General features: G+C 62.5%; 101 protein-coding genes, 1 tRNA gene and 1 pseudogene (1 of these 103 running past the window's edge). 57 read left to right on the forward strand and 46 right to left on the reverse strand.

Annotation, left to right across the window (positions count from 1 at the left end; genetic code table 11):
* Positions 1-358: 358 nt before the first annotated feature.
* Entirely contained in the window at positions 359-1558 is a 1200-nt protein-coding gene (tyrS, locus tag ACF8R4_RS06030) for a tyrosine--tRNA ligase (RefSeq protein WP_060501611.1), read from the reverse strand.
* Positions 1559-1771: 213 nt separating this feature from the next.
* Here tyrS and ACF8R4_RS06035 point away from each other — a divergent pair, with 213 nt between their 5' ends.
* Together ACF8R4_RS06035 and ACF8R4_RS06040 are read left to right on the forward strand one after the other, a co-directional pair.
* Entirely contained in the window at positions 1772-3193 is a 1422-nt protein-coding gene (locus ACF8R4_RS06035) for a peptidoglycan DD-metalloendopeptidase family protein (RefSeq protein WP_105947264.1), read from the forward strand.
* A gap of 3 nt (positions 3194-3196) precedes the next feature.
* Positions 3197-4288: an anhydro-N-acetylmuramic acid kinase gene (locus ACF8R4_RS06040; RefSeq protein WP_060501614.1), complete on the forward strand. Its 1092-nt coding sequence runs from the start codon at positions 3197-3199 to the stop codon at positions 4286-4288.
* Positions 4289-4347: 59 nt separating this feature from the next.
* On the opposite strand, the gene erpA is transcribed toward ACF8R4_RS06040, so the two are convergent.
* Positions 4348-4698, reverse strand: a complete 351-nt coding sequence (gene erpA, locus ACF8R4_RS06045) for an iron-sulfur cluster insertion protein ErpA (protein WP_060501616.1) — start codon at positions 4696-4698, stop codon at positions 4348-4350.
* 146 nt (positions 4699-4844) lie between these two features.
* Positions 4845-5879 (reverse strand): N-acetyl-gamma-glutamyl-phosphate reductase, encoded by a 1035-nt coding sequence (gene argC, locus ACF8R4_RS06050; RefSeq protein ID WP_016715798.1) that lies wholly within the window; start codon positions 5877-5879, stop codon positions 4845-4847.
* 142 nt (positions 5880-6021) lie between these two features.
* On the opposite strand from argC, the gene hemJ reads away from it, so the two are divergent.
* From hemJ to ACF8R4_RS06080, 6 genes are all read left to right on the forward strand, one after another.
* Positions 6022-6447: a protoporphyrinogen oxidase HemJ gene (hemJ, locus tag ACF8R4_RS06055; protein WP_060501620.1), complete on the forward strand. Its 426-nt coding sequence runs from the start codon at positions 6022-6024 to the stop codon at positions 6445-6447.
* 28 nt (positions 6448-6475) lie between these two features.
* A complete protein-coding gene (locus ACF8R4_RS06060; RefSeq protein WP_392491895.1) occupies positions 6476-7432 on the forward strand; it encodes an NAD(P)H-dependent flavin oxidoreductase in 957 nt (318 codons plus the stop codon).
* A 67-nt stretch (positions 7433-7499) separates the two neighbouring features.
* Positions 7500-8282 (forward strand): SDR family NAD(P)-dependent oxidoreductase, encoded by a 783-nt coding sequence (locus tag ACF8R4_RS06065; protein WP_392491897.1) that lies wholly within the window; start codon positions 7500-7502, stop codon positions 8280-8282.
* Positions 8283-8345: 63 nt separating this feature from the next.
* Positions 8346-8684, forward strand: coding sequence for a histidine triad nucleotide-binding protein (locus ACF8R4_RS06070; RefSeq protein ID WP_003255518.1), 339 nt, complete (start codon positions 8346-8348; stop codon positions 8682-8684).
* Between the two features lie 65 nt (positions 8685-8749).
* Positions 8750-9397: a 2-polyprenyl-3-methyl-6-methoxy-1,4-benzoquinone monooxygenase gene (coq7, locus tag ACF8R4_RS06075; protein WP_016484635.1), complete on the forward strand. Its 648-nt coding sequence runs from the start codon at positions 8750-8752 to the stop codon at positions 9395-9397.
* 10 nt (positions 9398-9407) lie between these two features.
* Positions 9408-10448, forward strand: coding sequence for a hypothetical protein (locus tag ACF8R4_RS06080; protein ID WP_060501624.1), 1041 nt, complete (start codon positions 9408-9410; stop codon positions 10446-10448).
* Positions 10449-10496: 48 nt separating this feature from the next.
* On the opposite strand, the gene ACF8R4_RS06085 is transcribed toward ACF8R4_RS06080, so the two are convergent.
* Positions 10497-10919: an OsmC family protein gene (locus ACF8R4_RS06085; RefSeq protein ID WP_016715792.1), complete on the reverse strand. Its 423-nt coding sequence runs from the start codon at positions 10917-10919 to the stop codon at positions 10497-10499.
* A 191-nt stretch (positions 10920-11110) separates the two neighbouring features.
* On the opposite strand from ACF8R4_RS06085, the gene crp reads away from it, so the two are divergent.
* Positions 11111-11755: a cAMP-activated global transcriptional regulator CRP gene (gene crp / locus ACF8R4_RS06090; protein ID WP_060501625.1), complete on the forward strand. Its 645-nt coding sequence runs from the start codon at positions 11111-11113 to the stop codon at positions 11753-11755.
* Here the strand turns inward: crp and ACF8R4_RS06095 are convergent.
* The 4 genes from ACF8R4_RS06095 to ACF8R4_RS06110 all read right to left on the reverse strand — a co-directional run bounded on the left by ACF8R4_RS06095 (position 11752) and on the right by ACF8R4_RS06110 (position 15044).
* Complete coding sequence (locus ACF8R4_RS06095) at positions 11752-12456, reverse strand: lipoate--protein ligase family protein (protein ID WP_060501626.1); 705 nt, start codon at positions 12454-12456, stop codon at positions 11752-11754. The genes crp and ACF8R4_RS06095 overlap by 4 nt on opposite strands.
* A gap of 105 nt (positions 12457-12561) precedes the next feature.
* A complete protein-coding gene (gene trpC / locus ACF8R4_RS06100) occupies positions 12562-13395 on the reverse strand; it encodes an indole-3-glycerol phosphate synthase TrpC (RefSeq protein ID WP_060499050.1) in 834 nt (277 codons plus the stop codon).
* Positions 13392-14441 carry an anthranilate phosphoribosyltransferase gene (gene trpD / locus ACF8R4_RS06105; RefSeq protein WP_019097608.1) on the reverse strand — a complete coding sequence of 350 codons (1050 nt, stop codon included), beginning with the start codon at positions 14439-14441 and terminating at the stop codon, positions 13392-13394. The genes trpC and trpD overlap by 4 nt, the downstream gene beginning before the upstream one ends.
* 9 nt (positions 14442-14450) lie before the next feature.
* Positions 14451-15044: an aminodeoxychorismate/anthranilate synthase component II gene (locus ACF8R4_RS06110; protein ID WP_016715787.1), complete on the reverse strand. Its 594-nt coding sequence runs from the start codon at positions 15042-15044 to the stop codon at positions 14451-14453.
* A 676-nt stretch (positions 15045-15720) separates the two neighbouring features.
* Between ACF8R4_RS06110 and ACF8R4_RS06115 the strand changes: the two are divergent.
* A pseudogene (locus ACF8R4_RS06115) lies at positions 15721-16170 on the forward strand (autotransporter domain-containing protein); the annotation flags it as partial.
* 68 nt (positions 16171-16238) lie between these two features.
* Here the strand turns inward: ACF8R4_RS06115 and trpE are convergent.
* The 9 genes from trpE to ACF8R4_RS06160 form a co-directional block, all read right to left on the reverse strand.
* A complete protein-coding gene (gene trpE / locus ACF8R4_RS06120) occupies positions 16239-17720 on the reverse strand; it encodes an anthranilate synthase component I (protein WP_060499053.1) in 1482 nt (493 codons plus the stop codon).
* A gap of 69 nt (positions 17721-17789) precedes the next feature.
* The gene (locus ACF8R4_RS06125; RefSeq protein WP_060499054.1) at positions 17790-18608 is read right to left on the reverse strand and encodes a phosphoglycolate phosphatase; all 819 of its coding nucleotides are present in this window, start codon (positions 18606-18608) and stop codon (positions 17790-17792) included.
* Positions 18605-19279 carry a ribulose-phosphate 3-epimerase gene (rpe, locus tag ACF8R4_RS06130; protein WP_016484625.1) on the reverse strand — a complete coding sequence of 225 codons (675 nt, stop codon included), beginning with the start codon at positions 19277-19279 and terminating at the stop codon, positions 18605-18607. Before rpe ends, ACF8R4_RS06125 begins: the two co-directional genes overlap by 4 nt.
* 155 nt (positions 19280-19434) lie before the next feature.
* Complete coding sequence (locus ACF8R4_RS06135) at positions 19435-20262, reverse strand: ABC transporter permease (RefSeq protein ID WP_016715782.1); 828 nt, start codon at positions 20260-20262, stop codon at positions 19435-19437.
* 11 nt (positions 20263-20273) lie between these two features.
* A complete protein-coding gene (locus tag ACF8R4_RS06140) occupies positions 20274-21521 on the reverse strand; it encodes an ABC transporter permease (protein WP_392491903.1) in 1248 nt (415 codons plus the stop codon).
* Positions 21522-21581: 60 nt separating this feature from the next.
* On the reverse strand, positions 21582-22616 hold the full coding sequence (locus ACF8R4_RS06145) for an ABC transporter substrate-binding protein (RefSeq protein WP_392491905.1): 1035 nt from the start codon (positions 22614-22616) through the stop codon (positions 21582-21584).
* 40 nt (positions 22617-22656) lie between these two features.
* Positions 22657-23781: an ABC transporter ATP-binding protein gene (locus tag ACF8R4_RS06150; protein ID WP_060499057.1), complete on the reverse strand. Its 1125-nt coding sequence runs from the start codon at positions 23779-23781 to the stop codon at positions 22657-22659.
* A 295-nt stretch (positions 23782-24076) separates the two neighbouring features.
* Positions 24077-24709 (reverse strand): response regulator transcription factor, encoded by a 633-nt coding sequence (locus tag ACF8R4_RS06155; RefSeq protein WP_173401663.1) that lies wholly within the window; start codon positions 24707-24709, stop codon positions 24077-24079.
* A gap of 7 nt (positions 24710-24716) precedes the next feature.
* Positions 24717-27104, reverse strand: a complete 2388-nt coding sequence (locus tag ACF8R4_RS06160) for a PAS domain S-box protein (RefSeq protein ID WP_060499058.1) — start codon at positions 27102-27104, stop codon at positions 24717-24719.
* A gap of 95 nt (positions 27105-27199) precedes the next feature.
* Between ACF8R4_RS06160 and ACF8R4_RS06165 the strand changes: the two genes are divergently transcribed.
* Positions 27200-28198: an alpha/beta hydrolase family protein gene (locus ACF8R4_RS06165; RefSeq protein WP_060499059.1), complete on the forward strand. Its 999-nt coding sequence runs from the start codon at positions 27200-27202 to the stop codon at positions 28196-28198.
* 36 nt (positions 28199-28234) lie between these two features.
* Here ACF8R4_RS06165 and ACF8R4_RS06170 read toward each other — a convergent pair whose 3' ends face one another.
* From ACF8R4_RS06170 to ACF8R4_RS06180, 3 genes are read right to left on the reverse strand one after another with little or no spacing between them, the layout of a single operon-like run.
* Positions 28235-29002 carry a TerB family tellurite resistance protein gene (locus ACF8R4_RS06170; RefSeq protein ID WP_104833557.1) on the reverse strand — a complete coding sequence of 256 codons (768 nt, stop codon included), beginning with the start codon at positions 29000-29002 and terminating at the stop codon, positions 28235-28237.
* A 1-nt stretch (position 29003) separates the two neighbouring features.
* On the reverse strand, positions 29004-29675 hold the full coding sequence (gene murU / locus ACF8R4_RS06175; RefSeq protein WP_392491908.1) for an N-acetylmuramate alpha-1-phosphate uridylyltransferase MurU: 672 nt from the start codon (positions 29673-29675) through the stop codon (positions 29004-29006).
* The gene (locus ACF8R4_RS06180; RefSeq protein ID WP_392491910.1) at positions 29672-30691 is read right to left on the reverse strand and encodes an aminoglycoside phosphotransferase family protein; all 1020 of its coding nucleotides are present in this window, start codon (positions 30689-30691) and stop codon (positions 29672-29674) included. Before ACF8R4_RS06180 ends, murU begins: the two co-directional genes overlap by 4 nt.
* 130 nt (positions 30692-30821) lie before the next feature.
* On the opposite strand from ACF8R4_RS06180, the gene ACF8R4_RS06185 reads away from it, so the two are divergent.
* The 11 genes from ACF8R4_RS06185 to ACF8R4_RS06235 all read left to right on the forward strand — a co-directional run bounded on the left by ACF8R4_RS06185 (position 30822) and on the right by ACF8R4_RS06235 (position 44789).
* Entirely contained in the window at positions 30822-33623 is a 2802-nt protein-coding gene (locus tag ACF8R4_RS06185; protein WP_392491912.1) for an LPS-assembly protein LptD, read from the forward strand.
* A complete protein-coding gene (surA, locus tag ACF8R4_RS06190) occupies positions 33604-34923 on the forward strand; it encodes a peptidylprolyl isomerase SurA (RefSeq protein ID WP_104833559.1) in 1320 nt (439 codons plus the stop codon). Before ACF8R4_RS06185 ends, surA begins: the two co-directional genes overlap by 20 nt.
* Complete coding sequence (gene pdxA / locus ACF8R4_RS06195) at positions 34920-35909, forward strand: 4-hydroxythreonine-4-phosphate dehydrogenase PdxA (RefSeq protein WP_104833560.1); 990 nt, start codon at positions 34920-34922, stop codon at positions 35907-35909. The genes surA and pdxA overlap by 4 nt, the downstream gene beginning before the upstream one ends.
* Entirely contained in the window at positions 35906-36706 is an 801-nt protein-coding gene (gene rsmA, locus ACF8R4_RS06200; RefSeq protein WP_028699058.1) for a 16S rRNA (adenine(1518)-N(6)/adenine(1519)-N(6))-dimethyltransferase RsmA, read from the forward strand. The genes pdxA and rsmA overlap by 4 nt, the downstream gene beginning before the upstream one ends.
* Positions 36707-36850: 144 nt before the next feature.
* Positions 36851-37231 carry a Co2+/Mg2+ efflux protein ApaG gene (gene apaG / locus ACF8R4_RS06205; RefSeq protein WP_060499066.1) on the forward strand — a complete coding sequence of 127 codons (381 nt, stop codon included), beginning with the start codon at positions 36851-36853 and terminating at the stop codon, positions 37229-37231.
* A complete protein-coding gene (locus ACF8R4_RS06210) occupies positions 37231-38097 on the forward strand; it encodes a symmetrical bis(5'-nucleosyl)-tetraphosphatase (protein ID WP_060499067.1) in 867 nt (288 codons plus the stop codon). Before apaG ends, ACF8R4_RS06210 begins: the two co-directional genes overlap by 1 nt.
* 14 nt (positions 38098-38111) lie before the next feature.
* The gene (gene glpE / locus ACF8R4_RS06215; protein WP_060499068.1) at positions 38112-38441 is read left to right on the forward strand and encodes a thiosulfate sulfurtransferase GlpE; all 330 of its coding nucleotides are present in this window, start codon (positions 38112-38114) and stop codon (positions 38439-38441) included.
* A 284-nt stretch (positions 38442-38725) separates the two neighbouring features.
* Entirely contained in the window at positions 38726-40648 is a 1923-nt protein-coding gene (locus ACF8R4_RS06220) for a PrkA family serine protein kinase (RefSeq protein WP_060499069.1), read from the forward strand.
* A 130-nt stretch (positions 40649-40778) separates the two neighbouring features.
* Positions 40779-42053, forward strand: a complete 1275-nt coding sequence (locus ACF8R4_RS06225; protein ID WP_025754030.1) for a YeaH/YhbH family protein — start codon at positions 40779-40781, stop codon at positions 42051-42053.
* Positions 42050-43618: a SpoVR family protein gene (locus ACF8R4_RS06230; protein ID WP_019097138.1), complete on the forward strand. Its 1569-nt coding sequence runs from the start codon at positions 42050-42052 to the stop codon at positions 43616-43618. Before ACF8R4_RS06225 ends, ACF8R4_RS06230 begins: the two co-directional genes overlap by 4 nt.
* Before the next feature lie 55 nt (positions 43619-43673).
* Positions 43674-44789 carry a multifunctional CCA addition/repair protein gene (locus ACF8R4_RS06235; protein WP_060499070.1) on the forward strand — a complete coding sequence of 372 codons (1116 nt, stop codon included), beginning with the start codon at positions 43674-43676 and terminating at the stop codon, positions 44787-44789.
* Between the two features lie 119 nt (positions 44790-44908).
* On the opposite strand, the gene folK is transcribed toward ACF8R4_RS06235, so the two are convergent.
* Both folK and folB read right to left on the reverse strand, forming a co-directional pair.
* Entirely contained in the window at positions 44909-45418 is a 510-nt protein-coding gene (gene folK, locus ACF8R4_RS06240) for a 2-amino-4-hydroxy-6-hydroxymethyldihydropteridine diphosphokinase (protein WP_060499071.1), read from the reverse strand.
* Positions 45409-45765, reverse strand: coding sequence for a dihydroneopterin aldolase (gene folB / locus ACF8R4_RS06245; RefSeq protein WP_016715761.1), 357 nt, complete (start codon positions 45763-45765; stop codon positions 45409-45411). The genes folK and folB overlap by 10 nt, the downstream gene beginning before the upstream one ends.
* A 74-nt stretch (positions 45766-45839) precedes the next feature.
* Between folB and plsY the strand changes: the two genes are divergently transcribed.
* Positions 45840-46409, forward strand: a complete 570-nt coding sequence (gene plsY, locus ACF8R4_RS06250) for a glycerol-3-phosphate 1-O-acyltransferase PlsY (protein WP_016715760.1) — start codon at positions 45840-45842, stop codon at positions 46407-46409.
* Between the two features lie 3 nt (positions 46410-46412).
* Here the strand turns inward: plsY and tsaD are convergent, their stop codons facing one another.
* Positions 46413-47438, reverse strand: a complete 1026-nt coding sequence (tsaD, locus tag ACF8R4_RS06255; RefSeq protein WP_016715759.1) for a tRNA (adenosine(37)-N6)-threonylcarbamoyltransferase complex transferase subunit TsaD — start codon at positions 47436-47438, stop codon at positions 46413-46415.
* A 204-nt stretch (positions 47439-47642) separates the two neighbouring features.
* Between tsaD and rpsU the strand changes: the two genes are divergently transcribed.
* The 8 genes from rpsU to ACF8R4_RS06295 all read left to right on the forward strand — a co-directional run bounded on the left by rpsU (position 47643) and on the right by ACF8R4_RS06295 (position 60936).
* The gene (rpsU, locus tag ACF8R4_RS06260) at positions 47643-47858 is read left to right on the forward strand and encodes a 30S ribosomal protein S21 (protein WP_003255575.1); all 216 of its coding nucleotides are present in this window, start codon (positions 47643-47645) and stop codon (positions 47856-47858) included.
* Between the two features lie 301 nt (positions 47859-48159).
* A complete protein-coding gene (dnaG, locus tag ACF8R4_RS06265; RefSeq protein WP_060499072.1) occupies positions 48160-50142 on the forward strand; it encodes a DNA primase in 1983 nt (660 codons plus the stop codon).
* Positions 50143-50209: 67 nt separating this feature from the next.
* On the forward strand, positions 50210-52060 hold the full coding sequence (gene rpoD / locus ACF8R4_RS06270) for an RNA polymerase sigma factor RpoD (RefSeq protein WP_060499073.1): 1851 nt from the start codon (positions 50210-50212) through the stop codon (positions 52058-52060).
* 126 nt (positions 52061-52186) lie between these two features.
* Entirely contained in the window at positions 52187-55930 is a 3744-nt protein-coding gene (locus ACF8R4_RS06275) for a bifunctional diguanylate cyclase/phosphodiesterase (RefSeq protein WP_060499074.1), read from the forward strand.
* A gap of 16 nt (positions 55931-55946) precedes the next feature.
* Positions 55947-56023, forward strand: a tRNA-Ile gene (locus ACF8R4_RS06280).
* A gap of 572 nt (positions 56024-56595) precedes the next feature.
* Positions 56596-58152 (forward strand): OmpA family protein, encoded by a 1557-nt coding sequence (locus ACF8R4_RS06285; protein WP_060499075.1) that lies wholly within the window; start codon positions 56596-56598, stop codon positions 58150-58152.
* Between the two features lie 12 nt (positions 58153-58164).
* A complete protein-coding gene (locus ACF8R4_RS06290) occupies positions 58165-60042 on the forward strand; it encodes a hypothetical protein (protein ID WP_060499076.1) in 1878 nt (625 codons plus the stop codon).
* Positions 60043-60102: 60 nt separating this feature from the next.
* Positions 60103-60936: a hypothetical protein gene (locus ACF8R4_RS06295; RefSeq protein WP_223624630.1), complete on the forward strand. Its 834-nt coding sequence runs from the start codon at positions 60103-60105 to the stop codon at positions 60934-60936.
* A gap of 72 nt (positions 60937-61008) precedes the next feature.
* Here the strand turns inward: ACF8R4_RS06295 and ACF8R4_RS06300 are convergent, their stop codons facing one another.
* Both ACF8R4_RS06300 and ACF8R4_RS06305 read right to left on the reverse strand, forming a co-directional pair.
* Positions 61009-61554 carry a DUF2442 domain-containing protein gene (locus ACF8R4_RS06300; protein ID WP_392491919.1) on the reverse strand — a complete coding sequence of 182 codons (546 nt, stop codon included), beginning with the start codon at positions 61552-61554 and terminating at the stop codon, positions 61009-61011.
* The gene (locus ACF8R4_RS06305; protein WP_082426392.1) at positions 61551-61793 is read right to left on the reverse strand and encodes a DUF4160 domain-containing protein; all 243 of its coding nucleotides are present in this window, start codon (positions 61791-61793) and stop codon (positions 61551-61553) included. Before ACF8R4_RS06305 ends, ACF8R4_RS06300 begins: the two co-directional genes overlap by 4 nt.
* Before the next feature lie 182 nt (positions 61794-61975).
* Here ACF8R4_RS06305 and ACF8R4_RS06310 point away from each other — a divergent pair, with 182 nt between their 5' ends.
* From ACF8R4_RS06310 to ACF8R4_RS06365, 12 genes are all read left to right on the forward strand, one after another.
* A complete protein-coding gene (locus ACF8R4_RS06310) occupies positions 61976-62437 on the forward strand; it encodes an Lrp/AsnC family transcriptional regulator (protein ID WP_016484597.1) in 462 nt (153 codons plus the stop codon).
* Positions 62438-62583: 146 nt separating this feature from the next.
* Entirely contained in the window at positions 62584-62946 is a 363-nt protein-coding gene (locus ACF8R4_RS06315) for a hypothetical protein (RefSeq protein ID WP_060499092.1), read from the forward strand.
* Positions 62924-63238 carry a DNA-binding transcriptional regulator gene (locus tag ACF8R4_RS06320; RefSeq protein ID WP_060499078.1) on the forward strand — a complete coding sequence of 105 codons (315 nt, stop codon included), beginning with the start codon at positions 62924-62926 and terminating at the stop codon, positions 63236-63238. The genes ACF8R4_RS06315 and ACF8R4_RS06320 overlap by 23 nt, the downstream gene beginning before the upstream one ends.
* A gap of 162 nt (positions 63239-63400) precedes the next feature.
* Entirely contained in the window at positions 63401-65083 is a 1683-nt protein-coding gene (locus ACF8R4_RS06325; protein WP_060499079.1) for an NAD(P)/FAD-dependent oxidoreductase, read from the forward strand.
* Between the two features lie 14 nt (positions 65084-65097).
* Positions 65098-65892 (forward strand): carbon-nitrogen hydrolase family protein, encoded by a 795-nt coding sequence (locus tag ACF8R4_RS06330; protein WP_060499080.1) that lies wholly within the window; start codon positions 65098-65100, stop codon positions 65890-65892.
* A gap of 82 nt (positions 65893-65974) precedes the next feature.
* A complete protein-coding gene (pqqF, locus tag ACF8R4_RS06335) occupies positions 65975-68263 on the forward strand; it encodes a pyrroloquinoline quinone biosynthesis protein PqqF (protein ID WP_104833563.1) in 2289 nt (762 codons plus the stop codon).
* A gap of 171 nt (positions 68264-68434) precedes the next feature.
* Positions 68435-68506, forward strand: a complete 72-nt coding sequence (gene pqqA, locus ACF8R4_RS06340) for a pyrroloquinoline quinone precursor peptide PqqA (RefSeq protein ID WP_003243383.1) — start codon at positions 68435-68437, stop codon at positions 68504-68506.
* Between the two features lie 79 nt (positions 68507-68585).
* A complete protein-coding gene (gene pqqB, locus ACF8R4_RS06345; protein WP_060499082.1) occupies positions 68586-69497 on the forward strand; it encodes a pyrroloquinoline quinone biosynthesis protein PqqB in 912 nt (303 codons plus the stop codon).
* Between the two features lie 9 nt (positions 69498-69506).
* A complete protein-coding gene (pqqC, locus tag ACF8R4_RS06350) occupies positions 69507-70262 on the forward strand; it encodes a pyrroloquinoline-quinone synthase PqqC (RefSeq protein WP_003255592.1) in 756 nt (251 codons plus the stop codon).
* Positions 70259-70534 carry a pyrroloquinoline quinone biosynthesis peptide chaperone PqqD gene (gene pqqD, locus ACF8R4_RS06355; protein WP_060499083.1) on the forward strand — a complete coding sequence of 92 codons (276 nt, stop codon included), beginning with the start codon at positions 70259-70261 and terminating at the stop codon, positions 70532-70534. The genes pqqC and pqqD overlap by 4 nt, the downstream gene beginning before the upstream one ends.
* Positions 70506-71666 carry a pyrroloquinoline quinone biosynthesis protein PqqE gene (gene pqqE / locus ACF8R4_RS06360; protein WP_060499084.1) on the forward strand — a complete coding sequence of 387 codons (1161 nt, stop codon included), beginning with the start codon at positions 70506-70508 and terminating at the stop codon, positions 71664-71666. The genes pqqD and pqqE overlap by 29 nt, the downstream gene beginning before the upstream one ends.
* A complete protein-coding gene (locus ACF8R4_RS06365) occupies positions 71632-73455 on the forward strand; it encodes a prolyl oligopeptidase family serine peptidase (protein ID WP_392491924.1) in 1824 nt (607 codons plus the stop codon). The genes pqqE and ACF8R4_RS06365 overlap by 35 nt, the downstream gene beginning before the upstream one ends.
* Before the next feature lie 32 nt (positions 73456-73487).
* Here ACF8R4_RS06365 and ACF8R4_RS06370 read toward each other — a convergent pair whose 3' ends face one another.
* Both ACF8R4_RS06370 and ACF8R4_RS06375 read right to left on the reverse strand, forming a co-directional pair.
* A complete protein-coding gene (locus tag ACF8R4_RS06370; protein ID WP_009681539.1) occupies positions 73488-73646 on the reverse strand; it encodes a YqaE/Pmp3 family membrane protein in 159 nt (52 codons plus the stop codon).
* Positions 73647-73798: 152 nt separating this feature from the next.
* A complete protein-coding gene (locus ACF8R4_RS06375) occupies positions 73799-75079 on the reverse strand; it encodes an aspartate aminotransferase family protein (RefSeq protein WP_104833565.1) in 1281 nt (426 codons plus the stop codon).
* A gap of 210 nt (positions 75080-75289) precedes the next feature.
* Between ACF8R4_RS06375 and ACF8R4_RS06380 the strand changes: the two genes are divergently transcribed.
* A complete protein-coding gene (locus ACF8R4_RS06380; RefSeq protein ID WP_060499087.1) occupies positions 75290-76213 on the forward strand; it encodes a LysR family transcriptional regulator in 924 nt (307 codons plus the stop codon).
* Positions 76214-76493: 280 nt separating this feature from the next.
* On the opposite strand, the gene ACF8R4_RS06385 is transcribed toward ACF8R4_RS06380, so the two are convergent.
* The 9 genes from ACF8R4_RS06385 to bioB form a co-directional block, all read right to left on the reverse strand.
* Positions 76494-78272 (reverse strand): acyl-CoA dehydrogenase C-terminal domain-containing protein, encoded by a 1779-nt coding sequence (locus ACF8R4_RS06385; protein WP_392491927.1) that lies wholly within the window; start codon positions 78270-78272, stop codon positions 76494-76496.
* A gap of 124 nt (positions 78273-78396) precedes the next feature.
* Entirely contained in the window at positions 78397-79680 is a 1284-nt protein-coding gene (locus ACF8R4_RS06390; RefSeq protein ID WP_060499089.1) for a diguanylate cyclase, read from the reverse strand.
* 157 nt (positions 79681-79837) lie between these two features.
* Positions 79838-81643 (reverse strand): phenylacyl-CoA dehydrogenase, encoded by a 1806-nt coding sequence (locus ACF8R4_RS06395; protein WP_019097157.1) that lies wholly within the window; start codon positions 81641-81643, stop codon positions 79838-79840.
* A gap of 285 nt (positions 81644-81928) precedes the next feature.
* Entirely contained in the window at positions 81929-82225 is a 297-nt protein-coding gene (locus tag ACF8R4_RS06400; RefSeq protein WP_104833567.1) for a pyrroloquinoline quinone biosynthesis protein PqqE, read from the reverse strand.
* Between the two features lie 168 nt (positions 82226-82393).
* Complete coding sequence (gene bioD, locus ACF8R4_RS06405) at positions 82394-83074, reverse strand: dethiobiotin synthase (RefSeq protein ID WP_060499094.1); 681 nt, start codon at positions 83072-83074, stop codon at positions 82394-82396.
* Positions 83075-83084: 10 nt separating this feature from the next.
* Complete coding sequence (bioC, locus tag ACF8R4_RS06410) at positions 83085-83900, reverse strand: malonyl-ACP O-methyltransferase BioC (protein ID WP_060499095.1); 816 nt, start codon at positions 83898-83900, stop codon at positions 83085-83087.
* A complete protein-coding gene (locus ACF8R4_RS06415; RefSeq protein WP_060499096.1) occupies positions 83893-84624 on the reverse strand; it encodes an alpha/beta fold hydrolase in 732 nt (243 codons plus the stop codon). Before ACF8R4_RS06415 ends, bioC begins: the two co-directional genes overlap by 8 nt.
* Entirely contained in the window at positions 84617-85789 is a 1173-nt protein-coding gene (gene bioF / locus ACF8R4_RS06420; protein ID WP_060499097.1) for an 8-amino-7-oxononanoate synthase, read from the reverse strand. Before bioF ends, ACF8R4_RS06415 begins: the two co-directional genes overlap by 8 nt.
* Position 85790: 1 nt before the next feature.
* Positions 85791-86849, reverse strand: coding sequence for a biotin synthase BioB (bioB, locus tag ACF8R4_RS06425; RefSeq protein ID WP_016714563.1), 1059 nt, complete (start codon positions 86847-86849; stop codon positions 85791-85793).
* An 89-nt stretch (positions 86850-86938) separates the two neighbouring features.
* Between bioB and ACF8R4_RS06430 the strand changes: the two genes are divergently transcribed.
* From ACF8R4_RS06430 to rarD, 4 genes are all read left to right on the forward strand, one after another.
* Positions 86939-87670 (forward strand): ComF family protein, encoded by a 732-nt coding sequence (locus tag ACF8R4_RS06430; protein WP_060499098.1) that lies wholly within the window; start codon positions 86939-86941, stop codon positions 87668-87670.
* Between the two features lie 59 nt (positions 87671-87729).
* Positions 87730-88494 carry a TOBE domain-containing protein gene (locus tag ACF8R4_RS06435; protein ID WP_060499099.1) on the forward strand — a complete coding sequence of 255 codons (765 nt, stop codon included), beginning with the start codon at positions 87730-87732 and terminating at the stop codon, positions 88492-88494.
* 162 nt (positions 88495-88656) lie between these two features.
* Positions 88657-89631, forward strand: coding sequence for a serine/threonine protein kinase (locus tag ACF8R4_RS06440; protein ID WP_060499100.1), 975 nt, complete (start codon positions 88657-88659; stop codon positions 89629-89631).
* A 64-nt stretch (positions 89632-89695) separates the two neighbouring features.
* The gene (rarD, locus tag ACF8R4_RS06445; RefSeq protein WP_060499101.1) at positions 89696-90583 is read left to right on the forward strand and encodes an EamA family transporter RarD; all 888 of its coding nucleotides are present in this window, start codon (positions 89696-89698) and stop codon (positions 90581-90583) included.
* Positions 90584-90815: 232 nt separating this feature from the next.
* Here rarD and ACF8R4_RS06450 read toward each other — a convergent pair whose 3' ends face one another.
* Positions 90816-91334, reverse strand: a complete 519-nt coding sequence (locus tag ACF8R4_RS06450) for a glycine cleavage system protein R (RefSeq protein WP_104833570.1) — start codon at positions 91332-91334, stop codon at positions 90816-90818.
* Between the two features lie 449 nt (positions 91335-91783).
* Here ACF8R4_RS06450 and ACF8R4_RS06455 point away from each other — a divergent pair, with 449 nt between their 5' ends.
* The gene (locus ACF8R4_RS06455; RefSeq protein ID WP_060499103.1) at positions 91784-93961 is read left to right on the forward strand and encodes a malate synthase G; all 2178 of its coding nucleotides are present in this window, start codon (positions 91784-91786) and stop codon (positions 93959-93961) included.
* A 34-nt stretch (positions 93962-93995) separates the two neighbouring features.
* Here ACF8R4_RS06455 and ACF8R4_RS06460 read toward each other — a convergent pair whose 3' ends face one another.
* Entirely contained in the window at positions 93996-94535 is a 540-nt protein-coding gene (locus tag ACF8R4_RS06460; protein WP_060499104.1) for a response regulator, read from the reverse strand.
* A gap of 116 nt (positions 94536-94651) precedes the next feature.
* Between ACF8R4_RS06460 and ACF8R4_RS06465 the strand changes: the two genes are divergently transcribed.
* The 8 genes from ACF8R4_RS06465 (at position 94652) to ACF8R4_RS06500 (ending at position 105927) form a co-directional block, all read left to right on the forward strand.
* Positions 94652-96589 carry a DUF294 nucleotidyltransferase-like domain-containing protein gene (locus tag ACF8R4_RS06465; RefSeq protein WP_104833572.1) on the forward strand — a complete coding sequence of 646 codons (1938 nt, stop codon included), beginning with the start codon at positions 94652-94654 and terminating at the stop codon, positions 96587-96589.
* Positions 96586-97296 carry a PolC-type DNA polymerase III gene (locus ACF8R4_RS06470; RefSeq protein WP_060499106.1) on the forward strand — a complete coding sequence of 237 codons (711 nt, stop codon included), beginning with the start codon at positions 96586-96588 and terminating at the stop codon, positions 97294-97296. Before ACF8R4_RS06465 ends, ACF8R4_RS06470 begins: the two co-directional genes overlap by 4 nt.
* 386 nt (positions 97297-97682) lie before the next feature.
* Positions 97683-98201: an RNA polymerase sigma factor gene (locus ACF8R4_RS06475; protein WP_060499107.1), complete on the forward strand. Its 519-nt coding sequence runs from the start codon at positions 97683-97685 to the stop codon at positions 98199-98201.
* On the forward strand, positions 98198-99154 hold the full coding sequence (locus ACF8R4_RS06480; protein ID WP_392491932.1) for a FecR domain-containing protein: 957 nt from the start codon (positions 98198-98200) through the stop codon (positions 99152-99154). The genes ACF8R4_RS06475 and ACF8R4_RS06480 overlap by 4 nt, the downstream gene beginning before the upstream one ends.
* Before the next feature lie 108 nt (positions 99155-99262).
* Entirely contained in the window at positions 99263-101698 is a 2436-nt protein-coding gene (locus ACF8R4_RS06485) for a TonB-dependent siderophore receptor (protein WP_392491934.1), read from the forward strand.
* 56 nt (positions 101699-101754) lie between these two features.
* Positions 101755-102867 carry a PepSY domain-containing protein gene (locus tag ACF8R4_RS06490; RefSeq protein WP_060499110.1) on the forward strand — a complete coding sequence of 371 codons (1113 nt, stop codon included), beginning with the start codon at positions 101755-101757 and terminating at the stop codon, positions 102865-102867.
* Positions 102864-103040, forward strand: coding sequence for a hypothetical protein (locus tag ACF8R4_RS06495; RefSeq protein WP_164524062.1), 177 nt, complete (start codon positions 102864-102866; stop codon positions 103038-103040). The genes ACF8R4_RS06490 and ACF8R4_RS06495 overlap by 4 nt, the downstream gene beginning before the upstream one ends.
* Before the next feature lie 73 nt (positions 103041-103113).
* A complete protein-coding gene (locus ACF8R4_RS06500; protein ID WP_392491936.1) occupies positions 103114-105927 on the forward strand; it encodes a dermonecrotic toxin domain-containing protein in 2814 nt (937 codons plus the stop codon).
* Here ACF8R4_RS06500 and ACF8R4_RS06505 read toward each other — a convergent pair.
* The 8 genes from ACF8R4_RS06505 to glnE form a co-directional block, all read right to left on the reverse strand.
* On the reverse strand, positions 105888-107330 hold the full coding sequence (locus ACF8R4_RS06505; RefSeq protein ID WP_104833576.1) for a lipopolysaccharide kinase InaA family protein: 1443 nt from the start codon (positions 107328-107330) through the stop codon (positions 105888-105890). The two genes, ACF8R4_RS06500 and ACF8R4_RS06505, sit on opposite strands and share 40 nt — an antisense overlap.
* On the reverse strand, positions 107330-108082 hold the full coding sequence (locus ACF8R4_RS06510; RefSeq protein WP_060499113.1) for a lipopolysaccharide kinase InaA family protein: 753 nt from the start codon (positions 108080-108082) through the stop codon (positions 107330-107332). The genes ACF8R4_RS06505 and ACF8R4_RS06510 overlap by 1 nt, the downstream gene beginning before the upstream one ends.
* Positions 108079-108813, reverse strand: a complete 735-nt coding sequence (locus ACF8R4_RS06515) for a lipopolysaccharide kinase InaA family protein (RefSeq protein ID WP_016714545.1) — start codon at positions 108811-108813, stop codon at positions 108079-108081. Before ACF8R4_RS06515 ends, ACF8R4_RS06510 begins: the two co-directional genes overlap by 4 nt.
* The gene (gene rfaP, locus ACF8R4_RS06520) at positions 108813-109619 is read right to left on the reverse strand and encodes a lipopolysaccharide core heptose(I) kinase RfaP (protein ID WP_104833577.1); all 807 of its coding nucleotides are present in this window, start codon (positions 109617-109619) and stop codon (positions 108813-108815) included. Before rfaP ends, ACF8R4_RS06515 begins: the two co-directional genes overlap by 1 nt.
* Positions 109616-110740 (reverse strand): glycosyltransferase family 4 protein, encoded by a 1125-nt coding sequence (locus ACF8R4_RS06525; protein WP_060499115.1) that lies wholly within the window; start codon positions 110738-110740, stop codon positions 109616-109618. Before ACF8R4_RS06525 ends, rfaP begins: the two co-directional genes overlap by 4 nt.
* Positions 110740-111798: a lipopolysaccharide heptosyltransferase I gene (gene waaC / locus ACF8R4_RS06530; protein WP_105947323.1), complete on the reverse strand. Its 1059-nt coding sequence runs from the start codon at positions 111796-111798 to the stop codon at positions 110740-110742. Before waaC ends, ACF8R4_RS06525 begins: the two co-directional genes overlap by 1 nt.
* A complete protein-coding gene (gene waaF / locus ACF8R4_RS06535) occupies positions 111799-112848 on the reverse strand; it encodes a lipopolysaccharide heptosyltransferase II (RefSeq protein WP_060499117.1) in 1050 nt (349 codons plus the stop codon).
* 202 nt (positions 112849-113050) lie between these two features.
* On the reverse strand, positions 113051-115343 hold the 3' portion of the coding sequence (gene glnE, locus ACF8R4_RS06540; protein ID WP_060499118.1) for a bifunctional [glutamate--ammonia ligase]-adenylyl-L-tyrosine phosphorylase/[glutamate--ammonia-ligase] adenylyltransferase. It continues 641 nt past the right edge of the window; 2293 of the gene's 2934 nt are visible here — the last part of the coding sequence; its start codon lies beyond the right edge, outside the window; its stop codon occupies positions 113051-113053.

Below are 115343 nucleotides of genomic sequence, written 5' to 3' on the forward strand. Positions count from 1 at the left end.
CAGAGCCTGTCAAGCGTTTATTTTGAAGTTTTTTGCGAGAAACTCGTTTAGCTTCAAACACTTGGCTCGCTGCGATCTCTCGTAGCGGGAGGCGAATCATACAGCGTTTAAAACCGCTGTCAACCACCACTTCACCGCTTGCGATCATTCGATCGTAGCTCTTTCAACTTCACCTTAACTATTTAACTCGTTGAATCTCAAGGAGTTTTTCGTTCCGATGTCGCTGGAAGTGGGGCGCATTATAAGGGGATTCGAAAGCGCGTCAACCCTTAATTTCAAGAAACTTTAATATCGCTGAAAAACAAAGCGGGGAGGCCTGTCGGCCTCCCCGCTTCTATATAGCTACACCATCAGACGATCACTCAGCCTTGAGGGTAACCCGGCCAAACGACTTCTTGCCCGCCTGGCACACGTGAGTGGCACCAAGAACAAAGATGAAGTCCTTGTCGACCACTGCACCATCAACCTTCACCGCACCACCACTCAGCAGGTCCCGCGCCTGCGCCGAGTTCTTCACCAGACCAGCCCGGTTCAGCACGGCAGCAATTGGCAAGTCTTCGGCCGCAGCCACTTCGATCTCCGGCAGATCTTCCGGCAGCTCACCTTCCTTCATGCGGTTACCCGCAGCGCGGTGAGCATTGGCCGCAGCCTCTTCACCATGGAAGCGCGCCACAATCTCTTCAGCCAGCTTGATCTTGATGTCACGCGGGTTGGCACCATTGGCAACATCGACACGGAACTGCTCGATCTCTTCCATCGAACGGAAGCTCAGCAGCTCGAAATAGCGCCACATCAAGGTATCCGGGATCGATACCAGCTTGCTGTACATCACCCCCGGCGCTTCCTGGATGCCAACATAGTTGCCCAGCGACTTGGACATCTTCTTCACACCATCGAGCCCCTCGAGCAGCGGCATGGTCACGATGTTCTGCGCTTCCTGGCCATAGGCACGCTGCAGCTCGCGCCCCATCAACAGGTTGAACTTCTGGTCGGTACCCCCCAGCTCGACGTCCGCCTTCAGCGCCACCGAGTCATAGCCTTGCACCAGCGGATAAAGGAACTCGTGAATGGCAATTGGCTGGTTGGTGGTATAGCGCTTGTCGAAGTCGTCGCGCTCCAGCATGCGCGCCACGGTGTACTGCGACGCCAGGCGAATGAAGTCGGCCGGGGTCAGCTTGTCCATCCAGGTAGAGTTGAACGCGACCTCGGTCTTGGCCGGATCGAGAATCTTGAACACCTGCTGCTTATAGGTCTCAGCATTGTCCAGAACCTGTTCACGGGTCAGCGGCGGGCGTGTGGCGCTCTTGCCGCTCGGGTCACCGATCATGCCGGTGAAGTCACCGATCAGGAAGATGACCTGGTGGCCCAGCTCCTGGAACTGGCGCAGCTTGTTGATCAACACCGTGTGACCCAGGTGCAGGTCAGGGGCGGTCGGGTCGAAGCCGGCCTTGATACGCAGAGGTTGGCCGCGCTTGAGCTTCTCCACCAGTTCCGACTCGACCAGTACTTCTTCCGCACCGCGCTTGATAAGCGCCAGCTGCTCTTCAACCGACTTCATAGACAAACCCGCAAGGCTCAGATTCAGGGGGAGCCAACCATACAAGATCGGCCGTCAATTACAAGTTTCGCAAAGGAATGTGACCCGGATACGGGGTTGCGGCGTCTACGCGCCCTTGCGTGAAAATGGATTTGGTTATATTTTATACAGTTATTTCATCTTCATCATGTCATTCATCTTTTCCATTTCACCTTTTTCAAAGTCACCTTGCCCATGACCAACGAACCGCCTAAAGCGCCCCCGCTTTATCCGAAGAGCCATCTGTTGGCCGCCAGCGGCATCGCCGCCCTGCTCAGCCTGGCTTTGCTGGTATTTCCCTCCAGCGAAGTGGAAGCCAAGAAAACCACCCTCAACCTCGAGCTGGAAAGCCCCGCCGAGCAGTTGAAAGACGAATCCCGCGCTGCGCCTCTGGTGCAGGCACAAGGTGAGCAAGGCTCGCCCTTCGCCCAGATCGAAGACGCTACCCCCGAGACCCAGAAGGCCGAACAGCAAGCCCCTGCCGCCGAGCCGGTCGCCGAAGCAGCCAAGGAACCTGGCCACCGCGAAGTCACCGTGGCCCGTGGCGACACGCTGTCCACCCTGTTTGCCAAGGTTGGCCTACCGGCCAATGCAGTGCATGACCTGCTGGCCAGCAACAAGCAGGCCAAGCAGTTCAGCCAGCTCAAGCACGGCCAGGTACTGCAGTTCGAACTCGACAAGGACGGCCAGTTGGCCAGCCTGCACAGCAAGGTCAGCAACCTCGAAACCATTCGCCTGACCAAGACCGCCAAGGGCTACACCTTCAACCGTGAAATCAGCAAGCCGGTCGTGCGTACCGCCTACGCCCATGGCGTGATCAAAAGCTCTCTGTCGGCTTCGGCCCAGCGCGCCGGCCTGTCTCACAGCATGACCATGGACATGGCCCGCGTGCTGGGTTACGACATCGACTTCGCCCAAGATATTCGCCCAGGCGATGAATTCGACGTGGTCTACGAGCAGAAGGTGATGGACGGCAAAGTCGTCGGCACCGGCAATATCCTGTCCGCCCGCTTCACCAACCGGGGCAAAACCTACACTGCCGTGCGCTACACCAACAAGCAGGGCAACACTACCTACTACACCGCCGACGGCAACAGCCTGCGCAAGGCATTCATCCGTACCCCGGTGGATTTTGCCCGCATCAGTTCGCGCTTCTCCGCCGGCCGCAAGCACCCGATCCTGAACAAGATCCGTGCCCACAAAGGCGTCGACTACGCCGCCCCACGCGGTACGCCAATCAAGGCAGCGGGTGACGGCCGCATCGAACTGGCCGGGCGCCGTGGCGGTTACGGCAACACCGTGATCATCCAGCACGGCAACCGTTACAAGACGCTGTACGGCCACATGCAGGGCTTTGCCAAAGGCATCAAGACCGGCAGCACCGTGAAACAGGGTCAGATCATTGGTTACATCGGCACCACTGGCCTGTCCACCGGCCCACACCTGCACTACGAGTTCCAGGTCAATGGCGTGCACGTCGACCCGCTGAGCCAGAAGGTACCGATGGCCGACCCGATCGCCAGGAACGAGCGCCAGCGCTTCCTGCAGCAGAGCCAGCCGCTGATCGCCCGCATGGATCAGGAAAAGGCCACCCTGCTCGCAGCGAACAAGCGCTAAGCCATGGCGCTCTACCTGGGGGTAATGTCCGGCACCAGCCTCGATGGCCTGGACCTTGCCCTGATCGAACAAGGCGAGCAGCCTGAACTGCTCGCCACGCACTACCTGCCCATGCCCGTCGACCTGCGCCAGGAACTGCTTGCGCTATGTAGCAGCGGCCCTGACGAGATCGCTCGTGCGGCTCTGGCGGAAAATCGCTGGGCCAACCTGGCAGGCGAAGGCATCCGCCAACTGCTGGCTCGCCAGGGCCTGCAGGCCGATGCCGTCCGCGCCATCGGCAGCCACGGCCAGACCATTCGCCACGAGCCTGCGCGCGGCTTTACCGTTCAGATCGGTAACCCGGCATTGCTCGCCGAGCTTACCGGCATCAGCGTGGTCGGCGACTTTCGCCGGCGCGATGTGGCGGCCGGTGGTCAAGGTGCGCCGCTGGTGCCGGCCTTCCACGAAACCCTTTTCGGCCATCTCGGCAAGCGTCTGGCAGTCTTGAACGTGGGCGGTTTCAGCAACCTCAGCCTGATCGAGCAAGACAAGCCGGTCCAAGGTTTCGACTGCGGCCCCGGTAACGTGTTGCTGGATGCCTGGATCGAGCGCAAGCACGGCCAGGCCTATGATGCCGATGGTGCCTGGGCAGCGTCTGGCGTGGTGCAGGCCGGCTTGCTCAGCGCATTGCTGGCCGACCCGTTCTTCGCCGGCAGCGGCCCGAAGAGCACGGGCCGCGAGGTATTCAACCTACCTTGGCTGGATGGCCACCTGGCTCGCCTGCCTGCCTACCGCGATGAGGATGTGCAGGCGACACTGCTTGAGCTGACCGCACGCAGCATCATCGACTCGCTGGTGAACGCCCAACAAGGCACCGAAGCACTGTTGGTATGTGGTGGCGGCGCACGCAACGGTGCGCTCATGGCCCGCCTCGGCCAGTTGCTGCCTGAAGCCCGCGTCACCAGCACTGGCGCCCACGGCGTTGACCCAGACTGGGTAGAGGCCATGGCTTTCGCCTGGCTGGCCCATTGCTGTCTGGAAGGCATCCCCGCCAACCGCCCCAGCGTCACTGCCGCCAAGGGCCTGCGCGTACTGGGCGCAATCTACCCGGCCTAACCGCTACGCCAAAAAGCAAAACGCCGCGCAATTGCGCGGCGTTTTCATATGGCCAGGCCTCAGATCGAGAACGAAGACCCGCAACCGCAAGTGGTCGCGGCATTCGGGTTCTTGATCACGAAACGCGAGCCTTCCAGGCCTTCCTGGTAGTCCACTTCAGCGCCGGCCAGGTACTGGAAGCTCATTGGGTCGACCACCAGCGACACGCCCTCACGCTCGACGACGGTGTCGTCTTCGGCCACATCCTCATCGAAAGTGAAGCCGTACTGGAAGCCCGAGCAACCGCCACCGGTCACGAACACCCGCAACTTCAGACGTTCATTGCCTTCCTCATTGACCAGGTTCTTCACTTTCTGGGCTGCCCCATGGGTGAATTCCAGACCGGTAGGGGTGAAGGTTTCGACGCTCATGTTGATTCTCCCGGCGCGGTAGCCGTCTTAAAACTCGATGACGCGCATTATCCGCTTCTCCGAGAAAATTGGTCAAGAATTGTGCGGCTTTAGTCGCGACATACAAAAAGGCCCGCACGACGCGGGCCTTTTCAAAGCAACGATGCTTACGGCAGCAGGCCAGCATGGGACAAGCCCATGCGCTCGTCCAAACCGAACAGGATGTTCAGGTTCTGCACCGCCTGGCCCGACGCGCCCTTAACCAGGTTGTCGATCACAGACAGCACCACCACCAGGTCACCACCCTGCGGGCGGTGAACGGCAATGCGGCAGACGTTGGCGCCGCGCACGCTACGGGTTTCCGGGTGGCTGCCCGCTGGCATCACGTCGACGAACGGCTCATCGGCGTAGCGCTTCTCGAACAGCGCCTGCAGGTCGACCGAAGTATCGACGACATTTGCGTACAGGGTGGCGTGGATACCACGGATCATCGGCGTCAGGTGCGGCACGAAGGTCAGACCGATGTCCTTGCCAGCGGCCAGGCGCAGGCCCTGGCTGATTTCCGGCAGGTGGCGATGCCCCTTGACCGCGTAGGCCTTCATGCTTTCGCCGGCTTCGCAGAACAGCGAACCCACTGCCGCACCACGGCCAGCGCCGCTGACACCCGACTTGCAGTCGGCGATCAGGCGCGACGGGTCGGCCAGGCCCGCTTCCAGCAGCGGCAGGAAGCCCAGCTGGGTGGCGGTCGGGTAGCAACCCGGCACTGCAATCAGGCGCGCCTGGCGGATCTTCTCGCGGTTGACTTCAGGCAGGCCGTACACCGCGTCCTTGAGCAGTTCTGGAGCACCGTGCGGCTGACCGTACCACTTGCCCCACTCGGTGGCATCCTGCAGGCGGAAGTCGGCCGACAGGTCGATCACCTTGGTGCCGGCTGCCAGCAGCTCACCGGCCAGTGCATGGGCAACACCGTGCGGGGTGGCGAAGAACACCACGTCACAGGCAGCCAGGGTCTTGCTGTCCGGCACGCTGAACGCCAGCCCGTCATAGTGGCCGCGCAGGTTCGGGTACATGTCCGCCACCGCCACGCCCGCCTCGGAGCGCGAAGTGATGACCGCCACTTCGGCCTGTGGATGCTGTGCCAGCAGACGCAACAGTTCGACGCCGGTGTAACCCGTGCCGCCGACGATACCGACCTTGATCATAACGCTTGCCCCTTATCAACGAGCCGTCTGGAAAGCGCACGATAATAGGGGCGCAAGGCGCCTGTAACAACTCTTCGGGTGACCCTTCGGGCGCTTGACCACTACTATCTGACGACCGTGAATACCTGAAGGAACTCCCTCCATGCTCTACCTATGGATCAAAGCGCTGCATATCGTCAGCGTGGTCTGCTGGTTCGCCGGCCTTTTCTACCTGCCCAGGCTGTTCGTCTACCACGCCCAAAGCCAGGACAGCATCAGCCAGGACCGCTTCGTGACCATGGAGCGCAAGCTGTACCGCGGCATCATGAACCCGGCGATGATCGCCACCTACGTGTTCGGCGCGTGGATGCTCTACCTCACCCCCGGCTGGCTGAGCCAGGGCTGGCTGCATGCCAAACTGACACTTGTCATCCTGCTGACCGGCTACCATCACGTGTGCGGGGCCCAGCGCAAACGCTTCGCCAGCGGTACCAACACCCGCAGCCACGTCTACTATCGCTGGTTCAACGAAGTGCCCGTGCTGTTCCTGCTGGGTATCGTAATTCTGGTGGTGGTCAAACCGTTCTGACATAGCCGCCCGCTCAAGGAGCCTTGCCATGTCGCTACCCGCCTCGCTCGAACAACGCCTGCGTCTACCCGTGGTCGCCGCACCGATGTTCCTGATTTCCAACCCCCAACTGGTGCTGGCCTGCTGTACCAGCGGCGTGGTGGGCAGCTTCCCGGCCCTGAACCAGCGTGACAGTGCCGGCTTCAAGGCCTGGCTGGAGGAGATCGAGGCAGGTCTTGCGCAAATGCATGCGCCCGCGCCCTACGCGGTCAATCTGATCGTGCACCCGACAAACCCGCGCCTGCAGGCTGACCTGGCGTTGTGCGTGGAACACCGCGTGCCGATCGTGATCACCAGCCTGGGCGCAGTGAAGGAAGTGGTCGATGCCGTGCACAGTTACGGTGGGCTGGTGTTCCACGATGTCACCACCCGCCGGCATGCCGAGAAGGCTGCTGAAGCAGGTGTCGACGGCCTGATTGCGGTCGCCGCTGGCGCGGGAGGCCACGCGGGGACCTGGAACCCCTTCGCCCTGGCCGCAGAGATACGCCAGTTCTTCGATAAAACCCTGCTGCTGGCCGGTTGCCTCAACCACGGCTACGAGATCCTGGCCGCGCAATTGCTGGGAGCAGACCTGGCGTACATGGGCACACGCTTCATTGCCACCACAGAAAGCCAGGCCCAGGATACCTACAAGCAGATGCTGCTCGATGCCCATGCTGCCGATATCATCCACACCCCAGCAGTGTCCGGCATCCCCGCCAGTTTCCTACGCCCGAGCCTGGAACAGGCCGGCTATGACATGAACGCCCTTAAGGGCGGCCACGAGCCCGGCAAGCTCAAGCCGATCGACGACGAAGCCAAAGCCTGGAAGACCGTATGGTCGGCAGGCCAGGGCGTTGGCGAAATACACGATCTGCCCAACGCCAGTGCATTGATCGAGCGGCTCCACAATGAGTACCGGGATGCCCTGAAGCGCTGCCAGGCCCTGCAAGCCCGCACCTTGTAGCAAAAGGCAACACCTTGCCCGGCCAAGCTGTACACTAGGCGCCCTCTTCCGCCCCCAGGAGCCTTGCATGACCCGTTACGCCATGATCACTGGTGCTTCCAGCGGCCTGGGCCTGGCCCTGGCGGAAGCCCTGGCACGGCGCGGGCGCAACCTGATCCTGGTGGCACGCCAGCGAGAAACGCTGGAACCGGTGGCCATCGAGCTGACCCAACGCTTTGGTGTCGAGGTACTGTTTCGCGCCTGCGACCTCAGCCAGCCGCTACGCCTGTCTGGCTTCGTGCTGGAGCTGGAAGAAGGCGAGCGGCGTATCGACCTGCTTGTAAACTGCGCCGGCCTGCGTACCTACGGGCCGTTCCTGGCCCATGAGTGGGCCGACGAGCAGGACCTGCTGGAGGTCAACGTACTGGCCATGAGCCGCCTGTGTCACGCCATCGGCAACCTGATGGCCGTACAGGGCGGCGGGCAGATCCTCAACGTCGCAGGCCTGGCCGGGGTCGCCCCTGGCCCATGGATGGCAGCCTATGCCGCCAGCAAGGCGTACGTACTGAGTTTTTCCCAGGCCCTGCGCGAAGAGCTCAAGCGCACCGGCATCAAGGTTTCGGTGCTATGCCCCGGCCCGGTCCGCTCCTCACGCCGGCGCATACCACGGCTCGATGGCAAACCACGCTGCCTAAGCCCCGAGGAAGTAGCGTTGTACACCGTGCGTGCGCTGGACAAGAACCGCGCACTGATCCTGCCCGGCCGGCGCAACCGCTGGCTGGCATTTGCCCCACGCCTGCTGCCACGCTGGCTGCTGCGCAAGCTGGCCGGGGCCATCCACCGTCGCTATTGCCCGGTCGGCATGAAATAGGCACTGGGCGAGCGGCACCCGGCTGAGTACACTCGGCCCGACCCTCACCATGGAGCAAGTGCTGTGGACGATCTTTTCCTCAAAATCATCAACCGGGAAATCCCGGCGGATATCATCTACGAAGACGACCAGATCCTGGCCTTCAAGGACATTGCACCCGCGGCACCGGTACATTTTCTGGTCATCCCGAAAAAGCACATCCGCACGCTCAATGACCTGACCGAAGAAGACAAGGCCCTGGCTGGCCACATCCTGTTCACCGCCCAGCGCCTGGCTGTCGAGCAGGGCTGCGAGGAAGGTTTCCGCGTGGTCATGAACTGCAACCCGAAAGGCGGCCAGACTGTCTACCACATCCATATGCATGTGCTTGGCCAGCGCCAGATGAACTGGCCACCGGGCTGATCCACGGCAAGCGACCCCGCCGCTATTGCGGTAAACTGTCGGGCACATTCTTGCGGAGGTGCCCGATGGCTACCGAACGTCACTACTCGCCGCTCGACCGCTTGTTGCTGCAGGCTGATACCGCCATGCGCACCTTGCTGCCCTTCAGCGGCCAACCCGCCCGGCCATCGCCGGCCATCGTCCAGCCAGACGTCGACCTCGACGAGCAGCAGACCCGCCACATCGCCGGGCTGATGCGCATCAACCACACCGGTGAAGTGTGCGCCCAGGCGCTGTACCAGGGCCAGGCCCTGACCGCCAAGCTGCCCGAAGTGCGCAAGGCCATGGAGCACGCCGCCGAGGAAGAAGTGGACCACCTGGCCTGGTGCGAGCAACGCATTCGCCAGCTGAACAGCCACCCGAGCGTGCTCAACCCCCTGTTCTACGGCATGTCGTTCGGCATCGGCGCGCTCGCCGGGCTGGTCAGCGACAAGGTCAGCCTAGGTTTCGTCGCCGCCACCGAGCACCAGGTGTGCAAGCACCTCGACGAGCACCTGGAGCAGATCCCTCACGAAGACGAAAAGTCCCGGGCCATTCTCGAACAGATGCGCATCGATGAGGAACAGCACGCCGAGTCCGCACTGGAAGCTGGCGGTTATCGCTTCCCTGCCCCGGTTCGCTTTGGCATGAGCCTGTTGGCCAAGGTCATGACCAAGAGCACCTACCGTATCTGAAGGCATCACCATGACGGATCGATTCGACGCCAAGGACCTGGCGCGCGCCGTGCAAGCCGGCATTCTCCAGCCGGGGCAGGAGCAGGCCCTGCTGGCTTTCCTGCGCCAGCAACCGGCCCAACGTGGCAGCTTCCAGCTGGCCCATGTCGCCTTCTACTTTGGCGCGATGCTGATCATGGCGGCCATGGGCTGGCTGCTCACCGAGGCGTGGATGCGCATCGGCGACTGGGCGCTGCTGGTCATTGCCAGCCTCTATATCCTGCTGCTTACGCTGTTCGCCGTTAACCTGCAACGGCGCGTACAGCCCATCGCGGCCGGGGTGTTGGCGGCGGTAGCCGTCAGCATCGTCCCGCTCGCGGTGTTCGCCATCGAACGCTTGGCCGGTTGGTGGCCGCTGGATGACGCACAGGTGGACTATCACCAGTACTACACCTACGTACAGGGCGGCTGGCTGGCGATGGAAGCAGCGACGGTAGTTGCCGGGCTGCTGATGCTGCGGCTGATCCCCTACCCGTTCATCGTCATGCCAATGGCCGTGGCCTTGTGGTTCATGTCCATGGATTTGAGCGAATGGTTCTTCGGCTCACCGTTCAGCTGGGAGCAACGTCGCGAGGTTTCGCTGTGGTTCGGGCTGGGTTTACTGGTGGTATTCCTGGTGATAGACGGTCGCACGCGAGAGGACTACGCCCGCTGGGGCTACCTGGCCGGGCTGGCGGCATTCTGGGGTGGGTTGACGCTGCTGGACAGCGGCAGTGAGTTGGGCAAGGCCATGTACTGCCTGATCAACATTTTGCTGATGGGGATGGCGGTGCTGTTGCGCCGGCCAGTGTTCATGGTGTTCGGGGCGCTGGGGGTGGCGGCTTACCTCGGGTATTTATCGTACGAGGTGTTTGCCGAATCGCTGCTGTTCCCGGTGGTGTTGACCCTGATCGGGTTGGGAGTTATCGGGTTGGGGCTGGTTTATCAGAAGCGGCGGGAGCGGTTGAGCCAAGTGATGCGAGGATGGTTGCCAGGGTGGGTGCAAGCTGCACTGCCGGCGCTTCGGCGCTGATATTGCCGGGGCTGCGATGGGCCGCAAAGCGGCCCCAAGATCTCAGCTTTAACCCAGCTCTACGATTTCATACCCATGGGTAATCTCAACCCCTGCACGCTCGAGCATGATCGAAGCCGAGCAGTACTTCTCCGCCGACAGCTCCACCGCCCGCTTGACCTGGGCTTCTTTCAACGCACGGCCTTTCACCACGAAATTCATGTGAATCTTGGTGAACACCTTCGGGTCTTCGCTGGCACGCTCGGCTTCCAGAAAGGCCTCGCAGCTTTCCACTGCCTGGCGCGATTTCTTCAGGATGCTCACCACGTCAAAGCTGCTGCAGCCACCCAGGCCCAACAGCAGCATTTCCATCGGGCGCACACCCAGGTTGCGGCCGCCGGCCTCGGGCGGGCCGTCCATCACGACGACATGGCCACTCCCCGATTCGCCGAGGAACATGGCCTCACCGGCCCACTGGATACGTGCCTTCATCTACCCGGACTCCTGATTTTCGGAAAAGGGTGTCAGCTTAGACCTTGTGCGCCTGTGGGAAAAGTACGAGAGGTGTCGGTTTAGTACCGAAACATCCTGTAGTGTCTGATAAGCTGGCGCCAAATGACTGGCGCTCGCCGCCAGCCAACCTCTATAAAAAGCCTATGCGTCGTATCGAACAGGATTTCGTGATGGTTGCCTCCGCCCTACCCGCCAAAATCAAGAATATCGACAAGCTGCTGGTGCACTGCCAGCGCCGCCGCTATACCGCCAAAAGCAACATCATCTGCGCCGGCGACCGGGCCGAGACACTGTCGTTCATCATCCAGGGTTCGGTGACCATCCTCATCGAAGACGACGATGGGCATGAAATGATCATTGCCTACCTCAACAATGGCGATTTCTTCGGCGAGCTGGGCCTGTTCGAACCCGTAGAAGGTGAACAGCAGCGCAGTGCCTGGGTACGGGCCAAGACCGAGTGCGAAGTGGCCGAGATCAGTTACGAGAAGTTTCGCGAACTGGCGCGCCAGGACCCGGAAATCCTCTACGCCCTCGGCAGCCAGATGGCCCAGCGCCTGCGCAACACCACGCGCAAAGTCGGCGACCTGGCCTTTTTCGACGTGACCGGGCGGGTTGCCCGCTGCCTGCTGGAGCTGTGCAAGCAGCCTGATGCCATGACCCACCCCGACGGCATGCAGATCAAGATTACCCGTCAGGAAATCGGCCGTATCGTCGGTTGCTCGCGGGAAATGGTCGGCCGCGTCCTCAAGGACCTTGAAGAGCGCAGCCTGGTGCAGGTCAAGGGCAAGACCATGGTCGTCTACGGTACCCGTTAGTCGTCGGGCAGGTCTGCCAGCACCTTGGCGTAGGCCTGTGACAGGCGCTCGAACCAGGGCGCCTCGGGTGCCACTTCATGCAAGGCGATGTGCGCGTCGGCGCGACAGCGTTGCTCCAGCTCGCAGCACTCATTGAAGCGGTTGACCGCCGCCACCATCGACTCACGTTCGTTGTCCAGCAGCAACGCACCGTGCACCAGCACCACCGGGCGTTTGCCGCCCAGCCCTTGGCGCCAGCGCTGGGCAGTGCCCACCAGCTTGCGGCCATTGAGGTTGACGTTGTAGCGGCCATCGCAGAACGCCCCGTCAATTTCCCCCACCGACGCTACCCCACCCCACTCGCGCAGCACATCGCACAGCGGCAGGCACAAACGTTCGTAGGCGTTCTCGATGCGGCCATGGTCACCTTCGCTGCGCGGGGCGACATAGACCAGTGCAACGTTCACGGTCGAATGCGACTGCGGTACCGGCTCGCCGCCCGTCTCACGCAGCAGCACCGGCCAGCCGGCAATCGCCAGCTCCGAGCAAGCGGCCTCGAAGTTGTCCAGACGGCTCATGCGCCGGGGCATGACCAGGGCATGGTCGGTGGGGCGCCAGAACAGCACGCCACTGTCGCGTTCGCCGCGGCACACGGCGGCCAGCAGTTCCTGTTCGGCGTGCAGGCCTTGTTCGACGGTCAGGGCCAGGGGGTGATCGGTCATTGATCCACCTTTGATATTGTTATTGATGGCCTCTCCGCGGCGGTCCGGCGCGAGAGACCATGACAGGCATACAAAAAAGCCGGCAAAAACGCCGGCTTCATTTATTCAGTCCAGTGGCTGAACAGTCTTCTTCACCTGCTCCGGGAAGAACAACCGCTGCAACTCCAACCCAGGCTGCTCGGCGCGCATGAACGCTTCGCCCACCAGGAACGAGTAAACCTCGTTGATCGCCATCAGCTCCACATCGGCCCGGTTGAGAATGCCACTCTCGGTAATTGCCAGGCGGTCACGCGGAATACGCGGCAGCAGGTCGAGGGTGGTTTCCAGGCTGACCTCGAAGGTATGCAGGTTGCGGTTGTTCACCCCCAACAGCGGCGTATCCAGGGTTTTCAGCGCGCGTTCCAGCTCATCACCGTCGTGCACTTCCACCAGCACGTCGAGGCCGACATCCTTGGCCGTAGCCGCCAGCTCGGCCATCTTCACGTCATCCAGTGCCGACACGATCAACAGCACACAGTCCGCACCCAAGGCGCGGGCTTCGACGATCTGGTAAGGGTCGACCATGAAGTCTTTACGGATAACCGGCAGCGATACCGCAGCGCGGGCCTGCTGCAGGTATTCATCGGCACCCTGGAAATAATCGACATCGGTCAGCACCGACAGGCAGGTAGCGCCGCCTTTCTCGTAGCTAACCGCGATTTCCGCCGGCACGAAATGCTCGCGGATCACGCCCTTGCTCGGCGAAGCCTTCTTGATTTCGGCAATCACGGCTGGCTGCTTGCGCTTGGCCTGCTCGATCAGCGCATTGGCGAAGCCACGCGGGGCATCGGTAGCTTTGGCCAGGCGTTCCAGCTCGGCAAGGCTAACGCGCGCGCTGCGCTCGGCCACTTCCTGGAACTTGCGGGCAATGATCCTTTCCAGCACCGTCGGCACACTCATGCTTCGTTCTCCACCTTGAATACTGCAGTAAAGGCACCCAGCTCCTGCAGCTTTTCCCAGGCCAGGCCGGTGTGCAGTACATCGTGGGCCAGTTCCACGCCTTGGGCCAGGGTCATCGCGTGATCGGCGGCATAGAGCGCAGCCCCCGCGTTGAGTACGATCATTTCAGCGGCCTTCTGGCCGTTTTCGGTCTTGCGCCGGCCCAGCGCATCGCGGATCAGCTCAAGCGACGCTTGCGGGTTCTCGACAGCCAGGCCATGCAGGCTCTGGCTCTTCATACCAAGGTCTTCCGGCTCGACCCAGTATTCAGTGATTTCGCCGTTCTTCAACTCGGCAACAAAAGTAGGCGCTGCCAGGCTGAACTCATCCAGGCCGTCCTTCGAATGCACCACCAGCACATGCTTGCTGCCCAGGCGTTGCAAAACCTCGGCCAACGGGCGGCACAGGGTCTGGGCGAACACGCCGACCACCTGGTGCTTCACTCCGGCCGGATTCGTAAGCGGGCCGAGCATGTTGAACAAGGTCCGCAGCCCCAGGTCGCGACGCGGGCCGGCAGCATGCTTCATGGCTGAATGATGGCTTTGCGCGAACATGAAGCCGATGCCTAAGCTGTCAATGCAGCGGGCCACCTGGGTGGGCGTCAGGTTCAGGTAGATACCGGCGGCTTCCAGCAGGTCGGCGCTACCGCTCTTGCCCGACACCGCGCGGTTACCGTGCTTGGCCACGGTGCAGCCCGCCGCCGCCAGGACGAACGACGAAGCGGTGGACACGTTGAAAATATTGGCGCCATCACCGCCGGTGCCGACAATGTCGACCACGCCATCGAGGCTTTTCAGTTCGACCTTGTCGGCCAGTTCACGCATGACCGAAACCGCACCGACAATTTCGTCGATGCTTTCGCTTTTCATGCGCATGCCCATCAGGAAGGCACCGATCTGCGCTTCAGTGCACTGGCCAGTCATGATCTGGCGCATCACATCGCGCATCTCTTCGGTAGTAAGGTCCAGCTGGCCGACGATACGGCTTAACGCGCTCTTGATATCCATGTTCGATCCTTAACGGCGGCCGCCGGTCTGCTTGAGGAAGTTGGCGAACAGCTCGTGGCCCTGTTCGGTCAGGATCGACTCGGGGTGGAACTGCACCCCTTCGATATTCAGCGTCTTGTGGCGCAGGCCCATGATTTCATCGACCGAGCCGTCTTCATGCGCAGTCCAGGCCGTGACTTCCAGGCAGTCGGGCAAGGTTTCGCGCTTGACCACCAGCGAGTGGTATCGGGTAACGGTCAGCGGGTTGTTGAGCCCGGTGAACACACCCAGGTCGCGGTGGTGCACCGGGCTGGTCTTTCCGTGCATCACCTGGCGGGCACGCACCACATCACCCCCAAAGGCCTGGCCGATGGACTGGTGGCCCAGGCATACCCCCAGGATCGGCAGCTTGCCGGCGAAATGCAGGATGGCCTCGATGGACACACCAGCCTCGCTCGGCGTGCACGGGCCTGGGGATACGACTATGCGTTCGGGATTAAGGGCTTCGATCTGGGCAATGGTCATTTCGTCGTTGCGAATGACCTTCACCTCCGCACCCAACTCGCCCAGGTACTGAACGACGTTGTAAGTGAATGAGTCGTAATTGTCGATCATCAGTAACATGGTGTTAAACCTCTTGAACGTACTGACTTCAGAATTCGAACCTTCTTGCTGTCGCAACAGGCACAGCTTCGCCACAAAGGGCAGAAAATGAAGAAGGCAAACGGAGACGGGCCGGACGGGCCGGCAAGAGATAAAGTCAGGCGCGCCAACGCCAACGGGCGTGGGCCTTGATTACGCGCATCAAGAGTTTGCTGACGATCAACACAGGATAGGTCTCGCTCATACGTCCCGGCACAGTAGCTTACCGGGGCGGCGGGCGCAATATGCCTGTAACCACGGGGAAACGAATGGACTTGGGAGGGATGCACGGCGATTTGCCAAGGTCGATCGGGCAGCCCCTCATAAAAACAAAGAAAAGGATGTTCCCTGATGCGAAAAGCCCCGTTATTTGCGCTTTACCCTCGCCTCATTGGCATTAGCCTGCAGCCAGCCATTCGCGGCACCCTCGCCCTACTCCAGCATGATCGTATTTGGCGACAGCCTCAGCGATGCCGGGCGGTTTGGCTGCGTGCGCTTCACCAACCTCGATGCCAATGGCAACTATGCGCCAGTTTCGCCGATGATCCTGAGCGGACGGTTGGGTGTGAACCCGACCGAGCTTGGCCCGCGCGCCGCCCCCTCCGCGCTACAACCTGACAGTGGGCGGCAGCTACCGCCTGAACGACGCCGAGCGGCTGGGCCACACCTGGCAGCTCACAGCAGCAACTGGCAGCTGGCCCCCTTCATCAGTGCCGACTATGCGCGCGTGAAGGTGGATGGTTACGACGAGAAGAGTGGTCGCTCGACGTCGCTGGGCTTCGATGACCAGGCGCGCACGTCACGCCGCTTGGGCCTGGGGTCGCAGGGCACTGTGCAGGTGCTGCCGAGTACCCGGCTGTTCACAGAAGTGGCGCAGGAACATGAGTTCGAAGATGACCGGCAGGATGTGACCATGCACCTCACCAGCTTACCGGCGAATGACTTCACCCTCACCGGGTATACGCCGCACAGCGACCTGACCCGGGCGAGCCTGGGGGTAAGCCATGAAGTGGTGGCAGGGGTGCATTTGCGCGGAAACTACAACTGGCGCAAGAGTGACGAGTTGACGCAGCAGGGGGTGAGCCTGGGGATCAGCATGGACTTCTGAATAGATGGGGCCGCTGCGCGGCCCTTCGCGGGCGTGCCCGCGAAGGGCTGCAAAGCAGCCCAATCGATTTATTTGGCGCTGGTCTGCTCAGCCAACGCAACTGCACGGAACATCGCGCGGCGCTTGTTGATGGTTTCTTCCCACTCCAGCGCCGGCACCGAGTCGGCAACGATGCCGCCACCGGCCTGCACATGCAGTTCGCCGTCCTTGATCACGGCAGTACGGATGGCAATCGCGGTGTCCATGTTGCCATTCCAGGCAAAGTACCCCACGGCACCACCGTAAACCCCACGCTTGACCGGCTCCAGTTCGTCGATGATCTCCATCGCACGAATCTTCGGTGCGCCCGACAAGGTGCCAGCCGGCAAAATCGCCCGCAGCGCATCCATCGCCGTCAGCCCTTCACGCAGCTGGCCGGTGACATTGGAAACAATGTGCATCACGTTGGAATAACGCTCGATCACCATCTTCTCGGTCAGCCGCACGCTTCCGGTCGAGGACACCCGGCCCACGTCGTTACGGCCCAGGTCGATCAGCATCAGGTGCTCGGCGATCTCCTTGTCGTCCGACAGCAGGTCGTCTTCCAGCGCGCGGTCGGCCTCTTCAGTCGCACCACGCGGGCGAGTACCGGCAATCGGGCGCACGGTAACCAGGTTGTCCTCGACACGCACCAGCACCTCGGGCGAACTGCCAACCACATGGAAGTCACCGAAGTTGAAGAAGTACATGTAGGGCGTCGGGTTGAAGCAGCGCAGCGCGCGGTACAAGTCGATAGGCGCAGCCTTGAAGTCGATGGACATGCGCTGCGACGGCACCACTTGCATGCAGTCACCGGCCAGGATGTATTCCTTGATACGGCCGACGGCGTTCTCGTAGTCCTCGCGCGTGTAGCTGGAGCGGAACTCCGGCTCGGCGGCCTGCGGGCCACTCAAGTCCAGGCCACGGCGCGGAGTGATCGGCTGACGCAGGGTTTCCAGCAGGCCTTGCAGCCGTGCCTGGCCCTGTTCGAAGGCGTGCGCTTCAGCCGGGTCGACCAGCACGATCGCGTGCATCTTGCCTGCCAGGTTGTCGAACACCACAACGGCATCGGACACCATCAGCAGGATATCCGGCACACCCAGCGGGTCCGGGTTGGGGCTGGCGCCCAGGCGCTTTTCCACATAACGCACGCAGTCGTAGCCGAAGTAGCCGACCAGGCCGCCGTTGAAGCGCGGCAGGCCAGGGATGTCGGCGACCTTGTAACGGTCCTTGAAGCTTTCGACAAACGCCAACGGGTCTTCGACATCGTGGCTTTCCACCTCGATGCCATCCTGCAGGATGCTGACGTGGTAGCCGTGAACGCGCATCACGGTGCGCGACGGCAGGCCAATCATCGAGTAACGGCCCCACTTCTCGCCGCCCTGAACCGATTCGAGCAGGTACGAGTTGGGTTGGTCGGCCAGTTTCAGGTAGATCGATAGCGGCGTGTCGAAGTCGGCCAGTGTTTCGCAGGCCAGGGGGATGCGGTTGTAGCCGGCAGCGGCTAGGCGCAGGAATTCTTCGCGGTTCATGAGTAGCCTCGTGGCAAGCAGCAATAAGTCAGGCAAACGGATGGGCCGGCACACGCCGGCAGGCAGAAGTCAGGCGCGCCAACGCCAACGGGCCAGGGCCTTGATGACTTTCATCCAGAATTTGCCAGTAACCGCCACGGTGGACTCTCTGTCTTGTGAGGCTTGAAGGTCCGCCAACGTTATCCCAGTGGCCGGGTCTTCGCAACCGGGCAGCAAGGCGCGCAGGTCATCGATCACAAGGCTGGGGGTTTCGTCGTGGATTGGTCGGCCATGGTTGTAGCCGTAGGTCAGCCCTACGCATTGCACGCCAGCCGCCTTGGCCGCCAGCACGTCACTGCGCGAATCACCGACGAACAACGATTGTTGCGGGGTAACGCCGGCCATCTGCATGACGAACAGCAACGCCGCCGGGTCCGGTTTTTTCTGCGGCAGGGTGTCGCCGCCGATGATCCAGCGGAAATAGCGGCCGATCTTCATCTGGTCCAACAACGGGGCGACGAAGCGCTCCGGCTTGTTGGTGATCAGCGCCATTTCCACGCCCTGCTTCTGCAGCCAGCGCAGGGTGTCTTTCACACCGGGATAAACCACGGTGAGCTCATGGCTTTCGGCATAGGCTTCCATGAACAGCGCCAGGCCCTGCTCGGCCAGCGCATCATCCACAGCGCCATGCTCAATACCGCCCGCCAGTGCTCGGCGCACCAGCACCTGAGCGCCATTGCCAACCCAATGGCGCACCGCCTCAAGGCCGGCAGGCGGGCGCCCCAGTTCGAGCAGCATGCGGTCCACGGCGGCGGCCAAGTCTGGCACGGAATCGATCAGGGTACCGTCCAGATCGAACATCACCAGCCTGGGCAGCGTCCCCGGGAACAGCTGCTCGAAGCCACTCATGGGCGGGCCTGAGCCAGCTCGGCGCGCATCTTGGCGATGACTTCCTGGTAGTCCGGGGCGTTGAAGATCGCCGAGCCGGCCACGAAGGTGTCGGCGCCAGCGGCAGCGATCTCGCGGATGTTGTTGACGTTGACACCGCCGTCGATTTCCAGGCGGATATCACGGCCACTGGCATCGATCAACGCACGCGCCTCGCGCAGCTTGTCGAGGGTGCCGGGAATGAACTTCTGCCCGCCGAAGCCTGGGTTGACGCTCATCAGCAGCACCATGTCGATCTTGTCCATCACGTACTTCAGGGCATCCAGGCTGGTGGCCGGGTTGAACACCAGGCCGGCCTTGCAGCCACCGTCCTTGATCAACTGCAGCGAGCGGTCGATGTGCTGGGTGGCTTCCGGGTGGAAGGTGATGTAGGTGGCGCCGGCCTCGATGAAGTCGCCGATGATGCGGTCGACAGGGCTGACCATCAGGTGCACGTCGATCGGCGCGGTGACGCCGTACTTGCGCAGGGCAGTGCACACCATCGGGCCGATGGTCAGGTTCGGAACGTAATGGTTGTCCATGACATCGAAGTGGACGATGTCGGCACCCGCCGCCAATACCTTGTCGACGTCCTCACCCAGGCGGGCGAAATCAGCAGAGAGAATGGAGGGGGCAATAGCGTAGGGCTGCATGGCGCACCTGTTGGCAGAATCACGGTGGCGCGCATTGTAACTCAGGCAAACGGGTAGAGGCTGATTGGTATCAATCCGTGTCGACCAGCTGTTTCAACCTGTACCGACCTCTTCGCGGGCTTGCCCGCGAAGAGGTCGGTACAGAAAACTGACAATCAGGCAGGCTGCTGGGTTCTCAGCTTCTCGCTACGCCCACGCAACCACTCCAGGGTCAGCAGCAATATCACCGAGAAGGCAATCAGCAAGGTCGCTGCCGCTGCAATGGTCGGGCTCAGGTTTTCGCGAATACCACTGAACATCTGCCGTGGCAGGGTCGCCTGCTCCGGCCCAGCCAGGAACAGGGTCACCACCACCTCGTCAAACGATGTGGCAAAGGCGAACAACGCACCAGAGATAACCCCGGGCGCAATCAGCGGCAGTGTCACGCGGCGGAAGGTCAGCAGTGGCGATGCGCCCAGACTGGCCGCCGCGCGCACCAGGTTGTAGTTGAAGCCCTGCAAGGTGGCCGACACGGTAATGATGACGAACGGTACACCAAGCACCGCATGCACCAGAATCAGCGAGGTGAAGCTGTTGCCCATCCCCAGCGGTGCAAAGAACAGGTAACTGGCTACACCGATAATCACGACCGGTACCACCATCGGCGAAATCACCAACGCCATCACCAGCGACTTGCCGGGGAAATCGCCACGGGTCAGGCCGATGGCCGCCAGGGTGCCGAACACCATGGCCAGCACCGTGGCTGCCGGGGCGACGATGATGCTGTTCTTCAGCGCACGCATCCATTCGGCCGAGCCGAAGAAGTCCTGGTACCACTGCAACGAGAAGCCCTGCAGCGGGTACACCAGGAAGCTGCCACTGTTGAACGACAGCGGCACGATCACCAATACCGGCAAGATCAGGAACAGCAGGATCAAACCGCAAAGAATGCGCAGGCTGTAGAACCAGACCCGCTCCACGGGCGACATGTATGGGCTCAGCATGACAAGGCTCCTCAGCTCAGGCGCAGGCGGCTGGCGCCGACCAGCCAGCTATAGATCAGGTACAACAGCACGGTCGCCAGCAGCAACAGCCCGCCCAGCGCGGTGGCCATGCCCCAGTTGATGCTGGTGTTGGTGTAGAAGGCAACGAAGTAGCTGACCATCTGGTCGTTCGGGCTGCCCAGCAGTGCCGGGGTGATGTAGTAGCCGATGGCCAGGATGAACACCAGCAGGCAACCCGCACCAACACCGGCGTAAGTCTGCGGGAAGTAAACCCGCCAGAAGCTCGCGAACGGATGGCAGCCCAGCGAAATTGCCGCACGCATGTAGCTGGGCGAAATGCCCTTCATCACGCTGTACAGCGGCAGGATCATGAACGGCAGCAGGATGTGCACCATCGAGATGTAAACGCCGGTACGGTTGAACACCAGTTCCAGCGGTTGATCGATGATGCCCATGGCCATCAGCGCGCTGTTGATCAGGCCGCCCGACTGCAGCAGCACGATCCACGCCGCCACCCGCACCAGGATCGAAGTCCAGAACGGCAGCAGCACCAGGATCATCAGCAGGTTGCTCTGCCGGGTCGGCAGATTGGCCAGCAAATAGGCCAGTGGGTAGGCCAGCACCAGGCAGATGGCGGTGATCACCACACCCATCCACAGGGTACGGGCAAAAATGTCCAGGTAAATGGCCTGGTCCGGGGTGGCCTTGGCCAGTTCGCCAAGGTCATCGATGCGGTGGTCGACAGAGGCCAGCAGGTAGAACGATGTCACCGAACTGGTATTGCGGCGTATCGCTTGCCAGTAGGCTGGGTCACCCCAACGCTCGTCGACGGCCTGCAGCGCGTCTTTATAAGAGGCAGGCTCAGCCTTGAAGGTCAGTGCCCGGGCGGTCTTGGTCAACAAGCTGCGGTAGCCGGCCAGCTCCATGTTCAAGCGCTTGGAAAGGTCGCCAAGGGTCTGGTTCTTGCGCGACTCGGCTAGGTCCTGGCTCAGCGCCTTGTACACGTCCTCGCCGGGCAGGCTCTTGCCATCCCACTGGCTGATGACCTCGACCGTGCGCGGCAGGCCGCCGACCACCTCCGGGTTGCCGACGCTCTTGTACAGCAGCGCTGCAATCGGCACCAGGAACACCAACAGAAGAAACAGCGCCAGCGGCGCGATCAACGCCTGCGCCTTCCAGCGGTTGACCCGCTCGGCGTGCTTTAGGCGCTGCTTGAGACTTGGACCTGCGCCTTCATTGAGGGGCACTGCAATGGCCATGGCGAACTCCGCGATACGAACTGAAAATGGGGCCGCTTTGCGGCCCCCTACACCGGACGCTTACTTCTTCGCCGCCCAGGCGTTGAAGCGTTGCTCCAGCTGCTCGCTGTTGTCAGCCCAGAAGGCCACATCGATCTGCACCTGATTGGCGATGTTCTCAGGCGTGGTCGGCATGTCCTTCTTTACCTCATCCGACAGCAGGCTCACGGCCTTGGAGTTGGCCGGGCCATAGGCGATGTTTTCGGAGTAAGTCTTCTGCTGCTCGGGCTTGACGCTGTAAGCGATGAATTTCTTCGCCTCTTCTGCGTTCTTGGCACCTTTAGGGATCGCCCAAGCGTCAAAGTCGTAGATGCCGCCGTTCCACACCACCTTGAGGTTGCTCTCTTTCTGCACAGCGGCAATACGGCCGTTGTACGCAGAACTCATGACCACGTCACCCGAAGCCAGGAACTGCGGTGGCTGTGCACCCGCTTCCCACCACTGGATGCTGGGCTTGAGCTCATCGAGCTTTTTAAAGGCGCGGTCCTGGCCTTCCTTGGTGGCCAGCACTTTGTAGACGTCCTTGGGCGCAACGCCGTCGGCCATCAGTGCGAATTCCATGGTGTACTTGGCACCTTTGCGCAGGCCGCGCTTGCCTGGGAATTTCTTGGTGTCCCAGAAATCAGCCCAGCTGGTAGGTGCGGTTTTCAGCTTGTCGGCGTTGTAGGCCATGACCGTGGACCAGACGAAGAAGCCCACGCCGCACGGCTGGATGGCACCCGGCACGTAGTCACCCTCATTGCCAAACAGGGCCGGGTCGAGCTCTTCGAACATGCCCTCATCGCAACCACGCGCCAGCTCTGGCGACTCAACCTCTACCAGGCTCCACGACACACTCTTGGTGTCGACCATCGCCTTGACCTTGGCCATTTCGCCGTTGTACTCACCGGCGACGATCTTGCCATTACCCGCCTTCTCCCATGGCTCGTAGAACGCTTTTACCTGGGCCGCCTTGTTGGCGCCCCCGAACGAGATCACGGTGAGGTCTGCGGCCATGACCTGGCCAGCGGCGAACAGCCCCAAGGCCAGGGCGGTCAGTTTCAACTGCTTGCGCATTCTTATTCTCTCCACAGTACAGGGTTGGTGAAGCAATCCATCAATGGGCTTCGGCAATCGGATCGAGCGCGCGGGCGTGCTCCACCTCCCAGCCCAGCGGTACTACATCGCCCACGGCCAACGCCGGGTCGAGCTCGGCAATGGGCTGTTTCACGAAGAAGTCGCCCTTGCCGCAAACTTCCAGGCGCACCCGCACGTGATCGCCCAGGTAAATGAATTCAGCCACCCGGCCAGAGAAGCGGTTCACGCAGCTTTCGCTGTGGCCGTTCAGACGTACGCGTTCGGGGCGGATCGACAAGGTGACCGGCTCGCCGACCTGGCCCACATTCACCGCCAGCGCCTCTACCCGCTCACCGCGCGGCAGCTGCACCTGGCAGCGCTTGCCATCACTGGCCAGCAGGGTGCCGTTGATGCGGTTGTTCTCGCCGATGAAGTTGGCGACGAAGGTGTTGCAGGGCTCTTCGTACAGCGTTCGCGGGTCGGCGATCTGCTGGATCTCGCCCTGGTGGAACACCGCCACGCGGTCGGACATGGTCAGCGCTTCGCCCTGGTCGTGGGTCACGTACACCACGGTCACGCCAAGGCGCTGGTGAATATGCTTGATCTCCATCTGCATGTGTTCACGCAGTTGCTTGTCCAGCGCCCCGAGCGGTTCGTCCATCAGCACCAGCTGCGGCTCGAACACCAGCGCACGGGCCAGGGCCACGCGCTGCTGCTGGCCGCCGGACAGCTGGCCGGGATAGCGCTTGGCGAAGGCATCGAGCTGGACCATGTTCAGCACGCGCTTGACCCGCTCGCTGATGTCGGTCTTGCTGAGGTTGCGCACGGTCAGCGGGAAGGCCAGGTTTTCGGCCACGGTCATGTGCGGGAACAGCGCGTAGTTCTGGAACACCATGCCGATGTCGCGCTTGTGCGGCGGCACGTTGTTGATCGAGCGCCCGGCCAGCTGAATTTCACCCGCGGTGGGCGTTTCGAAGCCGGCCAGCATCATCAGGCTGGTGGTCTTGCCCGAGCCGGACGGGCCGAGCAGGGTCAGGAACTCGCCCTTGCGAATCTCCAGGTTGAGGTCTTTGACGATCAGCGACTCGCCGTCGTAGCTCTTCTGCACACCACGGAAGCTGACCAGCGTTTCGCTGGTTGCAGCGTTCGACTTCGCCTCGCTCATGCCTGCACCTTCTTGTTGGATGACTGCGTAGGCAAAAGAGTAGAAGAGGCGCAAGCGCCCGAAAATCGGGGGTGCTGAGAGAATGCCATCATCCGGATGGAAGATTTGTTGTAGGGATTGCCCTACAAGGATGGCGGGATTGGAATGCCCTTGCGAACACTCCACCGAACCTGTGGGAGCGGGCACGCCCGCGAAGAGGCCGGCACAGCCATGGAGATCAGCAGGTAAGGCCCTTTCGCGGGCACGCCCGCTCCCACAGGGACGTCGACAGGTTCACCGAGAGTGCATGTCGCAATCAGACCAGCTTGTGCTCCATGGCGTACTTCACCAGCTCCGCCAACGAGTTCACTTTCAGCTTCTGCATCAGGCGCGCCTTGTGGGTGCTGATGGTCTTGCTCGACAGCGCCAGCTGCTGGGCGATGTCGTTGACGTTGGCGCCCTGGGCCAGGCGCTCGAACACCGAAAACTCGCGCTCCGACAGCAGCGTGTGCAACGGCCGCGACTCGGTCAGGCCCACTTCGAACACCATGCGGTCAGCCAGCGAAGGGTCGATGTAACGCCCGCCACCCGCCACCCGACGGATCGCGGTCAGCAACAGCGCCGGATCACTGTCCTTGGTGGCATAACCTGCCGCTCCGGCCTTCAGCGCCCGCGCCGCCATTTGTGCCTCGTCGTGCATCGACAACATCAGGATCGCGGGGGCATCGTGCAACGCACGTATCCGCGGGATCGCCTCCAGGCCATTCACACCCGGCATGGAGATATCCAGCAATACCACCTCACAGGGCGTGTGGCGCAAGGTTTCAAGCAGCTGCTCGCCGTTACCGGCCTCCCCCGCCACCTGCATGTCCTTGGCCAGGCCAATCAGCTGCTTGATACCCTCACGGACAATGGTGTGGTCTTCGGCCACCAGCACTCGAATCACGATCGCTCTCCTACTCCAACGGTATGGCCACGCTCAGGCTAGTGCCTTCGCCTGGCTCGCTGTCCAGCGCCATGCTGCCCCCCAACATCAGCACCCGCTCACGCACGCCCACCAGGCCAAACGAGGTGGGCCGGGTCTGCTCGCGGCAAAAGCCCTGGCCATCATCGCTGACCGTCATGCGCAATTGCCCCTGTGCAAGCACCAGCTCGATCTCCACGCTGTGGGCCTGGGCATGACGCATCACGTTGGTCAGTGCCTCCTGGAGGATACGGAATAACCCAATGGCCTTGGCATCGCTCAATGCTGGCAGATTATCCGGCACTTGTACCAGGCACGGGATCTGCGTGCGCGCCTCGAAACGCCGTGCCTGCCATTCGATGGCCGAAGCGATGCCGGCATCGAGGATTGGCGGGCGCAACGCCGTGGCCACGTCGCGCACCAACTGGAACAGCTGGGCGATCAGGCGTTTCATGCTAGCCAGGCGCTCGTTCAGGCCCGGGTCCAGCTCGGCAAAGGCCAGCTCGCACATCGACACTTCCAGCTTGAGCACCGTCAGCATCTGCCCCAGTTCATCATGCACTTCCCGGGCGATGCGGGCTTTCTCTTCTTCACGCACGCTTTCCAGGTGGGCCGACAGCTCGCGTAGCTGCTCCTGGGACTTGGCCAGTGCCATTTCCGCACGCTTGCCTTGGGTGATGTCCCACACCACACCGTCCCACACCACCTGGCCGTTACCCAGGCGCCGGGTACTGGCCTTGATGTCGGCCCAACGCTGTTCGCCCTGGCGGGTGAGGATACGGCCCTGCCAGGACCAGTCCTGGTCACTGGCCAGGGCCAGGTCCTGCACCCGGTGGTAATCGGCACGGTCCTCAGGGTGCACCAGGTTACGCAGCCCCATCTGCGGGTGCTGGATTTCACCAGGCGTATACCCCACCAGCGCCTCGCTGCCTTCACTGATGTAGGGAAACTCCAGATCGCCCTCGGCCGGGTCGCGCTCCAGACGAAATACCAGCCCCGGCACATTGCCAGCAATGCCCTTCAGCCGCGCCTCGCTTTCGCGCAGTGCCGCCAGGGCACGGTGGCGCTCGGTGACGTCGGCAAGGTAGACCACCAGGTATTCGGAATCACGAAAGCGCAGAAAACTCAGCGACAGCTCGACCGGCAGCAGGCTGTGGTCGGCCCGTCGGCACTGCGTCTCGAACTGGCCGATGCCCGTTGCCCCCGTACGCGCGCCTTTCCACAGTTCCAGCCAGCGGTCCATGTTAAGGCTTGGCTCGAAGTCACCCAGCGGCCGTTCCAGCAGCGCCCCCTCGGCGTAACCCAGCATGCGCTCGGCAGCGTGGTTGGCGTAGCGCACGTGGCTGTCCCAGTTGACCCACAAGATACCCACCGTGCTCTGGTCGATGGCGAACTGGCTCAATCGCAACGCCTCTTCGCGCACCTGGCGCTCCACCAGGCTTTCCCGCGTGGCCAACAGGCTGCGCTCCAGCTGGCGCTGCTGCCGGCGTTGCCACACCAACGTGGCCAGCGCGCACAACAGCAGCATGCCGAACAGCAAGGCCAGGTTCTGCCAGAAGCCAGGCGACTCGCTCAGGCGTGGGTACTTCGGCTGCAACCAGCGCTGGTGCATTTGCTCCAGCTCCTTGGCCGGCAATGCCTGCAGGCCACGCTCCAGCACGTCGGCCAGCAGTGGCCAGTCGCGTCGAGAACCAATGCGCAGTAGCTGTGGCAGGCCTATATCGCCAACCACCGCCAGCTCACTGAACTCGCTCTCACGCGACAGGCGGCTGAGTCGGGCTTCATCCAGCACGGCGAAACTGGCCTGGCCACCTACCACCAGTTGCAAGGCCTCACGCTCGTTGGGTACCCCCTGCAGGTTGAGGTTGCCGTAGTTGCCACGCAGATAATCCGCCAGCTGGCTGGGCATGCGCACCGCCACGCGCTGCTCGGCCTCGAGCTTTTCCAGCTCTACCGCCATGGCCCCGGTGCGCGGCCCCACCACCAGTTGCGGCACGCGCATGTACGGGTCGCTGAACAACCACAGGCGCAGGCTGGCTGGCGTCTGGGTAAGGCCTGGGGCAAAGTCGATTTCCCCGGCCTGCAGGGCATGTTCAAGGCTGGTCTGGTCGGTGAAGTTGCGCCAGGTAAGGTCCAGGCGCAGTGCCTGCGCCAGGCTGTTCACCAGCTCTACGTTGGCCCCATACAGTTGCTGCAGGCGCCGGTCGAACTGGGCGTAGGGCGCTTGCAGCACCAGGCCGACGCGCAGGCTGCGATGGCTGTCCAGCCACTGCTGCTGCGCAGGTTCCAGTACAACCGTGGGCTGCGCCTCGGTCCTGGCCAAGGCTATCAAGGGCAGCCACAAGCAGCCGATAACCAACAGGCGACGCACTCGCTTCATCTACACGCTCGTCTTGGCAAAGGCGGCCATGCAGCATGGCCGTCACGGGCAAATACTATTAGGCTGCCGGTATCATTCTGGCCTTGGGTTGACGCATGTCCACACTTTATCGCACGACGCTGGCAATGTGCTGCCTGGCCTCGATCCTTCCGCTCGCCGCCGTGGCCGCCGATGCAGAAAAAGCACCCGCCACAACCGATGCACCCGCTGCCGAGGCCCCGCGCCCGCCGCTGCTGGAGCGCAGCCAGGAAGATGCCCTGGCCCTGGAGCGGCTGGTACCCAGGGCCGAGCAGCAGACGTTGCAGGCGGGCGCCGACAGCTTCCTGGCCTTGTGGAAGCCGGCCAACGACAGCGACCCGCAAGGGGCGGTGATCATCGTCCCGGGGGCTGGTGAAACGGCCGACTGGCCAAATGCCGTAGGCCCCCTGCGGCAAAAATTCCCGGATGTCGGCTGGCACAGCCTGAGCCTTAGCCTGCCGGATCTTCTGGCCGACAGCCCGCAGGCACGGGTTGAAGCCAAGCCGGCTGCCGAACCCGAAAAAACCCAGGGTGAAAGTGCGCCAGCCAAGGACGTACCCGCCGACGCCAATGCCAATGTCGCCCAGGCCACTGCTGCCGATGCCGATACGGCGGAAAGCACCGACGCCGAACAGGCCAGCGAGCAGACAGACCCGGCCGACGCCGAGCGCATTTTCGCCCGACTGGACGCTGCCGTGGCGTTTGCCCAACAGCACAATGCCCGCAGCATCGTGCTGATCGGACATGGCAGCGGTGCGTACTGGGCAGCCCGCTACCTGAGCGAAAAACAGCCACCGCACGTGCAGAAACTGGTGATGGTGGCTGCGCAGACGCCAGCGAGGGTGGAACATGACCTGGAAAGCCTGGCGCCAACCTTGAAGGTGCCGACAGCCGATATCTACTACGCCACCCGCAGCCAGGACCGCAGCGCAGCCGAACAGCGGCTGCAGGCCAGCAAGCGGCAGAAGGACAGCCAATACCGGCAGTTGTCGTTGATCGCCATGCCGGGGAACAAGGCAGCCGAGCAGGAGCAGTTGTTCCGCCGGGTGCGGGGATGGATAAGTCCACAGGGTTGAGCTGAAATCGATGGGGCCGCTTTGCGGCCCCGTTTGTTACAGGCCCCGACGCTTGCGGATCATGGCATAGGCCTGGTGCAACTCACGGGTACGCTCGGTCGCTTCCCGCACCTGCGCCTCACTGGCACCCGTGCCCGCCAGCTTGTCCGGGTGGTGACGGCTGACCAGCCGACGATAGGCCTGCTTGACCTTGTCGCCTTCGGTATCCGCCTCCACCGCCAACAAGCGCAAGGCAGCCGCATAGGTCATGGGGACACCTTCCGCCCCCGTAGCCTTGCGCGGCTCGTACTCCAGCGACATGGCCTGCACCTGCCGCCGGCTCAGGCCCAGTTTCTGCCCCCAGTCCAGCAGCAGCTCACGCTCCTTGTTGCCCATCTTGCCGTCGGCCCAGACCATGCGCCAACAGGCACGCAAGGTGCCTTCCGCCGCATGTGGCTGCTGGCGAATGCGCCGCAGGTGCCTGCCAAGCCTGTCTTTGCCTGCCTTGCCACGGTTGAACGCATTGATAGCGCGTAGCCGGGCCGCTTCGGCCAGGTCCAGGCGCACCATCTCCTGACGCGCCTGCTGGATGTGCTGCTCGCCCACCCGACCATCGCACTTGGCCAGGCGCCCAAGCATCACGAACAGCAACTCGTCATCGCGCAAGGCCGGGCGCCCGCCCAGGCGCTCGCGCATGTCCTCCCAGCCATCCAGGCGCAAGCGGCGGTCAAGGGCCTGCCCAAGCAACAGGCCCAGCAAAGCGCCCGGAATGCTGGCCACGGCAAAGCCGGCGCCGGCGCCAATCAGTGTCCCTGGCCACCACATATCAGGCGCGCTCGCCAATCAGGCGCTCGGCTTCGGCCAAGCGCTCGAGCGTGCCGACATCCACCCAGTGCCCACGGTAGTGTTCGCCACTGACCTGCCCTGCCGCCATGGCCTGGCGCAACAGCGGTGCCAGCTTGAAGGCACCCGGTTGGCAGCCGTCGAACAGCGCAGGGTCCAGCACCGAAATGCCACTGAAAGTCAGCGTGCCCGGTGCCTCATCGCCATCGACGACTTGTTCGCCCAACAGGCGGAAGTCACCTCGGCCATGGTGGCCCGGGTTGTCGACCAGCACCAGGTGAGCAAGCCCTTGCAAGGGGGCTTGCAGGCGTGCGAAGTCGTAGTCGGTCCAGACATCGCCGTTCACCAGCAGGAATGGCTCATCACCCAGCAAAGGCAAGGCCTTGAAGATGCCTCCACCGGTTTCCAGCGGCTCGCCCTCGGGCGAATAGCGGATGCTCAGACCAAAGCGGCTACCGTCACCCAGGTGGTCTTCGATCTGCTGGCCGAGCCAGGCATGGTTGATCACCACCTCGTTAACGCCTGCCGCCGCCAGGGCGCGCAGGTGATACTCGATCAGCGGCTGGTCGGCCACCGGGACCAGCGGTTTTGGGGTGTGCAGGGTCAGCGGGCGCATGCGCTCGCCTTTACCCGCCGCCAGGATCATTGCCTTCATGCACGCGCTCCGGCCTGCAACTGTGCGATCAGTTCACGCAGCTCCGCCAATTCGGGCCGGCGGCTGATCACTTCTTCTATATAGGCGAAGAAACGCGGCACGTCGCCCAGGTAACGGGGTTTACCGTCACGGTGGCAGATACGGGCGAAGATACCGATCACCTTCAGGTGGCGCTGCACGCCCATCAGGTCGCTGGCACGCTGGAACGCCTCGAAGTCGGCCTGTACCGGGATACCGGCAACCTGCGCCTTCTGCCAGTAGTCACGCAGCCAACCTTCGACCCGTGGCTGAGGCCAGCTGAGGAAGGCGTCCTTGAACAGGCAGGTGATGTCGTAGGTGACCGGGCCGTACACCGCGTCCTGGAAGTCCAGCACGCCGGGGCTGGGGGTGCTTTGCATCAGGTTGCGCGGCATGTAGTCGCGGTGCACCAACACCTTGGGCTGGGCCAGGGCACTGTCGATCAGCAGTTGGCTGATACGCTGCCAGGCAGCCTTCTGGGCATCGGTGAAGGTCAGGCCCAGTTCACGGCCCACGTACCACTCCGGGAACAATTCCACTTCACGGCGCAGCAGCGCGTCGTCGTAGCTGGGCAGTGGCGCGTCCATCGGCAGGCGCTGGAAGGCCAGCAGAGCATCGATGGCATCTGCGAACAGCCCGTCGGCGTTGTCGGCATCAATGATATCAAGGTATGTCTGGTGGCCCAGATCACCCAGCAGCAGGAAGCCGCGCTCCAGGTCCTGGGCGTGGATCAGCGGCACATGCACGCCAGCGCTGGCCAGCAGATGGTCGATGGCGACGAACGGTCGGCAGTTCTCCTGCGGAGGCGGTGCGTCCATGACCACAAAGCTGTGGCCGGCGCCCTGCCAGCGGAAGTAGCGGCGGAAGCTCGCGTCGCTGCTGGCCGCAGTCAGGCTGCCGGCCGGCACTTCGCCCCAGGCGTTGTTGCGGAAAAGATCATTGAGCTGCTCATCGAGCCAGACCGTCAGTTGTTGCAAGCGTACATCGTGTTCAGGCATTACAAGGGTCTCCGACGGCCCTAGCCGTCAAGCGGGTCATGCTTTATTATCCAGCATCTTTTTCAGACCATCGAGAGGCGTGCGGCCCCACACGCGGGCAGATGGCACGCAGGAAGCCCGGACTAATAAGATGGCATTGAAATCCCCCGCGTTTCGTAGAAAGTTTCCGTTGCTGGTAACCGGCGGTCTGCTGGCCCTGCAACCTCTGGCCACGTCGTACGTGGTGGCAGCCGAACAGTTCGACTGCCAAGTGTCCGCTGCCGGTGGTTGGGACTGCAAGCCCAAGGCCCCAGTCAACAACCTGCCGCCGCGCCCGGTGCATGAGGGTGCTGCTGTCAGCACCGGCACCGAAGCCGCGAGCGAAGGCGAAACCGCGGACCGGCCAATGCTGGTCACCGAGGCCAAAGGCCGCGCCCTGAAGTCGCGCAGCGAAGACTACAGCCACCTGGACTGGGTTCCGCGTGAAAAACTCACCGCCGCGCAGCTGGCCGAAACCGGCCCGTACTGCGGGGGTGCGTACATCGAGCCAACCCGCCCGGGCATGGCCGACACCACGCCGAAGGACGAGTCGCCGACCTACATCAACGCCAAGGTGTCCAAGTACCAGCAGGAGCAGCAGATCGCTACCCTCGCCGGTGACGTGGTGATGCGCCAGGGCAGCATGCAGGCCGAAGCTGACGAGGCCAACCTCTACCAGACCGAAAACCGTGGCGAGCTCAAGGGCAACGTCAAGATCCGTGACAACGGCTCGCTGGTGGTCGGTGACGAGGCACAGATTCAGCTCGACACGGGCGAGGCCCAGGTCGATAACGCCGAATACGTGATGCACAAGTCGCACATCCGCGGCAGTGCCCTGTACGCCAAGCGTGGCGAAAACGCCATCATCCGCCTCAAGGACGGTACGTACACCACCTGCGAACCGGGCAGCAACGCCTGGCAGCTGAAGGGCAACAACATCACCCTGAACCCAGCCACCGGTTTCGGTACCGCGACCAACGTGACGCTGCGGGTTAAGGATTTCCCGGTGTTCTACACACCGTACATCTACTTCCCGATCGACGACCGTCGCCAGTCCGGTTTCCTGCCGCCATCGTTCAGCACCAGCAGCGACACCGGCTTCATGCTGGTAACGCCGTACTACTTCAACCTGGCGCCTAACTACGACGCCACGTTGTACCCGCGTTACATGGCCAAGCGCGGCCTGCTGATGGAAGGCGAGTTCCGCTACCTGACGCCTTCGAGCGAAGGCCAGTTCGGTGGCGCGTATCTGAACGACAAGAACGACGATCGCAAAGACCAGACTGACTACAAAGATCAGCGCTGGATGGTCAACTGGCAGCACAAGGGCGGGCTGGACGAGCGCCTGATGACCGAGGTGGACTACACCGACATCAGCGACCCGTTCTACTTCCAGGACCTGGAGTCCGACCAGATCGGCGTCGAAAGCCGCGACCTGCTGAACCAGCAAGGTGCGCTGACGTACCGTGGCGACAGCTATACCGCACGGTTGAATGTGCATGCCTACGAGATGGCGACCATCTCGCAGATCACGCCCTATGATCGTCTACCGCAGATCACGCTCAATGGCGTACTGCCTTACAACCCGGGCGGCATGGTCATGGGTTACGAGAGCGAGGCGGTACGCTTCGATCGCGACCTGAAAGACGACTTCGTACTGGACAAGGATGGCAACCCTGACTTCTCGGCAGGTGCAGCCGGCCGTCGTCTGGACCAGAACGTCAGCGGTATTGCCCGCGCCAACGGCAACCGCTTCAACGTCGCACCGTCGATCAGCCTGCCGATGGAAGCCAGCTATGGCTACCTGACCCCCAAGCTGAAGTACGCATACACCCACTACGACCTCGACCTGGACAGCCAGGGCAAGGCGCAGGCGATCACGCAGTCCGCCAACCCGGCGTATGGCAGCTACAATAGCTCGCTGAACCGCGACGTACCGATCTTCAGCGTGGACAGCGGCCTGTACTTCGACCGCAACACGTCGTTGTTCGGCACCAACTACAAGCAGACCCTCGAACCGCGCCTGTTCTACCTCAACGTCCCGTACAAGGACCAGAGGGACATCCCGCTGTTCGATTCGGGCGAAACCCTGTTTAGCTACGACTCGCTGTTCCGCGACAACCGCTTCAGCGGCACTGACCGTATCGGCGACGAGAACAAGCTTTCGCTGGGCGTGACAACCCGCTTTATCGAAGAAAACGGCTTCGAGCGCCAGAACTTCAGTATCGGCCAGGCCTATTACTTCAAGGACCGCAAGGTCCAGCTGCCAGGTATCGACTACCGCACCCGTACCGACTCTCAGTCCGACGTGTCGCCATACGCGCTGCTGTACAACTACTACTTCAACCGCGACTGGCGCTTCAATTCGGACTTCAACTGGGACCCGGACAGCCGCAGCACCCGCTCGGGCAGCGCGATGTTCCACTACCAGCCTGAAGACAACCCGAACAAGGTGCTCAACCTCGGTTATCGCTACCGCAACGACACCATCTCCTACGATTCCACGACTGGTACCTGGAAGGTGGGCGGTGGCGACTACGGTGTTCCTGGTAGCCCGAACTACATCAAGGACTACTACAAGATCCAGCAGCATGACTTCTCGGTCATCTGGCCGATCGTTCCGCAGTGGAACGTTATCGCTCGCTGGCAGCATGACTACAACCGCAACCGCACCCTGGAAGCCATGGGCGGTTTCGAGTACGACAACTGCTGCTGGAAGCTGCGCCTGATCAACCGTTACTGGATCGATTACGACGACTTCAGCCAAGCCCTACCGGCGAACGAAAAAGGCGACCACGGTGTCTTCCTTCAGATCGTCCTGAAAGGCCTCGGTGGCGTCGTTGGCAACAAGGTCGAATCTTTCCTCGACCAAGGCATTCAAGGTTACCGTGAACGTGAAGACCAAGCTTATTGATCGACTGCGCCCGGCGTTGCTGGGCGTTGCATTGCTGAGTGGCGCGGTGCATGCCGCGGTGCAACCTCTTGATCGCGTGGTGGCCATCGTCGACAACGACGTGGTCATGCAAAGCCAGCTGGACCAGCGCGTTCACGAGGTGCAGCAGACCATCGCCAAGCGCGGCGGCGGCGTGCCGCCAACCGGCGCCCTTGAACAGCAGGTACTGGAGCGCCTGATCGTCGAGAACCTGCAACTGCAGATCGGCGAGCGCTCCGGCATCCGCATCACCGACGAAGAACTGAACCAGGCCATCGGCACCATTGCCCAGCGCAATGGCATGTCGCTGGACCAGTTCCGTGCTGCCCTGGCCCACGACGGCCTGTCGTTCGACGACGCCCGCGAACAGGTCAAGCGCGAGATGATCATCAGCCGCGTGCGCCAGCGCCGTGTGGCCGAGCGCATCCAGGTGTCGGAGCAGGAAGTGAAGAACTTCCTCAACTCCGACATGGGCAAGATGCAGATGTCGGAAGAGTACCGCCTGGCCAACATCCTGATCCCGACCCCGGAAGCAGCCAGCTCGGATGACATCCAGAAGGCTGCGCGCCAGGTTGGCGATGTGTACCAGCAGCTCAAGCAAGGCGCGGACTTTGGCCAAATGGCTATCGCCCGTTCGGCCAGCGAAAACGCCCTGGAAGGCGGCGAGATGGGCTGGCGTAAAGCCGGCCAGCTGCCACCCGACTTCGCCAAGATGCTCAGCAGCATGCCGGTCGGCGAAATTACCCAGCCTATCCGCATCCCTAACGGCTTCATCATCCTCAAGCTCGAGGAGAAGCGCGGGGGTAGCGAGAACGTGCTGCGTGACGAAGTGCATGTACGCCACATCCTGATCAAGCCAAGCGAGATCCGCAGCGATGCGGCCACCGAGCAACTGGCCGAGCGCCTGTACGACCGCATCAAGAACGGCGAAGACTTCGGCGAACTGGCGAAGAGCTTCTCGGAAGACCCAGGCTCGGCGCTTAACGGCGGCGACCTCAACTGGGTAGACCCGAACAGCCTGGTACCGGAGTTCCGTGAACAGATGGCCAACGCCCAGCAAGGCGTGGTGACCAAACCGTTCAAGACCCAGTACGGCTGGCACGTTCTGGAAGTGCTGGGCCGCCGCGCCACCGACAGCACCGAGCAGGCTCGCGAACAGCAGGCCCTGAGCGTTCTGCGTAACCGCAAGTACGACGAAGAGCTGCAAACCTGGCTGCGCCAGATCCGCGACGAAGCCTATGTTGAAATCAAGCTGCCTGGCGCTGACCAGGCCGCCCAGTGAAGCCCCTGCGCTTCGCCGTCACTCCCGGTGAACCAGCCGGCATAGGTCCCGACCTGTGCCTGCTGCTCGCCGCAGACGCCCAGCCCCACCCCCTGATCGCCATCACCAGCCGTGACCTGCTCGCCGAGCGGGCCACGCAGCTGGGGCTGGCTGTCAGCCTGCTGCCGGTAGGCCCGAGCCAATGGCCCGACCAGCCGGCACCCGCAGGCAGCCTTTACGTCTGGGATACCCCCCTCGCTGCCCCGGTAGCGCCAGGCCAGCTCGACAAAGCCAACGCCGCGTTCGTGCTGGAGACCCTGACCCGTGCAGGCCAAGGCTGCCTGGACGGGCGCTTCGCCGGGATGATCACCGCCCCTGTGCACAAGGGTGTTATCAACGAAAGCGGTATCGCCTTCTCCGGGCATACCGAATTCCTTGCCGAACTGACCCACACCGCACAGGTGGTGATGATGCTGGCCACCCGTGGCTTGCGTGTGGCCCTGGTGACCACACACCTGCCGCTGCGTGATATTGCCGACGCCATCACTGCCGAGCGCGTAGAGCGTGTAACCCGTATCCTGCATGCCGACATGCGCGACAAATTCGGCATCGCCAACCCGCGCATTCTGGTGTGCGGCCTCAACCCGCATGCGGGCGAGGGCGGCCATCTTGGCCGCGAAGAAATCGACATCATCGAGCCGACCCTGGCCCGCCTGCGCACCGAAGGCATGGACCTGCGCGGGCCACTGCCGGCCGATACCCTGTTTACCCCCAAATATCTGGAGCACTGCGACGCGGTGCTGGCGATGTACCACGACCAGGGCCTGCCCGTACTCAAGTACAAAGGCTTCGGCGCTGCGGTCAACGTAACCTTGGGCCTGCCGATCATCCGCACGTCGGTCGACCACGGCACCGCCCTGGACCTGGCCGGCACCGGCAAGGTCGACACCGGCAGCCTGCGCGTCGCGCTGGAAACCGCCTACCAGATGGCCGAGAACCGACCATGAACGAGCAATACCAACACCGGGCGCGCAAGCGTTTCGGCCAGAACTTCCTGCACGACGCCGGCATCATCGACCGCATCCTGCGTGCCATCAACGCCAAGGCAGGCGAACACCTGCTGGAAATCGGCCCGGGCCAGGGCGCCCTGACCGAAGGCCTGCTGGGCAGCGGTGCACAGCTGGATGTGGTGGAACTGGACAAAGACCTGGTGCCGATCCTGCAGCACAAGTTCGCTGACCGCAGCAACTTCCGCCTGCACCAGGGTGACGCCCTGAAGTTCGACTTCAACCAGCTGGGCGTGCCGCCACGCAGCCTCAAGGTGGTCGGCAACCTGCCCTACAACATCTCCACCCCACTGATCTTCCACCTGCTCAGCCATGCCGGGCTGATCCGCGACATGCACTTCATGTTGCAGAAGGAAGTGGTCGAGCGCATGGCCGCCGGCCCCGGTGGTGGGGATTGGGGGCGTTTGTCGATCATGGTGCAGTACCACTGCCGGGTCGAGCACCTGTTCAACGTCGGCCCTGGCGCCTTCAACCCGCCGCCGAAAGTGGACTCGGCCATCGTGCGCCTGGTACCGCACGAAGTGCTGCCCCACCCGGCCAAAGATGCCAAGCTGCTGGAGCAGGTGGTGCGCGAGGCGTTCAACCAGCGCCGCAAGACCCTGCGCAACACCATGAAGGGCCTGCTCGACAGCGCAGCCATCGAAGCTGCCGGCGTGGACGGCAGCCTGCGCCCTGAACAGCTGGACCTGGCGGCCTTTGTGCGCCTGGCTGACCAGTTGGCTGACCAGCAAGCCTGATTTCGCCTGTACCGGCCTCTTCGCGGGCAAACCCGCGAAGAGGCCGGCATATCCAACCTAGCCCTCAAGCCCCCTCGGCGCTGGCCCTCCCCCCTCCCAATGGCCTAGACTGCATTATTGCGTCAGTTCGCCCAAGGCCCTTGCATGTCCGACCCCCGCTATCAAATCGACGTCAGCGTCGTGACCCGCTACCTGAAAGAACAATCCGACCCGGAAAACAGTCGTTTCGCGTTCGCCTACACCATCACCGTGCAGAACAACGGCTCGCTCAAGGCCAAGCTGTTGTCGCGGCACTGGCTGATCACCAACGGTGACGGCGAAGTCGAGGAAGTGCGCGGCGCCGGTGTGGTTGGTCAGCAACCCAACATCGACCCGGGCCAGAGCCACACCTACAGCAGTGGTGCGGTCATCAGCACCCGCGTGGGCACCATGCAGGGCAGCTACCAGATGTTCGCCGAAGACGGTAAGCGCTTCGACGCCGACATCGCGCCCTTCCGCCTGGCGGTGCCCGGGGCGCTGCACTGATGGCCACCTACGCCGTCGGCGATCTGCAAGGCTGCCTGCAACCTCTCAAGTGCCTGCTGGAACGCGTCAACTTCAACCCGGCCGTCGACCGCCTGTGGCTGGTCGGCGACCTGGTCAATCGCGGCCCCGAGTCGCTGGAAACCCTGCGCTTCCTGTACTCGATCCGCCAGTCGCTGGTCTGCGTGCTGGGTAACCATGACCTGCACCTGCTGGCCGCCTGGCATAACGTCGAGCGCCTGAAAAAAAGCGACACCCTGCGCGAAATCATCGAAGCGCCGGATGCCGATCAACTGTTCGACTGGCTGCGCCAGCAAAAGCTGCTGCATTACGACGAGGCACGCGGCATTGCCATGGTGCATGCCGGCATCCCGCCACAGTGGACGCTGGGCCAGGCACTTGGCCTGGCGGCTGAGGTGGAAGAAGTACTGCGCGACGATGGCCGCCTGAAGCTGTACCTCGACGGCATGTACGGCAATGAGCCGAACAAGTGGAGCAAGAACCTCACCGGCGTGGAACGTCTGCGGGTCATCACCAATTACTTCACCCGCATGCGCTTCTGCACCGCCGAGGGCAAGCTCGACCTCAAGAGCAAAGAGGGCCTGGGCACCGCGCCCAAGGGCTACAAGCCCTGGTTCGCACACAAGGACCGCCGCTCGCGGCATGTGAAGATCATCTTCGGCCACTGGGCGGCCCTCGAAGGCCGCGTAGACGCGCCAGGCGTCATCGCCCTGGACACCGGCTGCGTGTGGGGCGGCGCCATGACCCTGTACAACGTCGACAGCGGCGAATACCACCGCTGCGACTGCGCCGACGACGGCACCCTGCGCCCGCCGGCACAACCCACTACACTCAACGACCACACCTGAAGGAAGTAGTACCCATGAGCGAATTCAAGCGCATCCCTCCCGAGCAGGCACTGGCACTGCGCGCGCAAGGTGCGGTCGTCGTCGATATTCGCGACCCGCAGGCCTTTGCCGCAGGCCACATCACGGGTGCCCAGCACCTGGATAACCACTCGGTTGCCGAGTTCATCCGCAATGCCGACCTCGATGCCCCGACCCTGGTGGTCTGCTACCACGGCAACTCCAGCCAGAGCGCTGCCGCCTACCTGGTAGGCCAGGGCTTCTCCAACGTGTACAGCGTGGACGGCGGCTTCGAACTGTGGCGCGCCACCTACCCGGCCGAGACCGCCCAAGGCAGCGCCGAATAAATATTTTCATTTTTCCTGCAGCCCGCGCCCCGTGCGGGCTTGCGGCTTATCTGACGAACGGTCGTTCGTAACTTCTGCCCACCTCGCCCCTTGACCTTGCAGATAACCAACTACGCTTAAGCTCAGGCCATCCAAAAAAGGGGAGAGCCGGTACACCGGCGTGCGGGTCATCGGTAGCGTTACAGGGTGTTCTGGGGGGTATACAGCAATCGGCGAACCCGGTTGCATGCCAGCATCAGCTGACTGATCCGGCGTCGTCTCCACGTATCGAGCGAGGTGACGTCATGAGTATTTTTAGCCACTTCCAACAACGTTTCGAGTCTACGCGCCAGGAAGAACTCTCGCTGCAGGAGTACCTCGAGCTGTGCAAAGAGGATCGCAGTGCCTACGCATCGGCGGCCGAACGGCTGTTGCTGGCCATCGGTGAGCCAGAGCTGATCGACACCTCTACCAACTCCAGGCTGTCGCGCATCTTTTCCAACAAGGTAATTCGCCGCTATCCGGCCTTTGCCGACTTCCATGGCATGGAAGAGTGCATCGACCAGATCGTTTCGTACTTCCGCCACGCTGCCCAAGGCCTGGAAGAGAAGAAACAGATCCTCTATCTGCTGGGCCCGGTGGGCGGCGGCAAGTCGTCGCTGGCCGAAAAACTCAAGCAGCTGATGGAAAAGGTGCCGTTCTACGCGATCAAGGGTTCGCCGGTGTTCGAGTCACCCTTGGGTTTGTTCAATGCCACCGAAGATGGGGCCATTCTCGAGGAAGAGTTCGGCATCCCACGGCGCTACCTGAACACCATCATGTCGCCATGGGCCACCAAGCGCCTGCAGGAGTTTGGCGGCGATATCTCCAAGTTCAAGGTAGTGAAACTCTACCCGTCGATTCTCAACCAGGTCGCCATTGCCAAGACCGAGCCCGGCGACGAGAACAACCAGGACATCTCGGCCCTGGTCGGCAAGGTCGATATCCGCAAGCTTGAAGAGTACCCACAGAACGACGCCGACGCTTACAGCTACTCGGGCGCGCTGTGCCGGGCCAACCAGGGCCTGATGGAATTCGTCGAAATGTTCAAGGCGCCTATCAAGGTTCTGCACCCCTTGCTCACTGCCACACAGGAAGGCAACTACAACAGTACCGAAGGCCTTGGGGCGATTCCCTATACCGGTATCCTGCTGGCGCACTCCAACGAATCGGAGTGGCACACCTTCCGCAACAACAAGAACAACGAAGCGTTCATCGACCGGATCTACATCGTGAAGGTGCCGTACTGCCTGCGCGTCAGCGATGAGATCAAGATCTACGACAAGCTGCTGGTCAACAGCTCGCTGTCCAAGGCCCATTGCGCGCCAGACACGCTCAAGATGCTGGCTCAGTTCACGGTGCTTTCCCGCCTCAAAGAGCCGGAAAACTCCAATATCTACTCGAAGATGCGCGTTTACGACGGAGAAAACCTCAAGGATACCGATCCCAAGGCCAAGTCGATCCAGGAATACCGGGACTCCGCTGGCGTTGATGAAGGCATGAACGGCCTTTCGACCCGCTTCGCCTTCAAGATCCTGTCCAAGGTGTTCAACTTCGATCCACACGAGATTGCCGCCAACCCGGTGCACTTGCTGTACGTGCTGGAACAGCAGATAGAACAGGAACAGTTCCCGGCGGAAGTGCGCGAACGCTATCTGCGCTACCTGAAGGAATACCTGGCACCACGCTACATCGAGTTCATCGGCAAGGAAATCCAGACGGCCTACCTGGAGTCCTACAGCGAATACGGCCAGAACATCTTCGACCGCTATGTGCTGTACGCCGATTTCTGGATCCAGGACCAGGAATACCGCGACCCGGAAACCGGCGAAATCCTCAACCGCATCGCCCTCAACGAGGAGCTGGAAAAGATCGAGAAACCGGCCGGCATCAGCAACCCGAAAGACTTCCGCAACGAGATCGTCAACTTCGTACTGCGCGCACGCGCCAACAACAACGGCAAAAATCCAAGCTGGCTGAGCTATGAAAAACTGCGGGTCGTGATCGAGAAGAAAATGTTCTCCAACACCGAAGACCTGCTGCCCGTCATCAGCTTCAACGCCAAGGCCAGCAAAGAGGACCAGAAGAAACACAACGACTTCGTCACCCGGATGGTGGAGCGTGGATACACCGACAAACAGGTGCGCCTGCTGTCGGAATGGTACCTGCGGGTCAGGAAATCGCAATAAAGCGACAGGCTATACACCGCGCGCCCAAGGCTGCCATGCCGGCCTTGGGCGGCGGCAGCTGCTTTGCTGCCATGACGTGCAGCAGCTCGTAGCTTGAAGCGTGCAGCTGTTCCCAGCTACCGGAGGGACCATGAGCTACGTTATCGACCGACGCCTGAACGGCAAGAACAAGAGCACGGTCAACCGCCAGCGCTTTTTGCGGCGGTACCGCGAACACATCAAGAAGGCCGTCGAAGAGGCGGTGAGCCGCCGTTCCATCATGGACATGGAACATGGCGAGCAGATCAGCATTCCCGGTCGCGACATCGACGAACCGGTGCTGCACCATGGTCGCGGGGGCAAACAGACCATCGTGCACCCTGGCAACAAGGAATTCACTGCAGGTGAACACATCCCAAGGCCGCAAGGCGGCGGGGGTGGCGGCGGTGGCCGTGGCAAGGCCGGTAATTCCGGCGAAGGCATGGATGAATTCGTCTTCCAGATCACTCAGGAAGAGTTTCTCGAATTCATGTTCGAAGACCTCGAACTGCCCAACCTGGTCAAGCGCCACCTGACAGGCGCCGATACCTTCAAGACCGTGCGCGCCGGCATCGCCAATGAAGGTAACCCGTCGCGCATCAATATCGTGCGTACCCTGCGCTCGGCCCATGCCAGGCGCATCGCCCTGACCGGAAGCAGCCGTGCGCTGCTGCGCGAAGCACAAAAGGAACTCGCCCGCCTGCGGGTCGAAGAACCGGACAATTTCACCGATATCCAGGAAGTCGAACAGGAAATCGAACGCTTGAAGGCGCGCATCAACCGCCTGCCCTTCCTCGACACCTTCGACCTCAAGTACAACCTGCTGGTCAAGCAGCCCAACCCCAGCTCGAAGGCGGTGATGTTCTGCCTGATGGACGTGTCCGGCTCGATGACCCAGGCCACCAAGGACATCGCCAAGCGCTTCTTCATCCTGTTGTACCTGTTCCTCAAGCGTAACTACGACCGCATCGAAGTGGTGTTCATCCGCCACCACACCAGCGCCCGGGAAGTCGACGAGGAGGAGTTCTTCTACTCACGGGAAACAGGCGGCACCATCGTTTCCAGTGCACTCAAGCTGATGCAGGAGATCATGGCCGAACGCTACCCGGCCAGCGACTGGAACATCTATGCCGCGCAGGCCTCTGACGGCGATAACTGGAACGACGACTCGCCCATCTGCCGCGAGATCCTCTCCAAGCAGATCATGCCGCATGTGCAGTACTACACTTACGTCGAGATCACCCCCCGTGAGCACCAGGCGCTGTGGTATGAATACGAACGCATCGGTGAAGCCTACCCCGACACGTTCGCTCAGCAGCAGCTGGTATCGGCCGGTGACATCTACCCGGTCTTCCGTGAACTCTTCCAGCGCAGGTTAGCCACATGACCGCCAGAGCACAGAGACGCCAACCCATTTCCACCGGGTCCGAGTGGACGTTCGAGCTGATCCAGACCTACGATCGGGAAATCAGCCGCCTGGCCGAGCGTTACGCCCTGGACACCTACCCCAACCAGATCGAGGTGATCACGGCCGAGCAGATGATGGACGCCTACGCCTCGGTCGGCATGCCGCTGGGCTACCACCACTGGTCCTACGGCAAGCAGTTCCTCAGCACGGAAAAGTCGTACAGCCGAGGCCAGATGGGCCTGGCCTACGAAATCGTGATCAACTCCGACCCGTGCATCGCCTACCTGATGGAAGAAAACACCATGTGCATGCAGGCACTGGTGATCGCCCACGCCTGCTACGGCCATAACAGTTTCTTCAAGGGCAATTACCTGTTCCGCACCTGGACCGACGCCAGTTCGATCATCGACTACCTGGTGTTCGCCAAGCAGTACATCGCCCAGTGCGAAGAGCGTCATGGCATTGATGCCGTGGAAGACCTGATCGACTCCTGCCATGCCCTGATGAACTACGGTGTGGACCGCTACAAGCGGCCCTACCCTATTTCCGCCGAGGAAGAACGGCGCCGGCAACAGGAGCGAGAGGAGCACCTGCAGCGCCAGATCAATGACCTGTGGCGCACCATTCCGAAAAGCGCCGAAAAGGGTAACGACCGCGATGACGGGCGCTTCCCCGCCGAACCTCAGGAAAACATCCTGTATTTCATCGAGAAAAACGCCCCGCTGCTGGAGCCCTGGCAACGTGAAGTGGTGCGCATCGTGCGCAAGATTGCCCAGTACTTCTACCCGCAGCGCCAGACCCAGGTGATGAACGAAGGCTGGGCGACGTTCTGGCACTACACCCTGATGAACGACCTGTACGACGAGGGGTTGATTACCGAAGGCTTCATGATGGAGTTCTTGCAGTCGCACACCAGCGTGGTGTTTCAGCCCGGCTTCGACAGCCCGTACTACAGCGGCATCAACCCGTATGCACTGGGCTTTGCTATGTACACCGACATCCGCCGCATGTGCGAAAACCCGACCGAGGAGGATCGCCGCTGGTTCCCCGACATTGCCGGCAGCGACTGGCTTTCTACCATCAAGTTCGCCATGAGCAGTTTCAAGGACGAAAGCTTCATCCTGCAGTATCTGTCGCCTAAAGTGATGCGCGACCTCAAGCTGTTCAGCATCCTCGATGACGACCAGCGCGACGACCTGCTGGTGCCCGCCATTCACGACGAAGCGGGGTACCGGGTGATTCGTGAGCAGTTGGCAGCGCAGTACAACCTGGGCAACCGCGAACCGAACGTGCAGATCTGGAGCGTCGACCGCCGTGGCGACCGCTCGCTGACCCTGCGCCACCAGCAGCACAACCGCAAACCGCTGGGCGACTCGACCGATGAAGTGCTCAAGCACCTGCACCGCCTGTGGGGCTTCGATATCCACCTGGAAACCGTGCAAGGTGAGCAGGTGATGAAGACCCATCACATGCCGCCGCGTGGCGAGCACGGCGAAAGCGCGGACTACGGCCGCATGGACCTGGCAGTCATCCACCACCTCTAGTGCAACGCCATAACGGCCGACAGGGTATTCTGTCGGCAGTTATGGAGAGCTGCACATGCACATCTACAAAGTCGGCGGCGCCGTGCGCGACCGCCTGCTCGGCCGCCCGGTCAGCGATATCGACTGGCTGGTGGTGGGCGCCACCGTCGAAGAAATGCTCGCCAACGGCTATCGGCCGGTCGGCGCTGATTTCCCGGTGTTCCTGCACCCGAAAACCGGCGAGGAATACGCACTGGCGCGCACCGAGCGCAAGAGCGGGCGCGGCTATGGTGGTTTCACCTTTCACGCCAGCCCTGACGTGACCCTGGAAGAAGACCTGATCCGCCGCGACCTCACCATCAATGCAATGGCCGAGGATGAGGCGGGCACGGTGTACGACCCCTACCATGGCAAGGCCGATCTCGATCAGCGCCTGTTACGCCACGTTTCCCCGGCATTCGCAGAAGATCCTTTACGCGTGCTGCGCGTTGCGCGGTTTGCTGCCCGCTATGCACCACTGGGTTTCCGGGTTGCCGAAGAGACTCTGGAGCTGATGCGCCAGATCAGTGCTTCGGGGGAGCTGCAAGCACTGACAGCCGAGCGTAGCTGGAAGGAAATCGAGCGGGCATTGATGGAAGCGCAGCCGCAGGTGTTCTTCCAGGTGCTGCGTGCTTGCGATGCACTGCAAGCGCTGCTGCCTGAGCTTGCAGACAACTCACGGGCATTGGCAGCCCTGGAGCAAGCGGCGGTGCACGAGCAGCCCTTGCACGTACGCTGGGCGTGCCTGCTGAGCGGCTTGGCACCGGCCTCGATCAAAGCCGTCAACCAGCGCCTCAAGGCGCCTCGGGAATGCCAGGAGCTGGCGCTGCTGACAGGGGAATGTCTGACGCAGGGCAATCAGGCGCTGGCGTTACCTGCGGCGGTACTGCTGGAGCTGTTGCAGAAGTTCGACGTATATCGGCGGCCGCAGCGGTTCGAGGATTTTATTGCGGCGTGCGAGATGGTGGCGCTGGGTGATGGCAAGGAGGGTTATCCACAGGCAGCGTATCTGCGTGGCGCAGCGGCGGCGGTACGGGCGGTGGATGTGAAGCCCCTGGTGCAGGCCGGGCTGACGGGCCAGGCACTGGGCGAAGCACTCAAGGCTGAGCGATTGAAGGCGATTGAAGCCTACATCGGTGTTGCAGAAGGGTGATTTTTTGGCTGTCTGTACTGGCCCTTTCGGGCTAAAGCCGCTCCTACAGGGACCGCGTTTGCTCGGCATCCCGCGATCTCTGTAGGAGCGGCTTTAGCCGCGAAAGGGCCGGTACAGGCTTATGCTGGAGTCAACTGCAACCCACGCCATTCAAAGGCGACCGGCGCCAACACCTGATCAATCTGCGCCTCCTGCCACAACTGCGCCATGGTCTTGCCCGCCCCCGGATGCACCAGCTCAGGTGCCAGCAACGACAATGGCCACAGCACAAACGCGTTCTTCAGGATCTCGGCCCTGGGCAGCACCAGCCCATCGAACGTACCGTGCAATTCGTCATACATCAGCACGTCGATATCCAGCGGCAACCCTTTGCGGTCCGGCGCATAGCGGCCGTTGTCGGCCTCGATGAACTTCAGCCGACGGTCCAGTTCAATCAGCGGCAGTTCGGTTTGCCCGGTCACCACGAAGTTGATGAACGGCCCGCTCTTGATCCCCACCGCCTGGCTTTCGAACGCCGGTGAGCAGCGCATGTCGGTCAGGATGCCGGCCAGGGCATCAAGCCCGGCGCACAAATGCGCTTCGCGGTCGATGTTGCTACCCAGTCCCAGGTAAACCGTGCTCAGAGACATCCGCGTTCGATCTCCACGCCAACACCACCACGGGCCGCCGGCACCGCTCCCGGCTTGGTCAGCTTCAACCGCACCCACGGGATCTGGAACTCTTCCATCAAGGTGGCCACCAGGCGCTCGGCAAAGGTTTCCACCAACTCGAAGCGCGCCTGCTCGGCAAACGCCTGGACACGCGCCGACACGCTGGCATAGTCCAGCGCCAGGCTCAGGTCGTCACCCGCCGCCGCCGGGCGGTTGTCCCAGGCGAAGCTCAGGTCCAGGCGCAAGCACTGGCGAATATCCCGCTCCCAGTCATAGGCACCGATGACGGTATCGACTTCCAGGCCTTCGATGAACACTCTGTCCAAGCACTTCTCTCCACAGCACGACAAGGGCGACTGGCGCCGTTAGAATCAGGGCGTCCTCGCCCGGAATAGTTAGCATGTTTTGGTTACTGGCGTTACTCGCCTACCTGCTCGGCTCGCTGTCCTTCGCCATTGTCCTCAGCCGCCTTTCGGGCAGCCCGGACCCGCGTTCCAGCGGCTCAGGCAATGCCGGCGCCACCAACATGCTACGCCTGGCAGGCCGTAAACTGGCGATCCTGACCCTGCTTGGCGACCTGTGCAAGGGCCTTTTGCCGGTATTGCTTGCCCGCTTTGCCGGGCTGGACCTGCACGCGCAAGCCTGGGTAGGCGTGTGCGCAGTGCTGGGCCACCTGTTCCCGCTGTATTTCTGCTTTCGGGGCGGCAAAGGCGTAGCCACCGCCGCCGGCATGCTCATGGGCCTGTACTTCCCGGCCGCGCTGCTGGCCATTGGCGCCTGGCTACTGACGTTCTACCTTACCCGTACCAGCTCGCTGGCGGCACTGATTGCCACGCCACTGACCTTGCCATTGCTGGCCTGGCGCGAGCCGGAAGCCCTGCTACCGATCACCGTGCTGACGGTGATGATCGTGTGGCGCCACCGCAGCAACCTGCGCGACCTGTTTGCCGGGCGCGAACGGCACTTCTAAAACCTACAGCGGTGGCAACTGCTCCATCGGCCAGCGTGCCTGCACGCTGATGGCCAGGTCCTGCTGCTGCCCGGCCAACAGGCGCTGGCAGCCGGCGTAAGCGATCATCGCGCCATTGTCGGTACAAAACTGCGGCCGCGCGTAGTACACGTTGCCCTTGATGCTGCCGAGCATGTCCTCGAGGGACGCCCGCAACGCCTTGTTGGCACTCACGCCACCGGCGATGACCAGGCGCTTGAGGCCGGCCTGCTTGAGCGCCCGCTTGCATTTGATGGTCAACGTCTCCACCACCGCCTGCTGGAATGCCAGGGACACGTCGCAACGGGTTTGCTCACCGTCGTCACCAGCATCCTTGCATTGCTGCCAGGTGTTGAGGGCGAAGGTTTTCAAGCCACTGAAGCTGAACTCCAGGCCCGGGCGATCAGTCATCGGCCGTGGGAACACGAAACGCCCAGGCACACCCTTTTCAGCAAGGCGCGCGATTTCCGGGCCACCGGGGTAGTTGAGGCCGATCAGCTTGGCGGTCTTGTCGAACGCTTCACCGGCAGCGTCATCCAGGCTCTCGCCCAGCAGTTCGTACTGGCCGATGCCATCGACCCGAACCAACTGGGTATGCCCGCCGGAAACCAACAAAGCGACGAACGGAAACTCCGGTGGGTTTTCTTCCAGCATGGGCGCCAGCAAGTGGCCTTCCATGTGGTGTACGCCAATTGCCGGAATGTCCCAGGCAAAGGCCAGTGCCTGGGCGCAGGAGGCACCCACCAGCAGTGCACCGACCAGGCCAGGGCCTGCGGTGTAGGCGATGGCGTCGATCTCGGTGGCGACGCAGCCGGCCTCGTCCAGCACCTGGCGGATGAGCGGCAGCATGCGCTTGACGTGGTCACGCGAGGCAAGCTCGGGCACCACACCGCCAAACACGCGGTGCAGGTCGATCTGGCTGAACAGTGCATCGGCCAACAAACCGCGTTCACTGTCGTATAATGCGACACCAGTTTCGTCGCAGGATGTTTCCAATCCCAGTACTAGCATGGGTTCGTCCCTTGTGGGGGCTGAATTCGAAGCCGCGCATGATAGTCCCCGTGTCGGATGCCGACCAGCGGTTTTCGATCAGAGGCTTTGCATTCCGGCTTGCTAAGGGTTAACATCCGCAACCCTTGAAAACCGACGTTCTCCAGCACACCTTTGTTTTGCCAGGAGCACGTCTACCCCGGTAATGAATTAAGGTAGCCCTGGATGCCAGCCGTCAAAGTTAAAGAGAACGAACCCTTCGACGTAGCTCTGCGTCGTTTCAAGCGCTCCTGCGAAAAAGCCGGTGTACTGGCTGAAGTTCGTAGCCGCGAGTTTTACGAGAAGCCGACCGCAGAGCGTAAGCGCAAAGCAGCTGCCGCTGTTAAGCGTCACGCCAAGAAAGTTCAGCGCGAACAGCGCCGCGCCGTTCGTCTGTACTAATACAGGCGTTCAACGCAAAGCTTCTGCCCTGCCCGGCTAACCGCCGGGCGATGGCAGTGGTCGCTTCAAACTTGAGCAGCTAGCTCAAGGCCCTGCACAAGCGTCATGCGAACTGCACATGGGCAACCTGCCTGAAACGTCAGAGCTGGTCCTCCTTGTTGTATGACCAGACGTGCACGTCCGACTGACGGGCCCTCAAGGGCCGGCGACGAGCACACTCCCTCGCACTTCCCCAAGCAACACTCGCCCCATTCGGCGCGTGAGCGATTAGACTTGCCAGTTGCCAGATGACGAGACTGCCATGGCCGGGCTGATTCCCCAGAGCTTCATTGACGACCTGATCAACCGCCTCGACATCGTCGACGTGGTGAGTTCGCGCGTCCAGCTGAAAAAAACCGGCAAGAACTACTCCGCCTGCTGCCCGTTCCACAAGGAGAAAACCCCCTCCTTCACGGTCAGCCCCGACAAGCAGTTCTACTACTGCTTCGGCTGCGGCGCCGGCGGCAACGCCCTGGGCTTCGTCATGGACCACGACAACCTGGACTTTCCCCAGGCCGTCGAGGAACTGGCCCGCGCCGCCGGTATGGAAGTGCCCCGCGAACAGGGCCGCCGCGACCACAAGCCGCGCCAGCCTACCGACTCGCCACTGTACCCGCTACTGGATGCCGCCTCGGAGTTCTACCGCCAGGCCCTGCGCAGCCACCCGACCCGCAAGGCGGCGGTGGATTACCTCAAAGGGCGCGGCCTGTCCGGGGAAATTGCCCGCGACTTCGGCCTGGGCTTTGCCCCGCCAGGCTGGGACAACCTGCTCAAGCACCTGGGTGCCGACACCCTGCAGCAGAAAGTGATGATCGACGCCGGCCTGCTGATCGAGAACGCCGAAAGCGGCAAGCGTTACGACCGCTTCCGCGACCGGGTGATGTTCCCGATCCGCGACAGCCGTGGGCGCATCATCGCCTTCGGCGGCCGGGTGCTCGGCGACGACAAACCCAAGTACCTGAACTCCCCGGAAACCCCGGTGTTCCACAAGGGCCAGGAACTGTACGGGCTGTACGAGGCGCGCAAGCACAACCGCAACCTCGACGAAATCATCGTCGTCGAGGGCTACATGGACGTCATCGCCCTGGCCCAGCAAGGCTTGCGCAATGCCGTGGCCACCCTGGGCACCGCCACCAGCGAGGAGCACCTCAAGCGGCTGTTCCGCGTGGTGCCCAGCGTGCTGTTCTGCTTCGACGGCGACCAGGCCGGGCGCAAGGCCGCCTGGCGTGCGCTGGAGTCGACCCTGTCGAACCTGCAGGACGGCCGCCGCGCGCGTTTCCTGTTCCTGCCTGAAGGCGAAGACCCGGATAGCCTGGTGCGCGCCGAAGGCACCGATGCCTTCATGGCCCGCATCAACCAGCATGCCCAGCCACTGGCCGACTACTTCTTCGAGCAGCTGAGTGTCGAAGCCGACCCTCGCTCACTGGAAGGCAAGGCACACATGGCGACCCTGGCCGCACCGTTGATCGAAAAGATCCCTGGCGCCAACCTGCGCCAGTTGATGCGCAACCGCCTGAAGGAAATCACCGGCCTCGATCCGCAGCAGGTCGAGCAACTGACGCAACACGCACCCGCGGCCAACAGCGTGCCGGATTACGACCCTGGCTACGACTACGACGCCATGGCCAGCTACACCCCCGACTTCGGCGACATGCCGCAGCACGACTACGCCCCTGTTCATCAGGAACAGGAGTGGAAGCCGAACAAGGGCGGCGGCAAGAAGCAATGGAGCGACAAACCCTGGGACAAGAACCGTAAAGGCGGCAAGCCCTGGCAGCAACGCGACGAAGCGCCACCACGCGTACCGGCCCCGGTCGAACCCCCCACCCTGGCGGCCTTGCGCACCCTGCTGCACCACCCGCTGCTGGCCGGCAAGGTGGAAGACGCCAGCCATTTTGCCGACGAAGAACATCTGTACAGCCAACTGCTGGTGGCACTGATCGAAGCCGCGCAGAAAAATCCTGGGCTAAGCTCAATGCAGTTGATCGCACGTTGGCACGGCACCGAACAGGGCCGCCTGCTGCGAGCGCTGGCAGAAAAGGAATGGCTGATCGTGGCCGACAACCTTGAACAACAGTTTTTCGACACTATAACTAGCTTGTCCGCCCGCCAACGCGAGCGCAGCCTGGAACAACTGCTCAGGAAATCACGTCAAAGCGAATTGACCAGCGAGGAAAAAACCCAGCTCCTCGCCCTGCTGAGCCGGAATGTTCCCGCACAAACGCCGACCTCATCTGGCGCGTGAGGCCCATGCTCGGGTATAATCCTCGGCTTGTTTTTTGCCCGCCAAGACCTTCAGTGGATAGGGTGTTATGTCCGGAAAAGCGCAACAGCAGTCTCGTATCAAAGAGTTGATCACCCGCGGTCGTGAGCAGGGCTACCTGACTTACGCGGAGGTCAACGACCACCTGCCTGAGGATATTTCAGATCCGGAACAGGTGGAAGACATCATCCGCATGATCAACGACATGGGGATCAACGTATTCGAGAGTGCTCCGGATGCGGATGCCCTTCTGTTGGCGGAAGCCGACACCGACGAAGCCGCGGCCGAAGAAGCCGCTGCTGCGTTGGCGGCAGTTGAAACCGATATCGGCCGCACGACCGACCCGGTGCGCATGTACATGCGCGAAATGGGTACCGTCGAGCTGCTGACCCGCGAAGGCGAAATCGAAATCGCCAAGCGTATCGAGGAAGGCATCCGTGAAGTCATGGGCGCCATCGCCCACTTCCCGGGCACTGTCGACTACATTCTCGGCGAATATGACCGCGTCACCACCGAGGGTGGCCGTCTGTCGGACGTTCTCAGCGGTTACATCGACCCTGACGACAACATCGCTGCGCCGACCGAAGAAGTGCCGATTCCTGGCACCAAGGCCGCCGCTGCGAAAGAAGAGTCCGACGACGACGAAGAAGAGTCCGAAGGCGGTGACGACGAGGAAGAGGCCGAAAGCGGCCCGGACCCGGTTGTTGCAGCCCAGCGCTTCGGTGCGGTATCCGAGCAGCTTCAGGCGACCACCAAGGTCCTGAAGAAAAACGGTCGTACCCACAAGGAAAGCGTCGAGGCCCTGCAGGCCCTGGCCGACCTGTTCATGCCGATCAAGCTGGTACCGAAGCAGTTCGAGGTACTGGTAGAGCGTGTACGTGATGCCCTGAACCGCCTGCGTCAGCAAGAACGCGCCATCATGCAGCTGTGCGTGCGTGACGCCCGCATGCCGCGTGCCGACTTCCTGCGCATGTTCCCAAGCAACGAAACCGACCAAACCTGGAGCGGTGACCTGGCCAAGCGCAACACTAAGTGGGCTGCCGCCCTGGGTGAAAAGGACGCCGCCATCGTTGCCTGCCAGCAGAAGCTGATCGACCTTGAGACCGAAACCGGCCTGACCGTTGCCGAGATCAAGGAAATCAACCGTCGCATGTCGATCGGTGAAGCCAAGGCCCGCCGCGCCAAGAAAGAAATGGTCGAGGCGAACCTGCGTCTGGTGATCTCCATCGCCAAGAAGTACACCAACCGTGGCCTGCAGTTCCTCGACCTGATCCAGGAAGGCAACATCGGCTTGATGAAAGCGGTGGACAAGTTCGAATACCGTCGCGGTTACAAGTTCTCGACCTACGCCACCTGGTGGATTCGTCAGGCGATCACCCGTTCGATCGCCGACCAGGCACGCACCATCCGTATTCCGGTGCACATGATCGAAACGATCAACAAGCTCAACCGTATTTCCCGCCAGATGCTGCAGGAAATGGGCCGTGAACCGACCCCGGAAGAGCTGGGCGAGCGCATGGAAATGCCTGAGGACAAAATCCGCAAGGTATTGAAGATCGCCAAAGAGCCGATCTCCATGGAAACCCCGATCGGTGACGACGAAGATTCGCACCTGGGCGACTTCATCGAGGACTCGACCATGCAGTCCCCGATCGACGTAGCCACGGTCGAAAGCCTCAAGGAAGCCACCCGCGACGTGCTCTCGGGCCTGACCGCACGCGAAGCCAAGGTGCTGCGCATGCGTTTCGGTATCGACATGAACACCGACCACACCCTCGAAGAAGTGGGCAAGCAGTTTGACGTAACGCGTGAGCGGATCCGTCAGATCGAAGCGAAGGCGTTGCGCAAACTGCGCCACCCGACGCGCAGCGAGCACCTGCGCTCCTTCCTCGACGAGTGATGACAAACCCCGGCCCAGGCCGGGGTTTTTCTTTAGTGGCCCGTAACATAAAGCCCGGCTTCCACTGCACATCTGCCGCAATGCCCGTCTACACTCGACTTCAGACCACCTGAATGCGAGGCTGCCATGTCCTTGAAGCCGGCCATTCTGTTGCTGCTCCTGATGCTGTGGAACACAACGGCCGGCGCCCTGACCCTGACAGACGAGGAAAAAGCCTGGCTGGCTGCCCATCCGCAGCTAAGCCTGGGTGTCGACGCCTCTTGGCCACCGTTCGAGTTTCGCGACCAGGAGGGCCGGTACCAGGGATTGGCCGCCGATTACATCGCCATGATCCAGCAACGTCTGGGTGTGACGCTAAAACCGGTCGAACCCAGTAGCTGGACCGAAGTACTGGCGCAGGCGCGCGAAAGCCGCATCGACCTGCTGCCCGGCATCATGTCTACCCCTGAACGCCAGGGCTACCTGGCTTTCACCCGCCCATACCTCGACTTTCCCATTGTCATCCTTGCCCACAAAGGCGGTGCACAGCCGCGCAAACTGGAAGACCTGTACGGCCTGAAAATCGCTGTGGTCGAGAACTACGCCCCGCACGAGTTGCTGCGCACCCACCACCCGGACCTCAACCTGGTCGCACTGCCCAATGTAAGCTCCACGCTGCAGGCCTTGGCCACCGATCAGGTAGATGCTGTCGTCGGCGACCTCGCATCCAGCATCTGGAGCCTGCGCCAGCTCAAGCTCGACGGCCTCTACGTCAGCGGCGAAACGCCCTATCGCTACCAACTGGCGATGGCCGTCCCCCGCAGCAACCACGTACTGGTCGGTATTCTCGACAAAGTGATGGCCGACATGAGCAGCAGCGAAGTCAGCCAGATACAGCAGCGCTGGGTAGGCAATGTGGTCGACCAGCGGATGTTCTGGTCCGACCTGCTGGTGTATGGCCTGCCAACGGTGCTGCTGCTGATGGCCGTACTGGCCGTGGTGATCCGCATCAACCGCCGCCTCAGTTCGGAAATTTCACGGCGCATTGCCTTGGAACAGGAACTGCGCAGCAGCGAATACCACTACCGAGGTTTGATAGAAAGCCTGTCGGCCATCGCCTGGGAAGCCGATGCCAAAGACTTCACCTACAGCTACGTTTCGCCGCATGCCGAAGACCTGCTCGGCTACCCCTTGAGTGACTGGCTCAAGCCTGGTTTCTGGCGCAGCATTCTGCACCCGGAGGACGCCCTTTGGGCCCAGGCCTACTGCGACAGCGAAACTGCAGCCGGGCGCGACCACAGCCTGGATTACCGGGTAATCCGAGCCGACGGCCAGCCCCTCTGGGTACGCAATATTGTCAGCATGATCGAGCACGGCCACCAACCGGTGATGCGCGGGCTGATGATCGACATCAGCGAAACCAAGCGCACCGAGGACGCCCTGCGCCTGTCCGAGCAGAAGTTCGCCTCGGTGTTCCAGCAGTGCCCCGATATTTTGCTGATCGCCCGTCACAGTGATGGCTGCCTGTTGGAGGTGAACGAAGCGTTCGAAGAACAGATCGGCCTGACCCCAGGCCAGGTGATTGGCCGTACCGCCACCGACCTCAACCTGTGGGGTGTCGAAGGCAGCGGCCCGCGGGTGCTCGAACGCCTGCACCAGGGCGGTATCCGTAACCTTGAAATGAGCTTCCGCCGCAGCAACGGCCAACTGTTCACCGGCCTGACCTCGGCCGAAACCTTCGAGCTCGACGGCACCCCGGCGCTGGTGGTGGCAGTACGCGATATCAGCCAGCTCAAGGAAACCCAGGAACAGCTGCAAACCTCGGAAGAGAAGTTCGCCAAAGCCTTTCACGCCTCGCCCGACGGCCTGTTACTGTCGCGCCAGAGCGACGGTTTGCTGCTGGAGGTGAACGAGGGCTTCTGCCGCCTTACCGGCTATGACCTCAACCCGACCATCGACCAAACCTCGCTGGACCTGGGTATCTGGGTCGACCTCAACGAGCGCAAGCGCCTCGTCGACCAGCTCAACCGTGACGGCTTCGTGCGCGACTTCACCTGCCACATCCGCCGCAGTGACGGGCAGATCCGCCTCTGCGAGCTGTCCGCCAGGCCCCTGCCGATTGCCGGCGTCGATTGCATGCTGACCATTGCCCGAGACATCACCGAACGCCATCTGATGCAGGAAAAGCTGCAACTGGCGGCCACCGTGTTCGAGAACACCGCCGAAGGCGTGCTGATCACAGACATCGACCAACGCATCAGTGCCGTCAACCGCGCTTTTAGTGAGATCACCGGCTATAGCGAAATCGAAGCCCTGGGCCAAACCCCGCGCCTGCTCGCTTCCGGCCAGCACGACAGCGCCTTTTATGCCGCCATGTGGCACCAGCTTACCGACGAAGGCCACTGGCAAGGCGAGATCTACAACAAACGCAAGAACGGCGAACTGTACCCCGGCTGGCTGACCATCAGTGCGGTGCGCAACAACGAACGCGAGATCACGCATTTCGTGGCCGTGTTTGCCGATATTTCCAGCCTCAAGCACGCCCAGGCCAAGCTCGACTACCAGGCCCACCACGACCCGCTGACCGGGCTGCCCAACCGCGCCCTGTTCGAGAACCGCCTGCAGGCCGTGCTTACCTGCGCGCAAGTGTCGAACCGCCAGGGCGCGGTGCTGTTCCTCGACCTCGACCGCTTCAAGCACATCAACGACAGCCTCGGTCACCCGGTCGGCGACCTGCTGCTCAAAGGCATCGCCCAGCGCCTGAAGGAACAGGTACGTGACGTCGACACTGTGGCCCGCCTGGGCGGCGACGAGTTCATCATCCTGCTACCGGGCCTGCACAAGCCCAGTGACGCCAGCACCATCGCCAACAAACTGCTGGCCTGCTTCGTCGCGCCGTTCCAGGCCGGTGAGCACGAGTTCTTTACCAGCGCCAGTATCGGCATCAGCCTGTACCCACAGGACGGCACTGATGTCGCGACATTGATCCGCAACGCCGACGCGGCCATGTACCGCTCCAAGGCCAAAGGCCGCAACCGCGTCGAAGCCTACACCCGCGACCTCACCGCTCAGGCCAGCGAGCGCATCGCCCTTGAGCACGAGCTGCGCCGCGCCGTCGAACGCAACGAAATGAGCCTGTGCTTCCAGCCCAAGCTCAGCCTCAAGACCCAAAGCCTGGTAGGCGCCGAGGCGCTGATCCGCTGGAGCCACCCCACCTTTGGTGAAGTACCGCCGGAGCACTTCATCCACCTGGCGGAAGAGAACGGCACCATTCTCCAGCTCGGCGACTGGGTGCTTGAGCAAGCCTGCCGGCAGATGCAGGCCTGGAAACAACACTATGAACCGTTCGGCCCGTTGTCGATCAACCTCGCTGGCGCCCAGCTACGCCACCCAAACCTTGCCCGACGCATCGAGCAATTGCTCAAGCAGCACCAGCTCAAGGCCGGCGACTTGCAGTTGGAAATCACCGAAAACTTCATCATGAGCCAGGCAGAAGAGGCCTTGGCTGTGCTGTACCAGCTGAAAAAACTGGGCGTGCAGTTGGCCATCGACGACTTTGGCACCGGCTACTCCTCGCTGAGCTATCTCAAGCGCCTGCCGCTGGACATCCTCAAGATCGACAAGTCGTTCATCCGCGGCCTGCCTGACGACCCCCACGACGCGGCCATCGCCCGTGCGATCATCGCCCTGGGCCGCAGCATGCAACTGACGATCATTGCCGAGGGTGTTGAAAACCAAGCCCAGCAGCGTTTTCTGGCAGCCGAAGGATGCGAGCAGATCCAGGGCTACATCGTCAGCCTGCCGCTGCCGCCAGAGGAATTTGCGGCCGCGTTTCTTCGCATAGCACTATCGGATCTTTCAGATGGCACAGGTGCGAAACCCTCGTTATAATCCGGCCACTTACTGAGGGCCTATAGCTCAGTCGGTTAGAGCAGAGGACTCATAATCCTTTGGTCCACGGTTCGAGTCCGTGTGGGCCCACCAGCTTACAAGCCGCGCACTGCGCGGCTTTGTCGTTTCTACAGTCTGCTATTTCCCGTCTCCCTCACCTTTCACAACCCTTCGATGTGTCCACCGTGTGTCCACGCCCAGCCAGAGGGTTGAGATTGACCACATCGGCCAGATGGCCTGGACTGAAATGGGCGTATTTCTGAGCCATGGCTGTGAGCCAGCTGCAGAGTGAGGATGTCTCCACGTTATTTGGCACCCCTTCTTTGGGAGAAAGGCAGTAACTAGCGCCGAAGAACCGGTTGAACTTGTTCACATCTTGATACGGAAACATTAAGGTAGCAAATTGCCACATTCCGCCCTGGATGGCGCATCGCAGAGAACATGGAGTCGTTTTCTATCTCCCCCCATGTCAAGACGCATGCACTCAATCTCGCCCTGCACAGCGGCCTCGCGCAGGGTCGATTCGATTTCAGCCCCCAGCGCGTGAATTTTTCGATAGCACCGTTACGGTGCTATCGATGCAAGGAAATTGCGGCCGACGCTGCAACAGTTTCAGCGGTAACGCTGGTATTCGCCCGGGTTGGGCAGAAGAAAGAGGAAGGGGCATGCTGAGCACAAAGACAATGCAACGCACAGCTCTCGCTACGGCTATTGCCGTGGGGTTGAGTGGATGCGCAACGATCGATAAAACGCTGGGAGAGCGCTCCGGCAAATTCGCCTGTGGTGCCGGCGCGGTTCTCGGCTCGCTCGTCGTAGGCGGTGTTGTTGCTGCCGCTGGTGGCAACGGCAATCAGATTGCCGCAGGCGCTGTCGCTGGCGGAGCGCTGGGCTGCGCTGCACTGTATGCGTACAAGCAGCGTGTCGATCGTCTGAAGGCTGTGGCTGCCGAGCAGGGTCTCACCGCCGAAGTGCGGGAAGTAGAAATGGTTGATGCCAGCGGCCAGAAGAAGTCTGTCGGCGTGGAAGCCCAGATCGAAGTCGCCGAGATGTTCTCTTCGGGTTCGGCAACCCTGACCGCTGAGGGCTATCGCAAGCTGAGCATGATGGCACAAGAGTTCGCGCGTGATCGCGCAGCAACTCGGCCAGGTGTCCCCGCCAAGAAGCTCTTGGTGGTCGGTCACACCGACTCTTCGGGTGGTGCCGAACTTAACCAGAGACTGTCCGAAAAACGCGCTCAAACCGTCGCTGACATGATGGCTGCGATTGGCGTTCCGAAACAGGACATCTTCTTCCAGGGGGCAGGCTCCGCACGGCCTGTGGCAGATAACACCACCGATGCCGGCCGAGCGAAGAACCGCCGAGTGGAGATCGTCGAAGTCGACAACGAGCAGGTTCTGGCGCAACGCGTGCGTGACGAGCGTTCTAGCGCCAAGTACCTGGCTCATGGCACCGCCGTCGAGTCCAAGGTCAAAGCCAAGACGGTCGCCGCAAAGCCGAGCACCCCGTCCAAACCCATTCAGGTCGCTACTGCTGCGAAGCAGCCAGTGAGCACGCCCGCCAAGCTGGAAGCTCCGGTTATCAACAAGAAGGCCCCCGTACTGCCAACCACCCCGGCCCAGGATGTTGTGGTCCAACTCGGAGGTAAAGGCGGTATCGACTTCGGTGGTGTGCCGGTTACCACGACCACCTCGATGCTGTCGTCCCGCATTCAGCCGAAGAGCTCGACCTTCTCCATGATCAGCTCGGCATACGCCGATGCACCTGTCACCTCTTGCGTTGGGGACCTGCCGCGCGTCGAGGGTGAGGTGAAAAACCTGGCCACCGGTAAGGCGCTGAAAGACTACTCGACCACTGACTTCCTGCCAGGCCTCAACGGTGGAGTCTGGGCGAGCAAGGTCAATGGCCACGTGGCCGCAGTAGGCCCCGTTGCCGTGCTGCGTGACACGGGTGCAGCTGCCGGGGTGCCGATCATGCAGTTCACCTCGAACGTCGGTACCGCCAACAGGAAGGACTCTGCCCCCTTCAAGTCGGTCGCCAACACCTACGAAGGTGAGACTCAGGTGCTTTACCGCGTTTTCGCGCTCGACCAAAAGAGCACTCCGGTTTCCTGCATGGACATCGTGTTCGACAAACGTGCAGGCAATGCGGTGGCCGGCGAAATCTACTACCCGAAACAGGGTGACGCCTACGTGGCGCAGTTCCAACCGAAGAAGCGCGGCTAAGGAGAATTACCCATGCTCGAAACCATCCAGACGTTTTTCGCCCTCTACTGGCACATCGTCCTGCCAATCGTCCTGCTGACGTTCCTGGCCATCCCGATCATCACCAACTGGTACGAGGTGCGCTACGCCCTGATGAAGGCGCGCATCAACACCCCTTGGGTCGGCCGCCTGGCACATTGGGTCAAGAATCCGGGCTCGAAGGAGCAACCGACCCCGAAAAACCCGGAAGCTGTCGGCTTCTACGAGTCGGAAAACCAGCTGAACCTGAAATACGAAACCTACTACCGTGACCACCAGCCGTCGGAAGCGCACTTCAAGCGCTGCCAGGACTACCTGGGCAAGATCGGAGAAGACAACCGCAAAGAAAAAGGTTTCGGCATGTGGGCGATCATCATCGTACTGATGCTGATCGAGGCCACGGCTTTCGGCTACGCGCTCGCACCCTTTGCGTTGACGCTCGCAACCCCCGACACTGCCGTAGCAGGTGCATTTGGCATCGGGTTGGTCATATCGATCATCGGTGTTTTTCTGTCTGAGTTTGCTGGCCGTCAGCTATACCTCAACAGCATCGTCGGCAAGATCATGGGTTACGAGGAACTGCGTCACGGTGGTGCTGATGGCGACATGGTGTCCCGTGACATCGTGACCATCGATAACACCAACATCGATGACGGGCGCCCGGAATATCAGCGAATGCTGAACCGCGTGAAGGTGCCACAGGATGGCGCTATGCCGGCCAAGCGTTACGGCATCGTTATCGGTTATGCCGTGTTTATCGTCATCCTGGCCGTCGCTGCGTTCTGGGTACGTACCGAGACCCTCAATGCACAAGAGGCTGACCTGATCGCCAACCCTCCGGCTGTCTCGCAAGCAGCTGACGACTTCCCTGCCAGCGGTGAGGACGACTTCCCGTTGCCGGGCGACATGCAGTCCATCGCCAACGATACCGCTGGCAAATCTGCCCAGGACCAGATTGATGCTCTCCACCGCGCAAGCCTCGTGACATTTGCGGTGCTGAGTGCACTGTTCATTTTCATCCAGTTCACCTCCACCTTCCTGGCCTACACCTTCGGCTTCGCCGGTACCTACTCGCGCAAGGCTTGGGAGTTGGTGCACAAGTTCTCCAGCGCGAGTGAGTTCACGCGTTATCACGAAGCCAAAGCCCGCAGCATTGCCAATGACGCCCAATCAGCCCTCGGCAAGCTCCAGGCTCTTCAGCTGGCGCAATTCCGCGTGAAAGGCGGTGATCGCGAAGAGCTGCGCAAAGACAACGTACGCCGTACCTTCATCCGCTTCATTGAAGAGCAGGACGCGGGCAAAGCCTGGACTGATCAGAAAGCGATTGCTGAACAACTCGGTAAAGACAGCCGGGCGGTATTGGAAAACTACATCAAGAAGTCGACTGCTGACCTGAACACTGCCATTGCCAACAACGACTCTGCGAGGATTGATGAAATCATTCGGGTAGCCTTGCCACGGATGAATCAGATCGATGACCCGTCATTGTTCCAACTTCGCGACACCTTCAGAAGTGTAGCGAAAACCTTCGTAGCACCTGCCGCACCTGCACCTGCACCGACTGTGGCTGTTCAAGTGAATGTCCCAGTCGAAACCCAGCCTGTTGTGGCCGTCGTGCACGCTGCGCCAGTCGTCGAAACCGCCCCGGCAGTTGCCGCGCCTGTAGTCCAAGCTGCACCCGCGTCTGTTGCAGCAGCCCCTGTTGCAGCACCCGCTGCTGGCGGGTTCGACCCGAACCAGTTCGGTGACCTGACTGAGTTCCACGACGATGACCTGTCCTTCGTGGCCACCACCAAAGGTGTTGATCTCGACACCATCAAGCGCGCTCGTCGCCTGCAACTGATGGTCAAGCAAAGCACCCAGCGTGCCTAAGCCTGCACTGAGCGGCTGCGCCCTTGCGTAGCCGCTCTACCCACACCCCCTGGAGGCACCATGAATTTCAAGAGCCTGGCTCTGGCGCTGCTGCTCGCGCCTACCGCTCTGCTGGCGGCTGAACGTAATGACGTTCCGAGCTGCTACGCCCAAGCCCGCATCGACGAGTTCCGCACTTCGCCGTCCGGCCGGATGCTGACCGTGGTCGTGGACCAGACCACTCCCCTGACCCAAGACCTGCAACGAACTGCCTGGGGCCACATCAAGCGCTTCATGCAGCCAGGCGACAAGATCCGCCTGTACTCCTTCAGCGCGTACCTTGAAGGTCACTACACCCGCCTGCGCTACGCCGGCGAGCTGGAGCAACCAATCGACCCGAAGGTATTGGGTAGCGTACCGATGATGGCCACCCGTAAGTTCGAGTCCTGCCTCAAGCACCAACCTGCGCAGATGTTCCAAGGCTTCGGCAAGGTCTTTGCCGCCACCATGGGCAAGTCGAGCTCCGACATTCCCCGCAGTGAGATCCTGTTCAGCCTGAAAGCAGTGGGCGAGGACCTGGCCAAGGCTGAAGGCGTCAGCGAGCATGTCATTCTGCTGATGTCCGACATGCTGGAGTACAGCGACTTCGGAAGCTTCTATCAGTCCAACGGTATCCGTCAGATAGATCCGAAGGTCGAAATAGCCAAGGTCGAGAAGCAGAAACTGCTGGGTGATTTCAGCGGAGCGCGCGTCTACGTGCATGGCGCAGCCTTCGTACCGACCACTGCCAAAAACGGGTACCGCAGTGGAAAGATGATTCAGAACCTGGAGCAGTTCTGGAGCACTTACTTCAAGGAGTCGAACGCAAGTCTCGCCGGTTTTGGCAATCCAGAACTGACGGCGGCTGTCGAGTAGTTGAGGGACCACCAGATTCGACAAAGCCGCGCTCACGCGCGGCTTTTTCATGCTTGCCATTCAGTTGAGCATTTAGGCTCGCTTCTTCCGTGCACGCCCTTGGCCAATCAACCTGTTTGCGTACTGGCCAGACGAGCCACGAGATACGCTATTAGCCTCAGCCTCAGCCTCAGCCTCAGCCAACCGGAGTGCCTCCCACCCTTTCATAGCCAAGGCTACGGTCTTCGGTACGGGTTTTTCACCACTGCGATAGTAGGCCAACATACGCCTGCTCAGCCCCAGCTCCTGAGCTGCACGATCCAACGTCAGCCCATGCCTGGCCATCCAGTTCCAGATGAACTCATGTGAACACTCCCCTGCCTGTTCGACAGCTCTGGCACGAAGGTTGTCGGCGGCAAGTTCAAGATTTTCGTCACCGGCCCAGATGACCGTATCTTTCCACTCACCAATTGCGACCTTTGCGAACACCTTGGGATTGGCAAGCGGGGCCAACGTCGCGTGCTTTCCAATGATTTCATCCAGAACCACGGTGAATTGCTGGCCGTCCGCAAAGCTCAGCAGCAATGAACCAGGGGCGACCGCAGCCACCTCGGTCAGCTGGAATTGTTTGTTGGTCATGGATTCAGCTCCTCCCACATTGCTAGCAGTCGAGCCCTGTTCCGCGAAGCCCATTCAAGCGCTTCACTCATTTCTTGCAGGGAAACCCGCGAAGCGCCGAAGCCGACCATCGGGGTCAGGTCATTGATCGCGATCAGTGCCTGACGACCATCACTGAGTCGCAGATGGAAATGCGGCGGCAGATGATCATTTGCATACAGGCAGACTACGCAATTGGACAACCGATGGATCGTGGGCATGGGCTAATCATACAGTGCAATGGTTGCACTAGACAGTTCCCGTTTAGCAACACGCTTACAGCCCCAAAAATGTAACTATTATGGTTACATGTCTCTTCAGGCCAGCGCGGTCGCTGTAGAAGCGGTCTTGCCCTGATTGGCAGTCGCTCGCTAGGCTAGCAGGCCAACCGAAGAGACTCGTCATGTCGGATTCCCGCTCCATCACGCTGGATGAGATCGATCGCCAGCTGATCGCCCTGCTGCAAATCAACGCCCGCGAAAGCGTCGCCACACTCGCCCGCCAATTGGGTATCGCCCGGACCACCGTCAACTCGCGCCTGGAGCGGCTGGAGAAGAACAAGGTCATCTCCGGTTATGGCGTGCGCTTGGGTCAGCGGGTGCTGGGTGGCGGGCTGCAGGCGTATGTGGGTATCAAGGTGCAGCCGCGCTCCGGCAAGGAAGTGGTGCGGCGCCTGAGTGCCATGGGCCAAGTCCAGCAGCTGTGCGCAGTGAGCGGCGAGTTCGACTACGTGGCCTGGCTGCTTACGGATTCGCCTGAGCAACTGGACCAGTTGCTCGACCAGATCGGCAGTGTCGACGGGGTGGAGAAGACCACCACGTCAATCATTCTCAGCAGCAAGGTGGACCGTGGGCAACCACTTTGAAATGGCACTCGGACTGTACAGCGATCTAAGTAACACGCTGCAACTCACTACGCCTTAGGTGTAGCTCGAATGCGTATAGGCTGGCTAGCGATGGATTGACATACCTCGTGGCCAACACGAAACTATACGCAGATAACGTACACACCATGGAAGCAGTTTTTGTCGAGCTCCCCCCTTTCGAGCGGCATCGTGCCAGCTATCTGAGTGACGAGGGTTTTCGTTCCTTGCAGCGCTTCTTGATGAACGGTCCGCTTGCCGGAGATGTGATCAAAGGCACAGGTGGCCTCAGAAAGCTGAGGTTCTCTGATGCTCAACGTCACAAGGGGAAGCGAAGTGGCATCCGCGTCATCTACTACTTCTGGCTTCCTGGCAGTCAGTTCTGGCTTTTCACCGTGTACGGGAAAGACATGCAAGATGACTTGAGCGACACCGAGCGAAAAATACTGCGAACCCTGCTCGAGCGCGAATACCTGTCGAGGACAAACCATGCACCGCAACCTGTTCACTGAGCTCACTGAAGGCTTCGATGCACTAGCTGAAGATCGCCAAGGCAAGAAAACCCTGCGCTCGCACAAAGTCAGCTTCACCGAGCTTGCCCCCTTGGCACCTAACGAACTGTTAGAGCTCCGCCAGCGCCTCAACATGTCCAGGGCGCTGTTCGCAAATTATTTACGGACCAATGCCAGAACGCTGGAGAATTGGGAGCAAGGCCGTTCCAGGCCCAATGCACAGGCCGTCGCATTGATTCGTCTTGTACAGAAGTTTCCCGAGACGGTGAATCACTTGGCATCCCTGACCTGAATCGTCATAAATATCATTTAAATGGTAAATATGACGACAAAAGCTACATTCAGACACCACTCTGTGCCTTATTAACGAACACTCCACTCCCTAAAATGACCTCCAGCCATCTCCTATACTCAGGCTCCGCCACCCGCGCAGCCCCTCTGGCAAGGTCACTTCATGAACAAGAAAAACCGCCACCCCGCCGACGGCAAAAAGCCCATCACCATCTTCGGCCCGGATTTCCCCTTCGCTTTCGACGACTGGCTGGAACACCCCGCAGGCCTGGGCAGTATTCCGGCTGAGCGCCACGGTGAAGAAGTGGCCATCGTGGGTGCCGGTATTGCCGGCCTGGTGGCGGCCTACGAGCTGATGAAGCTAGGCCTCAAACCGGTGGTGTATGAGGCCTCCAAACTGGGCGGCCGGCTGCGCTCGCAAGCCTTCAATGGCACCGACGGGATCATCGCCGAGCTGGGTGGCATGCGCTTTCCGGTATCGTCCACTGCCTTCTACCACTATGTGGACAAATTGGGCCTGGAAACCAAGCCCTTCCCTAACCCGCTGACGCCGGCCTCGGGCAGCACCGTGATCGACCTGGAAGGCCAGACCTACTACGCCGAAAAAACCACCGACTTGCCCAAGCTGTTCCACGAAGTGGCCGACGCCTGGGCCGACGCGCTGGAAAGTGGTGCCCAGTTCGCCGACATCCAGCAAGCCATCCGCGATCGGGATGTACCGCGCCTCAAAGCGCTGTGGAACAAGCTGGTACCACTGTGGGACGACCGCACGTTCTACGATTTCGTCGCCACCTCACGCTCGTTCGCCAAACTGAGCTTCCAGCACCGCGAAGTGTTCGGCCAGGTCGGCTTCGGCACCGGTGGCTGGGACTCGGACTTCCCCAACTCGATGCTGGAAATCTTCCGCGTGGTGATGACCAACTGCGACGACCACCAACACCTGGTCGTCGGTGGTGTGGAGCAGGTGCCACAAGGGATCTGGCGTCATGTGCCGGAGCGCTGCGCCCACTGGCCGGAGGGCACCAGCCTGAGCGGCCTGCATGGCGGCGCGCCACGAACGGGGGTGAAACGCATTGCCCGTGCCGCCGATGGCCGCCTGGCGGTCACCGACAACTGGGGCGACACCCGCCACTACGGCGCCGTGCTCGCCACCTGCCAGACCTGGCTGCTGACCACCCAGATCGACTGCGAGGAATCGCTGTTCTCGCAAAAGATGTGGATGGCCCTGGACCGCACCCGCTACATGCAGTCGTCGAAGACGTTCGTCATGGTCGACCGACCATTCTGGAAGGACAAGGACCCGGAAACCGGCCGCGACCTGATGAGCATGACCCTCACCGACCGCCTCACCCGCGGCACCTACTTGTTCGACAACGGCGACGACAAGCCGGGGGTGATCTGCCTGTCCTATGCGTGGATGAGCGATGCGCTGAAAATGCTGCCGCATCCGGTGGAAAAGCGCGTGCAACTGGCCCTGGATGCGCTGAAGAAGATCTATCCGAAAACCGATATCGCCGGGCACATCATCGGCGATCCAATCACCATTTCGTGGGAGGCGGATCCGCACTTCCTGGGCGCCTTCAAGGGCGCACTGCCGGGTCACTACCGCTACAACCAGCGCATGTACGCACACTTCATGCAGCAGAACATGCCCGCCGAGCAGCGCGGCATGTTCATCGCCGGTGACGATGTATCGTGGACACCCGCCTGGGTGGAGGGCGCGGTGCAAACGTCGCTGAATGCGGTGTGGGGTATCATGAACCACTTCGGTGGCCACACCCACCCGGACAACCCAGGCCCGGGCGATGTGTTCGATGAAATCGGCCCTATTGCCCTGGCAGACTGAATCAAGGAGGCGTCATGCGCATCGCTTTGTTCCAGGGCACACCCAAGCCACTGGACGTGCCCGGCAACTTGCAACGGCTGCGCCATCAGGCACAGTTGGCAGCCGAGCGCGGCGCACAGCTGCTGGTGTGCCCGGAGATGTTCCTGACCGGCTACAACATCGGCCTACCCCAGGTCGAGCGCCTGGCCGAAGCTGACGATGGCCCGGCGGCCATGGAGGTAGTGGAAATCGCCCAGACCCACCGCATTGCCATTGTCTATGGCTACCCGGAGCGGGCAGATGATGGCGCGATCTACAACAGCGTGCAGTTGATCGATGCCCATGGCCGCAGCCTGTGCAACTACCGCAAGACCCACCTGTTTGGCGAACTGGACCGTTCGATGTTCAGCGCAGGCCCGGACCACTTTCCGGTGGTCGAGCTTGAAGGCTGGAAAGTCGGCCTGCTGATCTGCTACGACATCGAGTTCCCGGAAAACGCCCGACGCCTGGCGCTGGCGGGTGCCGAGCTGATCCTGGTGCCGACGGCGAACATGGCGCCGTATGACTTCATCTGCCAGGTGACCGTAAGGGTACGGGCGCAGGAGAACCAGTGCTACCTGGTGTATGCCAATTACTGCGGCGCGGAAGGCGAGATCCAGTATTGCGGGCAGAGCAGCATCATCGGCCCGGATGGTAGTTTGCTGGCCATGGGCGGGCGGGATGAATGCCTGTTGCTGGCGGAGCTGGAGCATGAGCAAGTGGTGCATGGGCGGCAGGCATTTCCTTATCTGACTGACCTGCGACAGGAGCTGCATCTGCGTAAGGGCTGACGAACTCTTCGCGGGTAAACCCGCGAAGAGGCCGAGCCTGCAAACAAATGGGTTAGCATGGACAGCAGCAACCGGAGCCCCCATGCCTGACGCCATCCGCCACCTCACCCTCGCCAACGGCCTGCAACTGACCCTGCGCCACGCCCCGCGCCTAAAGCGTTCGGCCGCTGCCCTACGGGTACATGCGGGTAGCCATGACGCACCGGGCAAATGGCCGGGCCTGGCCCACTTCCTCGAACACCTGTTCTTCCTAGGCACCCCACGCTTTGCGCTGGACGACGGCCTGATGCGTTACGTGCAGACCCTGGGCGGCCAGGTCAACGCCAGCACCCGGGAACGCACCACCGACTTTTTCTTCGAAGTGCCGCCCAATGCCTTGGCCGGGGGCCTCGAGCGCCTGTGCCAGATGCTCGCCGAACCGGATCTGGGCATCGAGCGCCAACGCCGCGAGCGTGAAGTGATCCACGCCGAGTTCATTGCCTGGTCACGCAACCCGCAGGCCCAGCAGCAATTCACCTTGTTGCAATCAGTGTCGCAAGGCCATCCGTTGGGCGCATTTCATGCCGGCAACCGGTATACCCTGGCCCTGCAGGCCCCTGCCTTTCAGCAAGCACTTACGGGCTTCCACCAACGCTTCTACCAGGGCGGGCAGATCGTCTTGAGCCTGTGCGGGCCGCAGCCGCTGGATGAGCTGGAGCAACTTGGCCGGCAGCATGCGACGCTGTTCGCCACAGGCAAGCATGTGCCGCAAGTCGAACCGCCGCCATTGTCGGCGACGGCTACACCACTGGCCTTCACTCACGAAAACCTCCCGGCAGGTGCCGAGCAAGCGCTGGAGCTGCTGATCGCCTGCCTCGGCGACAGCCGCCCGGGTACCTGGCTGGGCGCACTTCGCGCGCGTGGATGGCTGCAACGTTTCAAGGCCGAAACACTGTATGCCTTTGCCGGCCAGCTGCTGTGGCACCTCGACCTTAAGCTCAGCGCCGACGCCTGCGCAGACGAAGCCAGCGCCCTGTTGCGAGGCTGGTTCAGCTTCATCCGCCAGGCCGACCTCGAGCTGTTGAACCGCGAATTCGGCCTGCTGCAACACAGTCGCGAACGCAGCGCCAGTGCACTTGAACTGGCCCGCCGTGACAGCACGGGGCAGCCGTTCGCCAAGTTGGATGCGCACGGTTTGCAGGCCCTTCAAGCCGTGCTGCAAGGCCTGCCATGCAACGTGTATGGCGAATGGCACATGCCCTTGGTCGACCCCTTGCTGATGGCTGGTCTACCCAGTGCGAGTACAAAGCCTGTACCGGCAGCACTGCGGGTCAGTGAGCTGCTTCCTGGCGCCCGCCAATACGCAGCGCTCTACCTGCGCTGGCACGTACCCTCAACGCTGCGCCAACGTTTGCAGGGTGTGCTCGAACAGGCCCTGGCGCCACTGCAGGAGCGCTGTGAACGCGCCTCGGTACAACTGCAATTCACGGCTGCCGGGGAGTACTGGCAGTTGCGCTGCGCCGGGCTACCGGCAGCGGTGCTGCGGGCAGTAACGCAGGCCTTGGTTTTGATCGTCAGCCCCCCGGCCAGATGCTGGTTGCCTTGCACAACGCCACCAGCGGCCCTGATCCCCATCAGGGCCTTGCTCAAGCAACTGCCTGACGCGGTGCTCGGCACCCCGCCCCCTGCTGTGCCTGCCTGCACGCTGGAGCAGCAGCAACTCGACAAGCTGTGGCAGCACACACGCTGGCACGGCCTGGCCGCAGGCTTCGACGATTCAGCCCGGAGCGCCCTGGGCACTGCGCTGCAGCACTGCCCAGGGCACGGCTCGCTACCAAGCCCCCTGCGCACCTGGGCCAACCGCCGTTGGCAGCATGCCGAAGTACCGGGCAGTGAACATGCCTTACTGCTGTTCTGCCCGCTGCCTGCAACCCGCGAAGCCAGCGGCCGCTTGCTCGCGCAACTGCTGCAAGGGCCGGTTTACCAGCGGCTGCGGGTGGAGCTGCAACTTGGCTATGCGGTATTCAGTACCTTTCGTCAGATAGAGGGAGTCGGCGGCCTGTTGTTCGGGGTGCAATCGCCGCACACCCACCAGGCACAGATCCTCGACCACCTGCTCACGCTACTCAGCAAGGGTGTCACCCTTGACCCAGACACCCAGCAGGCCCTGGCCAGTCAATTCGATGAACCGGCCATGGCCAACGCCGATGTCGCCGAATGGGCGTGGCAGACACACCTGGCTACACAACCCGGCAGGCTGGATACGTTGCGCAGGGCTATTCTGAACACGCGGCAGACGGATCTGGACCACCTGCTGGGTAACCTGCTCGATGCAGACGCCTCCTGGTTGTGTTTGGCCAACGCTGCCGCGCCAAGCCCTACGTGGAAGTGATCCAGGCCCGTGATTGTTACGCAAAATGCAACGGCACTTTTCGAATAATTAACCTTCCAGTACAAATTTTTCTTGTAAGATAGCGCAATCCCAGTTCCGGGAACCTCCAGTGCGTGGTGGTACCCAAGTAGTAACTGAGCAACCCCAAACCCATCCGGAAGGAGTAATCCCATGTGGACCAAACCTGCATACACTGATCTGCGTATCGGCTTCGAAGTCACCATGTACTTCGCTAACCGCTAAGCCCGGCTTAGGGTTCCACGCCTCGGCCTGCCGGGGCGTTTTCGTTTTTCCGATCCGGTTTTTTGCATAGAGAGTGGCCATGTACATCCAGGTTCTCGGCTCCGCCGCCGGTGGCGGGTTCCCGCAGTGGAACTGCAACTGCGTCAACTGCAAGGGCTTTCGTGACGGCACCCTGCGGGCCACTGCGCGCACTCAGTCGTCCATCGCCCTGTCCGACGACGGCGTACACTGGGTGCTGTGCAATGCCTCGCCCGACATCCGCGCCCAGCTCCAGGCCTTCGCGCCGATGCAGCCAGCCCGGGCCCTGCGCGACACCGGCATCAACGCCATCGTGCTGCTGGACAGCCAGATCGACCACACCACCGGCCTGCTCAGCCTGCGTGAAGGCTGCCCGCACCAGGTGTGGTGCACCGACATGGTCCACCAGGACCTCACCACCGGCTTCCCGTTGTTCAACATGCTCAGCCACTGGAACGGTGGCCTGCAGTGGAACCGCATCGAGCTGGAAGGCAGCTTCGTTATCGAGGCCTGCCCAAACCTCAAGTTCACCCCATTCCCTCTGCGCAGCGCCGCACCGCCTTATTCGCCGCACCGCTTCGACCCGCACCCGGGCGACAACCTGGGCCTGCTGGTCGAAGACACCCGCACCGGCGGCAAGCTGTTCTACGCTCCAGGCCTGGGCCAGGTGGACGACAAGCTGCTGGCGATGATGCACGGCGCCGACTGCCTGCTGGTCGACGGCACGCTGTGGGAAGACGATGAAATGCAACGCCGTGGCGTGGGCACTCGCACGGGCCGCGAAATGGGCCATCTGGCGCAGAACGGCCCGGGCGGCATGCTCGAAGTGCTGGACGCTTTCCCGCGTCAGCGCAAAGTGCTTATCCACATCAACAACACAAACCCGATTCTCGATGAAGACTCCCCGGAGCGCGCCGAAGTCCAGCGCCGCGGTGTGGAAGTTGCCTTCGACGGAATGAGCATTGAGTTGTAAGGAGGCCTGATGAGCGACGCATTGCCAATGTCCCCTGCCGAATTCGAGCAGGCCCTGCGCGCCAAGGGCGCCTATTACCACATTCATCACCCGTACCACGTGGCGATGTACCAAGGCCGCGCCACCCGTGAGCAGATCCAGGGCTGGGTGGCCAACCGCTTCTACTATCAGGTCAACATCCCGATGAAGGATGCCGCGATCCTGGCCAACTGCCCTGACCGCGAAGTACGCCGCGAGTGGATCCAGCGCCTGCTCGACCACGACGGCGCGCCTGGCGAGGACGGCGGCATCGAAGCCTGGTTGCGCCTGGGCCAGGCTGTCGGCCTGGACCCGGACCAGCTGCGTTCGCAAGAGCTAGTACTGCCCGGCGTACGCTTTGCCGTCGATGCCTACGTCAACTTCGCCCGCCGCGCCAGTTGGCAGGAAGCAGCCAGCAGTTCGCTGACCGAGTTGTTCGCCCCGCAAATCCACCAGTCGCGCCTGGACAGCTGGCCACAGCACTACCCGTGGATCGACCCGGCCGGCTACGAATACTTCCGCACCCGCCTGGGCCAGGCTCGTCGTGACGTAGAGCACGGCCTGGCGATTACCCTGCAGCACTACACCACCCGCGCGGGCCAGGAGCGTATGCTGGAGATCCTGCAGTTCAAGCTGGATATCCTCTGGAGCATGCTCGACGCCATGAGCATGGCCTACGAGCTGAACCGCCCGCCCTATCATTCCGTCACCCAGGAACGGGTGTGGCACAAGGGAATCACCCTATGAGTTTCGACCGCAATCAGGTGCCGAACTGGCGCCCCGGCTACCGCTTCCAGTACGAACCGGCGCAGAAAGGCCATGTGCTGCTGTACCCCGAAGGCATGATCAAGCTCAACGACAGCGCCAGCCTGATTGGCGGCTTGATCGACGGCCAGCGTGACGTGGCCGCCATCATCAGCGAACTCGAACAGCAATTCCCCGATGTCCCGGAAGTGGCCGAAGACATCGAGCAGTTCATGGAGGTGGCCCGTGCCGAACACTGGATCGTCCTCGCCTGAGTTGCCGCCCACGCCGGAGGTCGGCCTGCCGCTGTGGTTGCTGGCCGAGCTCACCTACCGCTGCCCGCTGCAATGCCCGTACTGCTCCAACCCGCTGGACTTTGCCGCCCAGGGCCAGGAGCTGAGCACCGAGCAGTGGTTCAAGGTCATGGCCGAGGCTCGGGAGATGGGCGCGGCGCAAATCGGCTTTTCCGGCGGTGAACCGCTGGTGCGCCAGGACCTGGCCGAACTGATCGGCGAAGCCCGCCGGCTGGGTTACTACACCAACCTGATCACCTCGGGCATCGGCCTGACCGAAGCGCGTATCGCGGACTTCAAAAAGGCCGGCCTGGACCATATCCAGATCAGCTTCCAGGCCAGCGACGAGCAGGTGAACAACCTGCTGGCCGGTTCGAAGAAGGCCTTTGCGCAAAAGCTGGAGATGGCCCGCGCCGTGAAGGCCCACGGCTACCCGATGGTGCTCAACTTCGTCACCCATCGGCACAACATCGACAAGATCGACCGCATCATCGAGCTGTGCATCGCCCTTGAGGCCGACTTCGTCGAGCTTGCCACCTGCCAGTTCTACGGTTGGGCGCACCTCAACCGCCTGGGCCTGCTGCCGACCCGTGCGCAACTTGAGCGGGCCGAGCGCATCACCAACCAATACCGGGACAAACTCAAGGCCGAGGGCAACCCCTGCAAGCTGATCTTCGTCACCCCGGACTACTACGAAGAGCGCCCGAAGGCCTGCATGAATGGCTGGGGCAACCTGTTCCTCACCATTACCCCGGACGGCACCGCGCTGCCCTGCCACGGCGCCCGCCAGCTGCCGGTGCAGTTCCCCAATGTACGCGACCACGACCTGCACCATATCTGGTATGAGTCGTTTGGCTTCAACCGCTTCCGTGGTTACGAGTGGATGCGCGAACCGTGCCGCTCCTGTGACGAAAAAGAAAAGGACTTCGGCGGCTGTCGCTGCCAGGCCTTCATGCTGACCGGCGATGCCAGCAACGCCGACCCGGTGTGCGCCAAGTCGGCCGACCACCGCATCATCCTCAAGGCCCGCGAGGAGGCGGAAAGCGCCCAGCTCGCCATTGAACAGATGACCTTCCGCAATGAACGAAACTCCCGTGTCATCGCCCGTGGCTGAATTCAGCGCGGCGCAGGCCGTTGCCGCCGGCACCGACTTCGCCGAACTCAAAGCCAGTGCCGACGGGCTGTTCTGGATCGAGTTTCGCCCGGCCGATGGTGCTTGCCGTATCTGGCACTGGCTGTACCACCAGGCCCGCTGCCTGACACCGGATGGCTTCAGCGTGCGCAGCCGGGTCTACGAGTACGGCGGTGGTAGCTTCTGCCTGGGTGGCGACGGGCTGGTGTTCGTCAACGAGAAGGACCAGCAGGTCTACACCCAGCCGCTGGACGATTCGCAACCGCGTGCGCTGACCGAGGATGCCAGCTGCCGCTACGGCGATGTGCAGTGGCACGATGGCCAGTTGCTGGCCGTCGAGGAACGCCATGCCGAGCAGGTGGAGCATCGGCTTGTCGCGTTGAGTGAGAGCGGCCGGGTGGTGCTCGCCGAGGGCGCCGATTTCTACGCCTCACCCACGGTGAGTGCAGATGGCATGCGCCTGGCGTGGATCGAATGGAACCGACCGGCACAGCCCTGGACTATCACCCGATTGATGTGCCGCGCACGCGACAGCAGTAGCCAGTGGGGCCCCGTGCAATGCATCGCCAGCAATGATGAGTCGCTGCAACAACCGCGTTTCGATGCCGAAGGCCGGCTCTACTGCCTGTCCGACCGCAATGGCTTCTGGCAGCCCTGGGGGGAAGTCGATGGCCACTGGCAGGCGTTGCCTGCCGAGGCTGCCGACCATGCTGCTGCGCCCTGGCAATTGGGTACCTGTACCTGGTTGGCACTGGGGCCGCAAAGCTATCTGGCGAGTTGGTTCAAAGACGGCTTCGGGCAACTGGGGCTGCGTAACACCGATGGGCGCATGGAGCGTTTCGCCAGTGGCTACACGCGCTTTCGCAGCCTGGCCATGGACAGCGATCACCTTTATGCCATTGCCGCCTCGCCCATCAGCCCGCCTGCAGTGATTGCCGTCGACCGCAGTAACCACGAAGTACGTGTGCTGGCCGGGGGGGCCGAGATACTGCCGGCAGGGCAAATCAGCCTGCCGCAGTCGATTCACTATGGCCGTGACGGCGAGCGGGCCCACGGATTCTTCTACCCGGCAGCGCACTCGCAAGGCGCCACACCGCTGGTGGTGTTCATCCACGGCGGGCCGACCTCGGCCTGTTATCCGGTGCTCGAGCCTCGCATCCAGTACTGGACCCAGCGCGGCTTTGCCGTGGCCGACCTGAATTACCGGGGCAGCACCGGCTATGGCCGGGACTACCGCAAGGCGTTGCACCTGCGCTGGGGCGAAAGCGATGTGGCCGATGCCTGCGCGGCGGTCGAGTACCTGGCGGCTCAGGGCCTGGTCGACAAACGCAAGGCGTTCATCCGTGGCGGCAGCGCCGGTGGCTACACCACCCTCTGTGCCTTGGCCTTCCACGACGTGTTCCGCGCCGGTGCCAGCCTGTACGGGGTCAGCGACCCGGTTGCCCTGGGCCGGGCCACGCACAAGTTTGAGGGCGATTATCTGGACTGGCTGATCGGCGATCCGCAACAGGATGCCGAGCGCTATCGCCAGCGCACACCGCTGCTGCATGCGGGGCAGATCAAGGTGCCGGTTATTTTCTTCCAGGGTGAGCTGGACGCGGTGGTGGTGCCGGAGCAGACGCGGTCGATGCTGGCGGCGTTGCAGGCTAACGGGATCGAGGCTGAAGGGCACTTCTATGCGGGTGAGCGGCATGGGTTCCGCAAGGCAGAGAACCTGGCCCATGCATTGGAAGAAGAGTGGAAATTCTATTGCAGGGTGTTGGAGGGCTGAGATTTTGGGGCCGCTTTGCGGCCCCAAAGGCCTCAACGTTTGGCGATGATGTACACCGCATGCACGATCCCCGGAATGTAGCCCAGCAAGGTCAGCAGAATATTCAGCCAGAACGCCCCGCCAAACCCCACCTGCAAGAATACGCCCAGCGGCGGCAGGATGATGGCGATGATGATGCGAATAAAGTCCATGCGAGTCTCTCCTGAAGGGGTTATCTCACAGACTAGCCGCCCACCGCAGAGGTTCCACAGGCAAAAAAAACGCCCCGGGCCGAATGAAACAGGCCAGGGGCGATGCGCAGGAACGCCAGACGGTTCGTTGAATGCTCAGTGTTGCTACACAGTCAGGCCGGCACTTCGCGGCGGGCCTGCTGCTGGGCATGAAGACGGGCAAAAGCACGTGCCAGGCGCAGCAGCATTTCGTCGATGTTGCCCTTGCTCACGGTCAGCGCAGGTGAAAAGCGCACCACATCCGCTTGCGGCGCATTGAGCAGCAGGCCTTCGTGCAGCGCCGCAGCCACCAGTTCACGGGCCAGGTTTTCTTTGAGTTGCAGCGCCCACAGCAGGCCTTGCCCACGCACTTCGCCCTGGCCATAGCGCCCGGCTAGCCGGCTCAGGCCTTCACGCAGGTGACGGCCGTTGTCCTGCACATGCGTGAAAAAACCAGGCTCCAGCACGGTGTCCAGCACCGCCAGGCCGGCAGCGCACATCAGCGCATTGCCGTGGTGGCTGCCTTCCAGTTCGCCAGGCTCGGCGCAGCACGCCGTACCCCGAGCCAGCAAGGCGGCCAGTGGCACCCCACCGCCCAGGCCCTTGCCCAGGGTGATGATGTCGGCACGCACGCCGTAGGTTTCCTCGGCCAGCAGCGCACCACAGCGGCCAATACCGGTCTGCACTTCATCGAGGATCAGCAGGATGCCCAGTTCGCGGCAGAGCGTTTCCACACCCTTGAGGTATTCCTGGGTGGCCGGAATCACGCCCGCCTCGCCCTGGATCGGCTCGAGCATGATCGCCACGGTGCGTGAATCCACCTCGGCGTGCAGTGCTGCCAGGTCGTTGAACGGCACCTTGCTGAACCCCGGCAGCCCAGGCTCGCAGCGGTTGCATGGCAGCGGGTCGGACGCCGACAGTGCACCCAGGCTGCGGCCGTGACAGGCCTGACTGGCCGTGATGATGTGATAGGCCCCGTTGCGGTGCAGTTGGCCCCACTTGCGCGCCAGCTTGATCGCGCCTTCGCAGGCCTCGGCACCACTGTTGAGCAGGTAGGCCTGGTCGCTGCCAGTGCTCTGACACAAGCGGTTCACCAACCCCAGCAAGCCACGGCTATGGAAGCCCGAACCCGGGTTGATCAACGCCTGGGCCTGGTTGCCCAGCGCTTTCACCAGCACGCTCGGGCTGTGGCCCAGGCTGTTGACCGCGCCGCCTTGAGTGAAGTCCAGGTAGGCATGCCCTTCACTGTCCCACAACCAGGAGCCTTGGCCGCGCACGAACACCTGCGCTGCGCGCTCGGCGCTGGGCATCAGGCGATCACGCGACAGCTCAGCGGCTTGCGGCACGATCACCGGCGCACGCTTGGGCTCGGCGGCAGCGACAGGGGCCGAGCGGCGCAGGTTGAACAGGTTCATCAGGGCTCCAACCAATCACGGTAAGGGGCGGCAACGGTGCGGTCTTGGTGCCGGCACTCGATATTTTGCCTTGCCTATCAAAAGTGTTTTTCATCCGGAGTAACAATCGACCGATTCATCGCTGTAACCCGTTGGAATACGGCGATAGACTAGGCTTCGCAAGGGTTTTCGACCATTTCGTTTTTCCAGCATTTTCGATAAGTGTTACTTATGGATTTCCGCCAACTGCGTTATTTCGTCGCGGTGTATGAAGAAGGCCACGTGGGCCGCGCTGCAGAACGCCTGTCGCTGTCCCAGCCGGCACTCTCCCAGCAGATCCGGCAGCTGGAGCACAGCCTTGATTTGAGCCTGTTCGAGCGCAGCAACAAGCGCCTGTTGCCTACCTTGGCTGCCCATACCCTGTACAACCATGCCTTGCCCTTGCTTGACGGCCTGCAACGCGCCCACGAGGCCATGCGCAACTTCAAGGGCCAGTCGCTGCGCACCCTGGCCATCGGCGTGCTGCAGACCGTGCGACCGAGCCTCGTGCCACAGCTGCTCGAACGGCTGCGCAAGGCTCAGCCGCACCTTGTCGTGCAGATCTACGAGTTGTCGGGGCTGGAGATCGAACGGCGCCTGCTCAACGGCAGCCTAGACATCGGCATCAGCTACCTGCCGCCGCGCCAGCCCGGGTTACATGGCCTGCTGCTGTATGAAGACGAGCTGCAACTGGTCATCCCCGATACTCACGCGCTGAAGGACTTCAAGAAGGTGTCTATCCGCCAGGCTGCCGAATTGCCCATGCTGATGCTGGGCGAAGAATTCCAGATCCGTCAGATCTGGCAGGCGCAACTGGCCAGCCAAGGCCGCCGGCCGCAGGTTCAGGCAGAGATGAACAACATGGCGGGGATTCTCGACAGCCTGGCGCACACGGCACTGGCGACCATCCTGCCGGGGCGGGCCAAGGAGGCCGCCGAAGATGATCAGGGGCTGTTGTGGAAGCCCTTGAGCGAGCCACGGGTGCCGCTGAAGGTTGGCCTGGTGTTCCGCGATGCCCAACGCCAGCAGGCCTCTGTGGAGCTACTGCGCACGCTGCTGGAAGAAGAGACGGACGCCCGCCTGTTGGGGGCATCACCGCTGGATGTGCTGGCCTGAAAAAACACGCGCACAAAGAAAACCCCGCCGAAGCGGGGTTTTCCAGACTGTTTCCCTGTGACATCCGTATCGCCCCGCCATCCTGGCAGGTGGTCCTTCGTCGTCTTCCTTGATCTGTCCTTTGCGCTTCCTGCGCAACGTCCATGTGGTAAAGATTAACCGTGGATCCAATCTGAGAACAGTGGTGAAAAGTCACCACGTCGTGTAGGAAAAAGCTTACAACGGGGATTCATCCCCAGACATACCGAAAATCGGGGCCGCCAAGCGGGCCCCAAATACGTCAGAACTGCTCGGCATCCAGCAGGTACAGCGATTCACTGCCCGCCTTCACCGAAGCCACCAGCGAATCCACCCGTGGCAGCAACCGCGCAAAGTAGAACCGCGCCGTACCCAGCTTGCCCGAGTAGAACGCCTCGTCGCCCTCACCCGCCTGGGCCGCCCGTGCCATCAGTGCCCACATATAGCCGTAGGCCACATAACCAAACGCATGCAGGTACTCGACCGAAGCCGCGCCGATTTCATTCGGGTTGCCCTTGGCCTGTTCCAGCACCCACTCCGTCAGCCCGTCGAGCTGGTCGAGGCTGGCCGCCAACGGCTTGGCAAATTCGTCCAGCTCGCCAGTTGCGCTGGCAATGAACTGGCGGATCTCGTCGGAGAACAACCGGTAGTACGCGCCACCGCTGGCCACCACCTTGCGCCCCATCAGGTCGAGGGCCTGGATGCCGTTGGTGCCTTCGTAGATCTGTGTGATGCGCACATCACGCACCAACTGCTCCTGCCCCCATTCGCGAATGTAGCCATGCCCGCCGAACACCTGCTGGCCATGCACCGCGCACTCCAGCCCCAGGTCGGTGAGGAATGCCTTGGCCACTGGCGTGAGCAGCGCCACCAGCTCTTCGCTGCATTTGCGCACGGCGGCGTCTTCGCTGTACTTGGCGCTGTCCAGCTGCATGGCCACGTAAGTGGAGAAGGCGCGGCCGCCCTCGATCAGCGCTTTCATGGTCAGCAGCATACGGCGCACGTCCGGGTGGACGATGATCGGGTCGGCGGCCTTGTCCTTGGCCTGTGGGCCAGTCGGGGCACGGCTCTGCAGGCGGTCGCGGGCGTATTCCACGGCGTTCTGGTAGGAGCGTTCGGCCGAGGCCAGGCCCTGGATGCCAACACCCAGGCGCTCGTAGTTCATCATGGTGAACATGGCCGCCAGGCCCTTGTTCGGCTCACCGACGATATAGCCGACTGCTTCGTCGAAGTTCATCACGCAGGTAGCCGAGGCCTGGATGCCCATCTTGTGTTCGATCGAACCGCAAGTGGCCGGGTTGCGTGCACCGAGGCTGCCATCTTCGTTGACCAGAAACTTCGGCACCAGGAACAGCGAAATACCTTTCGGCCCCGCCGGTGCGTCCGGCAGCTTGGCCAGCACCAGGTGGATGATGTTCTCGGTCAGGTCGTGCTCGCCACCGGTGATGAAGATCTTGGTGCCGCTGACCTTGTAGCTGCCATCGGCCTGGGGCTCGGCCTTGGTACGGATGATGCCCAGGTCGGTGCCGGCGTGCGGCTCGGTCAGGCACATGGAACCGGCCCATACGCCGGCATACAGGTTCGGCAGGTACTTTTCCTTCAGCGCTTCGCTGGCGTGGGCATTGATCGACAGGCAGGCACCGGCGGTCAGCATCGGGTACAAGCCAAAGGCCAGGCTGGAGGCGTTGACCATTTCCTCGACCTGAGCCGAGATGGCCTTGGGCATGCCCATGCCGCCGAACAGCGGGTCGCCGCCCACGCCGACCCAACCGCCTTCGGCGTAGGTGTTGTAGGCCTCGATGAAACCGGCGGGGGTGCGCACTGCGCCGTTGTCCCAGTGGCAACCTTCTTCATCGGCGGCGCGGCTGAGCGGCGCGATGGACTTGGCGGTGACCTTGCCGGCTTCCTCCAGCACGGCCAGAGCGGTGTCGGCATCGACAACGTCAGCCAGCCCGGGCAACTGCGCCCACTGCTCGGCCACGTTGAAGACTTCATTCAGTACGAAGCGCATGTCGCGCAGGGGCGCTTTATAGTCAGCCATGACAACCTCTCGCTAGTCGGGTCGGGGCGGTCTCGGGGAACCGCGACACAGGGGTTATTGGCAGTGTAACCGAACAACTTTTACGAGACATAGGGTCATCAACTGACCATGCAGTATTGCCCGGTCACGCCGTGCGTACGGCTCCGCGCTGCGATTGTTGCCCATGGACCATGACACAATTGCGCCCCGCGCCTTTGGCGCTGTACAGCGCCTGGTCGGCGGATTTCAGCACCGCCTCGGGGTTGCGATGATCGGCCTGGCGCTCGGCCACGCCGATACTGATGGTGACCGACACCGTGCCGCCACTGCTGCCCGCCCGGCGCTGGCGCCCGGCCGTATCGTCCTGCGGGCGGTTGTGCTGATCGCGCAGGTGCATCACATAGTTGGCGATCACCTCACGCACCGCTTCCACGTGGGGCACGCACTCCTCGGCTGTCTTGCCCGCGAACACCAGGGCGAACTCCTCGCCGCCATATCGGTAGGCCCGGCCGCCGCCGGTCACCTTGGACAAACGGCTGGCCACCAGGCGCAACACCTGGTCTCCCACGTCGTGGCCATGGGTATCGTTGAATTTCTTGAAGTGGTCCACGTCGGTCATGGCGATCACATAATTGCGCCCCAGGCGCTGCATGCGTTCGTTCAGCGCGCGGCGCCCCGGCAGGCCGGTCAGCTCGTCGCGGAAGGCCATCTGGTAGGCCTCATGCGCTACCGCTGCGGCGATCATCAACATCACCTGGCTGCACATGATGTTAAGGGTGAATGGCAGGATGAAGGTTTGCGGCAGCATCCAGAAAATGCCCAGCAGGCCGGTCAACTGCGCAGCATGCAGCGGCCTGGGGGCACGCAGGTATTGCACCACCAGCAGGATGAACACAACGAAGAACAGTGGGTAAACGATCTGGATCAGGCTCATCCACTGGCCATGCAAGGCTGGCCAGCGGATTTCCGCCAACCAGCTCAGCAGCGCTTCGGGGTAGCTTTGTTCGAGGGCCACCGCCACGCTGCCCACGGCAAACAGCACAGCGCCGCGGGCAACCAGGTCCTGCAGCAGGTGGGTACGTTCCTGCCAGGCGCCATACAAGCCGAACAGCGTGGGCAGCAACAGGCACACCAGGTGGAAGATCACCGCCGCGTCCTCGCGCACGCGGCCATGGTCACGGTAGAAGTCGGTCTGGGTGTCGAGCAGAAAGTAGGCGATGTACACCGTAAGCATCAGGAACAGCTCACGTTGCCGACGGTACACGGCACAGTACGCGCCGCCCAGCAGCAGAACCAACGTAGGCAAGACATTGAACAGCGATGTGAAGAAGACGCTGAGGTCTCTCACATAGGCTGCGGCGAGCCCTGCCAGCAACAAGAACAGCGAAGGCAGGAAGTGGCTTGCGCGAACAGCATTAAGACGAAACAAGGGTAATCTCCAACCCGGCAGATCAATAGTGGCATTGTGCCCTTACTTCATCGGCAGTGCACATGAACAGTTGAATTTGCCGTTGGGTCAATTGGCCCCAGATGCGGAAAACCCGCCTGCCGGTGAGGGCAGGCGGGTTCCGTGTACAGCGGTAGGATCAGTACGACAGGCCGAAGTTTTCTTCGTCCATCGCCATCAGGTTGTTGGCACCCGACAGCATGGTCGCTACATGGGTACGGGTGCGCGGCAGGATGCGCTGGAAGTAGAAGCGCGCCGTTTGCAGCTTGGCGGTGTAGAACGCCTCTTCGCTGGTGCCGGCTGCCAGTTTTTCGGCCGCCAGGCGGGCGATGTCGGCCCAGAAGTAGGCCAGGCAGGCGTAGCCGGAATACATCAGGTAATCGACCGAGGCCGCACCCACCTCTTCGCGGTCTTTCATGGCGGCCATGCCCACTTTCATGGTCAGCTCGCCCCACTCCTTGTTGATTGCCGCCAGCGGCTCGACGAACTCCTTGACCGCTTCGTTACCTTCCTGCGCCTGGCAGAACTTGTGCACGATCTTGGTGAAGCCCTTCAGTGCTTCGCCCTGGGTCATCAGCACTTTACGGCCGAGCAGGTCCAGCGCCTGAATGCCGGTGGTGCCTTCGTACAGCATGGAGATACGGCTGTCGCGAACGTTCTGCTCCATGCCCCACTCGGCGATGAAGCCGTGGCCGCCGTAGATCTGCACGCCATGGTTGGCCGCCTCGAAGCCGACTTCGGTCATGAACGCCTTGGCAATCGGGGTCAGGAACGCCAGCAGGGCATCGGCCTTCTTGCGCTCTTCTTCGTCCTGGCTGTACTTGACGATGTCCACCTGCTTGGCCGTGAAGTATACCATCGCGCGGTTGCCTTCGGCGAAGGCCTTCATGGTCAGCAGCATGCGGCGCACGTCCGGGTGGACGATGATCGGGTCAGCAGCCTTGTCCGGTGCTTTCGGGCCAGTCAGCGAGCGCATCTGCAGGCGCTCACGGGCGTACTTCAGGCCACCCTGGAACGCCACTTCGGCGTGGGCCAGGCCTTGCAGCGCTGTACCCAGGCGAGCGGTGTTCATGAAGGTGAACATGCAGTTCAGGCCTTTGTTGGCCGGGCCGATCAGGTAACCGGTGGCCGCATCGAAGTTCATCACGCAGGTAGCGTTACCGTGGATGCCCATCTTGTGTTCGATGGAGCCGCAGCTCACGCCGTTGCGCTCACCCACGCCGCCTTCGGCATTGGGCAGGAACTTCGGCACGATGAACAGCGAAATACCCTTGGTACCGGCCGGTGCGTCCGGCAGGCGGGCCAGGACGATATGGACGATGTTGTCGGCCATGTCGTGTTCACCGGCCGAAATGAAGATTTTTGTACCCGACACCTTGTAGCTGCCGTCAGCCTGTGGCTCGGCCTTGGTGCGCAGCATGCCCAGGTCGGTGCCGCAATGTGGCTCGGTCAGGCACATGGTGCCAGTCCACTCGCCGGACACCAGCTTGGTCAGGTAGGTGTGCTGCTGCTCGGGGGTGCCGTGCGCAGAGATGGTGTTCATCGCACCATGGGACAGGCCTGGGTACATGCCCCACGACCAGTTCGAGCCCCCGACCATTTCACTCAGGGCCAGGCCCAGCGACTCTGGCAAGCCCTGGCCGCCGTGCTCGACGTCATGGGCCAGGCTCGGCCAGCCGCCTTCGACGAACTGTTCGTAGGCTGCCTTGAAGCCAGTCGGGGTTTTGACGCCCGATTCGCTCCAGGTGCAGCCTTCCTGGTCACCCACACGGTTCAGCGGCGACAGCACCTGCTCACAGAACTTCGCGCCTTCTTCGAGGATCGCGTCGACCATGTCGGGCGTGGCGTCCTGGCAGCCCGGCAGGCTCTGATAGTGCGCCTCATAGCCAAGCAGCTCGTCGCGAACGAAGCGGATATCACGCAAGGGGGCTTTGTAATCAGGCATTGCGATGAACCTCTGAGTCAGTTCTGTGGGGTGACCAGCTCTTGGCGGCCGTCGTATCAAACAGTTGTTTGAAACTTACGTTTAGCACCGCATTCTGTCAAGGATGGACTATGGTGCCATTTACGCCACGAAAAATGGCAAATATGCCAGACCTAGAGAAAACAATGCCCCTGTGGGAGCGGGCGTGCCCGCGAAGGCGTCCGATCAGGCAATTGAGGTGCCTGATCTGACGCTTTCGCGGGCACACCCCCACAGGGGCTGTGTGTAATTCGAGGGAGCGCCCTCTCAGGCGTAAGTATCGATAATCCGGCCGAGCATTTCGTCGGATGCCTTGGCCACCTTTGCGCCAAGCTCGACTTCGGTTTTGCCCAAGGCCATCTGCACGGTGCTGGTGGCCAGGTCCATCTGCTGGCTGCGGTCGACCGCGCGCAAGCGCTCAGCCTGAAAGTCGCTGGACTGGCTGGTGGCGGTACGTTCGGCGGTGGCGTTTGCAATCTGGCCGGCGGCCTGATCGACGCGGTTCTGGCCGGCCTGGATTGCGCTCAGGCCCGCGTAGTAGGCGGAGCTACCGGTGATTTCCATGTCAGGACTCCATTGACGCTGGATGACGAACAGGCTCAATTAAAGCAGGCCTGTCGTGAAAAGGCCCGTTTAAATCCATAATGGCCTGGTGCTATCTGATAGGCCTTGGGTATTCCTGCACCGGCCTCTTGGCGGGCTTGCCCGCGAAAGGGCCGGGCCTGGAAACGACTAATCCAGCAGATCCAACTGAAGGTGTTCAGCCACCATATCGGCACTGGCGAGCTTCAGTTTGGGCACCCGCCCAAGGCAAGGCGCCGGCAAGCGCTCGGCCAGACTGGCCAGATTTTCTTCCAGCCGCGAAGTACGCGGCTCGATGATATTCGCCACCCACCCGGCCAACTGCAGCCCGTCACGCTCGATCGCCTCGGCACTGAGCAAGGCATGGCTGATACAGCCCAAGCGAACGCCCACAACCAGTATCACTGGCAATTTAAGGGCAACGGCAAGGTCCGAAAGGTTCTCCAACCCCGACAACGGCACACGCCAGCCACCCGCACCTTCAACCAACGTGAAGTCGGCATTTTGTTGCAGCACATTGCGCATCGCTGCCAACAGCGCGGGCACGGCCAGCGTCACCCCCGCCTCGCGCGCCGCCACATGCGGAGCAATCGCCGGCTCGAAGGCGAACGGGTTGACCTGCTCATACGGCAACTTGATCGTACTTTCATCGATCAGCGCCTGGGCATCACTATTGCGCAACCCTTTCGGGGTCATCGTGCAGCCCGAGGCCACCGGCTTGGCGCCCAGTGTGCTCATGCCCTGCAACCGCGCCGCATGCAACAGCCCGGCGGCGATGGTGGTCTTGCCGACATCGGTATCGGTACCGGCGATGAAATAGGCCTGGCTCATCGTGCTCCCCTTACGCCTGTGGCTTGCGCAACACACCATAGACCACTTGATAGGTGGCTGGCAGCCCCGCAGGCTGGCGAAATGCCTCATAGGCGTGCAGCAGGCCCTGCATGCGCGCCCGACCGGTAAGCCCGGACGGTCGCCCGGGGTTCAGGTTGTGTGCCCCCAACGCCTTGAGTTCATGGGTTAGGCTACGTACATCCGGGTAGTGCAGCACGTGTGGGCAACGCTGCAATTCAAGCTGTTCCAGCCCGCTGCCAGCACACAGGCGTTGATAATCCTCAAAACGCCGGAAGCGGTTCACATGCACCAGGCCATCCACTGCCTGCCAACTGGCCCGCAGTTCGTCGAGGGTACCCACGCAAAGGCTGCTGAAGGCCAGCACGCCGCCGGGGCGCAGCACACGCGACGCCTCTGCCAGCACGCTGGCAAACTGGTCGCACCACTGCACGGCCAGGCTGGAAAACACCAGATCGACGCAGGCATCACGCAGCGGCAGGCGCTCAGCATCACCCGCCACATGGTAATGCGCACCGCCCTGCTCATGACGAGCATGGCGCAGCATGCCTTCAGCGATATCCACCGCCACGCCACTGGTTTGCGCAAAGCGCTCGGCCAGGATGCGGCTGAAATGGCCGGTGCCGCTGCCCAGGTCCAGCCAATGTGAGGGCTGCATGCCTGCCGGCAATTGCTCCAGCAGGTGCAAACCCACTGCGCGCTGCAAGGCCGCCACGCTGTCGTAGCTGGCCGCAGCGCGGGAGAACGAGGCCGCCACCTGGCGTTTGTCGGGCAGCGCGCCAGGGGTTGGACGGGATAGGTCAGTCATCGCCACTCTCATGCAGGAAACTCTTGATGCCCGCCGCCAGCTCCTGCGGGTACTCCAGCAGGAATGCGTGGGAACTGTCTTCGACCAAGCCCACTTCCACATCGGGCAGCAACTCGCTCAACGCTTTTGCCGCCTCTGCCGGCACCAGTGCATCGCTACCGGCAAACAGGTGCAACTGCGGGCCAGCATAGGCCTGCAGGGCTTCACGGGTATCAAGCCTGGCCAGCACTTCAAGGCCTGTGGCCAGGTACAACGGGTCGGTATCCGGCACGCCGACACCCAGTTGCCGCAGCAACGTGCGCGGTTGCAGGGCGCCATCGCTGCACAGCGTGCGGAAGCGCTTGAGCGTGACCTGGGTATGGCTGCGGCAGCCATCGAGGAAGGTGCCGAAGGTGTCTTCGGCCATGCCATGGGGCCAGTCCGGGCGGGCCACGAAGCTGGGGTTGCTGGCCAGTGTCAGCAGGCCGCAGCAGTGGTCACCGCGCTTGTGTGCCAAGGCGCTGGCCAGCATGCCGCCCAGCGACCAGCCGCCCAGCCACACGTCGTTCGGCAGCTTCCGATCCAGGTGGTCGACCCAGGCCTGAACATCGCTGTCGGCCAGTTCCGGCAAGGGCATCAGCTCCACCTGCAGGCGAGCGTCCTGGGCGCGCAGGCTCGCTGCCAGCGGCTCCAGGGAGGCAGTGCCCAGGCCCCAGCCGGGCAGCAGTACAAGGCGATTACGCATCGGCGTTCTCCAACTGTGGATAACACTCGGCCAATGCATTCAACAATAGCTGCACCTGCGCTTCGCTGTGCGCGGCGCTCAGGGTCACCCGCAGGCGCGCACTACCAGCCGGCACGGTGGGTGGGCGGATGGCCGTCACCAGCAAGCCGCGCTCGCGCAGCATGCGCGACAGGCGCAGGGCCTGTGCGCTGTCGCCGATCACAATGGGCTGGATCGGCGTTGGGCTGTCCATCAGTTGCAGCCCGATCTGTTGCGCGCCCTCGCGGAACTGGCGAATCAACGCCGCCAGGTGCTCACGTCGCCAAGTCTCGCGGCGCAGCAACTCCAGGCTCTTGAGCGTGGCACAGGCAAGTGCCGGTGGCTGGCTGGTGGTGTAGATGTAGGGGCGGGCAAATTGCACCAGCGCCTCGATCAGCGCTTCGCTGCCGGCGACAAAGGCACCGGCAGTACCGCAGGCCTTACCCAACGTGCCGATCAGCACCGGCACGTCTTCCACGCCCAGGCCGAAGTGCTCGACGATACCGCCGCCCTGCGTACCCAAGGTACCCAGACCATGGGCATCGTCGACCATCAGCCAGGCACCACGCGCCCGGGCGACATCAGCCAGTGCCGGCAGGTTGGCCAGGTCGCCGTCCATGCTGAACACGCCATCGGTCACCACCAGGGTATTGCCGACGGCCTTGTCCAGGCGGCTGGCCAGGCTGGCCGGGTCGTTGTGCAGGTAGCGGTTGAAGCGGGCACCACTGAGCAACCCGCCATCCAGCAGGGACGCGTGGTTCAAGCGGTCCTGCAGCACGGTGTCGCCCTGCCCCACCAATGCGGTGATAGCACCCAGGTTGGCCATGTAGCCGGTGGAGAACAGCAGCGCACGCGGGCGCCCGGTCAGTTCGGCCAGCGCCTCTTCAACCTGATGGTGCGGCGTGCTGTGGCCGACCACCAGATGCGAAGCGCCACCGCCCACACCCCAGCGCTCGGCGCCGGTCTGCCAGGCGGCGATCACTTCAGGGTGGTTGGCCAGGCCCAGGTAGTCATTGCTGCAGAAGGCCAGCAAGCGCTGGCCGTCGACCACCACCTCCGGCCCCTGCGGGCTTTCCAGCAGTGGCCGCTGCCGATACAGGTCTGCGGCGCGCCGTTCGGCCAGGCGCGCCGCCAGGTCGAAGGCCATGTCAGGCCGATGCAGCGTTGTAGAACATCTCGCTGCTGCGCTGTTCGACCAACGCCTGCTCGATAGCCGCCTGGTGCACTTCGTCGGCGTGCTCTTCACGCGCTTCAGGCTTGATGCCCAAGCGCGCGAACAGTTGCATGTCCTTGTCGGCTTGCGGGTTGGCGGTGGTCAGCAGTTTTTCGCCATAGAAAATCGAGTTGGCGCCAGCCATGAAGGCCAGAGCCTGCATCTGCTCGTTCATTTGCTCGCGGCCGGCGGACAGGCGCACGTGCGACTTGGGCATCAGCAAGCGGGCCACGGCCAGCATGCGGATGAAGTCGAACGGGTCCACATCCTCTTCCTCGGCCAGCGGCGTGCCGGCTACCTTGACCAGCATGTTGATCGGCACCGACTCCGGGTGCTCGGGCAGATTGGCCAACTGGATCAGCAGGCCCGCGCGGTCGTCCAGCGACTCACCCATGCCCAGGATGCCGCCAGAGCAGATCTTCATGCCGGCATCACGCACGTAGGCCAGGGTTTGCAGGCGCTCGCTGTAGGTGCGGGTGGTGATGATGCTGCCGTAGAACTCCGGCGAGGTGTCGAGGTTGTGGTTGTAGTAGTCCAGGCCCGCCTGGGCCAAGGCCACGGTTTGCTCCTGGTCGAGCTTGCCGAGGGTCATGCAGGTTTCAAGGCCCATGGCCTTCACCCCTTTGACCATCTCCAGCACATAAGGCATGTCTTTGGCCGACGGGTGCTTCCACGCTGCGCCCATACAGAAACGGGTGGAGCCAATGGCTTTGGCGCGGGCGGCTTCTTCAAGCACCTTCTGCACTTCCATCAGTTTCTGTTTTTCCAGCCCGGTGTTGTAGTGGCCGGACTGTGGACAATATTTGCAATCTTCCGGGCAGGCGCCGGTCTTAATCGACAGCAGGGTCGATACCTGCACGCGGTTCGGGTCGAAATGCGCGCGGTGCACGGTCTGCGCCTGGAATAGCAGGTCATTGAACGGTTGCTGGAACAACGCCTTGACCTCGGCCAGGGACCAGTCGTGACGTGTTGTTGCAGTTGTGCTGGCGCTCATCGGCGTTTCCTTGTTTAGGCTGTAGCTGGCGCCGAGACAGGAAAGCCCGCCAGCGCATCACGGATAGCTCGCATAGTCATGGAAGGCCTATGAACTGTCAACCATACTGGAAAAGACTGGTTTACAAGTGCTCACTTATTAATCAGTCGTGTTTGTTGTGTGATGAGCCTGCCGAGCAGGCCTACCCCCTGTGTATGGCCTGCGAGCAGGAATTGCCTTGGCTAGGTGATCATTGCCTGCGCTGCGCCCTGCCGCTGCCCATGGCGGGCCTGACCTGCGCCCAGTGCTGTCGCCACCTGCCGGCCTTCGACCGGGTGTTTGCGCTTTGGCAATTCGGCTTTCCGGTCGATACGCTGGTCAGCCGCTTCAAGCACAACCGGCAGTGGCCCTTGGGGCGGTTGATGGCTGAATTGCTCGGGCTTGGGCTGCGGCATCGCTTTGCCGAAGGGTTAGCCCGCCCTCACCTGCTGTTGCCGGTACCCTTGGCCAGGCGTCGACTGCGCGAACGAGGGTTCAACCAGGCGGGGATGCTTGGGCGTTGGTTGTCTTCGCAGCTTGGGCTGGTTTGCGACGAGCGGTTATTGGTGCGCACGCGCGAGACGCCTGCACAACAACAGCTGGACGCCAAGGCACGGCGGCGCAATCTACGTCAGGCGTTTGCGGTCACGGGCGATTTGACAGGCAAGCATGTCGCCATTGTCGATGATGTGGTAACCACCAGTGCCACCGTGCAGGCCATTGCCGAAGTGCTGCGCAAAGCCGGCGCGCAGCGTGTGGATGTGTATTGCCTGGCACGCACGTCCAAGCCGGGGTATGCATGACACTGCACAGTCCTACACAATCCACCCTCAGGCCCTTCACCTACAACGACTCAATGCTCATGACGCTGCCTACTTTGCTTACCCAGCACATCGCCCGCCGCCCCCAGCGCATTGCGCTGCTGCAGCACATTGCCGAGCAAGGCTCGATCACCCGCGCCGCCAAGGCTGCGAGCATCAGCTACAAGACCGCCTGGGATGCCATTGACGAGCTCAACAACCTGGCCAGCCAGCCCTTGGTGGAGCGCAGCGCCGGTGGCCGTGGCGGTGGCGGTGCGCGTTTGTCGCCGGAAGGCGAGCGGGTACTGCGCCTGTATCAGCGGCTGCAGGCCTTGCAGGCGCAAATCCTTGAAGCCGCCGAAGAGTCCAGCGACCTCGACCTGCTCGGCCGCCTGATGCTGCGCACCAGTGCGCGTAACCAGCTGCAGGGCCAGGTCAGCGGCCTGCGCCGTGAAGGCCGGTATGACCGTGTCAGCCTGGCATTGGGCGGCGGGCTGGAAATTGATGCGCTGATCACGCACGACAGTACCGCGCGGCTGGAGCTGACGTTGGGGACAATGGTGGTGGCGTTGCTCAAGGCTGGATGGGTGCGGTTGTTGGCGGAGGGAGAAGAGGCTGAAGCGGGCAGCAATTGCTTGAGCGCTACGGTGGAAGACGTGCTGACCGAGGATGACGGGCCTGGTGAGGTCCGGCTGGCGCTGGGCAATGGGCAGACGCTGTGTGCAATTGCCGAGGGGGATTGGTTGGCTGGCCAGCAGGTAGCAGCTGGCAGTTCTGTACGGGTGCAGTTTCATCCGTCCTATGTGCTGATCGGCGTTCCTGCCTAGCCTGGCCGCGCTTCGCGCGGTTCGCGGGCATGCCCGCTCCCACAGGAATTTCGCACACCTTGAAGGCTTCGCTGTACTTGTGGGAGCGGGCGCGCCCGCGAAGAGGCCGGTACAAGCGGAACGCGGTAACATGGCCCCATGCCGCTTATCCCCGGAGCCCCCATGTCCCACCCCTTCGACACCCTCACCCCTGACCTGGTCCTGGACGCCGTGGAAAGCATCGGCTTTCTCAGCGATGCACGGGTGCTGGCACTGAACAGCTACGAAAACCGCGTCTACCAGGTGGGCATCGAGGACGCGCAGCCGCTGATCGCCAAGTTCTACCGCCCAGGCCGCTGGAGCGATGCGGCCATCCTCGAAGAACACAGCTTCACCGCCGAACTGGCTGACTGCGAAGTGCCGGTGGTTGCGCCCCTGCAGCACGATGGCCGCACCTTGTTCGAACACCAGGGTTTCCGTTTCACCCTGTTCCCCCGCCGCGGTGGCCACGCTCCGGAGCCAGGCAACCTCGACCAGCTGTATCGCCTCGGCCAACTGCTCGGCCGCCTGCACGCCGTAGGCGCCAGCAAACCGTTCGAACACCGCGAGGCCCTGGCTGTGGACAACTTTGGCCACGCCTCGCTCAACACTTTGCTGGAAGGCGATTTTGTCCCGCGTGAGTTGTTGCCAGCATTCGAGTCCGTGGCCCGCGACGTGCTCAAGCGGGTCGAGGAGATCTACGCCCGCACGCCCCACCAGCTCATCCGCCTGCACGGCGACCTGCACCCCGGCAACCTGATGCACCGCGACGAGGTGTACCACGTGGTCGACCTCGACGACTGCCGCATGGGCCCGGCCGTGCAAGACCTGTGGATGATGCTGGCCGGCAGCCGCGAGGAGCGCCTGGGGCAGTTGGCCGAGCTGATCGACGGCTACAACGAGTTCCACGACTTCGACCCGCGCGAGCTTGCCCTGATCGAACCCCTGCGCGCCCTGCGCCAGCTGCACTACAGCGCCTGGCTGGCACGGCGCTGGGACGACCCGGCGTTCCCGCCGAGCTTCCCGTGGTTTGGCCAGCCCCGCTACTGGGGCGACCAGATTCTCGCCCTGCGCGAACAGATGGCGGCACTGGATGAAGCCCCGCTGAAATTGTTCTAGAAGCACGCCCGCCTCTGTCTACAATAGGCGTCGCTTTATTTAGCTACCTAAGCAAGGATTCTGCATGCACGCCGCAAACCCGCGTCGCGGGTACATATTGGGCCTCAGTGCCTACATCATCTGGGGCCTGTTCCCCTTGTACTTCAAGGCGATCCAGAGCGTCCCGGCGGTGGAGATCATTGTCCACCGGGTACTCTGGTCGGCATTGTTCGGCTCGCTGCTGCTACTGGTGTGGAAACACCCTGGCTGGTGGCGTGAACTGCGCGACAATCCACGCCGGCTGGGCATCCTGGCCCTGAGCGGGGCACTGATCGCCGGTAACTGGCTGACGTACGTGTGGTCGGTGAACAACGGCCGCATGCTCGAAGCCAGCTTGGGCTACTACATCAACCCGCTGATCAATGTGCTGTTGGGCATGCTGATTCTTGGCGAACGCCTGCGCCGCCTGCAGTGGCTGGCGGTGGGCATGGCCGCCGTGGGCGTGGCCCAGCAGGTGTGGCAAGTGGGCAGCCTGCCCTGGGTGTCGCTGGTGCTGGCGCTGAGCTTCGGCTTCTATGGGCTCATTCGCAAACAGGCGCCAGTGGCGGCATTGCCGGGCCTGGTAGTGGAAACCTGGATGCTGGTGCCGCTGGCCCTTGGCTGGCTGCTGCTGCACCCGGCGGCGATGAGTGCCCAAGGGGCGTTCTATACCAGCAGCGAGGCGCTGTGGCTGATGGCTGCCGGGCCGGTGACGCTGATACCGTTGGTGTGCTTCAACGCGGCGGCGCGGCACCTGCCGTACACCACGCTGGGCTTCTTGCAATACCTGGCACCCACACTGGTGTTGCTGCAGGCAGTGCTGCTGTTTGATGAGCACCTGTCGTCGAGCAACCTGGTGGCGTTCATGTTCATCTGGGCAGGTTTGGCCATTTACAGCGTCGATGCCTGGTTGAGTTTGCGCAAGCGAAGCTGATCAAAAAACGATCAAATCTCTGCAGGCCTTGTGATGCGCGGCCTGCAGAGACATCTCCAAAGGTTATCCACACCCTCGTCCCCGTGCTTTGTGCACAAGCTGCTGATTTTTGGGTGTTTTTTGAGCAAACCTGTGTGAGGCACGCTCGGCCTGGGCTGGAGAGGGGAACCCCCAGGTTATCCACAGGGCCTTCCCCGTGATATCGGGATAACCGCAGGGGGCCAGTCTCGAATCAATCCTCGGCACGCAAGTGCAACTCCACCATCAAGTCATCCGCCAGGCTTTCCAGCTTCTGCTGCAGCACATCCAGCGGCAAGGTCAACGGCAGCGCCAGCAGCGCATCAGCATGAAACAGCGGCTCGCTGCTCATCGGCGCAGGCCGCACCTCTGTGGAAAACCGCTCGACGTTCACCTGCAACTCCGCCAGCAAACGAGTAATGTCGCGCACGATCCCCGGCCGGTCGTTACCCACCAGTTCCATGGCAATCGGTTTCCATGTGCAAGAGGGCTCACTCCCGCTCTCGGCAATCAGCACCCGAATGTCATACCTGGCCAACCCCTGCAGCGATGCCACCAGCTCAGCATAATTCTCAGCCGGCACCGCCACCCGCAGGATACCGGCAAACTGCCCGGCCATACGCGACATGCGGCTTTCCAGCCAGTTGCCACTGTGGTCGGCGATGCATTGGGCAATACGTTCGACCTGGCCGGCCTTGTCAGGGGCAATTACCGTCAGTACAAGATGATCCACAAGCCCTTCCTCGTGTCGAACCGCGCCGGGCGGCAGAAAATCGGGGGATCGACTCAGTATAGGCAAGGCGCGGCAACCTGCCGCAGGGCAATCCGCATAACCAATCGTGTACTGTTTCAAGATTTATCTGGAACAATCCACCTGTTTTTTGCGAACATACTCACTCCCAGCGTGACCATACGCGACCAACGGGTCGCATAACGGCGCTTATAGTCTGATTTTGCCCCGCCTACTGCTTCATGTAGTATCCCGTGGCGCGGACTACAAAACGTCGTTTGGATGTCTGCCAAGGCGCCTGTGAAAATACGCACACTGCCCGCCAGCCAGTCTGGCAGGCCGCACCCAGCCGCGTCCGGCGCAACCCGGGGGCATGCACTGGTGCCGTGTTTAGAGAAGCGCTACAGGCTTAATACAGAAGAGCGAAATAGCTGAGCAGAGTGAGGCAAGCAATGACTGGATACGTTCAAGTCGGTGGCCTTCAGGTCGCCAAGGTCCTGTACGACTTCGTGAACAACGAAGCCATCCCCGGGACCGGCATCGTCGCCGAGCAGTTCTGGGCGGGTGCAGAGAAGATCATCAATGACCTCGCTCCAAAGAACAAAGCCCTGCTCGCCAAGCGCGACGAGCTGCAAGCCAAGATCGACGCCTGGCACCAGGCACGCAAAGGCCAGGCCCACGACGCCGCAGCCTACAAAGCATTCCTCCAGGAAATCGGCTACCTGCTGCCACAAGCCGACGATTTCCAGGCCACCACCCAGAACGTGGACGAAGAAATCGCCCACATGGCCGGCCCACAGCTGGTCGTTCCGGTGATGAACGCCCGCTTCGCCCTCAACGCCGCCAACGCCCGTTGGGGTTCGCTGTACGATGCGCTGTACGGCACCGACGCCATCAGCGATGAAGGCGGCGCCGAAAAAGGCCAGGGTTACAACAAGGTCCGTGGCGACAAAGTCATTGCCTTCGCCCGCGCCTTCCTCGACGAAGCCGCGCCACTGGCCGCCGGCTCGCACGTCGACTCCACCGGCTACCGCATCGAAGGCGGCAAACTGGTAGTGGCCCTTAAAGGCGGCAGCAACAGCGGCCTGCGTGATGACGCGCAACTGATCGGCTTCCACGGCGACGCCGCCGCGCCGACTGCCGTGCTGCTCAAGCACAACGGCCTGCACTTCGAAATCCAGGTCGATGCCAGCACCCCGGTTGGCAGCACCGACGCTGCAGGCGTGAAAGACATCCTGATGGAATCGGCACTGACCACCATCATGGACTGCGAAGACTCGGTTGCCGCTGTCGATGCCGACGACAAGGTGATCGTCTACCGCAACTGGCTGGGCCTGATGAAAGGCGACCTGGCCGAAAGCGTGAGCAAGGGTGGCAAAACCTTTACTCGCACCATGAACCCGGACCGCGAGTACGCCGCGCCAAACGGCGGCAGCGTGACCCTGCATGGCCGTTCGCTGCTATTCGTGCGTAACGTTGGCCACCTGATGACCAACCCGGCGATTCTCGATGCCCAGGGCAACGAAATCCCTGAAGGTATCCAGGACGGCCTGTTCACCAACCTGATCGCCCTGCACAACCTCAACGGCAACACCACCCGCAAGAACACCCGCAGCGGCAGCGTGTACATCGTGAAGCCGAAGATGCACGGGCCGGAAGAAGTGGCCTTCGCCGCCGAAATCTTCAGCCAGGTCGAAGACCTGCTGGGCATGCCGCGCAACACCGTCAAGGTCGGCATCATGGACGAAGAGCGCCGCACCACGGTCAACCTCAAGTCCTGCATCAAGGCAGCCGCAGAACGCGTGGCGTTCATCAACACCGGTTTCCTCGACCGCACGGGCGATGAAATCCACACCTCGATGGAAGCCGGCGCCGTGGTGCGCAAGGGCGCCATGAAGAACGAGAAGTGGATCGGCGCCTACGAGAACAACAACGTCGACGTGGGCCTGGCCACCGGCCTGCAAGGCCGTGCGCAGATCGGCAAAGGCATGTGGGCCATGCCTGACCTGATGGCCGCCATGCTGGAGCAGAAAATCGCCCACCCGCTGGCCGGTGCCAACACCGCCTGGGTGCCGTCGCCGACTGCCGCCACCCTGCACGCCCTGCACTACCACAAGGTGGACGTACAGGCGCGCCAGCGTGAACTGGCGTCGCGTACCCCGGCTTCGGTAGACGACATCCTGGCCATCCCGCTGGCTGCCGATACCAACTGGTCGGTCGAAGAAATTCGCAACGAGCTGGACAACAACGCCCAGGGCATCCTCGGCTACGTGGTGCGCTGGATCGACCAGGGCGTGGGTTGCTCGAAGGTACCGGACATCAACAACGTCGGCCTGATGGAAGACCGCGCCACCCTGCGTATTTCGGCCCAGTTGCTGGCCAACTGGCTGCGCCATGGCGTAGTCAGCCAGGAGCAAGTGCTGGAAAGTCTCAAACGCATGGCCGTGGTGGTTGACCAGCAGAACGCCGGCGACGCCCTGTACCGCCCGATGGCGCCGAACTTCGACGACAACGTCGCGTTCCAGGCCGCTGTCGAGCTGGTGGTGGAAGGAGGCAAGCAGCCGAACGGCTACACCGAGCCGGTGCTGCACCGTCGTCGCCGCGAATTCAAGGCGCGTAACGGGCTGTAAATCGAAAGGGGCCGCTTTGCGGCCCCTTTCTGCATCACTCTATTTTCAGTTCTCTCTTCACCAGGTCCAGCAGCTTGCCCAGGTCCACAGGCTTGAGCAGGAAATCCACCACCCCCAGGTGCATCACGTCCACTGCCTCCTTCACATCGGTGTCGCCCGACACCACGATGATCGACAACGCCGCCCGCTCCGACTCACGAATCGTCCGGATCAAGTCCAGGCCATCCTCGGGCTGCATGCGCAAATCCGTAATCATCAAACCAATCCGCTGCTGGTAATGCAGGTACAGCCTGGCCTCCTGCGCCCCGTCCGCCCCTACCGCATCGATGCCCCGGCTTTTCAGGTACAGGATCAGCGCCTCGCGGTTAACCGCGTTATCGTCCACCACCAGCACCAACGGCCTTGGCGCCACAGGCGCACTCACCACGGCCAATGCCTCGCGCTCGGCGTCGCTCAGGATGTCGGTTTGCTCAGGCATGGTCATCTCGTCAAAAAAATTCCGCTTCAGCAGTAGGACCACTTTACTTGCGTAACCCGGTGCGCCTTTCGTCGGGTCTTTGACAGGCGTGCTCATAGACTTACGTCCAATGGGCACCACCCCGCCGCAAGCCGACCATGGAGGCAGAGAACAACAGGGCCGGCACCTATATATAGATATATATAGTTCGGCATAGCGATACGGTCAGTTTCATGAGCAAAAAGGACGCCTACAGCCAGGCGGGCAGGACGGCAGTGCTGCAGAACATTCAGGGCACCCTGCAGTTTCTGCAGCGCTTCCCGCCGTTCAACCAGATGGAGCACAGCCACCTGGCCTTCCTGGTGGAACAGTGCCAGCTGCGCTTCTATGCCAGCGGCGAAAGCATCGTCAAACCTGCCGACGGGCCGGTGGAGCACTTCTACATCGTCAAGCAGGGGCGAGTGGTTGGCGAGCGCCAGCACCTGGTCAAACCGGGCGTGGAGACCACCTTCGAAATCACCAGCGGCGAATGCTTCCCTCTGGCCGCACTGCTGGGCGAACGGGCGACCCGCACCGAGCACCTGGCCGGTGAAGACACCTTCTGCCTGCAGTTGAACAAAGCCGCGTTCATCCGCGTGTTCTCGATGTCTGAAGTGTTTCGGGATTTTGCCTTGCGTGGGGTCAGCAGCCTGCTCGACCAGGTCAACCAACAGGTACGCCAGCGCGCGGTGGAAACCCTCGGTACCCAGTACTCACTGAACACCCCGCTGGGTGAGCTGGCCATGCGTCACCCGGTGGTGTGCAGCGCCGATACACCGTTGCGCGATGCCGTGCGGCTGATGCACGAACAGCAGGTCGGCAGCATCGTGGTGATCGACCTGCAGCGCTACCCTGTCGGCATCTTTACCCTGCGCGATCTGCGCCAGGTGGTGGCGTCGATGGATGCGGACCTGGGCGCCCCCATCGAGCGGCACATGACCGCCAAGCCCTTCTACCTCAGCCCCCAGGCCAGCGCCTTCGACGCGGCCATGGCCATGACCGAACGGCATATCGCCCACGTGTGCCTGGTGGAAAACCGACGCCTGTGCGGGGTGGTTTCCGAGCGTGACCTGTTCTCGCTGCAACGGGTCGACCTGGTGCACCTGGCGCGTACCATCCGCCATGCGCCTCGGCTGGACACCCTGGTTTCGCTGCGCGGTGAAATCAGCCAGCTGGTCGAGCGCATGCTCGCCCACGGCGCATCGTCCACGCAGATCACCCAGATCATCACCCTGCTCAACGACCACACCGTGTGCCGGGTGATCGAGCTGGCACTGGCCGAGCGCGGCGACCCAGGTGTGCCATTCAGCTGGCTGTGCTTCGGCAGCGAAGGGCGGCGCGAGCAAACCCTGCACACCGACCAGGACAACGGCATCCTCTTCGAGGCCGCCGACAGCGCCGAGGCCGACAGCATCCGTGCGCGCCTGCTGCCGCTGGCGCAGTACATCAACCAGTGCCTGGCACAGTGCGGCTTTACCCTGTGCAAGGGCAACATCATGGCCGGCAACCCTGAATTGTGCCTGTCGCGCAGCGAGTGGGCACGGCGCTTTGCCGGTTTTGTCCGCGAAGCCAGCCCGGAGAACCTGCTGGGCTCCAGCATCTATTTCGACCTGCGCGTGGTGTGGGGCGACGAGCAAGGCTGCGAGCAGTTGCGCCAGAGCCTTCTGGCGCAAGTAGCCGACAACCGCCTCTTCCAGCGCATGCTGGCCGACAATGCCCTGCGCCAGCGCCCACCGGTGGGCCGCCTGCGCGAATTCGTGCTGACCCGCCTGGGCAACGACAAGGCCGCCACCCTCGACCTCAAGGTCCAGGGCCTGACGCCCTTCGTCGATGGCGCACGCTTGCTGGCCCTGGCCAATGGCATCGGCGCCTGCAATACCCTGGAGCGCCTGCGCCAACTGGTGGCCAAGGGCGTGATCGAGCCGCTGGATGGCGCTGCCTATGAAGAGGCTTATCACTTCATCCAGCAGACCCGCATGCAGCAGCATCAGCGCCAGACCCGCGACAACCTGCCGTACTCCAACCGGCTCGACCCGGACAGCCTCAACCACCTGGACCGGCGCATCCTGCGCGAGTCCCTGCGCCAGGCCCAACGCCTGCAAAGCAGCCTGGCCTTGCGGTATCAGCTATGAGCCTGTTCGCCTGGCTGCGCCCCAGCGCGCCCGAGCTGGACCACGCCATGCGTCAGCGCCTGGCCCGGCAGCCCAAGCCCGCGCCGTTGGGTGTGTGCAGTTTGCGTGAGCAGCGCTGGGTAGTGCTGGACCTGGAAACCAGCGGGCTTAACCCCAACCGTGACCAAGTGTTGTCGATCGGGGCGGTGGCCATCGAGGACGGTGCCATCGATTTTGCGCAACAGTTCGAACGTACCCTGCACCGGCCTTTGCAGAAAACCAACGCCAGCGTGTTGATCCACGGCCTGGGGCCTGGGGCCTTGGCCGCCGGTTGCGACCCGGCCGAGGCCTTGCTGGATTTGCTCGATTTCATTGGTGACAGCCCGGTGCTGGCGTTTCATGCGCCATTCGACCAACGCATGCTGGCGCGGGCGCTGAAGGAAAGCCTGGGTTACCGCTTGCAGTCACCGTTCCTCGATGTGGCCGAACTGGCGCCGATGCTTAACCCTGACACCGTGCTGCGCGAGGCCGGGCTGGATGACTGGGTCGCGCGGTTTGGCTTGCAGGTGGAAGAACGCCACCATGCCAGTGCCGATGCACAGGTAACGGCTGAGCTGGCACTGATTTTGTTCAGCCAAGCCCGGCGCCAGCAGCTGGACAGCCCGTTGCAGCTGGAGCAGCGGTTGCGAGGGTGGCGGCGGCGAAACGCCCAGAGTCATGGGCTGTAGGGCGTGGTTTTTATTGCGCCTGTGAGATCGAGCACCGCCCGCGCAGCGGATCGCTCGCTCCTACGTTTGTTTTCGGCCAGTAACGCCTGTGACAGGCGCGCGCGACCGCCTTGTTTGTACGACGCGATATCGAGCCATACGCCAAAGCATTCGCGCGTAAATCCCGCAGGAATAATTGGCCCGAAACAAACGTAGGAGCGAGCGATAGCTCGCGATCCGCCGCGCGGGCGGAGCTCGATTTCACAAGCGCTAAAAGACTCAAGCCAGCCCTATCAGCCTTTTCCATGATGGCAATCCGATAAGCGTCCATTGCCCCCACCCCCTCCCTCTGCAACAATCGCGAATAATTATCGTTAGTTAATGCATACGTTCCGGGGGGACGCTGCTTGTCTTCTGCACAGAGCCCACACGCCGATCTGGTCGGTGCGCTGTACCGCGACCATCGCGGCTGGCTGCTCGCCTGGCTGCAACGCAGCACGGCCTGCCGCCAACGTGCCGAAGACTTGAGCCAGGACACCTTCGTGCGCCTGCTCGGTCGCGAGCAACTGGACACCCCCCGCGAACCCCGCGCTTTCCTCGCCGCCGTGGCCAAGGGGCTGATGTTCGACCACTTCCGCCGCGCGGCGCTGGAACAGGCCTACCTGGCCGAGCTGGCGCTGATCCCGGAAGCCCAACAGCCCTCGCCCGAAGTGCAGCACCTGATCCTCGAAGACCTCAAGGCCATCGACCGCCTGCTGGGCAAGCTGTCGAGCAAGGCCCGGGCGGCGTTCCTGCACAACCGTCTGGACGGCATGGGCCATGCCGAGATCGCCGAGCGCCTGGGCGTTTCGGTATCGCGCGTGCGCCAGTACATTGCCCAAGGCATGCGCCAGTGCTACGTGGCCCTGTACGGGGAGCCAACGTGAGCAACGCACCGGTTTCGTCCCGGGTACTGGAAGCCGCCATCGCCTGGAAACTGAGCCTCGACGACGCCAGCGGCACACCGGATGAACGCAACGAATTCATGCGCTGGCATGCCGCCAGCGAAGAACACGCGCGGGCCTGGCGCCAGCTCGGCGCCATGGACCAACGGGTCAGCGCGGCGGCCGGCCCGGCACGCCAGGCCCTGCTGCAATCGCGCGTCAGCCTGCGGCGCCGAATCGGCAAGGTTGGCGGCGGGCTGGCCGGGATGTTCCTGCTCGGTTCACTGCTGGCTTGGGTCGGCGCCCCGTCGCTGGCACCCAGCTACTGGCTGGCCGACCAGCGCACCGCAACTGGCGAGTTACGTACCTTGCGCCTGCAAGACGGCACATTGCTGAGCCTGAACACCCACACCGCCGTCGATATCGACTACGCAGGCGAACACCGGGTGATCGTGCTGCACCAAGGTGAAATTTCGGTCGAAACCGGCCACCAGGACCCGCGTCCGCTGCTGGTACGCACCGACGATGGCCGCCTGCGGCCACTGGGCACGCGCTTCCTGGTGCGCCGCGAAGCCGACGGTACGCGCCTGGAAGTGCTGCAAGCCTCGGTTGCGGCCATGCCGCATAACAGTGGCGACGAGCAAGTGCTGCGTGAAGGCCAGCAAGTGTTGATGAACGCCAACGGCCTCGGCCGGATCGGCGAGGTGCCCGCCGGTGCCGATGCCTGGACCCGGGGCATGCTGGTGGTCGACAACGTGCGCCTGGGCGACCTGCTGGCCGCGCTGGGCCAGTACCACAGGGGCCACCTCGGGGTGGACGCCAAGGTCGCCGACCTGCGCGTGACCGGCAGCTTCCCGCTGACCGACACCGACCTGGCGCTGGCATCGCTGGTGCCGGCTTTGCCGGTGAAAATCGAGCGGCATACCCAGTGGTGGGTGAACGTGGTGCCGAAGTAAGGCTGAACGCCAAAAATACTGCTCGATATTTTTCAGATCAGCCCTGTCACTTTTCAAATCTCGCTCGGCAAGGAAGCAGTTAGCACTTATCCGTCCAGGAGCCACTGCATGTCCCGTGCTGTTGATCGTATCTTGCGCCCTAGCCTGATGGCCCTTGCCATCGCCGTAACCGCGCCATTGGCCAGCCCTGTCCTGTGCGCCGCCGAGCAATCCGCTGCGCGCGCCTATGACCTGCCCAGCGCCCCGCTGGCCACCACCCTGAACCAGATCGCCAGCCAGGCCGGTATCGCCTTGGCCATCGACCCGGCGTTGGTCAGCGGCCGCACCTCGGCCCCGGTGACCGGCCAGTACGACGGCCTCGGTGCCCTGCAAGCCGCCCTGCGCGGCACTGGCCTGCAACTGCAACAAAGCAGCGTAGGCAGCTACAGCCTGGTGGCTACGCCGGAAGGGACACTGGCGTTACCAGAAACAGCGATCAACGCTACAGCCAATTATGAAAGCGCCTGGGGGGCGGTCGAGGGTTACACCGCAACCCGCACGGCAGCAGGCACCAAGACAGACACGGCCATCGCCGAACTACCCCGCTCGGTAACCGTGATCACTCGGCAGCAGATGGAAGATCGTCCAGTACTCAGCCTGAATGATGCCCTGCGCTATACGGCAGGCGTGCAGAGCAGCGGCTACGGCTCCGACTCCCGCAGCGACTGGTTGCTGGTACGTGGTTTTGTGCCCACCCAGTTCCTCGATGGCCTGCCATTACCCAAGGGGAACTATGCCACCCCCAAGATCGAACCCTGGAACCTGGAGCGCATCGCCGTGCTGCGCGGCCCGGCTTCATCCGTGTACGGCCAGACCCCGCCAGGCGGGTTGCTGGACATGACCAGCCGTCGGCCGCAGCTGGAAAGCAGCCATGAAATCGAAGCCCAGGTTGGCAGCAACAATCACAAGCAGATCAACTTCGACAGCACCGGTAAGCTCGACGATGCAGGCCAGTTCCTGTACCGGGTGAGCGGTACCGTGCGTGACAGCGGCTCGCCAATCGACCATATACCGGACAAGCGCTATAACATCGCGCCCAGTCTGACCTGGAACATCAACGACGACACCAAGCTGACCTTCATCTCCCAGTACACCCGCGATGATACGGGCATTACTGGCCAGTTCTTGCCGCTGCAAGGCACCAAGCTGGACAGCCCGGCGGGCAAGATTTCTCACCACAAGAACCTGGGTGACCCGGATTGGGAGTCCTACGACCGCACCTACTACCACCTCGGCTATGCGTTCGAAACCCGCCTGAATGACACCTGGCAGTTCCGCCAGAACCTGCGCTATGCACGCAACGAACTGGACTTCAAGGGCATTACCGCCGGTGGCTCGATCTGGCCAGCCGGGCCGGACGAAGCCGTCAGCGCCGATGGCACCGTGCAACGTACTGCCGGTATCGTCGAAGAAGATATCTCCCAGTTCGCAGTGGACAACAACTTCCAGGCCGACTTCCAGACTGGCCAACTCTCCCATACCCTGCTGCTGGGCCTCGACCATCAGCGCTCGGACAGCAACGCTCGCTGGCGTTGGGGCTCGGCCGGTGTGCCATCAAGCAATATCCATAACCCGATTTACGGCCAGGATTTCTCGAACGTTCAGTACTTCGACATGTACGACTACGATCAGAAAACCCAGCAGACCGGCCTGTACGTCCAAGACCAGATGGCCTTGGACAACTGGCGCCTGACCTTGGGTGGTCGTGAGGACTGGGTGCACACCGGCACCACCTTCCACAATCAGGGCGACGCTACCAATACCCAGCGCGACAAGAAGTTCAGTGGTAACGCAGCGCTCAGCTATGTGTTCGATAACGGCCTGACGCCTTACATCTCGTATGCCGAGTCGTTCCAGGCTGCTACCGGGTCAACCGTCACTAGCACCGATGCCTTCAAGCCGACCGAGGGCAAGCAGTACGAACTGGGTATCAAATACCAACCGCCCGGCAGCAAAAGCCTGTTCACCGCAGCTGTATTCGACCTGACGCAGCAGAACATGTCGGTGACCGAGGGTGGCGTTACCCGCCAGGTTGGCGAAGTGCGTGTGAAAGGCCTTGAGCTTGAGGCTACTTCGGATGTGAGCGAGAACCTCAAGCTGGTGGGTTCCTACACCTACAACGACAGCGAAATCACCAAAGGCACCCGCGAAGAGAAAGGCAAGCGCATGGCGCAGGTTCCGCGCAACCAGGCCACTGCCTGGGCCGACTACACCTGGCACAGCGGGGTGCTGGACGGCTTTGGCGTAGGCGTTGGCGTGCGCTACGTGGGCGACACCTACGGCAACACCACGAATACCGACTGGGGCCATGTGGGCTCGTACACGGTCTACGACGCCTCCGTACATTACGACCTTGGCCGCCTGAACAACACACTCAAAGGCGTCATTGTGGCCGTCGATGCGAAAAACCTGTTCAACAAGGACTACCTGTCGACGTGTGATGGGTACTACTGCTACTACGGCGACGAACGCAACGTGGTCGCCAGCGTCAATTACAAGTTCTGAGTGAACGGGGGCCGCTTTGCGGCCCCCTGTTCCAACAGACAAAAAACGGTACCGTGATGAAAAGCCGAACCATCCGCCGCTGGTCCGTGATCCACACCTGGAGCAGCCTGGTCTGTACCCTGTTCCTGCTGTTGCTGGCGCTCACCGGCCTGCCGCTGATTTTCCACCACGAACTCGAACACCTGCTCGGCGACGCCCCCGAACTGCGTGACATGCCAGCAGGCACCCCGCACCTCGACCTGCAGCAGCTGGTACTGAAAGCCGAGCAACACCGCCCCGGCGAAGTCATGCAGTACTTCGGCTACGACGAAGACGAACCCAACGGCGTGATCGCCATCACCGCCGCCACTGCGGGCACCGACCCCAACTTGTCGCACACCTTCATGCTCGACGCCCGCACCGGCGAAGCAGTGGCCATGCCGGCGGCCAATGGCGGGTTCATGATGGTGATGCTGCGCCTGCATGTGGACATGTTCGCCGGCCTGCCCGGCAAGCTGCTGCTGGCCTTCATGGGCGTACTGTTCATCCTCGCAATCGTCTCCGGCACCGTGCTCTATGCGCCCTTCATGCGCCGCCTGGACTTTGGCACGGTACGCCACGAAAAATCCCGTCGCCTGCGCTGGCTCGACCTGCATAATCTGATCGGCGTGGTAACCCTGGCCTGGGCACTCACGGTAGGCGTGACCGGCGTAATCAGCGCCCTGTCCGACCTGGTTATCGCCGCCTGGCGCAACGATAGTCTGGCTGCCATGGTTGCGCCTTACCGCGACGCCCCGCCGCTCACCGAGCGCGCGCCCGCCACACGCCTGCTGGAGATTGCCGAACAGGCTGCCCCCGGCATGCGCCCGGACTTCATCGCCTTCCCCGGTACGCGCTTTTCCAGCGAGCACCACTATGCCGTGTTCATGAACGGTGCCACACACCTGAGCTCGCACCTGTTCACACCCGTGTTGATCGATGCCCGTACCCTGGCAGTTACAGCAGTCGGCGAGCGCCCTTGGTACATGGACGCCATGGGCCTGTCGCAGCCGCTGCATTTTGGTGACTACGGCGGGCGGCCCATGCAAATCCTCTGGGCGGCACTCGATGTGCTGACCATCATCGTGCTCTGCAGCGGCCTTTACCTGTGGCTGGCCAAGCAGCGCAGCGGCAAGAGGGCGCCCGCATGAGTCATGAATCGCAAAGCACCCGGCGAATTTTTGCCTGGCCGGCCATGATTGCAGTGTCAGGCGCAGCGGGGCTGTTCGCGGCCCTGCTCGGCGATGGCGCCTGGGACGCCTTGTCATGGCTGGGGCTTGGCGTGCCAGCCTGGCTCGGTTTTCGTGGGTTGTGGGCCAGGTGAGGTAAGCGGCTAACACGCCTGCATAGCTCGCAGGCGGCAAGCTGGGCAGCTCCATCATTGCCGAGCCCCCTCAATGAGCCTGCAAAACTTCATCGCTTTCGACCTGCAACTGAGTGCGTTGCTTGACTCGCCGCCCAGGCCGGACACCGCCCTGCCCCTGTTCAGGGCACGCCAGCAATACTTTGCCGACCTTGCCGACTACTGGCTTGCCAGCGTCGCCCCTGCCGAATGCCGTCGGGCGCTCATGGCCAGGTTGCTGCGCCAGCAACTGCTGGCGCAGATCGCACTGCGTATCGATGACCACACCTTGGGCTCGAACCATGCCGAGCTGATCGCGTACTGCGTCAACCAGCCACTGCCGTCGCAGCGTCAGCACCTGCCAAGCGCGCAGCGCCCGCAGGTGTATCGGCCCGCTCTGGACATTACCACGCCCAACTGGCGAAGCTATCTGCCCGGCGCTTTCGTGATCATCGAAGGCGGCCCCGAGGGCAGCATGCCCGACCCACTTAAGCCCGGCGACTACGCGGTGCTGTATACCCTGTCGCACGGGATCGAGGCGTTCGACAACCTTGGCGACTTGCACATCGAACTGTGCGAACGCCTGGATGATGTTTACCAAAGCCAGCCGCTGCTGCGGCACATGGCAAGCGACCACGAGCGAGACCGGGCACGCAACGCCGAGCGCCTTCGTTACGAGTGGTTCAACGACGACATAGTCCAAGCCCAGGCCCAGGTATTGATCGATGGGCAACGGGCCGCGCTGACCCACATCTGGCAGGATGCCGCCCTACAATCGCCGGTGGACTGGGCGACGCTTGAAGAACGCCTGAAGAAGGCTGCCGATGTACTGCCTTGGGCCGACAGCCGCTCGGCGCTACAGACCCGTTACGGCCTGTTGCTGGAACGCAATTCACCGGCGTGGCTGAAAAACGCCTCTGTGCAGGGGCTTACGCACATCATGCAGACCCTGCAGGAGCTGGTAATCGCCATTGATCGCGCAGCGGCGCCCGGCATTCTGAGCCACGAGCAATTCCTCGACCGCAACGGCCTCCTGGCCTGGACACGTGACCGCTTGCGCGCCTTGTTGAGCCAACGCTATCAGCTGGATGTCGACCCGCTGGACCTGTTTGTCAGCGTCACCATGGCCCGGCAAACAGGCCCGGTACCCTTCCCTGGCGTCAACAGCGCCTGGATCCCGGTGGCCAGTCGGCCACAGGTGGGCGAAACCATCGAACTGGTCCGCCAGACCTACCGCCTGGATGAGCTGGCAATGGTCAACATCGGTTTGCTCGACATCGATTACTGGTTGACTGCCAGAGTGCATGACAAGAACGACACCGCCGTGCCCGGTATCACACCCAGTCAGGTCAAGCAGATAGTGCGGGAGCTGGACGTGGGCCAGAGCTACAGCCAGTATTTGCGCACTCATCTACTGACATCGCCGCAAGCGCAATGGCGGCGGGACAGCTACGTGGCTATAAGCTCTGCAAGGATGCGTGCCGAGTTGGCCAAGGCGCGTTACGCGGGGCACTTACTGGAAGACCCATTCGAGCGCGGTTACAGGTGGGCGACGACGGTGCTCGACCACCCGCACAGTCAGGTACGCCAGCAGTTGAAAGTACAGCGGGTTAGTGCGCGACAATTACTGATTGGTGGGCATACGCTGCAAGGCGTAATGCTGGTAACGCCTGATACCCCAGGTTTAACGCGGTTTCTCGCCTACACACCGGACGCACCCGATCGCCGTTCCTGGCGCGAATTCAGAAACGCCCGGCACATGCTCAGGACACTGCGTGACAAACCTGGCCTGCGCGAGTACGTAAAAGACCGCCTTCCGTTTACCGACCGCAAGCAGATCGAAAACTGGCTGACCAAGGGTGGCCTGGGGGCCGAAGTACAGCGCCCGCGGATCACGGGCGACTTTCAGCAGGCCCGATATCTGGCGGAAGTGAGCGCAAGCCTTGCGGCCGTCGACGCCAGCACCAACACCAAACGGGAACTGCTTGGCGAGCTAAGCCTGCACGCCTTGTCGATACTGCTGGATATGATCAGCCTCGCGCTGCCAGCTCGCGCACTGGTTGCGCTGGCGCTCGGCCGCTCGATATTGTCATTGATCGATGCCGGGAAGGCTTTCAAGGAGGAAGACCGAATAGGCACGTTGAAACACATTGTCGAAGCGTTCACCCACGCCAGTGACGCAGCCAACAACATTGGCGGAACAACCGTGATGCGCCGGGCCATCCGGGCGATGCCCACTCCGCCACCCTTGAAATTGCCGCCAGCAGCAGCAGTGCAAGTGAACAGCGACAAATTGCACTATCGGGTCGATGGTATCCACAAGGAGGGCATCTACGAACAGCGCTCGCCCTACCCTGGCGTGTCTTTCTACTACATCAAAGATGCTGCTGGCACGAGCTACCAGGTAGCGTTCGACGGCTACCGCTGGCGGGTAGTGGACCCGCGCATGCCGGACGCCTATACCAAGGTGGCGGTCAAACGCCGCGAAGATGGGGAGTGGGTGGTGGACTCGCCGGTGCTGTGGTACGACGGGCTGCCAGACCTGCAAGCACTGTTAGAGGGCTGCCAACTGCCCGGCCAGCCAGCCGGTATCAGGCAGGCCGGCATAGACGGCCTGTATAAAATGGACCAGCAGCTGTACCTGCTCGCCGGCACCCATGCCTTACCGCTGCGCCCGCACCTACTGGTCAACCACTACCACTTGCAGATACCTCGGCAGCCGCACAGCAGCAGTACGGCGTGGGCCGTACTGCGCTGGCAGGATAACCAATGGCGCATCCGCGTGCGCCAGGCCGGGCGCAGCAGTGACTGGTTGGCGTTACCGGCCAGTCACTCGGTCAGCCGCGGCAGCAGCTTGTCCAGCCGCTGATGCAGGGCACTGCCACTGGGCCAGTTACGCAGCAGCCGTGCCCGATCACGGGCATAGGCCGGGGCAAAGCTGAGCTGGGTGGCGTGTTGGCACATGGCGTCGAGGTCGATCAGCGACCAGCGGCCTTGGTCCCAGAACAGGTTGTGGCCTTTGAAGTCACCATGGCTGATGCGTTCGCGAATCAGCTGCTGCATTACCTGCACCAGGGCGTCGATCTGTTCTTCGGGGGCATCGCCACTCTCGACGTAAGGGGCAAAGCACGCGGTCAGGTCCGGGCCATCAACGTACTCGGTAACCAGATACGCGCGGCTACGCAGGCCCATCACCCGCTGCTCCAGCACCGCCAACGGGCGCGGCGTGGCAATATCGAGGAATTCCAGGCGGTGGCCTTCGATCCACGAATGCCAGGCACGGCTCGGGCGCCAGAAGCGCTTGAACCAGTGCGCGGTGTTCTTGATGTTGTAGCGCTTGAGCACCAGCTTGCGACCCTTCACCTCGATGCGCGCCACACTGGCGGCGCCACCGGTCTTGTACAGGTGGCCCTCGTCGATCAGCGCATCGGCCTGCTCCAGCACCGGCTGCATGGCGTCGACTTCGTTGCGGCGGATCGCCTGCAAGCCCGAGAGGCTGCGCTGGACGCTGAAAAGGCTGCACTCGCGCCCGGCCTTCTCCAGATAGTCCTTCTGCCGCCAGTTACGCACCTTGTCCACCTGCTTTTGCAAGGCTTCCAGCGGCAACGCATGCTCGGCGTTGGCCAGCAAGTAGTGCACCAGCAATTCTTCGATGAACGGCTCCAGCCGCTTTGGCAACTGGGCGAAGAATACCCCTAGGTTTTCCAGCACACGCGGACGTGACAGCTGCTGGCCAGGCGTCTCGGCCTTGATACCGGCGCCGTCGATCAGGTACAGCTTACCGCCGTGGCGCAGCAGGTTGTCCAGGTGCAGGTCTTCCTGCCAGAGGCCTTGGGCGTGCATGTGTGCGACAGCAGTAAGCGCTTCACCCAGCACGAGGTGTTGTTCGTCAGCCAGCACTGCCAGGTGTTCCACCGCCGACCAGGCATCGGCCAGGCTTTCGGCGCCGTCGAGGAATTCAAACAGCAGCCAGCCACCCTCGCCTTCCTTCAGGCCGTCAGCCAACAGCTTTGGCGTGGTCAGGCCTTGCTCGGCCAGCAGCTTCACACCTTGCAGTTCGCGCTGGAAATGCCGGGCGGCGTTACCGCCCACCAGCAGCTTGGCCAGCACCGGGGTACCGCGCCACACACCGGCGCCAACATAGCGCTGGCCGGGCAGCACGCGCAGCAGGCTGAGCAGTTGCAGCTCGGCGCTGCCGGCGGCATCCGCCAGGGTGATGCTCAGGGGCAACAGCGGGTTGCGCCCGGCATCTTTCAGTTCAGACAAGCGCATCAGCGGGCCTCTTTGTCACGACGGCGTTGCGTCAGGCGTTGCAGCCAGGTGTCGACCAGTGTGCTGTCAGCCGGCTGCGCCAGATAGGTCGCCAGCAGCGTGCGCACATCGGCCTCGCTCCAGGCCCGGGCGCGGCGCAGCAGCGGCTCCAGGTCCTTGAGGCGGTCGCGCATGCCGAACAACAAAGGGCGGGTCTTTTCCAGGTCGATCAGTTGCGCGTCCCAGCCATCACGGCGTTGGCGCAGGAAGATGTGCTTGGGGTAGAAGCAGCCGTGCACCTGGCCGGCGCTGTGCAGGGTGCGCGCCAGTTGGCCGCAGGCCTGCAGGATACCGGTGCGTTCGCCATCACCTAGCTGCGGCCACTGGGCCAGCAGGCTGTCGAGGTCGGCCCACTCGTCCAGGGCACGGGTCATCAGGATGGCCCGGTGCTTGCCGCCTTGCTTGCGCTCGCCATAGAACACCGCCTGCAAGGCCGGGATGTGCAGCTTCTGGTAGCGGCTGATGTTGCGAAATTCTCGCGCGAAGGTCGGCTCGCCGAACGGTCGGTGCAGGGTGCGGGTCAGGTAGTCGCTCTGCCGCTTGAGGTAGTAGCCCTTGCCTTCGAGTTCCAGGCGGAACACGCTGCTCCAGCCGCCACGGCCCGTGTTGGGTTCGTCCACGGCATCCAGTTGCAGCGCCCACAGCGCCTCGAAGTCGTCCAGGCCATGGCGTTTGAGCAGCGCGAGGTCCGCGCTGGCCAGGTAATCGGTCATTCCCTTCCCTCGAAAAAGCCCAGCACCTGGCGAATGCGCTTCTTGTCACGCACATTCAGCCGGTCGCGGCCACGGTATTGCAGGTAGAAGCGCAGGCGCTGGGTGGCCGACAAGTGGTATTTGGCCACTTTGTCCAGGCAGGCCAAGTCCTTGATCATCCGGTGCCGCCACATGAAGCCGCGCCAGAAGTCGCCGGTAGGGCAGTCGATGAAGAATAGCGTGCCCTGGTCATCGACCAGCAAGTTGCGCCATTTCAGGTCGTTATGGGCAAAGCGGTGCTCGTGCATCACCCGGGTATGGCGCGCCAGCTGGCGGCTGAGGTGATCGACCCAGGCCCGGTCGGCCAAACGTGCATCGTTGCGTTCAGCCAGCGCCGACAGGTCTTCGGTGCGTGGCAGCTCGCGGGTGATCATCGCCCCACGGCCAAAGGCCAGGCCATTGCGCTCAAGCCCCCACGCCACCACTTCGGCAGTGGGAATACCCCACTTGGCGAACTGCTTGAGGTTCTGCCATTCGGCCTTGATGCGTGGCCGGCCCAGGTAGCGGCGCATGTGCTTGCCGGCCCCGGTGTAGCGTTTGACGTAGTAGTTGACGCCGTCACGCTCGATGCGCACCACCTCGCTGAGCGGGTCGCGGGTCAGGCGCTCGCCCTGGAGGGCAAATACCGCATCGAGGCTGCCGAAGTCCGCCGCCAGGTGTTCATAGCCCGGCGCCAGTGTCCAACCCGCCATCAGAGTGCATCCCCATAGCGTTGCTTGCGGTCGTAGAGTTTCTGCGCCTTGCGGTCCAGCCAGGCGAGCAACCGGGCTTCGTCCTTCAGGATTTGCCGCAGCGGGCGCTGGAAGTAACCCCGCAAAAAGCGCAGCTTGTCGCGCTGGGTCAGGCCGATGTCCAGCGCCGAGAAGTACAGCGCGGCCAGGTCCTTGTCGCGCCAGCGGCGGCTGATTTTCGCTCGGGTCTGGGCACGGTGCAGGTCGATAACCGACAGTTTGAAGTCATCCGCCGTCACCGGGCGGTCGGTGTGCAGCAGGAAGTGGCAGATGTAGCAGTCGCGGTGGTTGACCCCGGCGCGGTGCATGCCGCCGGTCATTTTCGCCACTTCGGCGATCAGCGCGCGCTTCAGGCGTGGCGTGGGCGGCTGTTTGACCCAGTCGATGCTGAAATCTTCCAGGCTGATGGTCGGCGCCAGTTCCTCGGTGATGATGAACGAGTGCTGCGCAGCCGGGTTGCTGCCGCGCTCGCCATAGGCGACTGCGGTCATCGTCGGCACGCCCACCTCGTGCAGGCGCTGGATGGCCCGCCATTCCTGGCCGGCACCGAGCACCGGCAGCTTGGCGGTGAACAGGTTCTTGAAGATCTCGCCCCAGCCGATGCCGCGGTGGATCTTGACGAAAAACCCTTCGCCCTCCACCTCGGTACGCAGCGTGCGGCGCCCTTCCAGTTCGCGATAGACCTCGCCTTGCAGCGCCTCGACGGCGTCGAAGGCATCCCGCCCGGCCCACAGGCGTTTGAAGGGCTCGGCCACTATCAGCTTCATGCGGTTTTCTGCCCCAGGATCACGTCGGCAGCATGCTGCGGCATGCTGTACAGATCAGCGGTTTCAGCGAACGCCAGGCCGTTGCGCGACCAACTGGCGCGGGCCTGCGAGTCTTCGAGCATGCGCTGCAGGTAGCCATTGAGCTGGTCCTGTTCGAACGGCTCGTCCAGCACCAGGCCGCAGTCGGCCTCGGCAATGTAGTGGGCGTAGCCGCACACCTTGGACACCAGCACCGGCAGGCCGGCCACCAGCGCTTCGAGCAGCACCGTACCGGTGTTCTCGTTGTAGGCCGGGTGAATCAGCAAATCGGCACCCAGCAGGAAGCGCGGGATGTCGCTGCGGCCCTTGAGGAACTGCACCTGGTCGCCCAGGCCCAGGGTGGCGCTTTGCAGCTGGAACACCTTGGGGTCGTCCTGGCCGATCACCATCAGCTTCGTGCGTTTGCGCAGGGCCGACGGCAACGCGGCCAGCGCCTTGAGGCTACGGTCCACGCCCTTGGTCTTGAAGCCCGAGCCAATCTGCACCAGCAGCAGGTCGTCATCCCCCAGGTTGAATTCCTTGCGGAACTCGGCGCGGATCTCGGCGGCATTGGCCGGCGCACGGCGGTCCTGGGAAATGCCCGGCGGCAGCAGGTGGAAGCGTTCCACCGGGGTGCCATAGTGCTTGATGAACAGCGGCTGCTGCACTTCGGAAATCATCAGCACTTCGGTGTGGGCGTCCTTGGCGAATACCGCACGCTCGTACTCGGCAAAGTGCCGGTAACGGCCCCAGCGGCGGTACAGGCCGCCACGCAGGGTCTGCGCCTTGTCTTCGAAGCAGCCGTCGGCGGCGTAGTACACGTCCAGCCCTGGCATCTTGTTGAAGCCGATCAGGCGGTCGACCGGGCGCTTGGCCAGGTCGGCGGCCATCCAGGCGCTGAGCTTCTCGTTGCGGCGGTGGTTGAAAATCGCCTTCACCGGCGCCACCAGCACTTCAAAGCCCGGCGGAATGTCACCTTCCCAGATCAGCGTGTACACACGGATCTGGTGGCCCCGCTTCTGGCATTCCAGGGCAATGCGCATGAAGTCGCGCTGCAGCCCGCCGAAGGGGAAATATTTGTAAAGCACGAAAGCCAGTTGCATCAACGGACATCCTCAGCCAGCAGCAACGCGCTCAAGCGGCCCGCCACATGCTCGGGATTCAGGCGAGTGAAGCACAGCGGCCACTCGCGTTTCAGATCGAACCGGCGCAGGTCATCGGCGCTCGGTTTGTAGGTGCACTTCTTCTGCAGGCAGGGCGCGCAAGGCCAGTCACTGGCCTGGTGAATCTGGGTCCGTCCGTAGGCGCCAGTCAGGCCCGGGTTGGTCGGGCCGAACAGCGAAATGGTGGGCACATCGAGTGCTGCGGCCAGGTGGCCAAGGCCGGTATCGACCGCCACGCAGGCTTTTGCCGCTGCCAGCACGCGGGCAACGCCAGCAAGGTTCAATTTGGGGAGTACCTGGCAGTTGTTCAAGCCCTGGGCGATGCGCTCGGCGCGCGCCTTCTCGGCCGGGTTGCCCCAAGGCAGACGCACTTCCAGCTTGCGCCGGCCCATGCGCTCGGCCAGTTCGCGCCAGTAAGCTTCAGGCCAATGCTTGGTTGCCCAGGTGGTGCCATGCAGGAACACCACATAGGGCGCAGCCGGCGGCAGCTGCAGGCGGTCCAGGTCCAGGCCGTAGTTGCCGATGCCTTCCGGCAGGTCGTAGGCCAGGGCCATGGCGAACAACTGGCGCACCCGCTCCACCGCATGCTGGCCGGTGGCAACCGACAGACGCCGGTCATAGAAGCGGCTGGCCCAGCCTTCGCGGGCCGAGTAGCGGTCCAGGCCGGCGACCGGGGCCTTCACGTAGCGGGTCAGCCAGGCCGACTTCACCAGGCCCTGGGCATCGATCACCAGGTCGTATTTGCGTTCGCGCACACGCTGCTTGAACGCCTTCCACTCGCCACTCTTGAGGGTTTGCCAGAGGTTCTTGCGCCAGCGGCGGATGGCCACCGGGATAACCTGGTCGACCGCCGGGTGCCAGCTGGGGATTTCGGCAAAGCCTTCTTCAACCACCCAGTCGAAACGGATGCCCGGGATGGCATGGGCGGCATCGGTAAGCGCCGGCAAGGTGTGGATCACATCACCCAGCGACGAGGTCTTGATGATCAGTACCCGCACTTAGTCGACCTCAGCCACGGTATCGATCAGGTCCGGCCCGCTCAGGCTGTGCAGGGCGGCAATGACTTTGCCCGGCTCCAGCAGACGCAGGCAGTTGTAGTGGCCGAAGCGGCAGGTACGGTCGAAACACGGGCTGCACTCGATGCCGGTGCGCACCACTTCCACCTGGTCGGCCAGCGGCGGGGTAAACCCGGGCGACGTCGAGCCGTATACGGCCACCAGTGGGCGGTTCAGCGCGGCGGCCACATGCATCAGGCCGGAGTCGTTGGACACCACGGCATGGGCGCAGGACATCAGGTCGATGGCCTCGGCCAGCGAGGTTTCGCCCGCCAGGTTGGACGACTCTTCACGAAAACCCGGGATCAACCGGTCACGGATCTGCTCACCGACCGGGTGGTCTTTCTTCGAGCCGAACAGCCACACCTGCCAGCCCTGGCGGATCATCGCGTCGGCCACGGCAGCGTAATGCTCGGCCGGCCAGCGCTTGGCCTCACCAAACTCGGCACCTGGGCATAGCGCCAGCACCGGGCGGTCCAGTTCCAGGCCGAACTTGGCCAGCGCGGCTTCGCGGCTTTGCGCTTCGATCTGCAGGCTGGGGCGCGGGTACGGCTGCGGCAGCTCGGCACCGGGCGCAAAGGCCAGGGCCATGAAGCGCTCGATCATCAGCGGGTAGCGGGCCTTGTCCAGCTTGCGCACATCGTTCAGCAGGCCAAAGCGCATTTCGCCGCGCCAGCCGGTGCGTTTGGGGATACCGGCGAAGAACGGCACCAGGGCCGACTTCAGCGAGTTGGGCAGCAGGATGGCCTGGTCGTACTGGCCGGCCAGGGACTTGCCGATGCGCCGGCGCGTGGCCAGCTCCAGCGCGCCGTGGCCGAGCGGGAAGCTCAAGGCCTGGCGCACCTCGGGCATGCGCTCCAGGATCGGCCGGCTCCACTCGGGGGCCAACACGTCGATCACGCAGTCGGGGTGCTGCTGTTTCAGGCACTGGAACAGGGTCTGCGCCATCACCATGTCGCCGACCCAGCTGGGGCCAATGATCAGTATTCTCATGCTTAGTCCAGAAACGCTCGGGGAGGCTACAGACTGCGGTACAGCCTGGCCTCCCCTCTTTATATTCAGGCTATGTGGCGGACAGTGTACCACTCACATGGCCTATTCGCGGGCAAGCCCGCTCCCACAGGTACTGCACTGCTCTCAAGGCTTGTGCTGTCCCCGTGGGGGCGGGCGTGCCCGCGAAGAAGCCAACGCGGTATCAGCTCAACCCCAGCTCACCCCAGATCCGCCGCACCTCGCGGCGTTCATCGGCAAACTGCGCCGCGTCGATCACCCCGGCCTGCTTCTGCAGGGCCTGGCGGTGCGAGGCCGAGCGGAACGCCTTGTACACTTCACGCAACAGCACCGCGTCACTGGCCGGCATCAAACTCGCCTGCTCCAGCTCTTCCAGAATGCGGATGTTATCGGTCCATCGGAGTATGGCCGGGTGGTCATGGGACCAGGCCAAAGCAGCGTATTGCACCATAAATTCGATATCGACGATACCGCCGGCATCCTGCTTGATATCGAAGGGCACACCGGCCTCGAACGCGTTAGCCGCAGTGCCCGCAGCCGTAGCCTTGGTCCCTAGGTTGTCACGCATCTTGGCGCGCATTTCACTCACTTCGGTGCGCAGTTTTTCCAGGTCGCGGGCCTGGCCCAGTACCTTGGCGCGCACGCCTTCGAACGCGGTGCCGACCTGTTTGCAGCCCACCAGCACGCGGGCCCGCACCAAGGCCTGATGCTCCCAGGTCCAGGCTTCGTTCTGCTGGTAGCGCTCGAAGGCGCCCAACGAACTCACCAGCAGGCCGGCAGCACCGGATGGGCGCAGGCGCATGTCCACGTCATAAAGTTGGCCCGAGTTGGTCTGGGTGGTCAGCAGGTGAATGATGCGTTGGCCCAGGCGCGTAAAGAACTGCGCACTGTCGATGGGCTTGGCGCCGTCGGTTTCCTCTTGCGGGTCGCCGTCGTGGATGAACACCAGGTCCAGGTCCGAGCCGTGCCCCAACTCCAGGCCGCCGACCTTGCCATAACCAATGATGATGAAACCTGGGTCGCACAGGCTGCCGTCGCTGCGCTTGGGCTGGCCGTGGCGGGCCACGGTCTGGCGCCAGGCCAGGGCCAGTACCTGGTCGAGGATGGCTTCGGCCAGCCAGGTCAGGTAGTCGCTGACTTTCATCAACGGCAGGTTGCCGCTGATTTCCGAGGCGGCCACGCGCAGGCTGTGGGCCAGCTTGAAGTGGCGCAGCGCTTCCATCTGCTGCTCCAGGTCATCCTCGGGGATGCGCGTCAGGCGTTCACGCAACTCGCTGGCCAGCTCTGGGGCCAAGGGCGGGCTGAACAAGCGGCCTTCGTTAAGCAGTTCGTCGAGCAGCAACGGGTACAGCGCAATCTGTTCGGCAATCCACGGGCTGGCCGCGCACAAGGTCAGCAGACGGCGCAGGGCACCCGGGTTTTCGGTCAGCAGCACCAGGTAAGCCGAACGCCGCGCCACGGCTTCAACCAGCGGCAGCACACGTTCCAGCACCAGGTCAGGGTTGTCGTGCTCGACCGCCTGGGCCAGCAAACGTGGAATAAAGGCGTCCAGCCGCTCACGGCCAATGCGCTGCATCGACCGCAACTGCGGGCTGGAGCGCAGCCCCGCCAAACGCCGCAAGGCTTCAACAGGCTCCTTGAAGCCAGCCTCTTCCAGCTGCCGGCCAGCGGCTTCTTCATCCTGCGCCTGTTCCCACAGTGGCGACCATTCGCCCCCTACCACCAGTTCGCCTTCACCGTCTTCATCATCCGGGTCGGCGATCACCTGGCGGAAGTGCCAGTCGATACGGCCACGCCAGTAGGTCAACTGGTCGTGGAAGCTCTGCCAGTCGGCAAAACCGAGCATGTAGGCCACCCGCGCCTGGTCGGTCTCGCCCTCTGGCAACATTTGCGTCTGGCGGTCAGCAATGGCCTGGATGGCGTGCTCGGTATAACGCAAGAACTCATACCCCTCGCGCAGCTCGGCAACCACCGCCGGCGGCAGGTAACCCTGGCCTTCGAGGGTGGCCAGCACCTTGAGCAACGGCCGTTGCTGCAAGCTCAGGTCGCGCCCGCCGTGGATCAGCTGGAAGGCCTGGGCGATGAACTCAACCTCGCGGATACCACCGGCACCCAGCTTGATGTTGTCGGCCATGCCCTTGCGCCGCACTTCCTGCTGGATCAACTGCTTCATGGTGCGCAGGGCTTCGATCGCGGAAAAGTCCAGGTAACGGCGGTACACGAACGGGCGCAGCATCTCCTGCAGTTGCGCGCCGGCAGCCTGGTCGCCGGCCACCACCCGCGCCTTGATCATCGCGTAACGTTCCCAGTCGCGCCCCTGGTCCTGGTAGTACTGCTCCAGGGCATTGAAGCTGAGCACCAGCGCGCCGGCCGAACCATAGGGGCGCAGGCGCATGTCGACGCGGAACACGAAGCCGTCGACGGTCACCGGGTCCAGCGCCTTGATCAGCCGCTGGCCCAAGCGGGTGAAGAATTCC

Source organism: Pseudomonas sp. FYR_2 (genome assembly GCF_043106425.1).
Taxonomy (GTDB): domain Bacteria; phylum Pseudomonadota; class Gammaproteobacteria; order Pseudomonadales; family Pseudomonadaceae; genus Aquipseudomonas; species Aquipseudomonas monteilii.

What these genes read in the sequence shown, in the direction of transcription:
- tyrS (WP_060501611.1), bottom strand. Translation starts at nt 1,558, where the DNA reads ATGAAGTCGGTTGAAGAGCAGCTGGCGCTTATCAAGCGCGGTGCGGAA.
- ACF8R4_RS06035 (WP_105947264.1), top strand. Translation starts at nt 1,772, where the DNA reads ATGACCAACGAACCGCCTAAAGCGCCCCCGCTTTATCCGAAGAGCCAT.
- ACF8R4_RS06040 (WP_060501614.1), top strand. Translation starts at nt 3,197, where the DNA reads ATGGCGCTCTACCTGGGGGTAATGTCCGGCACCAGCCTCGATGGCCTG.
- erpA (WP_060501616.1), bottom strand. Translation starts at nt 4,698, where the DNA reads ATGAGCGTCGAAACCTTCACCCCTACCGGTCTGGAATTCACCCATGGG.
- argC (WP_016715798.1), bottom strand. Translation starts at nt 5,879, where the DNA reads ATGATCAAGGTCGGTATCGTCGGCGGCACGGGTTACACCGGCGTCGAA.
- hemJ (WP_060501620.1), top strand. Translation starts at nt 6,022, where the DNA reads ATGCTCTACCTATGGATCAAAGCGCTGCATATCGTCAGCGTGGTCTGC.
- ACF8R4_RS06060 (WP_392491895.1), top strand. Translation starts at nt 6,476, where the DNA reads ATGTCGCTACCCGCCTCGCTCGAACAACGCCTGCGTCTACCCGTGGTC.
- ACF8R4_RS06065 (WP_392491897.1), top strand. Translation starts at nt 7,500, where the DNA reads ATGACCCGTTACGCCATGATCACTGGTGCTTCCAGCGGCCTGGGCCTG.
- coq7 (WP_016484635.1), top strand. Translation starts at nt 8,750, where the DNA reads ATGGCTACCGAACGTCACTACTCGCCGCTCGACCGCTTGTTGCTGCAG.
- ACF8R4_RS06080 (WP_060501624.1), top strand. Translation starts at nt 9,408, where the DNA reads ATGACGGATCGATTCGACGCCAAGGACCTGGCGCGCGCCGTGCAAGCC.
- ACF8R4_RS06085 (WP_016715792.1), bottom strand. Translation starts at nt 10,919, where the DNA reads ATGAAGGCACGTATCCAGTGGGCCGGTGAGGCCATGTTCCTCGGCGAA.
- crp (WP_060501625.1), top strand. Translation starts at nt 11,111, where the DNA reads ATGGTTGCCTCCGCCCTACCCGCCAAAATCAAGAATATCGACAAGCTG.
- ACF8R4_RS06095 (WP_060501626.1), bottom strand. Translation starts at nt 12,456, where the DNA reads ATGACCGATCACCCCCTGGCCCTGACCGTCGAACAAGGCCTGCACGCC.
- trpC (WP_060499050.1), bottom strand. Translation starts at nt 13,395, where the DNA reads ATGAGTGTGCCGACGGTGCTGGAAAGGATCATTGCCCGCAAGTTCCAG.
- trpD (WP_019097608.1), bottom strand. Translation starts at nt 14,441, where the DNA reads ATGGATATCAAGAGCGCGTTAAGCCGTATCGTCGGCCAGCTGGACCTT.
- ACF8R4_RS06110 (WP_016715787.1), bottom strand. Translation starts at nt 15,044, where the DNA reads ATGTTACTGATGATCGACAATTACGACTCATTCACTTACAACGTCGTT.
- trpE (WP_060499053.1), bottom strand. Translation starts at nt 17,720, where the DNA reads ATGAACCGCGAAGAATTCCTGCGCCTAGCCGCTGCCGGCTACAACCGC.
- ACF8R4_RS06125 (WP_060499054.1), bottom strand. Translation starts at nt 18,608, where the DNA reads ATGAGTGGCTTCGAGCAGCTGTTCCCGGGGACGCTGCCCAGGCTGGTG.
- rpe (WP_016484625.1), bottom strand. Translation starts at nt 19,279, where the DNA reads ATGCAGCCCTACGCTATTGCCCCCTCCATTCTCTCTGCTGATTTCGCC.
- ACF8R4_RS06135 (WP_016715782.1), bottom strand. Translation starts at nt 20,262, where the DNA reads ATGCTGAGCCCATACATGTCGCCCGTGGAGCGGGTCTGGTTCTACAGC.
- ACF8R4_RS06140 (WP_392491903.1), bottom strand. Translation starts at nt 21,521, where the DNA reads ATGGCCATTGCAGTGCCCCTCAATGAAGGCGCAGGTCCAAGTCTCAAG.
- ACF8R4_RS06145 (WP_392491905.1), bottom strand. Translation starts at nt 22,616, where the DNA reads ATGCGCAAGCAGTTGAAACTGACCGCCCTGGCCTTGGGGCTGTTCGCC.
- ACF8R4_RS06150 (WP_060499057.1), bottom strand. Translation starts at nt 23,781, where the DNA reads ATGAGCGAGGCGAAGTCGAACGCTGCAACCAGCGAAACGCTGGTCAGC.
- ACF8R4_RS06160 (WP_060499058.1), bottom strand. Translation starts at nt 27,104, where the DNA reads ATGAAGCGAGTGCGTCGCCTGTTGGTTATCGGCTGCTTGTGGCTGCCC.
- ACF8R4_RS06165 (WP_060499059.1), top strand. Translation starts at nt 27,200, where the DNA reads ATGTCCACACTTTATCGCACGACGCTGGCAATGTGCTGCCTGGCCTCG.
- ACF8R4_RS06170 (WP_104833557.1), bottom strand. Translation starts at nt 29,002, where the DNA reads ATGTGGTGGCCAGGGACACTGATTGGCGCCGGCGCCGGCTTTGCCGTG.
- murU (WP_392491908.1), bottom strand. Translation starts at nt 29,675, where the DNA reads ATGAAGGCAATGATCCTGGCGGCGGGTAAAGGCGAGCGCATGCGCCCG.
- ACF8R4_RS06180 (WP_392491910.1), bottom strand. Translation starts at nt 30,691, where the DNA reads ATGCCTGAACACGATGTACGCTTGCAACAACTGACGGTCTGGCTCGAT.
- ACF8R4_RS06185 (WP_392491912.1), top strand. Translation starts at nt 30,822, where the DNA reads ATGGCATTGAAATCCCCCGCGTTTCGTAGAAAGTTTCCGTTGCTGGTA.
- rsmA (WP_028699058.1), top strand. Translation starts at nt 35,906, where the DNA reads ATGAACGAGCAATACCAACACCGGGCGCGCAAGCGTTTCGGCCAGAAC.
- apaG (WP_060499066.1), top strand. Translation starts at nt 36,851, where the DNA reads ATGTCCGACCCCCGCTATCAAATCGACGTCAGCGTCGTGACCCGCTAC.
- ACF8R4_RS06210 (WP_060499067.1), top strand. Translation starts at nt 37,231, where the DNA reads ATGGCCACCTACGCCGTCGGCGATCTGCAAGGCTGCCTGCAACCTCTC.
- glpE (WP_060499068.1), top strand. Translation starts at nt 38,112, where the DNA reads ATGAGCGAATTCAAGCGCATCCCTCCCGAGCAGGCACTGGCACTGCGC.
- ACF8R4_RS06220 (WP_060499069.1), top strand. Translation starts at nt 38,726, where the DNA reads ATGAGTATTTTTAGCCACTTCCAACAACGTTTCGAGTCTACGCGCCAG.
- ACF8R4_RS06225 (WP_025754030.1), top strand. Translation starts at nt 40,779, where the DNA reads ATGAGCTACGTTATCGACCGACGCCTGAACGGCAAGAACAAGAGCACG.
- ACF8R4_RS06230 (WP_019097138.1), top strand. Translation starts at nt 42,050, where the DNA reads ATGACCGCCAGAGCACAGAGACGCCAACCCATTTCCACCGGGTCCGAG.
- ACF8R4_RS06235 (WP_060499070.1), top strand. Translation starts at nt 43,674, where the DNA reads ATGCACATCTACAAAGTCGGCGGCGCCGTGCGCGACCGCCTGCTCGGC.
- folK (WP_060499071.1), bottom strand. Translation starts at nt 45,418, where the DNA reads ATGTCTCTGAGCACGGTTTACCTGGGACTGGGTAGCAACATCGACCGC.
- plsY (WP_016715760.1), top strand. Translation starts at nt 45,840, where the DNA reads ATGTTTTGGTTACTGGCGTTACTCGCCTACCTGCTCGGCTCGCTGTCC.
- tsaD (WP_016715759.1), bottom strand. Translation starts at nt 47,438, where the DNA reads ATGCTAGTACTGGGATTGGAAACATCCTGCGACGAAACTGGTGTCGCA.
- rpsU (WP_003255575.1), top strand. Translation starts at nt 47,643, where the DNA reads ATGCCAGCCGTCAAAGTTAAAGAGAACGAACCCTTCGACGTAGCTCTG.
- dnaG (WP_060499072.1), top strand. Translation starts at nt 48,160, where the DNA reads ATGGCCGGGCTGATTCCCCAGAGCTTCATTGACGACCTGATCAACCGC.
- rpoD (WP_060499073.1), top strand. Translation starts at nt 50,210, where the DNA reads ATGTCCGGAAAAGCGCAACAGCAGTCTCGTATCAAAGAGTTGATCACC.
- ACF8R4_RS06275 (WP_060499074.1), top strand. Translation starts at nt 52,187, where the DNA reads ATGTCCTTGAAGCCGGCCATTCTGTTGCTGCTCCTGATGCTGTGGAAC.
- ACF8R4_RS06285 (WP_060499075.1), top strand. Translation starts at nt 56,596, where the DNA reads ATGCTGAGCACAAAGACAATGCAACGCACAGCTCTCGCTACGGCTATT.
- ACF8R4_RS06290 (WP_060499076.1), top strand. Translation starts at nt 58,165, where the DNA reads ATGCTCGAAACCATCCAGACGTTTTTCGCCCTCTACTGGCACATCGTC.
- ACF8R4_RS06295 (WP_223624630.1), top strand. Translation starts at nt 60,103, where the DNA reads ATGAATTTCAAGAGCCTGGCTCTGGCGCTGCTGCTCGCGCCTACCGCT.
- ACF8R4_RS06300 (WP_392491919.1), bottom strand. Translation starts at nt 61,554, where the DNA reads ATGACCAACAAACAATTCCAGCTGACCGAGGTGGCTGCGGTCGCCCCT.
- ACF8R4_RS06305 (WP_082426392.1), bottom strand. Translation starts at nt 61,793, where the DNA reads ATGCCCACGATCCATCGGTTGTCCAATTGCGTAGTCTGCCTGTATGCA.
- ACF8R4_RS06310 (WP_016484597.1), top strand. Translation starts at nt 61,976, where the DNA reads ATGTCGGATTCCCGCTCCATCACGCTGGATGAGATCGATCGCCAGCTG.
- ACF8R4_RS06315 (WP_060499092.1), top strand. Translation starts at nt 62,584, where the DNA reads ATGGAAGCAGTTTTTGTCGAGCTCCCCCCTTTCGAGCGGCATCGTGCC.
- ACF8R4_RS06320 (WP_060499078.1), top strand. Translation starts at nt 62,924, where the DNA reads ATGCACCGCAACCTGTTCACTGAGCTCACTGAAGGCTTCGATGCACTA.
- ACF8R4_RS06325 (WP_060499079.1), top strand. Translation starts at nt 63,401, where the DNA reads ATGAACAAGAAAAACCGCCACCCCGCCGACGGCAAAAAGCCCATCACC.
- ACF8R4_RS06330 (WP_060499080.1), top strand. Translation starts at nt 65,098, where the DNA reads ATGCGCATCGCTTTGTTCCAGGGCACACCCAAGCCACTGGACGTGCCC.
- pqqF (WP_104833563.1), top strand. Translation starts at nt 65,975, where the DNA reads ATGCCTGACGCCATCCGCCACCTCACCCTCGCCAACGGCCTGCAACTG.
- pqqB (WP_060499082.1), top strand. Translation starts at nt 68,586, where the DNA reads ATGTACATCCAGGTTCTCGGCTCCGCCGCCGGTGGCGGGTTCCCGCAG.
- pqqC (WP_003255592.1), top strand. Translation starts at nt 69,507, where the DNA reads ATGAGCGACGCATTGCCAATGTCCCCTGCCGAATTCGAGCAGGCCCTG.
- pqqD (WP_060499083.1), top strand. Translation starts at nt 70,259, where the DNA reads ATGAGTTTCGACCGCAATCAGGTGCCGAACTGGCGCCCCGGCTACCGC.
- ACF8R4_RS06365 (WP_392491924.1), top strand. Translation starts at nt 71,632, where the DNA reads ATGAACGAAACTCCCGTGTCATCGCCCGTGGCTGAATTCAGCGCGGCG.
- ACF8R4_RS06370 (WP_009681539.1), bottom strand. Translation starts at nt 73,646, where the DNA reads ATGGACTTTATTCGCATCATCATCGCCATCATCCTGCCGCCGCTGGGC.
- ACF8R4_RS06375 (WP_104833565.1), bottom strand. Translation starts at nt 75,079, where the DNA reads ATGAACCTGTTCAACCTGCGCCGCTCGGCCCCTGTCGCTGCCGCCGAG.
- ACF8R4_RS06380 (WP_060499087.1), top strand. Translation starts at nt 75,290, where the DNA reads ATGGATTTCCGCCAACTGCGTTATTTCGTCGCGGTGTATGAAGAAGGC.
- ACF8R4_RS06385 (WP_392491927.1), bottom strand. Translation starts at nt 78,272, where the DNA reads ATGGCTGACTATAAAGCGCCCCTGCGCGACATGCGCTTCGTACTGAAT.
- ACF8R4_RS06395 (WP_019097157.1), bottom strand. Translation starts at nt 81,643, where the DNA reads ATGCCTGATTACAAAGCCCCCTTGCGTGATATCCGCTTCGTTCGCGAC.
- ACF8R4_RS06400 (WP_104833567.1), bottom strand. Translation starts at nt 82,225, where the DNA reads ATGGAAATCACCGGTAGCTCCGCCTACTACGCGGGCCTGAGCGCAATC.
- bioD (WP_060499094.1), bottom strand. Translation starts at nt 83,074, where the DNA reads ATGAGCCAGGCCTATTTCATCGCCGGTACCGATACCGATGTCGGCAAG.
- bioC (WP_060499095.1), bottom strand. Translation starts at nt 83,900, where the DNA reads ATGACTGACCTATCCCGTCCAACCCCTGGCGCGCTGCCCGACAAACGC.
- ACF8R4_RS06415 (WP_060499096.1), bottom strand. Translation starts at nt 84,624, where the DNA reads ATGCGTAATCGCCTTGTACTGCTGCCCGGCTGGGGCCTGGGCACTGCC.
- bioF (WP_060499097.1), bottom strand. Translation starts at nt 85,789, where the DNA reads ATGGCCTTCGACCTGGCGGCGCGCCTGGCCGAACGGCGCGCCGCAGAC.
- bioB (WP_016714563.1), bottom strand. Translation starts at nt 86,849, where the DNA reads ATGAGCGCCAGCACAACTGCAACAACACGTCACGACTGGTCCCTGGCC.
- ACF8R4_RS06430 (WP_060499098.1), top strand. Translation starts at nt 86,939, where the DNA reads ATGAACTGTCAACCATACTGGAAAAGACTGGTTTACAAGTGCTCACTT.
- ACF8R4_RS06435 (WP_060499099.1), top strand. Translation starts at nt 87,730, where the DNA reads ATGACGCTGCCTACTTTGCTTACCCAGCACATCGCCCGCCGCCCCCAG.
- ACF8R4_RS06440 (WP_060499100.1), top strand. Translation starts at nt 88,657, where the DNA reads ATGTCCCACCCCTTCGACACCCTCACCCCTGACCTGGTCCTGGACGCC.
- rarD (WP_060499101.1), top strand. Translation starts at nt 89,696, where the DNA reads ATGCACGCCGCAAACCCGCGTCGCGGGTACATATTGGGCCTCAGTGCC.
- ACF8R4_RS06455 (WP_060499103.1), top strand. Translation starts at nt 91,784, where the DNA reads ATGACTGGATACGTTCAAGTCGGTGGCCTTCAGGTCGCCAAGGTCCTG.
- ACF8R4_RS06460 (WP_060499104.1), bottom strand. Translation starts at nt 94,535, where the DNA reads ATGAGCACGCCTGTCAAAGACCCGACGAAAGGCGCACCGGGTTACGCA.
- ACF8R4_RS06465 (WP_104833572.1), top strand. Translation starts at nt 94,652, where the DNA reads ATGAGCAAAAAGGACGCCTACAGCCAGGCGGGCAGGACGGCAGTGCTG.
- ACF8R4_RS06470 (WP_060499106.1), top strand. Translation starts at nt 96,586, where the DNA reads ATGAGCCTGTTCGCCTGGCTGCGCCCCAGCGCGCCCGAGCTGGACCAC.
- ACF8R4_RS06485 (WP_392491934.1), top strand. Translation starts at nt 99,263, where the DNA reads ATGTCCCGTGCTGTTGATCGTATCTTGCGCCCTAGCCTGATGGCCCTT.
- ACF8R4_RS06490 (WP_060499110.1), top strand. Translation starts at nt 101,755, where the DNA reads ATGAAAAGCCGAACCATCCGCCGCTGGTCCGTGATCCACACCTGGAGC.
- ACF8R4_RS06495 (WP_164524062.1), top strand. Translation starts at nt 102,864, where the DNA reads ATGAGTCATGAATCGCAAAGCACCCGGCGAATTTTTGCCTGGCCGGCC.
- ACF8R4_RS06500 (WP_392491936.1), top strand. Translation starts at nt 103,114, where the DNA reads ATGAGCCTGCAAAACTTCATCGCTTTCGACCTGCAACTGAGTGCGTTG.
- ACF8R4_RS06505 (WP_104833576.1), bottom strand. Translation starts at nt 107,330, where the DNA reads ATGCGCTTGTCTGAACTGAAAGATGCCGGGCGCAACCCGCTGTTGCCC.
- ACF8R4_RS06510 (WP_060499113.1), bottom strand. Translation starts at nt 108,082, where the DNA reads ATGACCGATTACCTGGCCAGCGCGGACCTCGCGCTGCTCAAACGCCAT.
- ACF8R4_RS06515 (WP_016714545.1), bottom strand. Translation starts at nt 108,813, where the DNA reads ATGGCGGGTTGGACACTGGCGCCGGGCTATGAACACCTGGCGGCGGAC.
- rfaP (WP_104833577.1), bottom strand. Translation starts at nt 109,619, where the DNA reads ATGAAGCTGATAGTGGCCGAGCCCTTCAAACGCCTGTGGGCCGGGCGG.
- ACF8R4_RS06525 (WP_060499115.1), bottom strand. Translation starts at nt 110,740, where the DNA reads ATGCAACTGGCTTTCGTGCTTTACAAATATTTCCCCTTCGGCGGGCTG.
- waaF (WP_060499117.1), bottom strand. Translation starts at nt 112,848, where the DNA reads ATGAGAATACTGATCATTGGCCCCAGCTGGGTCGGCGACATGGTGATG.